We start from the raw sequence: 115,343 nt of genomic DNA on the forward strand, positions 1-115,343 counted from the left end.
CAAGGAAGGGGCCTTCATGTACTCAAAAGTCGTGAATGGACCGTTCATGACTTCCGGTACTTGACACACCACCATGCGGATGGTTCAAGATAGAGAGGCGACCACCGCGGACCCGAGTTCGGCGGTGGTGGACTTCCCGCCGAGGTCGGGGGTTCGCACGGCCCCCTCCTCGAGAACCTTTTCCACCGCCGCTCGTACATCTTGTGCCGCGACGGTTTCCCCGAGATGGTCGAGCAGCATCGCTCCCGCCAGAATCTGCGCCACCGGATTCGCGATGCCCTGTCCGGCGATGTCGGGAGCGCTGCCGTGCACCGCCTCGAACATGGAAGGGAGCTCACCGGTCGGATTGATGTTGCCCGAAGGCGCCATTCCGAGCCCGCCCGTCACGGCCGCCGCCAGGTCGCTCAGGATGTCACCGAACAGATTGGAAGCCACCACGACGTCGAGCCGGTCCGGCGCCTGCACCATCCGCGCGGCGAGCGCGTCGACATGGCACTGCTCGGCATGCACGTCCGGGTACTCCGCTGAGATTTCGGCGAAGATCTCGTCCCAGAACGGCATCGAGTGAATCAGCCCGTTGGACTTGGTCGCCGAACAGACCCGCCCTGTGCGCGTCTTCGCCAGCTCGAAGGCGTAGCGGATGATCCGCTCCACCCCGACCCGCGTGAACACGGCTTCCTGTAAGACGAACTCGTTTCCCAGCCCACGATTGTGCCTGCCGCCGATCTCCGAGTACTCGCCCTCGGAGTTCTCCCGGACGATCACCATCTCCAGTTCGTCGGCACCGCGGCCCGCCAGAGCCGACGTCGTCCCCGGCAGCAGCCGGACCGGCCGGAGGTTGACGTACTGGCTGAACGCGCGCCGGACCGGAATGAGGAGACCCCACAACGACACATGGTCCGGCACGCCGGGAAAGCCGACGGCGCCGAGAAAGATCCCGTCGAAAGCGGAAAGCCGCTCGATCCCGTCGGCGGGCATCATCGAGCCGGTTTTGGTGTACCGCTCACAACTCCAGTCGAACTCCTTCCAGGACAAGGAGAAACCATGCGATGCCGCCGCGCGGTCGAGGACCTTGCGGGCCTCGACCGTCACGTCCACGCCGATCCCGTCGCCGGGAATGCTCGCGATCCGATAGGAAGTCACAGAGCCACCGCGATGTACTTGGTCTCGAGGAACTCGTCGATGCCGACGCTGCCGCCCTCACGGCCGAGCCCAGACTGCTTGATCCCGCCGAACGGCGCCGCCGGGTTCGAAACCAGTCCCTGGTTGAGGCCGATCATGCCGGCTTCCAGCCGTTCCGACACCCGCAGTGCCCGCTTGAGATCGGAGGTGTACACATAGGACACGAGACCGAATTCGGTGTCGTTCGCCGCCTCGATGGCCTCGTCCTCGCTGTCGAATGGAGTGATCGGGGCGACCGGTCCGAAGATCTCTTCCGAAGCGAGCCTGGCGTCCTTGGGCACGTCGGTCAGCACCGTGGCCTGGTAGAAGTTACCCGGACCGTCCACAGTGGATCCTCCGGTGAGGACGCGCGCTCCTCGCTCGGTGGCATCGGAGACCAGGCCACTGACCTTCTCGACGGCGGCTTTGTCGATGAGGGGGCCGACGACGACACCCTCCTCGGTGCCGCGCCCCATCGGCAAGGCCTCCATGCGCTCGGTGAGGCGCCGGGAGAACTCGTCGACGATGCCGCGCTGGACATAGAAGCGGTTCGCGGCCGTGCAGGCTTCGCCGATGTTGCGCATCTTCGCGGTCATCGCGCCTTCGATCGCCGCGTCGAGGTCGGCATCTTCGAAGACGAGGAAGGGGGCGTTGCCGCCGAGTTCCATCGAAGTGCGGAGCACCTTGTCCGCGCACTGTTCCAGCAGCTTCCGCCCGACGCCGGTCGAGCCGGTGAAGGACAGCTTCCGCGCGCGGCCGTCGCGGATCAACGGCTCCATCACGCCGCCGGAGTCCGACGTCGTGAGCACGTTCAGCACACCTTCCGGCAGCCCCGCTTCGGCGAGGATCGCCGCGAGTGCCAACATCGAAAGAGGGGTTTGAGCAGCGGGTTTGATGACCATCGTGCAGCCTGCCGCGACCGCGGGTCCGATCTTGCGGGTGCCCATCGCCATGGGGAAGTTCCAGGGCGTGATCAGCAGACACGGCCCGACGGGCTGCTTCGTCACGAGGAACCGGCCCGACCCGTTGGGGGCGACGGCGTAACCACCGTCGATCCGGACGGCTTCCTCCGCGAACCAGCGGAAGAACTCGGCCGCGTAGGTGATCTCGCCCTTCGACTCCGCGAGCGGTTTGCCCATCTCGAGGGTCATCAGCAGCGCGAGTTCGTCGGCGCGCTTGATCAGCAGCTCGTAGGCGCGGCGCAGGATTTCTCCGCGTTCGCGCGGGGCGACGTTCGCCCAGTCGGCCTGTGCGGCGACGGCCGCGTCGAGTGCGCTGACGCCGTCCGCCGGTGACGCGTCGGCCACCTCGCACAGGGCTTCGCCTGTCGAGGGGTCGAGAACGGGGAAGGTCTTCCCGTCCGTGGCGGGCACCCACTTGCCGCCGATGAACAGTTCCTTGCCGACCGACGTGACGACGCCGGCCTCACTGATCGAGCTCATCCCAACGCTCCTCCATGTTGTCCCGAACGCCATGCTATGGATATTGTCAACAATCGACAACAGCTCAGCCGACCTAGGAGCGCAGCCCATGGCCCAGCTATCACCGCTGCTCAAACAGGCAACGCCGGTCGTGGTCGACCACGGTGAGGGGGTTTACCTCTACGGCACCGATGGCAAACGTCACCTGGATTTCACCGCCGGTATCGGCGTGACCAGCACCGGCCACTGTCACCCGCACGTGGTGAGCGCGGCGCGGGAACAGATCGGCAAACTCGTCCACGGGCAGTACACGACGGTCATGCACAAGCCGATGCTGGAGCTGACCGAGAAACTGGGCGGTGTCCTCCCGGAAGGCCTGGATTCCCTCTTCTACGCGAACTCGGGCAGCGAGGCGGTCGAGGCGGCACTGCGGTTGTCGCGGCAGGCCACGAAGCGGCCCAACGTCATCGTCTTCCAGGGCGGGTTCCACGGCCGGACCGTCGCGGCGGCGACGATGACGACGTCGGGCACCCGGTTCAGTGCCGGGATCTCGCCGCTCATGTCCGGCGTGCACGTCGCGCCCTTCCCCTACGCGTTCCACTACGGCTGGGACGAGGAGACGGCGACGAAGTTCGCGCTGCGCGAGCTCGACTACCTCTTCGCGACGGTCTGCGCGCCGAACGAAACGGCCGCGTTCTTCATCGAGCCGGTGCTCGGCGAGGGCGGGTACGTCCCGGCGAACACCGAGTTCCTGGCCGGACTGCGGGAACGCGCGGACAAGCACGGGATCCTGCTGGTGATGGACGAGATCCAGACCGGCTTCGGCCGGACGGGCCGGTTCTGGGGACACGAGCACTTCGGGGTGCGCCCGGACATCGTGCTCATCGCGAAGGGGCTCGCGAGCGGGTTCCCGATCTCGGGTATCGCCGCGTCGGAGGAGCTGATGGCGAAGGCGCTCCCCGGCTCCCAGGGCGGGACCTACGGCGGCAACGCGGTGGCCTGCGCGGCGGCGATCGCCACGCTCGAGGTGATCCAGCAGGAGGGCCTGGTCGAGAACGCCGCCGAACGAGGACGCCAGCTCCTGGAGGGCGTGCGGGTGATCGCGGACAAATCAGCGTCGATCGGTGACGTCCGAGGGCTGGGGCTGCTGGTCGGTTCCGAGTTCACCACGCCGGACGGCGAGCCGGACACCGCGAAGGCCCAGGCGGCCCAGAAAGCCGCGTCCTCCAACGGCTTGCTGCTGCTGACTTGCGGGGCGTACATGAACGTCGTCCGGATGGTGCCGCCGCTGATCGTCGACTCCGCACAGGTCGACGAGGCACTGCGCATCTGGGGCGACGTGGTGGCGGGGGTCGAGTGATGGCCCGCTACATCACGATCACGCTCGACAAGCGCGGAGTGTCCTGCCGGGCCCGGCTGCTCGACGCCGAAGCCCCGCGGACCTGCCGCGCCGTCTGGGACGCGTTGCCGCAGAGCGGTTCGGCGTACCACGCGAAGTACGCGCGCAACGAGGTCTACACGCTCGTGCCGCCCTTCGCCGAACCGAAGCCGGGCCGCGAAAACCCCACGGTGACCCCGATTCCGGGGGATGTCGTGTACTTCGGGTTCGAGGCGTGGGAGATCGGCAACCCGGCGTACGGCTACGACGAGGGAAGTGAGGCGCACAGCGACCAGGGCGCGACGGACCTCGCGATCTTCTACGGCCGCAACAATCTGCTGATCAACGGCGACGCGGGCTGGGTACCCGGCAACGTGTTCGCGACGATCGAAGAGGGACTGGCGGAAATGGCCGAAGCCGCCCAGGACCTTTGGCTGCGAGGTGTCGAGGGCGAGACGCTTTCGTTCGCACGCGCGTAGGAAACCCGTGGGCGGTGCGGGCTCCCACCCTCACCGCCCACGGGCCGGCACCCCGCCCTGGCTTACTGTCGCGCTTCGGTGAGCCGGTACTCGACGCCACCGACCTCTTCACCACGCTGGTCGACCTGGGTCACGTGGACGGTGTACTGCCCGCCGGCAGCTTCGGCGCCGGCGGTGAAGCTCAGCTTGGCGCCCACCTGTTCGCCCGATTTGAAGATCAGGCCGCTGATCCGCGCTCGCTGCGGGTTCACGATGGCCAGCTCGGTCTCACCGACCCGTTCGACGCCCTCGCCCTTCGCACCGGCCGCCCGCCAGCGTGCGGCGAGGTCGGGGCCTAGGTCGATGGTGATCCGTCCCGGGCCGGTGAACGGCCTGCCCGGCTGGGTGAAGACGATGTCGCCGACCGCCGTGGGGTCGGGACCGTCCCAGCCGAACACGATCGGCCGGAACTCCGGGATCTTGATCCTGAACGGCAACGCGTTCACGTTGTGCCAGGCGATGTTGTTGTTGTTCCGCGCGTTCGCCGACGTGCTCAGGCCCTCGGTCGGCAGGTCGGTCGGCGAAAGCCACCGCGCCAGCAGGCAGAAGTGCGAACCGAGCGGGACCTTCCACGGGATGACGACCCGTTTGGTGCCGTAGGGAACGCTCACGCTGGTGGCTGAACCGATGTAGGTCCACTGGCTCGACCACTGGGCCACGGTGCCTTGCTTCGTGTAGTAAACCTGCAACGTTCCCTTCTCGAGCGCGTCCCCGTACGGGCCGGGGTTGTTCAGCGTGACGTGGATGTAGGCGGTGCTCCCCTGGACGATCGGGTCGTCCGTGGCGCAGAGGATCGTCGCCGAGAAACAGACCCGGATGTCGGGACTCGAGTAGAGCGAACCGGCCGAGGGTTCGAACCCGACGTCGGACGTGTTGTCCCGGATGAAGACGTCGCTCCGGGCCTCCGGCGCGGCCTGCACCGCGGGTGCGACACCCGCGAACAGCGTCGCGGCGGCCAAGACGGCCGAGGCGAGCAGTGTTCGGCGGCGTCGCGGATTCCTGCTGATCATGTTCCCCTCCTTGGGCGAAACATTCGACTCGTTGACCGTCCGTCAGACCGGTTGTGGCGGGGTTGTCGAGATCGTGTGCCCTAATTGGCCGATTTCGGTGGGACTTCGCGCGGATACGCTCACCGGGGTCACATGCCGGAGGGAGCAGGGTGCCCGGGTCAGGGGAGCTGCGGGTGCTGGGCCCGGTCGAAGCGATCGGCCCCACCGGGCGGGCGGAGTTGCACGGCGCCCGCCAGCGAGCCGTGCTCGGCGTTCTCGCCCTGCACGCGGGTTCGGTCGTCCCGATCCCCCGCCTGGTCGACGTCCTCTGGGGTGAAGATCCGCCGCGCACCGCGGTGAAGACCCTGCACAGTCATGTCGCCCGGATCCGGCAGGCACTGGAGGACTGCGGTTTTCCGCCGGTCCTGCTGACCCGCAAGCCCGGATACGTCCTGACGGTCGCTCCGTCCTCTGTCGACGCTCTCCGGTTCGAAGAAGAACTTCGTGCCGCCAAGCGGAGTAATCCGGGTCAGGCGGTGGCGGCGTTGCGTGAGGCGTTGCGGCTCTGGCGCGGCGGAGCCTTCGCGGACGCCGAACTCGACGGTTGGGGACTGCGCGAGGTCGAACGGCTCCACGAGCTACGGCTGTCCGCCTGGGAAGAACTTTGGGACGCCGAGCTCAGGCTCGGCGATCACGAGGAGGTACTCCGGGAACTTCCGCGGCTCCGGGCCGAGCAGCCCTACCGCGAACGGCTCGCCGCGCTGCACATGCTCGCCCTGCACCGCTGCGGGAGACATGCCGAGGCACTGGAGACGTTCCAGGCCGTGCGCCGGGGGCTGGCCGACGAGTTCGGCGTCGATCCCGGCCCGGAACTGGTCGAGCTGCACACGTCGATCCTCCGCCGGGCGCCCGAACTCGACGCGCCCGCACGGGGCACCGCGCCCGCGCAACTCCCCGCCCGCGTCGGGCACTTCACGGGACGGCAGCAGGAGCTCGCTTCGCTCGACGGTCTCCTCGACGAAGCCGAGCCGCCGGTCGTGGTCATCTCCGGGGCGGCGGGGATGGGTAAATCGGCGCTGGCCGTGCAGTGGGCGCATCGCATCGCGGACCGCTTCCCCGACGGCCAGCTCTTCCTCGACCTCACCGGGCACGATCCGGTCGAAGCCGTCTCGCCGGGCGAGGCCCTCGCCCATCTGTCGCGCGGGCTCGGCCTCCCCGACGACCGGCTGCCCGACGCGACGGCCGAACGCGCGGCGCTCTACCGCTCATTGCTGCACGGGAAGCGGTGCGTGATCGTCGCCGACAACGCGGGCGGTGTCGACCAGATCCTTCCGCTCGTCCCCGGCACGGCGAAGGCGATGTTGATCGTCACCAGCAGGCAGACCCTCGCCGCGCTCGGCAGCAGGCACGCCGTCCGCGTGTTCGCCCTCGACGCGCTGGCCGACCCGGAGTCGATGACACTGCTCACGCGGGTACTGGGCGCCGACCGGGTCGCGCGTGAACCCGCTCAGGCCGCGCGCCTGGCCGGGCTGTGCGACGGGATGCCACTGGCGCTGCGGATCGCCGCCGCCCGGCTGACCGGTGAGCCGGGCCGTCCGATCGCGGACCTCACCGCGGAGCTCACCGGTGCCGGGCGACTGGAAACGCTTGCGGTACAAGGAGATTCACGAACGGTCAAAACCGTCCTCGCGAGCGCCTACCTGCCGTTGGACCAGGCTCCTGCTCAGCTGTTCCGGCTTTCCGGGCTGATCCCGGGTACGTCATTCAGTTCGTCACTCGGCAGCGCGCTGTGCGGGGTGTCCGCCGAAGCGGGCCGGGCCGCGACCGCCGAGCTGTCCGCGGCGCACCTGATCACCCCGGCGGGCCCGGACCGCTATCGGCTCCACGATCTGATCCGCGAATTCGCCGCCGCGTGCGCCCACGCCGACGAAACGGCGCCGGGCCGTGCCGAGGCCGCGGACCGGCTGATCGACTGGTACCTGCACGTCGCCGCCGAAGCGAACCGGATCATCGACCCGAACCGCGATCTGGTCACCCCGGCGTTGCGCCACCCGGCACCCACGTCGCCGTTCCCGGCGGAAAGGCGTGCGGCGCTGGCGTTCCTGGGGGCCGAGCGCGCGAATCTGCTGCCCGTGGTGCGGTTCGCGCGCGAACACGGGCGCAACACCGCCGCCTGGCAGCTCACGTACCTGCTCACCAGTTTCTACGACACCATGGGCGGCTGGAACGAGCGGATCGGGCTCTGCCGCGAGGGGGCCGCGGCGGCCGCCGAACTCGACGATCCGTTGGCGGAGGCGGAAATGCTGCGCGCGCTGGGCGCGGCCTACTTCATGACCCGCAGGCTGACGGACGCGCTCGAAACCAACGCCCGCGCGTTGAAGGCCGCCCGCGCGGCGGGCGATCTCGAAGGCGAAGGGCACATCTACAACAACACCGCGAACGCCTACGCCGCGCTGCGCCGGTTCGACGAGGCGATCACCGCGTACCGGCTGGCGGTGGAGCGGTGCACTTCGGCGGGTAACCGGCTCGGGCGTGCGCTGTCCCAGCGCAACCTCGGCCACGCCTACATCCGCCGGGGCCAGCCGATGGACGGACTCGGCCCACTGACGGCCGCGCTGGAGACGTTCCGCGAACTCGGCAACGCCCGGCTGGAAGCGGCCACCCTGGACACGCTCGGCGAGGCCTACGAGGAACTCGGCGATCACGACGTCGCGCTGGACCATCTCCGCAAGGCGCTGGCCGCGTCCAGGGCGATCGGAGACCGGTGGCAGGAGTGGGAGTCGCTGCTGCACGCCGGGCAGGTCCACCTCGCCCGCCGGGACTTCCGGGCCGCGCGGGCCGATTTCGACCAGGCGTTGCTGATCAGCCGGGACGTCGGGAACCGGCACAGCGAGGCGGCCGCGCTCGACCGGCTCGGCCGTGCCCACCTGGGACTCGGTGACCTGGCCGCGGCGCGGGAGAACCTCGAACGCGGCATCGCGGTCCGGGCGAGCGTCCCGGATCCGTACGAGGAGGCTCATCTGCACCGCGACCTCGGCGATCTGGAAGCGCGGTGCGGCGACACGGCCGCCGCGGCCACCCACTGGGCTCGGGCGATCGAGCTGTACCGGCGGGCGAACGCGACGGCCGACGCCGACCTCGTCACCCGGCGGGGCTGATCACCACGGTCGAGGTCGCGTACACGAGCCGGCCCTGCGACGGCTCGAAGAACTCGACCCGTGCCTTCCCCGTTTGCCCGGGCAGGATCGTGAGTTCGGCGTATCCCCTGGTCTCACCGCGCTGGAAGGTGACGACACCGTCCTTCACCGGCTCATGGGCGGAGCCTTCGGTGCGGTAGCGGATCGTGAGCGGTCCGGAGAGCCACGGCCGGGAAAGCACGACCGGCACCTTGCAGGTGGTGGTGCTTGTGTCCGGCGCGAAGCTGGGCGGGATCGACCAGCAGATCTCGCCTTCCTGGGTGGTCGCCAGCGGCGCGGTCTTGACCTTGTCGTCGTCGGCGACCCAAGCGACGCCGACGCTGTGCCCGATCCTCACGCCTTTCTCGCCGTACAGGCGCAGGGAGAACATTTCGTCGTTCTCCACCAGGGAATCGGCCCGGACCTTGACCGCGACCGTATACGCGTCCGCCCTCCCGGCCCAGGTCAGCGTGCCCGCACGCGGCAGGTAGTCGACACTCTCCTTCGCGATGAACGCCGGATCGACCGGCGAGCCGTTGCCGTCGATCGTCCGGTATTCGACCGAGCCCTGCGGCGCACAGCCGCCGTCGGTGAGCGAAACGGTGAAGACAAGGGTGGTGTACCCGGCGCTCGTTCCCTCGGCCTGGCTGACTCCGCTGACGTTCGCCACGGGCGCGGTGCAGCCCGCTTGCCCGCCTTCGGCCGCCGGTACCGCGAGCCCGAACGTGACCGCCAGCGCCGCCCCCAGCGCCGCGATCCGTCTCATCCTGGATCCCATCGAGCGTCCACCCCTTCCGGCGGACCACCGCGGCCCGCTGCGACATGGGTAACCGAGCGAGGTTGTCACGAGGTTGTGGATGCCGAGGAAGACAAACATGAAAAGTATTCATGGCCATCCTCGTCCACGACGTACTACGCTTCGATAACCAGGCAAAGAGGCGTGAGGAAGGGCAGTCGATGGGCGATGTTGCGGCACGGTTCGCCGAGATCGTCGGGGACACGAACTTGCTCTCGGGCGAGGCGATCCCCGAGGACTACGCACACGACGAGGCTTTGACCACCACCGCGCGGCGGCCCGCCCACCTGGCGAAACCGGGAAGCGCCGAGGAGGTCGCGGAGCTGCTCAAGGCGGCGACCGAACACGGCGTGCCGGTCACCGCGCGAGGGTCGGGCACGGGGCTTTCGGGTGGCGCCACGCCACGCGAAGACAGCCTGGTGATCTCTTTCGAACGAATGAACGCGGTACTGGAGATCGACACGGAGAACCACGTCGCCGTCGTCCAGCCGGGTGTCACGCTGTCCGATTTGGACGAAAAGACCACAGCGGCCGGACTCGGCTACACCGTCTACCCCGGCGAGCTGAGCGCGAGCGTCGGCGGCAACGTCGGGACGAACGCGGGCGGCATGCGCGCTGTCAAGTACGGCGTCACGCGGCACAACGTCGTGGGCCTGCAGGCCGTGCTGCCGACCGGCGAGATCATCCGGACCGGCGGCAAGACCTCGAAGGTCTCGACCGGGTACGACCTGACCCAGCTGATCATCGGCTCCGAAGGCACCCTCGCGATCGCGACCGAGGTCATCGTGAAGCTGTATCCGCGCCTGCCGCACGGCGCCACGGTGTTCGCCCCGTTCGAGACCTTCGACGAGGTGATGACCGTCGTCCCGAAGATCGTCGCCAGCGGCCTCGCGCCGCACATCCTCGAGTACATCGACAACCTCACGCTCGCGGCGATCAGCTACAACGAGAAGCTCAGCCTCGGTGTCCCGGACGCCATCCGTGACAAGGCGCAGGCGTATCTGGTGGTGGCACTGGAAAACCGCGACAACGACCGGCTGCACGCCGACATCGAGGAACTCGGCGGACTGCTGGGCGACGTCGGCGCGATGGACGTGTACGTGCTCGAGGGCGCTTCGGCGCGCAAGCTCATCGAGGCGCGCGAGAAGGCGTTCTGGACGGCCAAGGCGGCCGGTGCCGACGACGTCATCGACGTGGTGGTCCCGCGGTCCGCCATGCCCGAGTTCCTGCGCAAGGCCAGGGAAATGGCGTTGTCGCGCGAGGCGGGCGCGCTCGGCTGCGGGCACGCCGGCGATGGCAACGTCCACCTGGCCATCTTCTGCAAGGACCCGGAGAAGCGGAAGCAGCTGCTGACCGACATCTTCGCGCTCGGCATGGAACTCGGCGGCGCGATCTCCGGCGAGCACGGACTCGGACGGGCCAAATCCGGCTATTTCCTCGATCTGGAGGACCCGGCGAAGATCGCGCTGATGCGCCGGATCAAGGAGAGCTTCGACCCGGCCGGGATTCTCAACCCCGGCGTTCTTTTCGCTGAGAGGGCTTGAAAAGTGAGTGAGATGAACGGCGCCCAGTCCCTGATCCGCACGCTCGTCGACAGCGGTGTCGACGTGTGCTTCTCGAATCCGGGCACCTCGGAGATGCACTTCGTGGCCGCGCTCGACTCCGTACCCGAGATGCGCGGTGTGCTCGGCCTCTTCGAAGGCGTCGTCACCGGTGCCGCGGACGGATACGCGCGGATCGCCGACAAGCCGGCGGCCACGCTGCTACACCTCGGCCCCGGTCTCGGCAACGGGCTGGCGAACCTGCACAACGCGCGCCGCGCGCACACCCCGATCGTCAACGTGATCGGCGATCACGCGACCTACCACAAGCAGTACGACGCCCCGCTAGAATCGGACATCGAGGCCGTCGCCGGTTCGCTCGAAGGCTGGGTCCGCCGCTCCGAGCACACGAAGGACGTCGGCGCCGACGCCGCCGCGGCGGTCGCGGCCTCCCAGGACGCCCCCGGCCAGGTGGCGACCTTGATCCTCCCCGCCGACGCGTCCTGGGGCGAGGGCGGCGAGACCTGCGCGCCCATCCCGCCACGGATCCCGCAGGTCGTCGACGCGACGACGGTGAAGAACATCGCCGAGGTGCTGGCCAGTGGTGAACCGGTCGCGCTGCTCGTCGGCGGCAGCGGCTGCCGAGAAGCCGGTCTGCGCGCGACCAGCCGGATCGCGGCCGCGACCGGCGTGAAGGCGTTCGTCGAGACCTTCCCCGCCCGGCTCGAACGCGGCGAAGGCCTGCCGACGATCGAGCGGCTGGGCTACCTCGCCGAGCAGGTCGCGTACCAGCTCGACGGGATCAAGCACGTGATCGTCGCCGGGACCAAGGCGCCTGTGTCGTTCTTCGCCTACCCCGGCAAGGCGAGCAACCTGGTTCCCGAAGGCGCGCAGGTCCATGTACTGGCCGAAGTCGCGCAGGACGTGCCGCGAGCGCTGAACGACGTCGCCGACCTGGTCGCCGCCGAGACGGAGCCGGTGCTGCAGGAGGCCTCCCGGCCCGCGCTGCCGTCCGGGCCGTTGACGCCGCAGAACTGGGTCGACGTGATCGGCGCGCTGCTGCCGGAGCGCGCGATCATCGCGGACGAGGCGAACACCTCCGGTCTGCTGCTGCCCGCCGCGACCGCGGGCGCGCCCCGGCACGACGTGCTGACCCTGACCGGCGGCGCGATCGGCTACGGCATGCCCGTCGCGACCGGGGCGGCCGTCGCCGCGCCGGACCGGCCGGTGATCAACCTGCAGTCCGACGGCAGCGCGCTGTACACGATTTCGGCGCTGTGGACGCAGGCTCGGGAGAACCTCAACGTCACCACGGTCCTGCTGAACAACCGGGCGTACGCGATCCTGCGGCTGGAGCTGCAGCGGGTCGGCGCGTACGCCAACGGCCCGAAGGCGAACGAGCTGCTCGACCTCTCCCGCCCCGACATGGACTTCGTCAAGATCGCCGAAGGCATGGGCGTCCCGGCGACCCGGGCGACGACGGCGGAGGAGCTGGCCGAGCAGTTCCAGCGCGCGCTCGCCGAGCCGGGCCCGCACCTGATCGACGCGATCGTTCCGACGCTGTTCTGAGCGGAGCCGCCCCTGCGTGCGATGAGTCCCTTCATCGCACGCAGGGCGCTAGCGGACCGAAACGACCATCGGCTCGGACTGACGTTGCTTCGGGACGAAAACGGTCAAGACGAGTCCCAGGAGCGCCGCGCCGGCGGCGACCACGAAGCTCAGCCGGAACCCCGTCGCGGACGGGACGGAAACCCCGCCGACGGTGATCGCCAGCGACGCGAGCATGGTCGCCATCACCGCGCTGGACGTCGACGTGCCGACGGAGCGCATCAGCGAGTTCAACCCGTTCGCGGACGCGGTTTCGGTGACCGGGACCGAGCCCATGATCAGCGCCGGCATGGCCGCGTAGGCGATGCCCACGCCCCCGCCGATGATGATCGACGCCGTGATCAGCTCGAAGGCGTTGTCCATCAACACGGTCGCGAAGGCGTATCCGGCCGCGATGGTGGTGGCGCCGACCATCAGTGTCGTCCGTGGTCCGTAGCGCTCGATGAGCCTGGCCGAAACCGGCGACAGCATGAACATGACCAGGCCGTTCGGCGCGAGGCACAGCCCGGCCTGCACCATGGTCAGGCCGAGGCCGTAGCCGGTCGACGCGGGCGCCTGCAGCAGCTGCGGGAATGACAACGCCATCGAGTACAGCGCGAACCCGATCATGATCGACGCGAGGTTGGTGAAGAGCACCGGCCGCCGCGCGGAGACCCGCAGGTCCACGAGCGGATCACGCCGCCGCAGCTGGTAGGCGCCCCAGACCAGCAGGATCACCACCGCGCTCCCCGCGAAGACGAGGGTGCGGCCGCTGCCCCAGCCCCATTCGCCGCCCTTGACGATCGGCAACAGCAGGCAGACCAGTCCGATCGTCAGCCCCAGCGCGCCGAGGTAGTCGAACGGCGCCGGTGTCTTCACCGGCGACTCCGGCACCACGAACAGGATCAGCAGGCCGCAGACGAGCCCGAGCCCGGCCGACGCCCAGAACAGGACGTGCCAGTCTGCGTTCTGCGCGACGAGCGCCGATACCGGGAGCCCGATGGCACCGCCGACGCCGAGCGTCGAACTCATCACCGAGATCGCGGCGCCGACCCGTTCCGGCGCGAGTTCGTCGCGCATGATGCTGATGCCCAGCGGGATCGCGCCCATGGCGCAGCCTTGCAGCCCCCGGCCGAGGACCATCAGCGCGAGCGAACTGGTCAGCGCGGACACCACCGAACCGGCGACCAGGAAACCCAGGCTGATCAGCAGCAATCGGCGTTTGCCGTAGAGGTCGCCGAGCCTTCCGCTCACCGGCATCACCACGGCTCCGGCGATCAGGGTCGCCGTGACCACCCACGACGCGTCCGACGGTGTCGCGTTGAGCAGCCGGGGAAACGCGGGAATGAGCGGGACGACGAGCGTCTGCATGAACGACGCCACCAGACCGCAGGTGGCGAGCACGACGACGAAGATCCGGGGCGAAGGTGCCCGTCCGACCGGTTTCACCCTGTGCATCCCATGATCCGACCTTACACAGCACCACCCTTCTCAGTGAATGGTTGACCGACGGGATCACAGCCAGGCGCGAACCCCACCATGGCCGGAACAGGTACCGCGGCGATTCTGGCTGTAGGTATAGGAACCGTCCGTGCAGAGGGCGGTCGCTCCGTCGGCCGTGCCGGGTCCGGCCGACGGCCGATGGACACAGACACCGTCGGTGTTGCGGTAGTAGTCGCTTCCGCACTCCGCCAGGTTCGGCACCTTCGCCGCCTGTGTGGTCTTCGGAGGTGTTTCGTCGGTTTGGGCTCGACCTGCTTCGGCACCTCGACCGCGGCCGTGGTCGTCGGCACGAACTGCTGAGGCGTCGGCGGTGCCCAACTGCTGGTCGGCGTCGACGTTGTGGTCAGCGCTGTCGGGACTGCCGGCGTTGTCTGCACCGGGTCGCTCTGCGGCGTGACCCGCCCGGTGGGCACGGTCTCCACACCGCGGCCTCCGGCGACCAGAAGTCCGATCGCCAGTGCCATGCCCGGCTTCGTCGTTCTCTTCGGCATAACGACCTCCCCAGCACCTGGTGGTGCCGCGTAGCCGGGAGATCGCCCGCCGGTGTTACCGCCGGCGAGAGGGTCAGTCGACCATCGAGCCGCAACTGATGTTCAACGCCGTCGCGGTCATGCTGCGCGCATGGTCCGAGGCGGCGAAGGCAGCCACACGGGCGACGTCTTCGAGCGATGCCGTCCGCTTGAGCATCGTCGCGTCGACCATGTCACGGATGGCGTCGTCGAGGCCGGCGCCCGCCGGAATCGTCTCCGGGATCCCGCCGGTGCGCAGGGTCACGACACGGATGCCCCGCGGCCCGAGTTCGCACGCCAGCCCGCGCCGCAACGCCTCCATCGCGCTGAATGCGACCTGCAGCCCGCCGAGGTGGTACCCCGGCAGCGGGTCACCGTCGCCACCGAACATCAGGATCACCCCGGACCCCTGCCCGATCATGTGCCGGGCGGCGGCCCGTGCGGTGAGGAAGTTCGTCCGCACCGCCGTCCGGACCGGGCTTTCGAGGTCCTCCAACGACATCTCGACCAGTGGAGTGCCCTGGACGTCGTTGTGTGTGATCACGTTCATCGAGATGTCGACGCTGCCCGCCGAGGAAACCACCGAAGCGGCATGCTCGTCGATGGCGGCTTCGTCGAGAGCGTCGAATTCCGCCGTTTCGGCTTTTCCGCCCGCTGCCCGGATTTCGTCGGCCAGCGCGTCGAGTTTCTTCAAGGTGCGGCCGGTGAGGTGGACGGTCGCACCCTCCCTGGCGAATCCGCGGGCCACCGCGCTCCCGATTCCGCCCGCCGCCCCGTAGATGATCGCGTTCCTGCCTTCGAGCAACATCGCTTCCTCCTACTTGCCATCCAAGGTGATGAGTCCTTCGGGTGTTCCCTCCAGCTGGATGTCGACCCACAACGGGCGCCACGAGTGGACCTCGTGGAACCTGCGCAGTTCCGCCAAACCGCTGAGCCAGCCCATCCACATGCCGTACGGCGGCTTCGCGTCCGAGAATCCACTTTGGACGAATGTCAGCTTCGTACCGCCGCCGGAGTCCTCGAGCTCCCAAGTGGCGACGACACCGTCCTGGTACGCGAGCGACATCTTCGAGTCGGGCACCAGGTCGACGATCTTCGCCGGGTCCGGATCCTTTTCCAGTGAACCCATCGCCCAACGTCCGCCGACGTGGGTCTCCGCCTCGATCCGGGCACCGAACCAGCGCGTGAACACGGCGGGATCGGCGATCGAGGAGTAGACCTCACCTCGCGGCGCGTCGATCCGCACTTCTTCGCTCATCAGCGGGGAAGTGAGGTCGCAGCGGGCGGTGAGCGGCCGTCCTTCGACGTGGTCGACGAGGTTCGCTACGGAAAGTGCCCAGAACGTGTGCATCATGCCGAGTGACGAGTCCGGATCGGCCAGCATCGCGGCGTAGTCCGGCAGACCGGTCTGACTGAACGACAAGGACGTCCCGTCCTCGTCCTCCGCCAGCGCGATCTCGACGACGGTCTCCGTCCCGTCGACGGTCCAGGCGAACCGCAGGACATTGTTCTCGGCCAGTAGCAGCCGCTGGCGCGGACGATCACCCTCCGGCGTGTAACGGCCCCAGAACTCGTACCGGGACGGCAGGCCGACTTCCGCGTACTCGGAAAGCCACACGCGCAGTGCCCCGGGATCGGTCAGCGCGTGCCAGACCTCGTCGATCGGCGCGCGCACGCGCACCTGGAACCTCGTCGGTTCAGTCACGGGCATCTCCCTTCGGGTAACAGGCCACGGCGAGTTTGAAGGCGTCGCCTTCCGCTCCTCCGTAGCGGGTGAACAGATCCTGCAAAGTCGTCTTCAGCTCGTCGAGGAACTCCTGCCGCCGCTCGGGCTCCACCCGGATCTCGCCGGAAACGCCGATCGACGGCAGCTCCGGTGCGGTCCTGTCGAGCACGGCGACGTCCGCCTGGACCTCCTCCATGAGGTCCACCAAGTAGCCAAGGCTCAGCTCGTCCCGCGCCGCCCGCGGGCCCAGCCGTCCGACCAGTCCGGGTGACAACCAGTACGAACGGGCTGTCGCCTGATACACGCCCTCACTGACGGCGCGCACCTTCCGCTCCGACACCTGCTTCACGAGACCGGCTTCCACCAGTCGTTTCACGTGGTAGTAGACCCGCTGCGGAGTCTGATCCAGCACCGTCGCCACCTCGGTGCACGACCGCGGCTCCGCCAGCTGCCGCAGGACGTCCACCCGCTGCGGTTTCAGCAACGCCTCCGCCTGCTCCAACCGATCGAGGTACTCCACGTCTCTCACAGCACCACGCCTTTGATCACAAAAATCAGTTTGAACGTAAAAATTCATTTTGTCAATCGCCCCGGTTCGCGCTACTCTCGTCGTGTGGCGATCCCGCGGCGGTACACGGCGGACATCGCGGTCACCGCGGCGGTGATCGCGGGTTCCGCCGTGGTCTCGCTCGGGGACGACGCGGAAGCACCGCGCAACGCGGTCATCGGCTGGGCCTGCGTGGCACTCGCCTGCGCCGCGCTGTTCCTGCGCCACCGGTATCCACTCCCCGTCGCGATCTTCACCGCGGCCTGCTGCGCGATCTACTATCCGCAGACCGACCCCGACGGATTCGTGCTGCTCGCGTTCGCCTTCGCGCTGTACAACAACGCCTCGACCGGGCGGATCCGCAGCGCGGCGGTCGTCGCGGCGGCCTCGATGGGCGGCGTCGCGATCGGCGAGGCACAGGCCGGCGCCGCACGGCAGGTGGACGACTTCGCGTTCCTGCTGATGACGGGCTGGTTCATCGCGCTCGTCGCGGTCGGCGCGGTGACGTACTACCGCCGCGAAGCCGAACGCACCAAGGAGACCGAGGCACGGCGGAGGGCCACGGACGAGCGGCTCCGGATAGCGCGCGAACTGCACGACGTCCTCGGCCACAACCTGGCGCTCATCAACGTCCAGGCGGGCGCGGCCCTGCACGGCAAGGATCCGGCGAAATCAGAGGAGGCACTGACCACGATCAAACAGACCAGCAAGGAGGCGTTGCGTGAACTCCGCGCCACATTGGGCATGCTGCGACAGGTGGACACGCCCAGCCTGGCCAGGGTCGCCGAGCTCGCCGAATCGGCGGGCGCGCACGGGCTGACCGTCCGGACCGAGATCGACGGCACCGCCACGGAACTGCCGCCCGACGTCGAACACGCCGCCTTCCGTGTCGTCCAGGAGGCGCTGACCAACGTCGCGCGCCACGCCGCCGCGAACACCGTCGTGGTGCGAATCGGCTACACGCCCCATGATGTGTCCGTGCAGGTCGACGACGACGGCCGGGGCGGCACGGCGAAACCCGGCAACGGGATCCGCGGCATGACCGAACGGGCCGAGGCACTCGGCGGCGAGCTCACCGCGGCCGCACGCGAGGACGGTGGCTTCCGGGTGCGCGCCCGGCTTCCCCTGCGGGTGAAGAAATGATCCGGGTCCTGCTCGTCGACGACCAGCGGCTGGTACGGGCCGGATTCAAGTCCATATTGGACAGTGAAGACGACATCACCGTGGTCGCCGAAGCGGCCGACGGCCGTGAATCCCTCCAAGCCGCGCACGAACACAGACCCGACGTCGTCCTGATGGACATCAGGATGCCCGGGATGGACGGGCTCACCGCGACCCGGCACCTGCTCGAAGACCCCGCGCTGACCGGGATCAAGGTCGTCATCCTCACCACCTTCGACCTGGACGAAGACGTCTACGGCGCGTTGCGCGCGGGTGCCAGCGGGTTCCTGGTCAAGGACACCGAACCGGAGGAGCTGATCCACGGCGTCCGCGTGGTCGCCAGGGGCGACGCGCTGCTCGCACCGTCGATCACCCGCCGCCTGATCTCCGAATTCGCCTGCCGGGTGGACCGGCCCGCCCCCTCGCCCACCCTGAACCGGCTCACCGAACGGGAACGCGAGGTGATGAGCCTCGTCGCGGCCGGTCTGTCCAACGACGAGATCGCGAAGGAACTCGTGCTCAGCCCGGCGACGGCGAAGACGCACGTCAGCCGGATCATGACCAAAGTGGACGTCCGTGATCGCGCGCAACTCGTCGTGCTCGCCTACGAATCAGGCATGGTCACCCCTCGCTGGTTGACCCCGTGACCACAACCCCGGTAGTACGGGAGGAGCCTTAGGGGTATCCGGAAGTTGCGGCCGGAGTGCCCGCCGGAGCCCGACGATATGCGGCCGGGGAAAGCCGATGCTTTCCGCCATGGACACCATCACTCTTTCCCGGAGACCGCCGCGTGGGGGCGCGCTCTCGAAGCTGGCGGGCTGGTCTCAGCGTCATCGCTGGCTCGCCGTTTCGCTCTGGCTGCTCACCCTCGTCGGTGTCACGCTGGGCTCACAGCTGGCGGGCAGCGCGTACCACGACGACCATTCCCTGCCGGGCACCGAATCCCAGCAGATCATGGACCTGTTCAAGGCACAGGCTCCGGCGCGGGCCGGCGCGACGGCCGAGATCGTCTTCAAGACCGAAAGCGGGCTCGCGACCGCACGCGAGCCGATCGACCGGATGCTCGCCGAAGTCCGGAACCAGCCGCACGTGAAGGCGGTGACGAGTCCTTTCGACACCCCGTCGGCCATCTCGCGTGAGGGCACGATCGGTTACGCCGCGGTCGCCTTCGACCTCGAGTCGAAGGATCTGCCGTACGACGACATCGTGCGCGTCGTCGACACCGCGAAGAAGGCGGAGTCCGCCGAGCTCCAAGTCGAGCTGGGCGGCGACCCGATCAAGCGGACGAGTGAAAGCGGCGGCCCGTCGGAGGGCGTCGGGTTGCTGGCCGCGCTCGTGGTCCTCGTCTTCTTGTTCCGGTCGATCCTCGCCGCCGGGCTCCCGGTGATCACGGCGATCTTCGCCGTTGGCAGCACTCTCGGCGTGATCGTGCTCGTGAGCAGGTTCGTCGACATCGCGAGCTACACGGCACCGCTGATGATGCTGGTCGGGTTCGGCGTCGGCGTGGACTACGCGCTGCTCATTTTTTCCCGCTATCGCGGCGAAATCCTGGCCGGTCTCGACCGTGAGCAGGCGGCACGGCGGGCGCTGGACACCGCGGGCCGATCAGTGCTGTTCGCCGGCGGCACGGTGATCATCGCGCTGCTCGGCCTGCTCGCGCTCGGCCTCGGTTCGCTGCGAGGGGTCGCCCTGGCCGTGGCGCTGACCGTGCTCGTGACGATGCTCGCGTCGATCACCCTGCTGCCCGCGCTGCTCTCCCTGTTCGGCCGCCGCCTGGAGAAGGGCATTCGCAAACACGCCACGAAACGGGAACACGGCAAGGCCTGGGGCAAGCTCGGAGACGCGGTACAACGACGGCCGATGGTGCCGCTCGCGATCGGGCTGCTCGTCCTCGTCGGCCTTTCCCTGCCAGCGCTCGGCATGCGCCTCGGGTTCGCCGACTCGGGCACGGATCCGGAGACGTCGACCACCCGGCAGGCCTACGACCTGATGGCGGAGGGTTTCGGCCCCGGGTTCGGCGAGCCGTTGATCGTGGTCACCGAGAACGGCGATGGTGCCGCACTGCAACGGAAACTCGAAGCCACGCCGGGGATCGCGGAGGCGACACCGCCGATGGGACAAGGCGTCACGACGGTTCTCGCCTTCCCCACGTCTTCACCACAGGACGAAGCGACCGCCGATCTGGTGGAACGGTTGCGGACGGAGGTGCTGCCGGGCCTGCCGGGCAAGTACCTGGTCGGCGGGAGTGTCGCGGCAGCGGTGGACTTCGCGGACGCCGTCGGTGACCGGTTGCCGCTGTTCGTGCTGGTGGTCGTCGGGCTGTCGGCGTTGCTGCTGATGGTCGTGTTCCGCTCGATCCTCATCCCGCTGAAGGCGGCCCTGCTGAACCTGCTGAGCATCGGCGCCGCGCTCGGGGTGATGACGGCGGTGTTCGGCGACGGCCTGTTCGGGGCGCAACCCGGGCCGATCGAGGCATTCGTGCCGGTGCTGATCTTCGCGATCGTGTTCGGCCTTTCCATGGATTACGAGGTGTTCCTGGTGTCCCGGATGCACGAGGAATGGCGGCGGACCGGCGACGCGCGCCACGCCGTCCGCGAAGGACTCGCCTCCACCGGCGGGGTGATCACGGCCGCGGCGGGGATCATGATCCTCGTGTTCGGTGCGTTCCTGCTCAACCCCGACCGGATGCTGGCGCAGTTCGGTCTCGGGCTGGCGGTGGCGGTGCTGGTGGACGCGTTCGTGATCCGCTGTCTCGTGGTGCCAGCGGTGATGCGGTTGCTCGGGGAACGCGCCTGGTGGCTGCCGCGGTGGCTGGACCGGCGCTTGCCGCATGTGGCGCTGGAACCGTCGTCCCGCTGAAATCGCGCTGCGCCGGCAGAGCGGAGCCGGCGCAGCGCGCATCCACGACGAACTCGGGAGTGGAAGCGATAGACTACTGCCGCTCGGAGCCCGCCAACGGCCGATGAACTGGGGTCACATGCCAAAGCGGACGATTGGATTCGTCTACGTCCTGCGCAACCCGCGGGATCCGGACTTGGCGAAAATCGGCTTCACCACGAGACTCGCGGAAGACCGCGCGAAGGAACTGTCCGGCTCCAGCGTCCCCGCACAGTTCGAAGTTGTATTCAGCGCGCCGACTTCTCATCCTCGCGAACTGGAGCGATACGCTCATCAGAAGCTCGCAGACTTCAGATTCAACGACAAACGCGAGTTCTTCGAGGTAACCCCGGAAATCGCCATAGAAACGATCATGGCCGGACGAATCCAAGTCGACGGCATCGGCGCATGGCAATCGGATCGGGTGCACTACATCGGTTCGGGCGATCGGCTGATGCTCAGCGCGAACGCCACCGACTTCTTCGTGTTACTCGCCATGGAGGACCCCCTGATGTCGAGCGGGTTCGATCCGCTCGACTTTTGGCAGGCGCACTCGGATGGCGACACTCTGGAGTTGATGGGAACGGACAACCCCGGAGCCGTCGCGGGCTTGAGCGACAATGACGAAAACGGGACAACGGACCCGATTCCGTTCATTGACAGAGAAGGGAAATCCCCCTCCGACACCATCAACGGGCTGGAACGCCTCGTACCCGGAGACAGACTCATGTGGATAGCCGTCAACGAATCGGAGGAGACCGTCCAGACCTCCATATTCGAGATGCGGACGCACTGCCAAGTGGTCGGCCGGACGCGAGCCATGAAGTTCAGCCCGGATGGTTATCCGCTACTCATGAACGTCCCGACTTTTCAGAAGCTTCCGGAGTTGTCCCTCGAGCCGATCCGCAAGGCGATGGCCATGCCACCTCCTCGCAGCTGGGCCCCGAGGAATCCCGACCCGGAACATTGGGCACCCATCGGCACAGACCCCCAGCCTCCCGGGTATTGGCTCCCTCAGCTGAACCGCAAGAAGAAGTAGCAAGAGCGTCGCAGTACGAAAACGGCCCGTTCCTGGCGAATTTCGCAAGGAACAGGCCGTTCACGAAGCGGCTTATTCGTAGATCTCGCCCTTCGCGGCCTTCTCGACCAGAGAAGCGGGCGGGGTGAAGTGGTCGCCGTAGCGCTCCGCCAGCTCACGAGCCCGGTCGACGAAGCCCTGCAGGCCACCCTCGTACTGGTTGATGTACTGGATGACACCACCGGTCCACGCCGGGAAACCGATACCGAAGATCGAGCCGATGTTGGCGTCGGCGACGGTGGTGAGCACGCCCTCGTCGAAGCACTTCACGGTCTCGAGCGCCTCGGCGAACAGCATCCGCTCCTTGAGGTCCTCGAACGGGACCTCGGCGCTGCCCGACTTGAACGCGTCGCGCAGGCCCGGCCAGAGACCGGTCCGCTTGCCCGACTCGTCGTAGTCGTAGAAGCCCGAGCCGGTGGAACGGCCCTTGCGGTCGAACTCCTCCACCATCCGGTCGATGACGCCCTCGGACGCGTGCGCGTTCCAGGTGCCGCCGGCGGCCTCGATCGCTTCGCGGGTCTCCTTGCGGATCTTGCGCGGCAGCGTCAGGGTCAGCTCGTCCATCAGCTGCAGCGGCGGAGCCGGGTATCCGGCCTGCGAACCGGCCTGCTCGATCGACGCCGGCTCGACACCCTCGCCCAGCGCGGCCACGGCCTCGTTGAGGAACGTGCCGATGACGCGCGAGGTGAAGAAGCCGCGGCTGTCGTTGACGACGATCGGGGTCTTCTTGATCTGCAGCGTGTAGTCGAAGACCTTCGCCAGCGTGGCGGGCGAGGTCTTCTCACCGCAGATGATCTCGACCAGCGGCATCTTGTCCACCGGCGAGAAGAAGTGGATCCCGATGAAGTCCTCGCTCCGCTGGACACCTTCGGCGAGCGCGGTGATCGGCAGCGTGGAGGTGTTGGAACCGAGCACGGCGTCGGGGTTGACGATGCCCTCGATCTCCTGGAACACCTTGTGCTTCAGCTCGACGCTCTCGAAGACGGCCTCGATCACGAAGTCGACGCCGGCGAAGTCCTCCGCCTTGTCGGTCGGCTTGATCTTGGCGAGCAGCGCGTCGGACTTCTCCTGCGTGGTCTTGCCGCGGGAGAGCGCCTTCTCTTCCAGCTTGACCGCGTAGCCCTTGCCCTTTTCGGCGCCTTCGAGGGTGACGTCCTTGAGCACGACGTCGATACCGGCCTTCGCCGAGACGTACGCGATCGCGGCACCCATCATGCCCGCGCCGACGACGCCGACCTTCTTGGCGGTGTACTTCTCGAAGCCTTCCGGCCGCGAACCGCCGGAGTTGATGCTCTGCAGGTCGAAGAAGAACGCCTTCGTCATGTTCTTCGAGACCTGGCCGGTGGCGAGGTGCACGAAGTAGCGGGTCTCGACGGTGATCGCGGTGTCGAAGTCGACCTGCGAACCCTCGATGGCCGCGGCCAGGATCGCCCGCGGGGCAGGCATGTTCGCGCCCTTGATCTGCTTGCGCAGGTTCGCCGGGAACGCGGGCAGGTTCGCCGCGAAGCTCGGGTTCGACGGGGTGCCGCCCGGGATCTTGTAGCCCTTGACGTCCCACGGCTGCACGCCGCCTTCGGGGTTGGCCTTGATCCACGCCTTCGCGGCCGGGACCAGCTCCTCGACGGTGCCGACGAGCTCGTGCACGAGGCCGAGCTCCTTCGCCTTGGCGGGGCGGTGCCGCTGGCCCTGCAGCAGCACGTTCAGCAGCGCGCTCTGGATGCCCAGCAGGCGCACGGTGCGGACGATGCCGCCGCCGCCGGGGAGCAGGCCGAGGGTGACCTCGGGCAGGCCGATCTGGCTGCCCTTGACGTCGGCCGCGATGCGGTGGTGCGTCGCGAGCGCGAGTTCGAGGCCGCCGCCGAGCGCGGCGCCGTTGATGGCGGCCACGACCGGCTTGCCCAGCTGCTCGAGCCGTCGCATTTGGCCCTTCATCAGGGCGCTGCTCTCGGTGATCTCGGCGGCGTGCTCCGGCTTGGCCTGGATCAGGTCGTTGAGATCCCCGCCGGCGAAGAAGGTCTTCTTGGCCGAGGTGAGGACGACACCGGTGATGCTGTCCTTCTCCGCCTCCAGGCGGTCCACGACCACGCCGAGCGACTCGCGGAAGTCGGCGTTCATCGTGTTGGCGGACTGCTTCGGGTCGTCCAGGGTGAGCACGACGATGCCGTCGGCGTCCTGCTCCCAGCGGATGGTCTTCGCTTCAGTCATTGTCTCTTCCTCAGACCCGCTCGATGATGGTCGCGACGCCCATGCCGCCGCCGATGCACAGGGTGACCAGGGCGCGGCGCGCCTGACGACGCTCCAGCTCGTCGACGACGGTGCCGACCAGCATCGCGCCGGTGGCGCCCAGCGGGTGACCCATCGCGATGGCGCCGCCGTTGACGTTGACCTTCTCCTCGTCGAGGCGCAGGTCCTTGATCCACTTGAGGACGACCGAGGCGAAGGCCTCGTTCAGCTCCCACAGGTCGATGTCGTCCGGGGTGAGTCCGGCGATCTTGAGGACCTTCTCGGTGGCCGGGGTCGGGCCGGTGAGCATGATCGTGGGCTCGGAGCCGACGGTCGCGGTCGCCACGATGCGGGCGCGCGGGGTCAGGCCGAAGTCCTTGCCGATCTGCTCGTTGCCGACCAGGACCAGCGCGGCGCCGTCGACGATGCCGGACGAGTTGCCGCCGGTGTGGACGTGGTCGATCTTCTCGACCGAGTGGTACTTCTGCAGCGCGACGGCGTCGAAGCCGCCCAGCTCGCCGATACCGGCGAAGGCGGGCTTGAGCTTGCCGAGGCCCTCGATGGTGCTACCCGGGCGACGGTGCTCGTCGTGGTCGAGGATCGTGACGCCGTTGATGTCCTTCACCGGGACGACGGACTTCGCGAAGTAGCCGCCGGACCAGGCCGCTTCGGCCTTCTCCTGCGAACGCACGGCCCACGCGTCGACGTCCTCGCGGGAGAAGCCCTCGATGGTCGCGATCAGGTCGGCGCCGGTGCCCTGCGGGACGATGTAGTTGTCGTACGCGGTGGCGGGGTCCATGAACAGCGCGCCGCCGTCGGAGCCCATCGGCACCCGCGACATCGACTCGACGCCACCGGCGATGATCAGCTGGTCCCAGCCGGAGCGCACCTTCTGCGCGGCGGTGTTGGTGGCTTCGAGGCCGGAGGCGCAGAAGCGGTTCAGCTGTACACCGGCGACGGACTCGGGGAGGCCGGCGTTCAGCGCGGCGGTGCGCGCGATCACGGCGCCCTGCTCGCCGACCGGGGACACGACGCCGAGGACGATGTCGTCGATCACGGCGGGGTCGAGGTTCGGGTGCCGGACCTTCAGTTCTTCGATGAGGCCGACCACGAGATCGACCGGCTTGGTGCCGTGGAGGGCACCGCCCTTGTTCTTGCCGCGAGGCGTACGGATCGCCTCGTAGATGTAGGCCTCGCTACTCACAGAAAAACTCCTCCGCGTACGGCGCTGTATCAGGGTAAAACGTACCGGCCAGTAGTCATGCTAATGCCGATTAACATAAACCGCGATAACCCCATGGTGTCAATGGGTTGCGATGCACGCAACCGGCGCTATCGTGGGTTCACCTATGGATCACCCGACCGAGCGTTCCCCTCGACCGCGCGACCGCAAGGCCCAGCTGGCCGGCCTCGCCGCGGAGCTCTTTCGCGCCCGCGGGTTCCACGGCGTCGGCATCAACGACATCGCCGCCGCGGCGGGGATCACCGGGCCCGCGCTGTACCGGCACTTCGCGGACAAGCAGGCCGTGCTGTCCTACGTCGTGCTGTCCGGCATCGACGACATGGAGGCGGCCACCACCGAGACGCTCGCCGACGGTCTTCCCGTTCCCGCCCAGGTCAACGCCCTGTTGGGCACCCTCGCGGCGCAAGCGGTGGAGCGGCGCGAGGTCGCCGCGCTGTGGCGCTGGGAGGGCAGGCATCTGCCCCGGGAGGAACGGCGCGAGATCCGCCGCCGGTCCGGCGCGGTACTCGAAGCGTGGTCCAAGGCGCTGCGCGCGTTGCGTCCGGAACTGACCGCCGACGACGCCGAACTGCTGTGCTGGGCGGGGCTGAGCGTGTTCGGCAGTGTCTCCGTGCATCACACGTCCGTGGCGAAGAAACGCTTCGCGCAGATCCTGGTGCAGCTGGCGGAGTCGGTGCTGCATGTCACACTCCCCGAACCCGAGGAGACGCCGGAGGAGACGCCGTCGATGGCGCTCGGCGAGCCGTCCCGCCGCGAGCAGATCCTCGGTGCCGCGACCGAGCTGTTCGGGCAACGCGGCTTCCGCTCGGTGAGCATGGAGGAGATCGGCGCGGCAGCCGGGATCGCCGGGCCGAGCGTGTACCGGCACTTCCCCAGCAAGGCCGCGCTGATGGTGGCGATCGGGCATCGAGCGGCCGACCGGCTGGCGCTCGCCGCGGAACGCGCGTTGCGGACCGACGACGAACGCGACGCGCTGCGCAGGCTCGCGGCGTCCTATGTGCACACCTTGCTGCACACGCCCGAACTGCTGGTGTCGTTCTCCGGCAGCCCCATGGAACTGCCGGAACGCGACAAGGCGGACCTGATCCGGGTCCAGCGGGACTACGTCGCGCGCTGGATCGCGCTGGCGTCGGAGGTCCGGCCGGAACTGAGCCTGCGCGAAGTGAAGATCACCGTGCACGCGGCGCTGACCATCGCGAACGACCTCGCGCGCACCCGGCGGGTCAACGGCCGCCCGAACATCGAGGCCGAGCTGACGACGTTGATGCACGCGGTGCTCGGGGTATGAAAGTCAGCTTTTGAGCGAACTCGCGTGTCCTGCAAAGGAGTGAAGGGCACGATGTGCGCGTGCCCACGAAACGCGGCCTGCATCTGGTGACCCGGGAAGAAGACCACAAGGTCACCACGCTGGAGCTCTTCTTCGACCTGGTCTTCGTCTACGCCATCACCCAGACCACGCAGCTGATGGCCGATCACCTCACCCCGCTCGGCATCGGGCAGGGCGTCGCGATGATCGCCGTGCTGTGGTGGTGCTGGTGCGCCTACGCCTGGCTGGCCAACACCTTGCACGTCGACCGCGGCATCGCCCAGCTGGCGATGTTCGCCGCGATGGGGACGATGTTCCTGGTCTCGCTGACCATTCCGGAGGCGTTCACCGACCTGCCCGGCGGCCTGTACGCGCCGCTGATGTTCGTCGGCTGCTACTTCCTCGTCCGGCTGCTGCACCTGACCGCGTACTTCGGCGCCGCGCGGACCGACCCCGAGCTGCGCAGGACCGTCTTGAAGATGTTCGTCGGCCTGCTGCCGAGCGTCGCGCTGCTGATCGCCGCCGCGTTCTTCTCCGGCTGGGTGCAACTCGGCATCTGGGCCGTCGCGATGCTGGCCGACTACCTCAACGTCTTCCGGACCCGTTCCTCGGACTGGCGGCTGCACCAGCCCGGCCACTTCGCCGAGCGGTTCGGGCTGATCGTGATCATCGCGCTCGGCGAATCGATCGTGGCGATCGGCATCGGGATCAGCTCGTACCCGATGTCCTGGCCGATCACGTTGGCCGCCGTCTTCGGGCTCACGCTCGCTTCGGCGATGTGGTGGATGTACTTCGCCGTCGTCGCACACGTGTCCGAGCACAACCTGAAGCGCGCGGAGGGCGTGGAGCGAGTGCGGATCGGGACGGACACGTACACCTTCCTGCACCTCCCGCTCATCGCCGGGATCGTGCTCGTGGCGCTGGGGCTGAAGAAGTCGCTGCTGTACGTGTCCGACACCGAGCACCACAGCCTCGCCGACGGCCTCCACGGCACCCCGATCTGGGCGCTCACCGGCGGGCTCGCGCTGTACCTCATCGCGTTGAGCGGGCTGCGGCGGCGAAACCTGGGCTCATGGAACGTGCGGCGGCTGGTGCTCGCGGTGGTCCTGCTGGCCGCGACTCCGCTGCTGGAGCTGGTGCCGGCGATCGTGCTCGTCGGCATCGTCGCACTGGCGGCGGTGGGCCTCGTGGTCATCGAGAGACGCAAGATCGTGAGTAATCCTGGCCTGCCCGGCCTCCCGGATCACTCACCGGCGTGACGTTCGCCTCCCCCGTGGTGGCGCATCCGCCCGAGGAGAGTTAACCTACTCACGAGTAGGTAAGCGAGGCAGGGAGACTCACCGTGGGTGCGCCTAGGAAACGAGACGCGATGGGCCTTGGCCTGTCCGCGCTCACCCGGCTGGCCGGGAGCAAGGTCATTGAACGGGCCGGACTTCGGAAGCCCGTGCAGAACCTGGTCAGTGCCGGGACGCGCAACGGCTTCCGGGTCGCGGGCGCGGCGGGACGGACCTTCAAATCCGCCCAAAAGCTCGGCAAGCCCGCGCGGCTCGCGCCTGCCGAGGACACCGGGCTGTTCGACCTCACCCCGAGTGAGGACCAGCAGCTCATCGTCGAGACCGTGACGGAGTTCGCGGCCGAACAGCTGCGGCCCGCCGCGGCCGACGCCGACGCGAAGCTTCAGGCGCCCGAGGGCCTGTTGAGCCGTGCCGCCGAACTCGGCATCACGCTCGTCGGCATCCCCGAGGAGCTGGGCGGGGTCGGCACCGAACGATCGGTCGTCACGAACGCGCTGGTCGCCGAGGCCCTCGCGCACGGCGACCTGGGTCTCGCGGTCGCGGTGCTCGCGCCGTCCGCGGTCAGCACCGCGCTGGTGTCCTACGGCGACGAGCAGCAGCAGGCGGACTACCTGCCCGCGTTCGTCGGCGAGAACGTCCCGGCCGCGGCGCTCGCGCTGCAGGAGCGCACCGCGCTGTTCGACCCGTTCAAGCCCGCGACCAAGGCCCGCCGCACGCCGAAGGGCTACCAGCTCGACGGTGTGAAGTCGCTGGTCCCGAGGGCCGCCGACGCCGAGCTGTTCATCGTGTCGGCCGACCTGGAAGGCCGCGGCCCGGCGCTGTTCCTCGTCGAGTCGTCGAACTCCGGTGTCACCATCGAAAACGAACCGGCGATGGGCCTGCGCGGCGCGGCGACCGGGAAGCTGCACCTGGAGAAGGTCGCCCTTCCGGCCGGTGCGCTGCTCGGCGGCGGCAAGGCCGAGGTCTTCACCGAGGTCGTCCGGCTCTCGCGGCTCGGCTGGGCCGCACTGGCCGCCGGTACCGCGAAGGCCGTCCTCGACTACGTGGTGCCGTACGTCAACGAGCGCAAGGCGTTCGGCGAACCGGTGAGCCACCGGCAGGCCGTCGCGTTCTCGGTGGCCGACATCGCCATCGAGCTGGAAGGGTTGCGGCTGGTCATGCTCCGCGCCGCTTCCCGCGCCGAACAGGGCAAGCCGTACGCCCGCGAGGTCGCGCTGGCCCGGAAACTGGCCGCCGACAAGGGAATGCAGATCGGCAGCGCCGGGGTGCAGCTCCTCGGCGGGCACGGGTTCGTCAAGGAACACCCGGTCGAACGCTGGTACCGCGACCTCCGTGCGATCGGCGTGATGGAAGGCGCCGTCCTTCTCTAGGACTTTCGAAAGGCAATCATGATCAACCTTGAGGTTCCGAAGAAGGCCGGCACCCTGATCAACCAGGCGTACCAGGCCGCGGCCGAGGTGTTCCGGCCGATCTCGCGCAAGTACGACCGCGCCGAGCACACCTATCCGGCCGAACTCGACATGTTCGCCGCGCTGCTGGACGGGCTGAACTCCTCCGGCGAGGGCGGTGCGGGCGCGGCGGGTGTCCGCCGGTCCGAGAAGAGCGAGAAACCGGGCAACCGCAACGGTTCCAACCTCAACATCGTGCTCGGCACGATCGAGATGTGCTGGGGCGACGTCGGTCTGCTGCTGTCCATGCCGCGCCAGGGGCTCGGCAACGCCGCCATCGGCTCGGTCGCCACGGACGAACAGCTCAAGAAGTTCTCCGGGCTGTGGGCCGCGATGGCGATCACCGAGCCGGACTGCGGCTCGGACTCCGCCGCGATCACCGCGACCGCGCGCCTGGACGGTGACGAGTACGTGATCAACGGGGAGAAGATCTTCGTGACCGCGGGCGAGCGCGCCGACGCAGTCGTCGTCTGGGCCACGCTGGACAAGACGAAGGGCCGCGCGGCGATCAAGTCGTTCGTCGTCGAGAAGGGCACACCCGGCTTCGAGGTGGTGCGCGTCGAGCACAAGCTCGGCATCCGTGCCTCCGACACCGCCGTGCTGCGGTTCGAGAACGTCCGCGTGCCCAAGGAGAACCTCCTCGGCACGCCGGAGATCGACACCGCCAAGGGTTTCGCCGGGGTCATGCAGACCTTCGACAACACCCGCCCGCTGGTCGCCGCCATGGCCATCGGTGTCGCCCGCGCGGCGCTGGAGGAGACCCGGAAGATCCTCACCGACGCCGGGGTGACCATCGACTACGACAAGCCCGTCCACAGCCAGCACGCCGCCGCCGCGACGTTCCTGCGGCTGGAGGCGGACTACGAATCGGCGTACCTGCTGACCATGGAATCGGCGTGGATGGCCGACAACCGCAAGCCGAACTCGCTGCAGGCCTCGATGGCCAAGGCGAAGGCCGGCCGGTCGGTCGTCGAGATCACGCTCAAATGCGTCGAGCTGGCCGGCACCTTCGGCTACACCGAGGAATCGCTGCTGGAGAAGTGGAGCCGGGACGCGAAGATCCTGGACATCTTCGAAGGCACGCAACAGATCCAGCAGCTGATCGTGGCGCGCCGGATCCTGGGCAAGACGTCGGCGGAGCTCAAGTAAGGCGTGGGGCTCGTGAGTGGCAAGGACGGTTAGAACCGTCCTTNAGCGGTAAGGACGGTTAGAACCGTCCTTGCCACTCACGAGCCCGTTTATTTCCACCATTTCGACAACACCTCCGCGGCCGCCGAGCAGAGGTACTCTCGTACTTCCTTGCCCGCCAAGGCCGGAGTCGCGATGAGACCGCTTTCCCCTGCCGCACGCTGGTGTCTCATCGTCCTCGGCGTCACGATCTGCTACTTCGCCACCGCACGGATCGGGATCCAGTGGGCGATCGTGCGGGAACAGATCTCGCCGCTGTGGCCGGCCGCCGGTGTCGCGCTGGCGGTGCCGATGCTCCTGGGGCCCCGGTTCTGGCCGGGTATCTTCCTCGGCGCCCTCCTGACGAACATCGCCCTCGGTCCTTCGCTTGGCACGGTCCTGGCGATCTCCGCGGGCAACACGATCGGCCCGATGCTGGCGTACGTGGTGATGCGGCGGCTGGGTTTCCGCAACGAACTCGACCGGCTTCCCGACGCCGTCCTCCTGGTGGCGGTCGGAGCGATCGGGGGCACGGTCTTCAGCGCCGCACTGGGCACCGGCGTGCTGATCTTCGGCGGCGCGCTGAGCCCCGGCGACTTCTGGGCGACCGCATTGGTGTGGTGGACCGGCGACGCGATGGGCGTCCTGACGATCACGCCGCTGCTGCTTCTCGTGCCGAGGTTCCGCGTGCCAAGGCGGGTCCCGCTCGTCCGCTGGGGTGAGGCGGCGGCGCTCGCGCTCTTCGGTCTCGGCACGGCCGTCCTCGCGTCCACGACGACGGCGAAGCTGTTCCTGGTCTTCCCCGTGCTCGTGTGGGCGGCGCTGCGCTTCCGGCAGGCCGGGGCGCTGCTGTGCTCCTTGTGCGTCTGCACCGTCACGATCTTCGCCGCCATACGCGGGCTCGGCCCTTACAGTTCCTACGAGCTGGCCGCCCGGATGCTGCACGTCCAGGCCTTCGACGCCACCGTCGGCCTCACCGCGCTCGTGTTGTCCACGGTCGTCCTGCAACGCGACCGCGCGACGGCCGAGATCGCCGACGCCTGGCGCCAGATCACCGAGATGGTGGACATGATCGCGCCACGCCAGTCCTTGCGCAGCGCCATCACCCAGCGTACCGAAGACGAGGGTCAAGCGGCCTGTTCGTCGAGGAAACGGTCGAGGTAGCGCCACGTCGTCCCGCGGGCCTTCCGGCCGGTGAGGACGCCCAGGTGGCCGCCGGGCGCGGTCTCGAAGGTCACCGACGGCGAGTTGTCCAGCAGCTCGGTGAGCCGTTCGACGGCGGCGCGCGGGGCGATCGTGTCGTTCTGCCCGGCGATGACCAGCGTCGGCACCTTGACCCCGGACAGCGCGATGATGCGGCCGTTGAGGTCGACCGTGCCCTCGGCGAGGTCGTTGGCGCGGAAGAACCGGTGGTAGATCTGGCCGAACGTCCGCCCGGGGTAGGCGATCATGTTGTCCATGAAGTGGTCGACGGCCTCGATCTGCGCCAGGTAGTCCCGGTCATCGAGATTCTTCAGGATGGCAAGGGGTTTGGTGATCTCCTTGCTGATCCCGGTCGCCCGGAAGACGCGGCTGACCAAATAGGACGGTGCGCCGCCGAGCGCCCGGTAGAACGGGGTCAGCAGGTGGCCGCCGGTGAGGTCCACCAGCGGGCGGAACGGGGCGATCAGCGGGATCGCGGTGAAATCGAACGGCGACGCGATGGTGGCGATCGACTCGATCGGCAGATCGGGCTGGTCGGCGGTGGTCAGCAACGAGAAGATCCCGCCGAGGCACCACGCGACGACGTGCACGCCCTGGCCACCGGAATCCTCGCTGACCTTGCGGATCGCGCGCGGGAGCACCTCCTCGATCCAGTGCTCGATGCCGAGGCGCCGGTCGGAGAAGGCGACGTTCCCGTAGTCGACCAGGTACGTGTTTCGGCCGCCCTCGACCAGGTGCTCGGCGAGGCTGCACCCGCGGCGCAGGTCGAAGCACAGCGCGGGAGCGGCCAGCGGCGGCACCAGGAGCACCGGCGGTCCCGGCTGGGGGCTCTTGCCGTTCGTCAGCCGGTACAGCGAGCGATTCGGACCCTGGTCGATCAGGACGCGCGGCACCGGGCGAAGATCGGCGACACCACCGTGCAGCACCTTCCCGACGACGTTCGACGCGGCGGCGGCGAGCCGTGCCGGGGGTGTGGCCATGGTGTGCCTCCTGGGGAATCAACGCGGTAAGACGTAATCTTGCCGCTTGGGAGCGCACGACTCAACACCCCGGCCACCACAGGCCGTCCATTTCGGACAGTTGCTAGGCCGTACGAGTTAAGAATCGGTGCCCTTTTCCGCCCCTGGGGCACTCCGCGCGGCACGCGATTCGTACTCCGCTCGAGCACTGGAATGCGTTGCGGAGGACAGAATCTTGTCGCCGCCGAGCGCCCGAAGCAGTCCTTCGCCGAGACGGCGCGGAAGCAGCCGTGTGATCCTGCCCATGGCGTCCAGCGAAGCCGGGACGAAGACGTCGAACTTGGGACGGCGTAACGCATCGACAATGGCCTGCGCCACATCTTCCGGCTGCACCGATTTGAAGAACTTCGCCTCGCCGAGCCCGCTGGCCAGTTCCGTGCGCACCACCGCCGGCATCACGCACGACACCAGCACGCCGGTCCCGTGCAATTCCAGGTGCACCGATTCCGACAGGCCGACGACGGCGTGTTTCGTCGCACAGTAGGTCGCGGCGCCGGGGAAGCCCGCCTTTCCCGCCATCGAAGCGATGTTGACGATGTGGCCGGTGCCACGCGGGCGCATCCGCTTCACGGCTTCCCTGGTGCCGTGGACGACCGCGTGCAGGTTGATCTCGAGCAGCCTGCGGGTCGCCGCGTCGTCCTCTTCTTCGAGCGGCGCGAGCGGCATGATGCCCGCGTTGTTGATCAGCACGTCGATCGGGCCGACGCGCCGCTCGACCTCGTCGAGGAATTCGGTGAAGCCCTTCGTGTCGGTGACGTCGAGCGGCAGCGCCTCGGCGCCCAGTTCTGCGGCGGTCTTCTCGGCGAGGACCTGGTCCAGGTCGCCGATGACCACCTTGGCGCCGAGCCGGGACAGCGCCGTCGCGGTACTGGCCCCGATGCCCTGCGCCGCGCCGGTGATCACGACGACCTTGCCCGCCAGGGAACGTTCACGCTTGGCCATGCCGGTCTCCTCTGCGACTTCACTGTCCGGGGCACTGTTGGCGATGTGTCAACTATGGTGCACCCCCAGTCGCGTGGACGCCAGTCCTACGGCCGCTGCTCGAACACCTGCCCGATCCAGCCCTTGACGTCGAAGCGCTCCGTCGGCTTGAAGCCCTGGCTCTCGTAATAACGCTGCAGGTCGCCGTCGCCGCCTGCCCAGCAGTCGACCCGTACCAGCCCGATGCCGCGTTCCCGCGCCTCGGCCAGCGCGAACTCGATGAGCCGCGAGCCGACCCGGTGACCGGTGAACCGGCGTGAGGTCAGCAGCAAACCGATGTAGATCTCCGGTTCGTCGACCGGCGAGACATGCGGGAAACGGTCACCGAGGATGATCGCCCCGGCCGCCTGGCCGTCGATCTCGGCGACGTACAGGCCTGGCCCGTCGGCCATCCCGCGGACCCGCTCGACCCGTTTCGGAATCGTGGACCACGGCTCGCTCCCCCACTGCCCCTCGCTGCCGCGCCCGGCCAGCCATGCGACGACCTCGTCGAACATGTCCAGCAAGGTTTGGAAGTCCCCAGAACCACCCTGACGGATGATGAAATCGCTCATTCCTCCGTTCTACAACATCGTGAGGACGCGCGGACCTTCTGTGGTGATCGCGACGGTGTGCTCGACGTGCGCGGCCCTGGCGCCACGCACGGTGCGCACCGTCCAGCCGTCGTCCTCGATCCGGTAGCCGTCGCGGCCGTCGGCGATGAACATCGGCTCGATCGCCAGCACCAGCCCCGGCTCGAGCCGCATGCCGCGGCCCGGCCTGCCCTCGTTCGGCAGATGCGGGTCCTCGTGCATGCGGCGGCCGATCCCGTGGCCGCCGTGGTGCGCGAGGAGGCCGTAGCCGACTTCGCGCCCGACAGTGCCGACAGCATGGGAAACATCGCCCATCTTGCCGCCCGCCAGCGCGGCGGCGATCCCCGCGGCCAGCGCGCGTTCGGTGGTCGCGATGAGTTCGAGGTCGGCGGGGTCTGCCTCGCCGACGACGTAACTGATCGCCGCGTCGCCGTGCCAGCCGTCGATGTAGGCGCCGGCGTCGATGCCGACCAGGTCACCGTCTCGCAACCGGTAGTCCGACGGGATGCCGTGGACCACGGCGTCGTTGACGCTCGCGCAGATCACGGCGGGAAACGGCGCCGGGGCGGAATGCGGCTGGTAGTGGAGGAACGACGGCTTCGCGCCACCGTCCCGGATCACCTGCGCGGCGATCTCGTCCAGCTCTTTCAGGCTCACGCCGATCGCCGACGCCTCTTTCACGGTGTGCAACGTCTGCGCCACGACACGGCCGGACTCGCGCATGGCGTCCAGCTCGGCGGCGGATTTCAGCTCGACCATGACGATAACTATACCGGTATAGTTATCGTCATGGTCAGGGCCGTCAGGCGACGCCGAGGTGCCGCGCGATCAGCATCCGCTGCACCTCCGAGGTCCCTTCACCGATCTCGAGGATCTTCGCGTCCCGGTAGAAACGGCTCACCGGAAACTCGTTCATGAAGCCGTACCCGCCGAAGATCTGCGTCGCGTCCCGCGAGTTGTCCATGGCGGCGTTCGACGCGACGAGCTTCGCGATCGACGCCTCCTTCTTGAACGGCTCGCCGCGCAGCATCTTCGACGCCGCCGCGTAGTACGCCAGCCGTGCGGTGTGCGTGCGCACCTCCATGTCGGCGATCTTGAACTGGATAGCCTGGTACTCACCGATCTTGTGCCCGAACGCCTCGCGTTCCTTGACGTAGGTCAGGCATTCGTCGACGCAGCCCTGCGCCAGCCCGACGCTCAGCGCGGCGATCGCGACCCGGCCTTCGTCCAAAATAGACAGGAACTGGGCGTAACCGCGGCCGCGTTCGCCGACCAGGTTCTCGGCCGGAACGCGGACGTCGTCGAACGAGAGCTCGTGCGTGTCCGAGCAGTTCCAGCCGACCTTGGAGTACTTCGGCGCGACGGCGAAACCCGGGGTGCCGGACGGGACGATGATCGCCGAGATCTCCTTGCGCCCGTTCTCCTTCACGTCGGTGACGGCGGTGACCGTGACCAGTTTCGTGATGTCGGTGCCGGAGTTGGTGATGAACGACTTGCTGCCGTTGATCACCCAGGTGTCGCCGTCGAGTTTCGCGCGCGTGCGGGTGGCACCGGCGTCCGAGCCGCCGCCGGGCTCGGTGAGCCCGAAGGCGCCGAGCGCGGTCCCGGCGCACAGCTCCGGAAGCCACTTCTGTTTCTGCTCCTCGGTGCCGAACCGGTAGATCGGCATGGCGCCCAGGGAAACACCCGCCTCGACGGTGATCGCGACCGAGGAATCGACGCGCGCCAACTCCTCCAGGGTCAGGCAGAGCGCGAAGTAGTCGCCGCCCATGCCGCCGTATTCCTCGGGGAAGGGCAGGCCGAACAGGCCCATCTCGGCCATCTTCGCGACGATCTCGTACGGGAACTCCTCCCGCTCGTAGAGGTCGCCGATGACCGGGGCGACCTCGGAGCGCGCGAATTCCTCGACCGTCTTGCGCAGCGCCTCGTACTCGTCATCCAGCCGAAAGTCGATCATCGCTCATCCTTTTGGGGTGTCACCACGGCTACCGTCTCGTCCAGCGCGACCTGTTGGCCGGCCCGGACGGGGAGTTCGCTGACCACGCCGTCGATCGGCGCGGTGATCGTGTGCTCCATCTTCATCGCCTCGACGACCACGAGCGGCGTCCCGGCACTCACGACGTCACCGGCGGCGGCCTTGACCACCAGCACGGTTCCGGGCATCGGGCTGGTGACCGGTCCGGCGCCGCCCGCGGCACCCGCCGCCGAGCGCAGCCTCTCGCGCTCGCCGATCGCGAAGCTGTGACCGGCACGCGCGAGCCACACCGTCCGCCCGCTCCCGGCCGCGCGCCGATAGCGGTGGAAACCGGTGGGATGCCGGACTTCCAGCAGATCACCCTCGCGTCGCGCGGAAACCCGGACCGGCTCGGCGCCGTCGACGCTCACGAGCGCGTTCGCCGGAGTGCCCTGCACCCGCACGACGACTTCGGAACTTCCCGACTTCAACGCGAAGTCGATCCCGCCGGACCCGCCGAGCCGCCAGCCGTCCGGCACGTCCCACGGATCGATGACGGCTCCCTGCGGTTGCAGGGAAAGCAGCCTGTCGAGCGCCGCCGCCACGAAGAACTCCGGCGGCACCACCTCGGAGACCAAAGTGGCCAGTCGCCGGTCGACGAGGCCGGTGTCGAGCTTGCCGTCGCGGACGTCGCCGTCGGCGAGGAGCCCGCGCAGGAAGGCGACGTTGGTGCCGACGCCGAGCAGCGCGGTGTCCGCGAGCGCGAGATCGAGCCGGTGCAACGCGGCCGCGCGGTCCGGCCCCCAGGCGATGACCTTGGCCAGCATCGGATCGTAGTTCGAACCGATGACCGCGCCTTCGCTCATCCACGAGTCGACGCGCACGCCCTCGCCGGACGGCTCGTGGACCGCGAGCACGGTTCCCCCAGTCGGAATGAAGCCGCGAGCGGGGTCTTCGGCGTAGACGCGGGCTTCGACGGCGTGGCCGTCCAGCCGGACGTCGTCCTGCGCCACGGTGAGCACGTCCCCCGCGGCGATCTTGACCTGCCACTCCACGAGATCCAGCCCGGTGACCAGCTCGGTCACCGGATGCTCGACCTGGAGGCGGGTGTTCATCTCCATGAAGAAGAACTCGTCGGGCGCGGTGGCCGAAACGATGAACTCGACCGTCCCCGCGCCGACGTAACCCACCGAGCGCGCGGCCTCGACCGCGGACGCGCCCATCTTCGCGCGCGTCGCTTCGTCGAGGAGTACCGACGGCGCCTCTTCGATGATCTTCTGGTGCCGCCGTTGCAGACTGCACTCGCGCTCGCCAAGGTGGATCACGTTGCCGTGGGTGTCGGCGAGCACCTGGATCTCGATATGGCGCGGCGTGGTGACGAACCGCTCCATGAGCAGCGTGTCGTCACCGAAGGAACCCTTGGCCTCACGGCGCGCGGACTCGACCGCCGCGTCCAATTCGGACAGTTCGGTGACCAGCCGCATACCCTTGCCACCACCACCGGCGGACGGCTTGAGCAGCAGCGGGAAGCCGACCTTTTCCGCAGCGGCCGCGAACCCGCCTTCGGGAATGTCCACATCGGACGCACCGGGCACCACCGGGACACCGGCCTTGGACACCGTCGCCTTGGCGCGGATCTTGTCACCCATGGCGTCGATGGCCTCGACCGGCGGGCCGATGAAGACCAGGCCGGCGTCGGCGCAGGCACGCGCGAATTCCGCGTTCTCCGCGAGGAAGCCGTAACCGGGGTGGACCGCCTGCGCCCCCGTGTCGACCGCCGCCTGGACGATCGCCGGGATGGACAGGTAACTCTTCGCCGCTTCGGCCGGGCCGATGCGGACGGCGGTGTGCGCCTCCCGGACGTGCCGGGCGTCGGCGTCCGCGTCGCTGTACACCGCGACCGAACGGATGCCGAGCCCCCGCAGCGAGCGGATCACGCGGACGGCGATCTCGCCGCGGTTGGCGACCAGAACCGTGTCGAACATGCTCACATCCTGAAGACGCCGTAGTTGACATCGGACAAAGGCGCGTTGGCCGTCGCGGACAGCGCGAGGCCGAGCACCGTGCGGGTGTCCGCCGGGTCGATCACACCGTCGTCCCACAGCCGCGCCGTCGAGTAGTACGGGCTGCCCTGCGCCTCGTACTGGTCGCGGATCGGCTCCTTGAAGGCCTCTTCGTCCTCTGTGGACCATTCGCCGCCGCGAGCCTCGATGGCGTCCCGGCGGACCGTCGAAAGCACCGACGCCGCCTGCTCGCCACCCATCACCGAGATCCGCGCGTTCGGCCACATCCACAGGAACCGCGGCGAGTACGCGCGGCCGCACATCGAATAGTTGCCCGCGCCGAACGAGCCGCCGATGACGACGGTCAGCTTCGGCACGCGCGCGCAAGCCACCGCGGTGACCATCTTCGCGCCGTGCTTGGCGATGCCGCCCGCCTCGTAGGCCTTGCCGACCATGAAACCGGTGATGTTCTGGAGGAACAGCAGCGGGATCGAGCGTTTGTCGCACAGTTCGATGAAGTGCGCGCCCTTCATCGCGGACTCGGCGAACAGCACGCCGTTGTTCGCGATGATGCCGACGGGGTGGCCGTGGATCCGGGCGAACCCGGTGACCAGCGTCGAGCCGTACTCCTTCTTGAACTCGCCGAACCGGCTGCCGTCGACGATCCGGGCGATGACCTCGCGGACGTCGTAGGGCACGCGCGGGTCGGTCGGGACGACGCCGTACAACTCGTTCGGGTCGGCGACCGGAGCCTCCGCCGGGAGGACGTCCCAAGGGCGCGGCGTCCGCGGCCCCAAAGTCGACACGATCGAGCGAACGATGCGCAACGCGTCGGCGTCGTCCTCGGCCAGGTGGTCGGTGACGCCGGACTGACGCGAATGGACGTCGCCGCCGCCGAGCTCCTCCGCTGTGACGACCTCGCCTGTCGCGGCCTTCACCAGCGGCGGGCCGCCGAGGAAGATGGTGCCCTGGTTCCGCACGATGACCGCTTCGTCGCTCATGGCCGGGACGTACGCGCCGCCGGCGGTGCAGGACCCGAGCACCGCGGCGATCTGGGGGATGCCGCGCGCCGACATCGTGGCCTGGTTGTAGAAGATCCGGCCGAAGTGCTCACGATCCGGGAAGACCTCGTCCTGCCTGGGCAGGAACGCGCCACCGGAGTCCACCAGGTAGACGCACGGCAGGTTGTTGTGCAGCGCGACCTCTTGCGCACGCAGGTGCTTCTTGACGGTCATCGGGTAGTAGGTGCCGCCCTTGACCGTCGCGTCGTTGGCGACGATCACGCATTCGCGGCCGGAGACCCGCCCGATTCCGGTGATGATCCCGGCCGAGGGCGCCTCGTCGTCGTACAGTCCGGTGGCGGCCAGCGGGGACAACTCCAGGAACGGCGAACCCGGGTCGAGGAGGGTGTCGACCCGGTCGCGTGGCAGGAGCTTGCCCCGCTCGACGTGGCGGGTGCGGGATTTCTCCGGGCCCCCGAGCCGGGCCGCGGCGAGCCGCTTGCGCAGGTCCTCGACCAGCTCGGCGTGGGAGGTGACGCTGCGGGCGTACTCGTCGCTGCCCGGATCGGCAGAAGTGCTCAGTACGGGTGTGTCCATGGCTCCTCGTCGCCAAGTTAGCCGTCGTTAACTCGCTCGCCCAGGTTAACGCCCACTAACCCGCTCTGTCCACCGCATCCCTCGAAGCGCGTGAAGGCCCCCTTCCCTCGGCTGAGCCGAGCGAAGGGGCTTCGCCGATTCGTGGTGGGGCTAGCTACTTGTGCCGTGCGTCAGGCGGACCGGGTGGTCCTGCGTCCCTTCAGCTCGGCGAGACGTTCGTTGAGCAGATCTTCGAGCTCCGGGATCGAACGACGCTCCAGGAGCATGTCCCAGTGCGTCCTCGGGGGCTTGACCTTCTTCTGCTCCGGCTGCCCGCCGTCCACGATCTCGGACTCGCTGCCGTGCAGCCTGCACTCCCACACCGAGGGGATCTCGGCGTCGTCGGAGAAGGGCACCTCGAACTCGTGGTTCTTGGGGCAGGCGTAGCGCACGGTGCGCCGAGGCGCGAGGTCGTGGTTGCGGTCGGTCTCGTAGCTGACCGCTCCCAGCCGGCTTCCACGGAGAACACGGTCGGCCATGATGGGGGTCCTTTCAGTCAGCTCCGGGTGGAGCCAGGGTGATGCTCACCCTATGCAACGACAATGAGGGCCAGAGGATTCCCTGGACAGCATGTCCTTGCTNCCACAAGGGACACAGGTCAGGGAAAGTGTCCGTTCTGAGTACTTTGCACTGAGGTCGTGAGTGGCAATGAGCGTTCTAACCCTCATTACCACTCACGACCCCCGTCGAAAACCGGGCATTTAGCCATTATCAAGACATTTCACCGCTGGCGTCGTCCTTTGTGGACAGTCAAGGAGCGGCCTGTTCTCGTGGCCAGCCGGGACCGCGCCACGAAGGCCTGTCCACCGATTCGGGAGCCGGTCAGGTTTCCAATGTCGCATTTGAGGACGCTCAGTGTCTCCGATGCGACATTGGGGACACCGAGCACCGGCGGCAGGGCAAGCGATCCGGCGGGAACCCGGTGCGCATCGGCAGGCACCGCGGCCTAATCGAGCAGCAGCTTCACCAGCCGCGCGATCTGCTCGGTCTCGATCAGGAACGAGTCGTGCCCGTACGGCGAGCCGATGACGGCGAACTCCGCCCCGTCGATCCCGTCTGCGATGGCCTGCGACTGGTACAGCGGGTAAAGCCGGTCACTGTCCACCCCGGCCGCGACCGTGCGCGCGGTGATCCGGCCGAGCGCGTTCGCGACCCCGCCCCGCCCACGGCCGACGTCGTGCGTGTTCATCGATTCGGTGAGCACCACGTAGCTGCCGGCGTCGAATCGGCGGGAAAGCTTCCCGGCATGATGGTCCAAATAGGACTCGACGGCGAACCGCCCGCCGCGCAAGGGATCTTCACCGTCTTGGTAACGCCGGCCGAAGCGTTGCGCCAGTTCGGCTTCGCTGCGATAGGTCGCGTGCGCGATACGGCGCGCGATACCGAGGCCGGCGTCCGGGCCGCCGCCGGGGACGTCGTAGTAGTCGCCGCCGTGCCAGCCCGGATCCGCGCGGATGGCGTGCAGTTGCGGCGCGGCCCAGGCGATCTGGTCCGCCGACGCCTGCGCCGTCGACGCGAGCACGAGCAGCGCCGCGACCCGATCCGGCTCGCTCACCGCCCATTCCAGCGCGCGCATGCCACCCATGGACCCGCCGATCACCGCGGCCCACCGGCCGATGCCCAGCGCGTCGGCGAGGACGGTCTCGGTGGACACCTGATCCCGCACGGTCACCACGGGAAATCTGCTGCCCCAAGGGTTTCCGTCCGGATGCCGCGAAGACGGGCCGGTCGAGCCCTGGCAGCCACCGAGTACGTTCGGGACCACCACGAAGAAAGCGTCGGTGTCGATCGCCTTGCCCGGCCCGATCAGGCCGTCCCACCAGCCGGGGCTGACGTGGCCTTCCTCCGCGGGGCCGACGGCGTGGCTGTCCCCGGTCAGCGCGTGCTCGACGAGGATCGCGTTGGAGGCGCTGGAGTTCAGCGTTCCCCAGGTCTCGTAGGCGAGGGTGAAAGGCAGCGTCCCGCCGGTTTCGAGCGCCCGGACGCCGCTGACGAACCGGCGACGTCCAGGCGGCTCTCCCTCTCGCCACGCACCGGTCACAGAGCGGCCTTGGCCGCCCGGAATCCGGCCTCGAGATCGGCCTTGAGGTCCTCGATCCCTTCCAGCCCGACGGCGAGCCGAACGAGACCCGGCGTGACCCCGCTGGAGGCCTGCTCCTCGGGCGTGAGCTGGCTGTGCGTGGTCGAGGCCGGGTGCACGATCAGGCTGCGCACGTCACCGATGTTGACCAGCTGGCTGTGCAGTTCCGTACCGTCCACAAAGGCCCGTCCGGCGTCGACACCGCCGCGCAGATCGAACGACAGCACCGCGCCGGCACCCTTCGGCAAGTACTTCTTCGCCGCCTCGTGGTGCGGGCTCGACGGCAGCCCGGCGTAGTACACCTTTTCGACCTCGTCGCGCTGCTCCAGCCATTCGGCCAGTGCCTGCGCGTTGGCCACGTGCCGCTCCAGACGCAGCGAAAGTGTCTCGATTCCTTGCAGGATCAGGAAACTGTTCAACGGTGCGATCGCGGCGCCGGTGTCGCGCAGGATCTGGACCCGAGCTTTGGCGGCGTACGCGCCCGGGCCGAGGGCCTCCCAGTACTTGAGGCCGTGGTAGCTCGGGTCGGCTTCGTTGAATCCGGGGAACCGCGCCGGATCCTCGCCGAAGTCGAAGGTGCCGCCGTCGACCAGCACACCGGCGACCGTGGTGCCGTGCCCGCCGAGGTACTTGGTCGCCGAGTGGACCACGATGTCGGCGCCGTGCTCGATCGGGCGCACGAGGTACGGGGTCGGCACGGTGTTGTCGACGACCAGCGGGACACCGGATTCGTGCGCGGCGTCGGCGACCGCGCGGATGTCGAGCACGTTGCTGCCCGGATTGGCCAGCGTCTCGGCGAAGAACAGCTTGGTGTTGGGCCGGACGGCGGCCTTCCACTGCTCGATGTCGTCCTGATCCTCGACGAACGAGACCTCGATGCCGAGCTTCGGGAGCGTGTAGTGGAAGAGGTTGTAGGTGCCGCCGTAGAGGGAGGGACTGGAGACGAAGTGGTCGCCCGCGTTCGCGAGGTTGAGGATGGCCGCCGTCGTCGCCGCGCTCCCGGAGGCGAACGCCAGCGCCGCGACACCGCCTTCGAGCGCCGCGAGCCGCTGCTCCAGCACGTCCTGCGTGGGGTTGTTGATCCGCGTGTAGATGTTGCCGGGCTCGGCGAGACTGAAGAGGTCGGCGCCGTGCTGGCTGTCGCGGAACACGTACGAGGTGGTCTGGTAGATCGGGGTCGCCCGCGCGCCGGTGGCGGTGTCCGGCGCCGCACCCGCGTGGATCTGCTTGGTCTCGAACGACCATCCGTCCGCGCTCATCGCGATTCTCCTAGCGGTTCAGGGGTTTCGGCTGTTGTCACCGAAGCTAGCTCCGCCGAACGGAGCACCCAACCGCTCTCAAGAGGTGGGATTCTTTTCCTGAAGAGCGAACCTGTTGCCCTCCGAATCGGTGAACATCGCCCACCAGCCCCACGGCTGTTTCTCCGGCCGGGCCGAGAACTCGACGCCTTTCGCCGAAAGCTCCTCATACGTCTTTTCGATGTCGTCGGCGTAGAAGAAGAAGTTGCCCGTCGGGAGTTCGTCCCGCACTTCGAAGCGCTTGAGGTCCTCCGGCGCGGTACTCAAAACGAGCGACGTCACCCCATCGGCTGAAGTGATCTCGCCCCACCGGTTCCCTTTGTCGTCGTACGGCACGTCGGTGGTGATCTCGAACCCGACGACCTCGGACCAGAACCTCTTCGCCCGATCCTGATCCCGCACCCCGACCACGATCTTGTGCACACCTTGAATCGCCACGCCGGCTCCTTTGTATCCATGGTGGATATAACGAGATCGGAGTGTATGCTTCGCGGATGGCCGACGGCAACCCGCAGCTCACCCCAGCGGCGTTCCAGACCCTGCTGGCGCTCGCGAAAGGTCGCGCGCACGGCTACGCGATCATGGGTTTCGTCGACGAGGTGAGCGGAGGTACCGCCCAGCTCGGCCCCGGCACGCTGTACCGGACGCTCGCCCGGCTCGTCGCCGACGGCCTGGTCGAAGAGGCCTCGGACACGAGCGAGGACCAGCCGCACGACTCGCGCCGCCGCTACTACCGGCTGACCCCCGCCGGCCGGGACGTCGCCGCCCGCGAGGCGGAGTTCCTGAGCAGGCTCGTCGCGGTGGCCGGGCAGGCCGGGCTGCTGAAACGGGCGGAGTCGGCGTGAGCCGGGCGCTCGGTTTGGTGCCGCATCTGTTCGTCAAGGACGTCGACGCGTCACTTTCCTTCTACACCAAGGCGTTCGGCGCCGTGGAACTGTTCCGCAACGTGCTGCCGAACGGCGTCGTGCTGTTCGTGGAAGTCGCCGTCGGCGACGCGCGGCTGCTGGTGAGCCAGGAGATCCCGCGGCTCGACGCGCTCGCGCCCGCCACCCTCGGCGGCACCCCGATGCTGCTCGTCCTGGAGACCGAGGATCCCGACGACCTCGCGCGGCGCGCGGTGTTCGCGGGCGCCCGGGTGGAGGCGCCGGTCGAGGAGATGTTCTTCGGCGAGCGCTACGGCCGCATCGTCGGCCCCGACGGCCACCGCTGGGCGCTGACGACCAAACGGGAGCGGTTCACGCCGGAGGACATCGACGCGCGGACGCCACGCGAGGTCTGACGTGTGCGGCGGTCCCACCTGCTGGACAATCGCCCCATGGTTTCCGTGCGGAGCGTGGTCGATCGGGTCGGTCCGACGCTGTTGCACGCCCTCCAGGTCCCCGAGGAGTCCCCGGCCGTCGGCGACGTCGTCATCGCCGAACCCGGCAACACCCTCGCCGCGGGGGATCTCGTCCTCGGTGTCGCGATCACCGAAACGCCGGACGCCGCGGAGCTCGTCCGGCTCAGCGCGGCCAAAGGCGCCGCCGCCGTCCTGCTGAAACCGCCGCTCGCGGCGAAACCCTCGGTGAAACGAGCGGCGAAATCGGCGGACATCGCGTTGATCGAGGTGCGTTCGGCGACGTCGTGGGCCCAGCTCGTCTGGCTGCTCAGGACGGTCCTCGACGCGCTGGCCGACGAGTCGGACGCGCTGGAGGACGGCGGCGGCCCCGGTTCCGGCGACCTGTTCCGGCTCGCGGACGCCGTCGCTTCGGTGGTCGACGCGCCCGTGACCATCGAGGACACCAACTCGCGGGTGCTCGCCTACTCGGCCCGGCAGGACCTGACCGACTCGGCGCGCGTGTCCACGATCATGGGCCGCCGCATCCCCGACGACGTGCTCGCGCGGTTCCGTTCGCGAGGGGTGTTCCGCGAGCTTTCCCGCGGGCGGCAGACGATCTTCGTGCCCGCGCAGCGCGACGGCACCCTGCCCCGGCTCATCGTGCCGATCCGGATGGGCGGTGAGCTGCTGGGGTCGATGTGGGCGGTCGTCGCGGGCCCGGTCTCCGACGAACGCGCGGCCGCGTTCGCCGACGCGGCGCCCGTCGTCGCGCTGCACCTGCTGCGCCGCCGCGCGCACACCGATTCGCAACGCCGGGTCTCGGCCGAGCTCCTGCGTGCCGTATTGGAAGGGAAGGCCAGCCCGCGCAAGGCGATCGCGGAACTCGACCTCTCCGAGGAGCCGCACCGCGTGGTGGTCATCGAGGTCTCCGGCGGCGACGGCCGCGACGACGAGGGCCTGCGGCTCGCCCTCCTCGAACGGATCTCGCAGGGTGTCGGCAGGCGGCCGGTGGCCACCGAACTCGGCGGCGTGCTCTACGCGGTCGTCCCCGACGGCGACGGCTGGAACGAACTCCGGGCCGCGCTCGAAGCCCTGCCGTCGTCGAGGAAGGGCGGGACACCGCGGGCGGCCGCCGGGTCGGCCTGCGAAATCGGCGAGCTCGCGACGTCACGGCTTCAGGCCGACGAGGCACTGGGGCTGCTTCGCGCGAAGCTCGTGCCCGGCCGCGTCGTGGCCTTCGACGAGGCGTGGACCGCCCTTTCGCTGCACCGCGGGGCGACGGCGGCGAGTACCGCGAGGGTCGCCGAACTCGGCCCGCTCGGCTTGCTGCGCGCGCACGACGAAGCCCACGAGAGCGGCTACGTCGACACGCTCTATCAATGGTTGCGGCATCCCGGGGACCCCCGCGCGGCCGCGAAGGAACTCCGGATCCATCCCAACACCCTGCGGTACCGGATGCGGCGGCTGCTCGACCTCGTCCCGCTGGACCTCGACGATCCCGATGTCCGGCTGGCACTGATCACGCAACTCGTTTCCCTGCGATGGAGCTGATTCCACTACAAAATGCTCGACAACGAACAGTTTGTAGTTCGACAAAACCTTGTCCAGACGTCAGGAAAGGGTCTTTCAGGACGTGCGGCGCTGATTCAAAGCGCGTCTTGAAAGACCCTTTCCTGACATTCGACGGTTCAGTGCGCGCTGGCGCGATAACCGTCCTCAATGGTCTGCCGCACCGCGGCGAGCAGATCGGCACCGGGGTAAAGCGGCAAAAGAACACCGGGGCCGCCGTCGACCCGCAGCGCGGCTTCGTAGCCGTTCCCCGGGGTTTCGACCAGGCCTACGATGACATCTGCCGGATTGCCTTCGGTGTCGACGGTGCGGACGCGCCGCTCCCGTCGCCAGTCCTGATTTGTCATGCGGAACAGAATGGCAGCTTACCGGCCAGTAAGATCAACATCTTGACTCGATCGTGCTGCATTTACCGTTTCGCAGGTTGCACGGCCGCGCCCACCCCAGCGAACGCGGCCGTGCGTCATACCCGATAACCGAGATCTTCGGCGACGAATCGCTTCGGCACCATCCGGACCCAGACGGTCCCTTTCACCTCGGGATCATCGTGCAGGTAAGAACGAAAACGCGCATCCCATTTGTGTTCGTCCCGACCGAGGTACCGGCTCAGCAGCCGACGTCCACGAGGGACGTCGAAGGGCAGCACCTCCGCTTCACCGCGCGCGAGCACTTGCCGCACCAGGCCGGTGCCGACGTCGCACACGTCGACCGTCACCGCGATCGACGGCGACTCGCGGACGAGGCCGGCCAGCCGCGCCCACGGTCCGGTGAGGATCCAGAAGGCCCGCTTCTCCCAGAGGTACCAGGTCGGGCGCACGGTCGGGCCCGCGGTGGCGACCCTGGCCGTGAGCGGACCGGCGAGGAATTCGTCGACGTCGAACATCAGACCTCGAGCAACGTCTTGCCGATCGCGCCACGCGTCTGCATGACCGCGTGCGCGTCGGCCGCCCGTTCGAGCGGGAATCGTTGACCGATCACGGGTTCCAGCCGTCCGGCGGCGGCTTCGGCGAGTGCCGACTCGGTGAACGCCCGCATCTCGGCCAGTCCGCCGAGGCCTCGGATCACCGTGACCCCGCGCGCGGCGGCGTCCTCTTCGGATACCTCCGTCCACGAACCACTCGACAGTCCGTAGATCAGCAGCCGGCCGCCGGGCCTGAGCAACCCGAACGACTTCTGCCCGATCTCGCCGCCGACCCCGTCGAACACGACGTCGACCTCGCCGGCCTTCGCCGCCCAGTCCGGCTCGCGGTAGTCGACCGCCACGTCCGCGCCGTGCTCCCGGACGTGCGCGGTCTTCGCCGCGCCACCCGCCGCGCCGACGACCTCGGCACCGGCCGCCTTGGCGAGCTGGACGACCAGCCCGCCGACACCGCCCGCCGCTGCTTCCACCAGCACGCGCTCGCCGGGCCGGATACGCGCGGCGGTCACCAGCGCGGTCGCCGTGCGGCCGTCGGCGAGGATCGCCACCGCGGCGTCGAGGGCCAAGCCGTCCGGCACCTCGAAGACACCGTCGGCGGCGACCGCGACCCGTTCCGCGTACGCCCCGGAACCGCCTGTCGAGGTCACGACGCGTTTGCCGACCAGGCCGAGGTCGACCCCTTCCCCGACCGCGCTGATCACGCCGCCGACGCCGTTGCCGGGGATCATCGGCGGTTCGGCGCGGAACGGCCCGCCTCCGCCGGCGCGGAACTGCGTCTCGACGAACGTGATGTTGGCGAACGCCACCTCGATCAGGACCTGCCCCGCAGCGGGGACCGGATCCGGGGCATCGCCCGCGACGAGCACTTCGGGCCCGCCGAACTCTTTCAACCACACGGCTCTCATGTGACCCAAGGTGCAAGCTCCAGTTGACTGGAGGTCAAGCGATTGTGCTCGCGAAACCATGATCGGTTCTCAACACTGTCGCGGGCAAACGATGACACCGCCGTCCGGGTGGCTCACCGTGAGTGGCAGCACCTTTGTTCGCAGACCCGCCGCCAGGAGGCATTCCGTGCGTATCGCCGTCCCCCGTGAGATCAAGAAGCATGAATACCGGGTGGCGCTCACCCCGGCGGGCGTGCACGAACTGACCGGGCGCGGCCACGACGTCTTCGTCGAGACCGGCGCCGGCCTCGGCTCGTCCATCACCGACGACGAGTACCTCGCCGCGGGCGCGAAGATCCTCGCGACCCCGGAGGAGACCTGGTCCGAGGGCGAGCTCGTGCTCAAGGTCAAGGAGCCGATCGCCGAGGAGTACCCGCGGCTGCGCGCCGGCCAGATGCTCTTCACCTATCTGCACATCGCCGCGGACCGCCCGCTGACCGACGCGCTGCTGGCCGCGGGCACCACCGCGATCGCCTACGAGACGGTGCAGACCCCGAACCGCGCGCTGCCGCTGCTCGCGCCGATGTCCGAGGTGGCCGGACGGCTGGCCCCGCAGGTCGGCGCGTTCTCGCTGATGAAGCCGAGCGGTGGCCGCGGCGTGCTGCCCGGCGGCATCCCCGGCGTGCACCCGGCGCGCGTGGTCGTCATCGGCGGCGGTGTCGCGGGCCTCAACGCGGCGCGGGTCGCGCTCGGTCTCGGCTCCGACGTCGAGATCCTCGACACCAACGTCGACCGGCTCCGTCAGATCGACAACGACTTCGGCGGCCGCATCCGCACGGTGACCTCGAACGCGCTGTCGGTGGAGCAGTCCGTGCTGGAGGCCGACATGGTCATCGGCGCGGTGCTCGTGCCCGGCGCGAAGGCGCCGAAGCTGGTCTCGAACGAACTCGTTTCGCGGATGCGCCCGGGCAGCGTGCTGGTGGACATCGCGATCGACCAGGGCGGTTGCTTCGCCGACTCGCGGCCGACCACGCACGACGAGCCGACCTACAAGGTCCACGAGTCGGTGTTCTACTGCGTCGCGAACATGCCGGGTGCGGTGCCCCGGACGTCGACCTACGGCCTGACCAACGTGACGCTGCCGTACGCCGTGCAGCTGGCGGAGCACGGCTGGCAGAAGGCGCTGCAGGCCGACGCTTCGCTGGCGAAGGGCCTCAACACGCACGCTGGCGCCCTGACCAACGCCCCCGTCGCCGCCGCGCACGGCCTGGCCGCCACCGACCTGGCCGACGTCCTGGCCTGACCCCCCACGCCACACTCCCACGCGAGGGATCTTTGCCGCCCCGGTGCGCAAAGGTCCCTCGCTCCTTTTCGCGCGTGTCCGGACCGTTGGACGGCGATCCCGGTGCTCAGAGGAGCTTTCGTGGTCCTGGGTTTCGAGGCCGGGCCAGGGTGTCCCCAATGCCACATTAGGGACACTCAGCGTCTCCAATGCCACATTGGGGACATCGAACGAGCCACCGGCGCGGCCATCTCCCGAGCCTGAAGTGGCCAGTGACATCCGGGATGCCTAGGCCACGGCCACCAGCTCCGATCCTCACGAGGCCAGTGCGGCGCCCCGCGCCCCAGGCCCCCTCACCAGGCCACGGCGCTCCACGCCGTAGACCCCACCAGGCCAGGGCACCCCACGCCCTAGGTGTACTGACCTGAGAGGTTGGGAACGCGGCTGGCGGGTGGGTGGCCGCCGAGTGCGGTGTGGCCGCGGTGGTGATTGTAGGTGTGCAGCCAGTGCGGTAGTGCCGCGCGTCGCTCGGTTTCGGAGCGGTAGGGGCGGGCGTAGGCCCATTCGTCAAGCAGGGTGCGGTTGAACCGTTCGACTTTGCCATTGGTCTGTGGCCGGTAGGGCCGGGTGCGTTTGTGGCTGATGCCCGCGCTGGTGAGGGTGTCGCGCCAGAGGCGGGACTTGTAGCAGGATCCGTTGTCGGTAAGTACCCGTTGGACGGTGATTCCGTTGGTATTAAAGAAGATCTGAGCGCGCCGCCAGAACGCGACAGCGGTTTCCTTCTTCTCATCGGGCAGGATCTCGGTGTAGGCCAGCCTGGAGTGATCGTCCACGGCGTTGTGCAGGTAGCCGTAACCGATCGGTGCACGGTTGTTGCGGCGTTCGATGGTGGTGGCCCGGGCGTTGCGCCGGCCTTGAGCGCGAACGAGCCAGGCGCAGCCTGCCTACCGGGGTCAAGGGTGCGTTAGCGTGGGTCACGAGGGCCTCCGTTGGCTCGGTGCAGATGTCGCAATCCACACCGAACCCGGAGGCCCTCATTCCAAGATCATCCGACTACGTGTCCCCACGTTCGCAACCTCCCGGGGCAGTACACCTGGGCCGGCCCACCCGCCAACCGCCGCCGACCGCACCGCGGGGGTCCGGGGGGCTCGGCCCCCCGGGTGATACGACGAAGCCCCACCTTCGGGAAGACGCGCCAGCGTCGACCGAAGTGGGGCAAAGGGGCTGAGTGGGGCAAAGGGGCTGAGGGCGGCCCGCTCGACCAGCCTGGGGGTCACTGGGAGCGGGCCGCCTCCTCCATCGTAGGTAATAAGTCGCCGTCGCGCTGCATGGGGTTGCCATGTCTTCCGAATTATTTGTTCACAGACCCTCTTCATGGTCGGTGATTTTCCATGCTCGGCGGCGCATAACCGGTAGTCAGCGGCCATTCGGCGCAGCGGCGGGCGCGCCGGGGGGCCGAGTCGTCACCCTGCCGAACGTGACGAAGGTCGCTTTCGGCGGATTGACCCCTTCCTCGGGTGCGGACTCGCCCCGTGAGGCAGGATGTCGCGTGATCGGCCTTCGTCAACAAAAGGGGACGGTATGCACGACGGCAGTGGCCGCATCGCGGTGCAGAACCTGAGCAAGCAGTTCGGTGCGGTCAACGCGGTCCAGAATCTGAGCTTCACGGTGGAGCCCGGTTCGGTGACCGGCTTCCTGGGGCCCAACGGGGCAGGGAAGACCACGACGCTCCGGATGCTGCTCGGGCTGGTGACGCCCACGAACGGCACGGCGACCATCAACGGGCGCCCGCACGACCAGCTGGGGAATCCGGCGCGGGTCGTCGGTTCGGTGCTGGAGAACGAGGGTTTCCACCCGGGGCGCACGGCGCGGAATCACCTGCGCGTGTACTCGGCGGCGATCGGGATGCCGGATCAGCGCGTGGACGAGGTTCTGGGGTTGGTCGGCCTTTCGTCGGCGGCGGACCGCAAGGCGGGCGGGTTCTCGCTCGGTATGCGGCAGCGGCTGGCGCTGGCGACGGCGTTGCTGGGGAACCCGCAGGTGCTGGTGCTGGACGAGCCGACGAACGGTCTCGACCCCGAGGGCATCCTGTGGCTGCGGAACTTCCTGCGCGCGTACGCGCGTGAGGGGCGCACGGTGCTGGTCTCGAGCCACCTTCTGAACGAGGTGGAGCAGACGATCGACCAGGTCGTGATCATCAGCCAGGGCATGACGCGCTACAACGGCTCGCTGGACCAGTTGCGCAAGAGCAACCAGTCCCGGGTGCTGGTGCAGTCCGCCGACGCGAACGGCCTCGTCGCCGCGTTGCAGGAGGCGGGGATCACGCAGGTCTCGCCGATGCCGGACGGCCGGGTCGCGGTGTCCGGCGCGACGGTGCAGCAGATCGGTGACATCTCGGCCAAGGCGAGCATCGCGGTCTACGGCATGCAGGAGGAGACTGCGGATCTGGAGCGGATGTTCTTCCAGCTGACGCAGGGTCAGTACGCCGCGCCGCCGCCCGGTTTCCAGCAGGGCCCGCCGCCGGGCTACCAGGGTCCGCCTCCGGGATATCAGGGCCCGCCGCCCGGCTATCAGGGGCCGCCTCCCGGCTACGCGCCGCAGAACACGCCGCCGCCCGGTTTCGCGCCGCCGCAGCAGCAGTTCCAGCAGCAGCAACCGCAGTATCAGCAGGCCCCGCCTCAGCAGCAGGCGCAGCAGCAGGGCCAGAACGAGGGCTGGGGAGGCCAGGGCTGATGGGCAACCTGATCAAGGCGGAGTTCCGCAAGACGCTCACGCTCAAGGCGTGGTGGGCGCTGATGATCCCCGCGGTGGTCTTCGCTTTCGCGTTCGCCCTGTTCTGGGGCATGGTCACCAACGACTTCAGCGACTTCCTCGGCCGCTCCGACACCCGTGAGCTGACCGAGGCGCTCGGCATCTCGACCGGCGAACTGCCCGTCGGCCTGCTCGCCCTCGGGCACGGCGTCAACATCGGCACGATGATCCCGATCATCTTCGGTGTCTTCGCCCTCGCCGGCGAGTACACGAAGAAGACGATCACCACGACGTTCCTCACCGCCCCGAACCGGGTTTCGGCGTTGAGCGCGAAGATGATCACCTACATCGCCTGGGGCGCGATCTACGGCGTGATCATCGTGGGCGCGGCGAGTCTCGGCACCGTGATCACGGTCGACAGCCAGCGCCTGCCGACGGCGGGCCAGTGGCTGGGCGTGCTCGGCGCGGGTGTCCTCGCGACGATCCTGGCGACCCTGTTCGGGATCGGGGTCGGCGCGGTCTGGCGCAGCGTGGTCGGCAGCATCATCACGCTGACCATCTGGATGCTGGTGGTCGAGAACGTCCTGGTGTTCGTCATGTTCGGCGCCGCCGACATCACGTGGCTGGGCGGGGTCCTGCCGAACGGCACGGTCAACGGCATCGTGGGCGCCATCGGCGCGGAGGCGTTCGGCGCCGCCGGCGTGAAGGTACCCGGCCTGCAGGACGAGACCGCGTGGGCGCTGCAGTACGCGGCCGGTGCGCCCGGCGCGTTCTCGTGGTGGGCCTCGGCGCTGATCTTCTTCGGCTGGACGATGATCTTCTTCCTGGCCGGCTGGGCCGTGAACCAGAAGAAGGACATCACGTAAGTCACCGTCCACAAGCGCCTTGAAAGGCCCCTTCATTGCAAAATTCGCGGTGAAGGGGCCTTTCATCGCGTTCGGCCCTGCGCGAACCGGCCGGGGTTGTCGGTGCGGACGCATAGGCTGGCGGGGTGACCACTGCTCCACCTCGTCCGTGTCAAGCCAGTCCGGCTCGTGAGACCGCCCCCGCGCCCACTGGAGGCTGGATCCGCCGTCTGGCCGCTTCGTGCTGGAAGCATCCTTGGCTCGTCGTACTCTCGCTGGGCGCGGCGATCATCGGCGTCGGGCTGCAGGCCGCCGGTCCGCTGCTGATCCGCGAGGCGCTGGACGACGCCGTCGCGGGCGACACCTCCCGGCTCGGCCTGCTCGCCGCGGTGATGGCGGTGCTGCAGGTGCTGACCTTCGGCAACGCCTTCGCCCGCCGGTACGTCGGCGGGCGGCTGGCCCTCGATGTCCAGCATGATCTGCGCCGCCAGGTGTTCAACGCGGTCTCCCGGCTCGACGGCGGCAAACAGGACGCGCTGCGCACCGGCCAGGTCGCCTCCCGCGCGATCTCGGATCTGCAGCTGGTCACGTCGGTCCTGATGCAGGTGCCGCTTTCGGCGGGTTCGGTGATCTTCGCGCTGCTGTCGCTCGGCGCGATGCTGTGGATGTCGCCGACGCTGACCCTGATCGCGATGGTGGTCGCCCCCGCGATCGCGATCATCATGGCGGTGAGCCGGAAGCGGCTCTTCCCGGCGACGTGGGCGGCCCAGCAGCGCGCGGCCGACGTCGCGCAGCAGGTCGAGGAGACCGTCACCGGCGTACGCGTCGTGAAGGGCTTCGGCCAGGAGGCGCGCGAAGTCGCGAAGCTGGAGAAGACGGCGAAGAAGCTCTTCGCGGAACGCATGCGCGCGGCCCGGCTCTCGTCGTTGCCGACGGCCACGACGGCCGCGCTCCCCGCGGCGGGTCAGGTCGCGGTACTGGCGGTCGGCGGCATCCTCGCGTTGAAGGGTGAAGTCAGCCTCGGCACCTTCCTGGCGTTCGCGACCTATCTGTCCATCCTGATCGGCCCGGCACGGATGATCTCGAGCCTCGTCGTGCAGGCCCAGCTGACCAGGGCGGGCGCGGAACGGGTCAACGAACTGATCGACGCGCAGCCGGACGTAGTCGACAGCCCGGACGCGCGGCCGCTGCCCGAAGGCCCACTCGGTGTCCGGCTGGAGGACGTCTCCTTCGGCTACACGCGGTCGGATCCCGTCCTCGACGGTCTCACCCTGGAGGCCCGGCCGGGCGAGACGCTCGCGCTGGTCGGCACGGCCGGTTCCGGCAAGTCGACGATCTCCTTGCTGCTCCCCCGGTTCTACGACGTGCACAGCGGCTCGGTCCAGGTCGGCGACCTCGACGTCCGCGACGTCCGGCAGCGAGACCTGCGCAGCGTCATCGGCGTGGTCTTCGAGGAGGCGTTCCTCTTCTCCTCGTCGGTACGAGACAACATCGCCTACGGCAGGCCGGACGCGAGCGACGAGGAGATCCGCGCGGCCGCGCGGGCGGCGGAGGCGGACGAGTTCATCCAGCGCCTCCCCGACGGCTACGACACCCTCGTCGGCGAGCGCGGCCTCACGCTTTCGGGCGGCCAGCGACAGCGGCTCGGCCTCGCCAGGGCGCTGATGACCGATCCCCGCGTGCTGGTCCTCGACGACGCGACCTCCGCCATCGACACGGTCACCGAGGCCGCGATCCACGACACGCTGCGTTCGGTCACCGCGAGCCGGACGACGCTGCTGATCGCGCACCGCCGCTCCACCCTCGCCCTCGCCGACCGGATCGCCGTGCTCGACAAGGGCCGCGTCGTCGACGTCGGCACCGAGGAGGAGCTGCTCGCGCGCTGTCCGCTGTTCCGCGAACTCGTCGCGGGTCCGGGTGACGACGTCGAGGAGCCACATCGCTGCGAAGGCCTGGACTGCGGCCCCTCGGGAATCACCCCGGCGCTGTGGCCGGAGCAGGACAAGGCCGACGAGCTGCCGGGTGAGCGGAAGGGCACCGGCGGCGAATGGGACGTCGACCTGCCGCCCAGCCCCGAACTCGTCGAAGGCGTCCGGAAACTGCCGCCCGCAACCGACGTCCCGCGCCTGCCGGGCACCGATGTCACCGCGCCCGAACCGAAGTTCCGCCTCGGCCGTCTGCTGAGACCGGTGCGCGGCCCGCTGGCCGTGGTGATCGGGCTGGTCGCGGCGGACGCGCTGGCCACCATCGCGATGCCCGCGCTGTACCAGTACGGCATCGACAGCGGGGTGCGCGCGGGAGCGGAGGCGGTGATCTGGCTGGCCGCCGGCATCGGCGCGCTGGTGATCCTCACGGACTGGCTGGTGGTCTACCTCCAGACCAAGATGACCGCGCGGGTCGGCGAGACGGTGCTGTATTCGCTGCGCGTCCGCAGTTACGCCCATCTGCAACGGCTCGGGCTCGACTTCTACGAACGCGAACTTTCCGGGAAGATCATGACCCGGATGACGACCGACGTCGACGCGCTCTCGACGTTCCTGCAGACCGGCGTCGCGCAGGCCGTGGTGAGCGCGCTGACACTGGCCGGGATCGCGGCGGCGCTGATGATCACAGACATCGGGCTGGCGGCGTACGCGCTCGCGGTGCTGCCGATCCTCATCGTGGCGACGGTGATCTTCCGCCGGGCGTCGTCCAAGGCGTATACCGAAGCCCGGGAACGGGTCAGTGTCGTCAACGCGGACATGCAGGAGAACGTGAACGGGCTGCGGGTCGCGCAGGCGTACACCCGCGAGGAGCGGACGGCGGAGAAGTTCGCTTCCCGCAGCGACGAGTACCGGCGTTCTCGGCTGCGTGCCCAACGCTATGTCGCGACGTACTTCCCTTTCGCGGCAATGCTTTCCGGATTGGCCGAGGTCGTCGTGCTGATCGTCGGCGCGAACCGGGTCGCGGCGGGCACGCTGTCGGCCGGTGTGCTGGTCGCGTTCCTGTTGTACCTCGGCCAGTTCTTCTCGCCGATCCAGCAGCTGTCCTCGGTGTTCGACGGCTATCAGCAGGCGCGGGTCGGGCTGACGCGTATCGGCGACCTCCTGCGCACGCCGACCTCCGTTCCGGCGGCGGAAAACCCGGTCCCGGTCCCGGAGCGGCTGCGTGGTGAAGTCTCCTTCAAGGACGTCTATTTCGCTTACACCGCAACGGATGAGCCCGCGCTGAAGGAACTGACGCTGGAGGTCGCGCCCGGGGAGACAGTCGCCCTGGTCGGTGCGACTGGCGCCGGGAAGTCGACGGCGGTGAAGCTCGTCGCGCGCTTCTACGACGCGACAGGCGGCGTGGTCCGGATCGACGGCACGGACATCCGCGAGTACGACCTGGCCGCACTGCGCACGAGGATGGGCGTGGTACCGCAGGAAGCGCATCTGTTCTCGGGAACTGTGGCGGACAATGTCCGCTACGGCAGGCCTTCCGCGACGGACGCGGAGGTCGAGGAAGCGGTACGGTCGGTCGGCGCGCTCGACGGCGTCGCCGCGCTCCCTGCCGGTTTCCATCAGCCCGTCGGCGAACGCGGACGGTCTCTTTCGGCGGGACAACGGCAACTCGTCGCCCTCGCCCGCGCCGAACTCGTGGATCCGGACGTCCTCCTGCTCGACGAGGCGACCGCGGCCCTCGACCCGTCCACCGAAGCCGCCGTCCTGCGCGCGACGGAGCAGCTCGCGCGCCGCCGCACGACCTTCGTGGTCGCGCACCGCCTCGCCACCGCCGCCAAGGCGGACCGGATCGTGGTGCTGGACCACGGCCGGATCATCGAACAGGGCACGCACGCGGAACTGCTCGCGGCGGACGGTCACTACGCGCGCCTTTGGTCCCTCGGCTGACCACGTCTCGTGAGTGGTGGCGGTTTCGCGTGACTGGATGGCCCCAGCCGCGGTCGTGTCGTCCATCCAGTCACGCGTGTCGTCCGCCGGATCACGCGTGTCGTCCATCCAGTCACGCGTGTCGTCCGGTCAGGCACGCGAAACCGCCGGCACTCACCAGGAACGCGGCTCCGGCGGGGCGTCGCGAGTGGCATCGGGTTCCAGCCCGAAACGCCGTTCACGCGGCGGAGAGATCCAGCCGGAATTGCGCCCCCGGAGCCGACGGCTCCCACCCTCGCGCCAGCGCCAGCCGGATCGCCCGTTCGACATCCGAAGGCAGCACGGCCTTCGACGGCACCCCCATGTAGTTCACCGGATGCGCGTGATCCGTCCGGACCACCAGAACGGCACCCCGCGCGTCCTCCAATTCCACCCCGTACGAAAGGAATATCCGCCGTCCTGTGCGTAGGTGGGCTTTCCGCCGGACGATCCACCGATAAGCGGTCTCGTCGACCACGATCCGCCGAGAACCCTTGCGCAGCAATGCCATGAGGCCAGCATGACGAGGGAATTTCGGTCGCGCGCCGCCACCGGCGTCTGCCACGCTGCACGGGAAATGAACGAAGAGATCCCGGCGCGGCAGATCCGCGCCGTGCACACCGAGACCACCATCCGCGTCTATCAGGCGTACTCGCCGGCCATCGCCGACGCCGCACTGGAGGCGGGCACTTTCGTGCCGCCGTTCAAACGCGAACGCATGACCTGGATCAAGCCGTCCTTCCTCTGGATGGCGTACCGCTGCGGCTGGGCCGCGAAGCCCGGCCAAGAGCGCGTACTCGCCCTCGACATCACCCGCGAGGGTTTCGCGTGGGCGCTTGAACACGCGGCGCTCAGCCACTTCGACCCCGACGTCCACCCCGACCTGAAGACGTGGCAGGACGAGGTCAGGGCCAGCCCGGTCCGTATCCAGTGGGACCCGGAACGCAGCATCCGGCTCGGCGCCCTGAAGCACCGTTCGCTCCAGATGGGCCTGAGCGGCGAAGCCGTCGATCGCTATGTCGACAAATGGATCACGGCGGTCACCGACGTCACCCCGGTCATGCGCGAGGTCGGCGCCCTGGTCGCGGCGAACCGCATCGAAGACGCCGGAGCGCTGCTACCCGCGGAGCGTCCGTACCCCGGCTAAGGCCGCCACTTGAGGCCGCTCATCCCGGCGACCTCGAGGTCCTGAGCCGAAGCCCAGCGGACGGTCCCCGGCCGGACATGCACCCCGGCCGTCACCGTCCAGTCCGGCTCGTCGGGCTCGACGTGCTCCATCTCCTTGAAGTCGGCGAGCGTCGGCCAGACCGCCGAGCACGAGTCGCACATCAGCACGACCTTGCCGGACTCGGTGACCAGCGGGCGCACACGCCCCTCGTCCCAGAACGACGGGCACTCGTCCAGCCACATCGGCTGCCACCACCTCGCGGGCGACCGGCGGCCGGCACGACACCGGCCGCATCCTCCACCCAGCGAAGCCCCCCGACGTGAACTCCAGGCTGTCCGGGCACGACGTCCCAGCCAACCTTTACCGACGAGACAGTGACCTGACCTGCACGGACAGTGAAAACGAGAGCAAAGGTCCCTTGCTCCCCCCGCAGGAAGCGGACCGGGCCTGTTTTCGGTCTCTTGATCGAGACAGTGACCCATCACCTAGTGCGCCACGCCTCACACAGGCCAGTTCCATCACACGGCCGCGACCGAGGGGGTTAGCCTGGTAGGCGCATCAGCGGTGTTCAAGATCTCGAGACGGATAGAGGCGAGTCCAAGCCGTGTCCAGCAGCAGCCCTGCGTCACAATTCGGCCCCAACGAGTGGGTCGTCGAGGAAATGTACGACCAGTTCCTCGCCGACCCCAGCTCAGTCGATGCCGCCTGGCACGACTTCTTCGCGGACTTCAAGCCAACGCAGGACGCGCAGGCGAAGGCTGACGACGCACGTCAGACCTCTGCGGAGACCGCGAAGGGGAGCCCGGACACCAACGGCCAGGCCGCCAAGCCGACGCCGCAGACGGTCCGCAACGCCGAGTCCACCGCGAAGCAGACCGCCCCGGCGAAGGCTGCGCCGAAGACGGCCCCGAAGACCGAGGCGAAGGCGGCGGCGCCCAAGGCCGCGCCCAAGGCGGCTGAGAAGGCCCCTGCCGAGAAGGACGCCGAGCCGGAGTCGAAGCAGCTCCGCGGCGCCGCGGCGGCGATCGCGAAGAACATGGACGCCTCGCTGTCCGTGCCGACGGCCACGAGTGTGCGCGCGGTCCCGGCGAAGCTGATGGCCGACAACCGCATCGTCATCAACAACCACCTCAAGCGCACGCGCGGCGGCAAGATCTCCTTCACGCACCTCATCGGGTACGCGATGGTCCGCGCGCTGAAGAACTTCCCGAACATGAACCGGCACTACCAGCTGATCGACGGGAAGCCGTTCGCGGTCACGCCGGAGCACGTGAACTTCGGTCTCGCGATCGACATGAAGGGCAAGGAAGGCGCCCGCACGCTCGTCGTGGCCTCCATCAAGGCCACCGAGAACATGACCTTCATGCAGTTCTGGCAGGCCTACGAGGAGATCGTCAAGAAGGCCCGCAACGGCAAGCTGACCGCCGACGACTTCGCCGGCACCACGATCTCGCTGACCAACCCCGGCGGCATCGGCACCAACCACTCGGTGCCGCGGCTGCAGGCGGGCCAGGGCGCGATCATCGGCGTCGGCGCCATGCAGTACCCGGCGCACTTCGAGGGCACCAGCGAGAAGGCCCTGGTCGACCTCGGCGTCTCCAAGATCATGACGCTGACCTCGACCTACGACCACCGCATCATCCAGGGCGCGGAGTCGGGCGAGTTCCTCAAGCGCATCCACGAGCTGCTGCTCGGCGAAGACGGCTTCTACGACGACGTCTTCACCAGCCTGCGCCTGCCCTACGAGCCGATCCGCTGGGTCGCCGACATCCCGGACGGCCCGGTCGACAAGACCGCGCGCGTGATCGAGCTGATCGACGCCTTCCGCATGCGCGGTCACCTGATGGCCGACACCGACCCGCTGAACTACCGGCAGCGCAGCCACGCCGACCTCGACGTCCTCTCCCATGGCCTGACCCTGTGGGACCTGGACCGCGAGTTCCCGGTCGGCGGCTTCGCCGGCCAGGAGCGGATGAAGCTGCGCGACATCCTCGGCGTGCTGCGCAACTCCTACTGCCGCACCGTCGGCATCGAGTACACGCACATCCTCGACCCCGAGGAGCGCCGCTGGATCCAGGACCGCGTCGAGATCCCGCACGAGAAGCCGGACCCCGCCGTCCAGAAGTACGTGCTCTCGAAGCTCAACGCCGCCGAGGCGTTCGAGACCTTCCTGCAGACCAAGTACGTCGGCCAGAAGCGGTTCTCCCTCGAAGGCGGCGAGACGGCGATCCCGCTGCTCGACACGCTGCTGGACAAGGCCGCCGAGCACGAACTCGACGAGGTCGTCATCGGCATGCCGCACCGCGGCCGCTTGAACGTGCTCGCGAACATCGTCGGCAAGCCGATCGCGCAGATCTTCCAGGAGTTCGAGGGCAACCTCGACCCGGGCCAGGCGCACGGTTCCGGTGACGTGAAGTACCACCTCGGCGCCGAGGGCAAGTACTTCCGCATGTTCGGCGACGGCGAGACCAAGGTGTCGCTGACCGCGAACCCGTCGCACCTCGAGACCGTCGACCCGGTCCTCGAGGGCATCGTCCGCGCGAAGCAGGACATCCTCGACAAGGGTGACAGTGACACAGGGGGCTTCACTGTGTTGCCTGTCCTGATGCACGGCGACGCGGCCTTCGCGGGCCAGGGTGTCGTGGCCGAGACGCTGAACCTCGCGCTGCTGCGCGGGTACCGCACCGGCGGCACCGTGCACGTCATCGTCAACAACCAGGTCGGCTTCACCACCGCGCCCGAGCACTCGCGTTCGAGCCAGTACGCCACCGACGTCGCGAAGATGATCGGCTCCCCGATCTTCCACGTGAACGGCGACGACCCCGAGGCCGCGCACTGGGTGGCCAAGCTGGCCGTCGACTACCGCCAGGCGTTCCACAAGGACGTCGTGATCGACCTGATCTGCTACCGCCGTCGCGGCCACAACGAGGGCGACGACCCCTCGATGACGCAGCCGGCGATGTACGACATCATCGACACGAAGCGTTCGGTCCGGAAGACCTACACCGAATCGCTGATCGGCCGCGGCGACATCTCCGTCGAAGAGGCCGAAGCCGCGTTGCGCGACTTCTCCAGCCAGCTGGAGCACGTGTTCAACGAGGTCCGCGAGCTGGAGAAGCACCCGGCGAAGGCCAGCCCCTCGGTCGAGGAGGAGCAGCAGGTCCCGGCGAAGGTGCCCACGGCGACCACCACCGAGGTCATCGAGCACATCGGCGACGCGTTCCTCAACGTGCCCGAGGGCTTCACCCCGCACCCGCGGGTCAAGCCGGTCATGGAACGCCGCCACAAGATGTCCCGTGAGGGCGGTATCGACTGGGCGTTCGGTGAGCTGCTCGCCTTCGGTTCGCTGGCCATGGAAGGCCGCCTGGTGCGGCTGTCCGGCCAGGACTCCCGCCGCGGCACCTTCACCCAGCGCCACTCGGTGCTGATCGACCGCAAGACCGGCCAGGAGTACTCGCCGCTGCAGAACCTGGCCGACGGCCAGGGCCGCGTGATGATCTACGACTCGGCGCTGTCCGAGTACGCGGCGGTCGGTTTCGAGTACGGCTACTCCGTGGCCAACTCCGAAGCGCTGGTCATGTGGGAAGCGCAGTTCGGTGACTTCGTCAACGGGGCGCAGACCGTCATCGACGAGTACATCTCCTCCGGCGAGGCCAAGTGGGGCCAGCTCTCCGACGTCGTGCTGCTGCTGCCGCACGGCCACGAAGGCCAGGGCCCGGACCACACCTCCGGCCGTATCGAGCGCTTCCTCTCGCTGTGCGCCGAAGGCTCGATGACCGTCGCGGTGCCGTCCACGCCGGCGAACTACTTCCACCTGCTCCGCCGTCACGCCCTCGATGGGGTCAACCGGCCGCTGGTGGTCTTCACCCCCAAGTCGATGCTGCGCAACAAGGCGGCGACCTCGGCGGTCGAGGACTTCACCGGCCAGTCGAAGTTCATGTCGGTCATCGACGACGCCGACGTCGACCCGTCGAAGGTGCGCAAGGTCCTGCTGACCTCGGGCAAGCTGTACTGGGAGCTGGTGGCCGAGCGCGCCAAGCGCGAGGCGAACGACATCGCGATCGTGCGGGTCGAGCAGTACTACCCGCTGCCGAAGAAGAAGCTGCTGGCGGCGCTCGAGCGCTACAACGGCGCCCCCGCGGTCTGGGTCCAGGAGGAGCCGGAGAACCAGGGTGCGTGGCCGTTCTTCGGCCTGAACCTGCCGCGGAAGCTCCCGGAGGTGTTCTCCAGCCTGGACGTCGTGTCGCGTCGTCCGATGGCGGCGCCGTCGGCCGGTTCGTCCAAGGTGCACGAGGTCGAGCAGAAGGCGCTGATCGCGCGGGCCTTCGACTGATCGCCTAGAAGTCCGTGAAGGCCTCCTTCCCTACTCTCAAGGTAGGGAAGGAGGCCTTCACGGACGGCAGCCAGGTGCCGCACACGATCCAAGTACATGGCGTGTCGGGTTAGAACCCGAAACGCCACTCACGACCACCGTGCGCCCAGACGGCACTTTCGCGTGACTGAGCGGACGGCGCGTGTGATCAGGTGGCCGACACACGTGACTGGACGGACAACACGCGCGTAGCTGGGATCTGCCCCCGAGCCGTCCGCCTGGACACGCGTGTCGTCCGTCTGCTCACGTGTGTCGTCCCTCTGGTCACGCGAAACCGCCCGACCGCGGGTACCTAAGACCGGGTTGGCTCTGATCCGAAACGCCGCTCATGACCACCGCCCGAGAGAGCAAAACACCGGCCGGCGGGCAATCGGGCCCGCACGGCCGGTGAGCGGCTCAGATGATGGAGGTCAGTCGAGGGTGGCGTCGTCCAGCAGCGCCGACTCGGCACCGAACTCGCGGAGTTCGTCGCGGATCACGGTGTAGGCCAGCCCCTGGGGATAGCCCTTGCGGGCGAGGAAGCCCAGCAGGCGGCGGATCGCCGTCTGCTCGTCGACGTTGCCCAAGGAGCGCATGCGCTTCCGTACCAGCTCTCGGGCGCGCTGCTCCTCTGCCTCTCGGTCCACCTCTTCGGCGGCCTGGACGGCGATATCCCCATCGATTCCTTTGCGTTTGAGTTCGGCTACGAGGGCGTTCCGTGCCAGGCCCATGTTGGCATGACGGGAACGTACCCACATCTCGGCGAACTCGGCGTCGTTGATGAGCCCTGCCTTGTCCAGCTTACCGAGCAGGGTCTCCGTCGTCTCCTCGTCGAAGCCCTTGCGCTTGAGGGCCTGACGCAGTTCCTCCGTGGAACGCGGGCGCGCGGCCAGGAGATCGAAGCAGATCTCCTTGGCCTTCTTCCTCCGCTCGTCCGGCGGCAGCTCCGCCGGATCCACTTTGGGCGCACGCATTCAGCCATCACTCCAGTCGAAACTCAAACCGCATCCTCACCCCGAGCGCGACCCACGCCCGGGGGGTCCAGGGAGCTTGTCCCCTGGCAGGGGTCTGGGGTTCCACCCCCAGAAGGCACGGCAGAGGGATCCCGGCGAGCGCTCTTCGCGAGCACACCCTCCCGATCCCTCATCCCCCTCAGAAGTCGACTGGCGCGGGGGCGGCTTCGGCGTCGACAGCGGCACCGATGCCGAGCTTCTCCTTGATGCGCTTCTCGATCTCGTTGGCGATGTCCGGGTTGTCCAGCAGGAATTTCCGGGCGTTCTCCTTGCCCTGGCCCAGCTGGTCGCCCTCGTAGGTATACCAGGCGCCGGACTTGCGCAGGATGCCCTGGTCGACGCCCATGTCGATCAACGAACCCTCGCGGGAGACACCCTTGCCGTAAAGGATGTCGAACTCGGCCTGCTTGAAGGGCGGCGCGACCTTGTTCTTGACGACCTTGACGCGGGTGCGGTTGCCGACGGGCTCGCCGCCGTCCTTCAGCGTCTCGATGCGGCGGACGTCCAGGCGGACCGACGCGTAGAACTTCAGCGCCTTACCACCGGTCGTGGTCTCCGGGGAGCCGAACATGACGCCGATCTTCTCGCGCAGCTGGTTGATGAAGATCGCGGTGGTGCCGGAGTTGTTCATCGCACCGGTCATCTTCCGCAGCGCCTGGCTCATCAGCCGGGCCTGCAGGCCGACGTGGTTGTCGCCCATCTCGCCCTCGATCTCGGCGCGCGGCACGAGCGCGGCGACCGAGTCGATGACCAGGATGTCGAGCGCGCCGGAGCGGATCAGCATGTCCGCGATCTCGAGCGCCTGCTCACCGGTGTCCGGCTGGGAGACCAGCAGCGCGTCGGTGTCGACGCCGAGCTTCTTGGCGTACTCCGGGTCCAGCGCGTGCTCCGCGTCGATGAACGCGGCGATGCCGCCGTTCTTCTGCGCGTTGGCGACCGCGTGCAGCGCGACGGTGGTCTTACCGGAGGACTCCGGACCGTAGATCTCGATGACCCGGCCGCGGGGTAGGCCACCGATCCCGAGCGCGACGTCGAGTGCGATGGCGCCGGTGGGGATGACCTCGATCGGTGCGCGGCCCTCTTCGCCGAGGCGCATGACCGAGCCCTTGCCGTACTGCTTGTCGATCTGGGCGAGGGCCAGTTCGAGCGCCTTGTCCTTGTCGGGTGCTGCTGGTGCCATGGAGTCCACCTCGTTGGTTGAGCCGGGTAGGGCTTGTTCAGTTCTGAGCTGTCGGGTCCGACGCTACGGGCGACCACCGACAATTCCAGGCCTCGCGCCCAAGCTGTGGATCGCTGACCCCGTTGTGGACAACACCCTAGACGAACGTGTGTTCGAGGCCGTGGCCGACACGCCGTTGCGCTAGGGTTCTTGTCCCTTTGCCGAGGTCAGCGCCGCTCCGGCGGGATCTCGAAGGCGTCGCAGACCGCTCGCCAGACGTCTTTGGCCGAGATTCCCGCTTCGAGGGCCTGTTCGACGGTCCGGCCCCCGAGTTCACCGAAGGAGTGATCCCTGGAGAGGGTCTCCGCACGTCCGGGACCGAATTCGTCGGCCATCAGCCGCCGGAAGACCGTGATACGCATCGAGCGAAGTCTAGCCCCGCCTCGGGCACGAAACGCGTGAAGGCCCCCTTCCCTCGGCTGAGCCGAGGGAAGGCAGCACGGCTTCCGCGACTTCGCCGGGCTCGCCCGCCCGTCCCATCGGAATGGTCGGCGCGATCCGCTCCATGCGATCGGGCATTCCCGCCGCGGCGTGCAGTCCCGTGTGGATCATGCCCGGTGCGACAGCGTTGACCCGGATGGATNGTCCGTGAAGGCCTCCTTCCCTACTCTCAGGGTAGGGAAGGAGGCCTTCACGGACTTCCTCGTGACTACTTGTCCCGCCGGAACAGCTTGTTCCCCAGCCACACGATGGGGTCGTACTTCCGGTCCGCGACGCGTTCCTTCATCGGGATGAGCGCGTTGTCGGTGATGTGGATGCCCTCCGGGCACACGTCCGAGCAGCACTTGGTGATGTTGCAGTACCCGAGCCCGTGCTCCTCCTGCGCCTCGTCACGCCGGTCGGCGACGTCGAGGGGGTGCATTTCGAGTTCGGCGATCCGCATCAGGTACCGGGGCCCGGCGAAGGCCTCCTTGTTCTCCTCGTGGTCGCGCACCACGTGGCAGGTGTTCTGGCACAGGAAGCACTCGATGCACTTGCGGAACTCCTGCGAGCGCTCGACGTCCACCTGCTGCATCCGGTACTCCCCCGGCTTCAGCTCCGGGGGCGGCGTGAACGACGGGATCTCGCGGGCCTTGGTGTAGTTGAACGACACGTCGGTCACCAGGTCGCGGATCACCGGGAACGTCCGCATCGGGGTCACGGTGATGACCTCGTCCTCGGTGAAGGTCGACATCCGGGTCATGCACAGCAACCGCGGCTTGCCGTTGATCTCCGCCGAGCACGAACCGCATTTGCCCGCCTTGCAGTTCCATCGCACCGCCAGATCCGAGGCCTGGGTGGCCTGCAACCGGTGGATGATGTCGAGGACGACCTCGCCCTCGTTGACCTCGACGCTGTAGTCCTGCAGCTCACCCGAATCGGCGTCACCGCGCCAGACCCGGAAACTCGCCTTGTAGCTCATGCCGGACTCCCGGGGTGCGAGGCCAGTTCTTCGTCGGTGTAGTACTTCCCCAGCTCGGACAGTTCGAACAGCTCCAGCAGGTCCTGCCGCAGCGGGGTCTGTGCCTTGACCTCGACGCCGATGTCCGGCACCACCGGGTTGTCGCCCGGCGTGGCCGAGCAGACCAGGAGTTTGTTGCGCCACTGGGCGTCCATGCCCGGATGGTCGTCCCGCGTGTGCCCGCCCCGGCTCTCGGTCCTGGTGAGCGCGGCCCTGGCGACGCATTCGCTGACCATCAGCATGTTCCGCAGGTCGACGGCGAGATGCCAGCCGGGGTTGAACTGCCGATGCCCTTCGACGGTGACCCGCTTGATCCGCTCGCGCAATTCCCCGAGCTTCTCCAGCGCCCGCTCGATCTCCTCCGCCTTGCGGATGATGCCGACCAGGTCGTTCATCGACTGCTGCAGCTCGGTGTGCAGGCTGTACGGGTTCTCCTCGACGCCGTCACCCGGCGGGTCGAACGGCGCGAGCGCCATCGCCGCGGCGGCGTCCACATCGGACTGACTGACCTTCGGACGCTCCTTCAGCTCCGCGACGTAGGACGCGGCGCCGAGGCCCGCCCGACGGCCGAAGACCAGCAGATCCGAAAGCGAGTTGCCGCCGAGCCGGTTCGAGCCGTGCATCCCGCCCGAGCACTCACCGGCGGCGAACAGTCCGGGCACGCTCGACGACGCGGTGTCCGGGTCGACCTCGATCCCGCCCATCACGTAGTGGCAGGTGGGGCCGACCTCCATCGGCTCCTTCGTGATGTCGACGTCGGCGAGTTCCTTGAACTGGTGGTACATCGACGGCAGCCGTTTGCGGATCTCCTCCGCGGGCAGCCTGCTGGCGATGTCGAGGAAGACCCCGCCGTGCGGCGATCCCCGGCCCGCCTTGACCTCGGAGTTGATCGCCCGCGCCACCTCGTCACGCGGGAGCAGATCCGGGGTGCGGCGGTTCTTCTCCTGGTCGGTGTACCAGCGGTCGGCTTCCTCCTCGCTGTCCGCGTACTGCCCCTTGAACACATCAGGGACGTACTCGAACATGAACCGCTTGTCCTCGGTGTTCTTGAGAACCCCTCCGTCACCGCGAACGCCTTCGGTGACCAGGATCCCCTTCACACTCGGCGGCCAGACCATGCCGGTGGGGTGGAATTGGACGAACTCCATGTTGATGAGCGTCGCCCCGGCCCGCAGCGCCAGCGCGTGCCCGTCACCGGTGTACTCCCACGAGTTCGAGGTGACCTTGAACGATTTCCCGATGCCGCCGGTGGCCAGCACCACCGCCGGCGCCTCGAACAGGATGAACCGGCCGCTCTCGCGCCAATACCCGAAGGCACCCGAGATCCGGCCGTCGTCGGTCAGCAGTTCGGTGATCGTGCATTCGGCGAAGACCTTGATCCTCGCCTCGTAGTCACCGGTCTCCTTGAAGTCCTCTTGTTGCAGCGAAACGATTTTCTGCTGCATCGTGCGGATCAGTTCGAGCCCGGTGCGGTCGCCGACGTGCGCCAGCCGCGGGTACGTGTGCCCGCCGAAGTTGCGCTGGCTGATCCGGCCGTCGGCGGTGCGGTCGAACAGCGCGCCGTAGGTCTCCAGTTCCCAGACGCGGTCCGGCGCCTCCTTGGCGTGGAGTTCGGCCATCCGCCAGTTGTTGAGGAACTTCCCGCCGCGCATGGTGTCGCGGAAGTGCACCTGCCAGTTGTCGTTCGAGTTCGCGTTGCCCATCGACGCCGCGCAGCCGCCTTCGGCCATCACCGTATGCGCCTTGCCGAAGAGCGATTTGCACACCACCGCGACGCTGAAGCCGCGTTCGCGGGCTTCGATGACCGCGCGGAGACCGGCACCGCCGGCACCGATCACCACCACGTCGTAGTTGAGCCGTTCGACCTCGGTCATGAAAAGAGCCACCTCAAAGCTTGTCGCCGGGGACGGGAGATTCCCGCGCCGCTAGTTGATGAACCGCAGATCCGAAATGGCGCCGCTGGCCACGAGCATCACGTAGAGGTCGGTCAGCACGAGCGTGCCGAGCGTCGTCCACGCCAGTGCCATGTGCCGGGTGTTGAGCTTCGTGATCTGCGTCCAGATCCAGTAGCGGACCGGATGTTTCGAGAAGTGCTTGAGCCTGCCGCCGGTCACGTGACGGCACGAGTGGCACGACAACGTGTAGGCCCACAACAGGATCACGTTGCCGGTCAGCACGATGTTGCCGAGCCCGAAACCGAATCCGCCGGTCTTGCCGTGGAACGCGGTGATCGCGTCGTAGGTGTTGATCAGCGAGACGACCACGGCCACGTAGAAGAAGTAGCGGTGGGCGTTCTGGATGATCAACGGCAGCCGCGTCTCACCGGTGTACTTCGCGTGCGGTTCGGCGACCGCGCAGGCGGGCGGTGAGAACCAGACGGCCCGGTAGTAGGCCTTGCGGTAGTAGTAGCAGGTCAGCCGGAAGCCCAGCAGGAACGGCAGGACGAGGAAGCCGAGCGGGATGAAGCCCGGCAGTTCGCCGATCCAGGCCCCGAAATGCCGGGAGCCTTCGACGCAGGATTCCGAGACGCAGGGCGAATAGAACGGCGTCAGGTAGTGGTACTCGGGCACCCAGTACGCGGTGCGCACGAAGGACCTGATCGTCGCGTAGATGATGAAGGCGGAGAGGCCGAGGACGGTCAGCAGCGGGGACAGCCACCACCGGTCGGTGCGCAGCGTTCTTTCGGCGATCCGGGCCCGCGACGGTGCGCGGACCCCCGTACCCCGTCCGGCCTCGTTGCCGGCGGGGGCGCTCACCGCTGGTCGCGCTTGTAGCCGCCGACGCCTTCGTCATCGGCGCCTTGCCACAGCGCCGGGTCGTAGGGCGTATCGGGAACCTGGACACGATCGGCGGCCTTCGCCTGCGCGGGCACCGCGTTCGGGGTCGTGTCGAGGTCGGTCGCGTCGATGTCGAGCCGCTCGACGTCGTTCGCCAGACGTCGTACCGCCGAAGCGTCGCCGTATCGGGATCGCAGCGCGCCGACGCACTGCCTCAACTGACCGATGGCTCGCCGAAGCTCGGCGATCTCTGTGGTGGACATCGGTACCTCCCGATGGTCGGTTCGGTTGGCCGCTTGAGCCTTCGAAGGCCAGCGATTCCTCGCCGTCTCGACTCTGCCGCGCGTTGTGCAATGTGACAAGTAGCACAGTGGAACCTAGTGACGTGACGGAGGTCACGCGAGTCGATCTTCTGTATCGATTTTGATTCGGGCTTTCCCCCGAGGTACTGTGGCCACTGTCACGACCCAGCGACGTCAGCGTTGCCGTCCCGCGGACCACCACGACCAGTGATCCGGAGCCGGACAATGAGCACCGCCCCGAACGTCCACCCCATCATCGCCGAAGTCACCGAACGCATCGCCGCCCGCAGCGCCGAAACCCGCGCCGCGTACCTCGAACGCGTCGCCGCCTCCCACGAAGAAGGACCGATGCGGCGCGGTCTCGACTGCAGCAACCTCGCCCACGGCTTCGCCGCGATGGAAGGTGTCGACAAAGCCGCACTGCGCGCCGTGCGAGCGCCGGGCGTCGCGATCGTCTCGTCCTACAACGACATGCTTTCGGCGCACCAGCCGATGCAGGAATACCCCGCGATGCTCAAGGGCTCGGTCCGCCAGGCGGGCGGGGTGGCGCAGTTCGCCGGTGGCGTGCCCGCGATGTGCGACGGCGTCACCCAGGGCCGTCCCGGGATGGAGCTGTCGCTGTTCAGCCGCGAGGTGATCGCGATGTCGACCGCGATCGCGCTCTCCCACGACATGTTCGACGCGGCGCTGCTGCTCGGCGTCTGCGACAAGATCGTTCCCGGCCTGCTGATCGGGGCGCTGTCCTTCGGGCATCTCCCGGCGATCCTGGTACCCGCCGGGCCGATGAACTCGGGCCTGCCGAACAAGGAGAAGGCGCGCGTGCGCCAGCTCTACGCCGAGGGCAAGGCGACCCGCGAAGACCTGTTGGACGCCGAAGCGGCTTCGTACCACTCGGCGGGCACGTGCACCTTCTACGGCACCGCCAACTCGAACCAGATGGTCGTCGAGGTGATGGGCCTGCACCTTCCGGGCGCCAGCTTCGTGCAGCCGAACTCGACGCTGCGCAAGGCGCTCACCGAAGAGGCCGGGCGGCGCGTCGTAAAGCTTTCGCGAGGCGAGGAGTACACGCCGGTCTCGCGCGTGATCGACGAGAAGGCCGTCGTCAACGGTGTCATCGCACTGCTCGCCACGGGTGGCTCGACCAACCACACGATGCACCTCGTCGCGATCGCCGCCGCCGCGGGCATCCAGCTGACCTGGGACGACTTCTCCGATCTGTCGTCGGTGATCCCCCTGTTGGCCCGCGTGTACCCGAACGGCAGCGCGGACATCAACCACTTCCACGCCGCCGGGGGCATCCAGTTCCTGGTCGGCACCCTGCTCAGCGCGGGCCTGCTGCACGAGGACGTCCAGACCGTCGCCGGACCTGGCCTGCACCGGTACCGGCAGGAGCCGATCCTTTCCGAAGGCGAGCTGGTCTGGCGTGACGTCCCGACGCGCAGTCTCGACGAGGACGTCCTGCGTCCCGTGTGGCGGCCGTTCGCCTCCGATGGCGGGCTTCGCATGGTCGCGGGCAACCTCGGCCGCGCGGTGATCAAGGTTTCGGCGGTGGCGCCGGAGCACCGGATCGTGCAGGCCCCGGCGCGCGTGTTCACCGACCAGAAGTCCTTCAAGGACGCTTTCGAGGCCGGCGAGCTGGACCGCGACGTCGTCGTGGTCATCCGGCAGCAGGGCCCGCAGGCCAACGGGATGCCGGAGTTGCACGGCCTCACCCCGGCGCTGGGGGTGCTGATGGACCGCGGGCACCAGGTGGCGTTGCTCACCGACGGCCGGATGTCGGGTGCGTCCGGGAAGATCCCGGCGGCGATCCAGGTGACCCCGGAAGCCGCCGCGGGAGGCCCGATCGCGCGGATCGCCGACGGCGACGTCATCCGTCTCGACGCCAAGGCAGGGACGCTCGACGTCCTCGTGGGTGACGAAGAACTCGCCCGCCGTGAACTGGTGGACTACCCGCCTTCGGAGGCATCCTGGACCGGCACCGGCCGGGAACTGTTCGCGGCGCTGCGCCGCGCGGTCGGCCCCGCCGATCAGGGCGCGAGCGTCTTCGGACCGCTCACGCCGGAACACTTCGGCGCTCCGGCGCACACGTTGACCCCTGTGGAGGTAACCCAGTGACCACCGGCGCCGACCTGCTCGGCCTGTCCCCTGTGATGCCCGTCGTCGTGCTCGACGACGCCGCCGACGCCGTGCCCACCGCGCGGGCTCTGCTCGCGGGCGGGATCGGCGTGATCGAGCTGACCCTGCGCACCCCGGCGGCACTCGCCTCCATCGAGCGGATCGCCGCCGAGGTCCCGGAGATCGTCATCGGCGCCGGGACGGTCACCGCGCCCGAGCACGCGAAGCAGGCGGCCGCCGCCGGCGCGAAGTTCCTGGTGACCCCGGGCTGCACGGACGCCGTGCTGGACGCCGCGTTCGAGACCGGGCTCCCGTTCCTGCCGGGCGCGAGCACGGTGTCCGAAGCGATGCGGCTGGCCGAACGCGGGCTGACCGCGTTGAAGTTCTTCCCCGCCGAGGCCAGCGGCGGCGTGGCGTACCTGAAGTCGATCGGCGGGCCGCTGCCCGGGCTGAAGTTCTGCCCGACCGGCGGGATCACCGTGAAGACCGCGCCGGACTATCTCGCACTGTCCAATGTGGGCTGTATCGGTGGTTCGTGGCTGACGCCGAAGGATGCCTTGGAGGCCAAGGACTTCGGGAAGATCGAAGCTTTCGCGGCGGAGGCTTCGAAGCTCTGATCCGTGTTGTGAGGGCCACTCGCGCGCCGGGTGGCCCTCACTGTTTTCAGAGCGGGAGCTGGTACTGGATGAAGCCCCGATTCACCGCGACCTGGTCGTACAGGCGGCGCGCGGTGGCGTTGGATTCCTTGGTGTGCCAGTAAACCCTGTCGCAATCGCGGTCGCGCGCCCAGGCCGCGACGGCCTCGATCAACGCCCGCGCGACCCCCTTGCCCCGGGCTTGCGGCGCCGTGAACAGATCTTGCAGGTAACAGACGTCGGTGAGCGCGGAAGTACTGGGGTGCACCAGGAAATGCGTGATCCCGACGAGCTCGCCGCCCAGGTGGGCACCGAGCGCGTGCATCCGCTCCCCGGTCCGGAATTCTCGCCAGGCCCGGTCGTAGACCTCTTGGGGCGCGACACGCTCATAGAAGGCGATGTACGCGCGGAACAGGTGTTCCCAGGCTTCGCGGTCTTCGGGCTTCAAAGGCTTGATGGTGATCATGTGGTCCTCCCAGTGATCACCCGAGCCTAGGGTTCCGCCGCCACCCCGCGTGTGGCCACTCACGCGGTAAAGCGAGCTGCCACTCGCGCTGTGGGGTGGCCTGGCGAGAGGACGTTGCGAAAGTGGCTTTCGCAACAACCTCCCGCGAGCTCGCCGCCGGGCATCGCCTGCGGTCGCTCAGCTGACGGCTTGCTTCACCAGCGTGGCGATGCGCTGTTCCACATCGGGGGTGACGCCGGTCAGCGCGAAGGCCGTCGCCCACATCGCGCCGTCGTCCAGCTGAGCGGCCTCGTTGAAACCGAGCGTCGCGTACCGCGTCTTGAACTTGGCCGCCGCCTGGAAGAAACAGACGATCTTGCCGTCCAGCGCGTAGGCGGGCTGGCCATACCAGAGTTTCGGCGCGAGCATCGGGGCGTTCGCCTTCACGACGGTGTGGACCAGCTCGGCCAGCGCTCGGTCCTCATCGGACATCTCGGCGATCTTCGCGACCACGTCCTGCTCGGCCGCCGCCGCTTTGCCGGCGGCCGAACCGCGGCGCGCCGCCTTCTTCATGTCCTGGGCGTGTTCCTTCATCGCGGCCTTCTCTTCGGCCGTGAATCCTTCGTACGTGGTGGTCATTGCGGTTTCTCCTTGGTAAGCGGCGAGCGGGGGCATCCGGTAGTGGCACATCAGGACTGGGCGGCGAGAGTCGAGGTCTCCCAGACGAAGCCGTCGAGGTCGGTGAACGGGGCGGTACCGCAGATCGCGATGCGGTGCGAGCCGGTGCCCTCCGGGGACACGCCGGCGTCCTTGGCCAGGGCCTTGCGCTTGTACAGCGCCAGCTTCACGGGGCTCGAGCCGGATTCGAACTCGACGTACACGCGGCCGAAGCTCTTCCCCACGGTGAGGCCGTGCTCGACGTAGAACTTCTTGCTCGCGGCCACGTCGGCGACGCCCAGCAGCAACACGATGGCGTCGAATTCGCGGGCCGCCGGTCCGGTGTTCTTCTTCGCCGAGGTGGCGATCTTCCAGATCGCGCCGTCCGGGGCCCGCACGGTTCCGCCGTAACCCCACATCGACTTCGCGGCGGGCTTGATCACGGTCGCCCCGGCGGCGACGGCGGCGTCGATGAGCGCGTCGGCGTTGGCGGGCTGGGAAACCATGAGGGAGAGGGTGTAGCCGCGGAAGCCGGTGGACGGCTCCTGCGAAGCCCGCAGACGCAGCTCGGGGCCGAGCCCGAAGGCGGTGGTGTAGAAGCGTTCGGCGGCCTCGGTGTCGGCCACTTCGAGGGTGATGGCGTCGATGAAGTTCATGCCGGTAACGCTATTTCGCGGCGGGCTTCCGGTGCTTCTTGATTCCTGATCGGTCGTATCAGCACTGGTCAGAGGCCTGCCGGAGGGCGATCTGGGTCGATCGGGGGGAGGGGACACTCGACCCAGGGCTACCGAGGCGGCAGGGGCAGCCCGTAGTCACCGGGGTCGTGAGTGGCGTGTCGGGTTAGAACCCGAAACGCCAGATCGGAAGANGACCGCGTGGAGTACCCGCCTCGGAATGGGCATGGGGATCGACGTCCCGCCCGGCCTAGGCAGGACGCGCCCGGACGCGTTCCTTCCCGACCGGCCCCGCCCCGGGGTGCCCGCCCGGCGCCCGCCCGTCAGGCCGCGGGCATGCCGCCCCGGCGCCCGGCACCGCGCCGGCGGTCGTTCCGCGGCCCCAAGATCGCTCTCGGGCTGGTCTCGCTGCTGGTGATGGGCCTGACCGGGTACGCGTGGGCCGCGATGGACGGCCTGACCTTCGCGAACGTCGGCATCGGCGCGGACGAAGGCGAGAAGCCCGCCGACGGCGCCCGCGACATCCTGCTCGTCGGTCTCGACAGCCGCACGGACGCGCAGGGCAACCCGCTGTCGAAGGAAGTGCTGGCCCAGCTGCGCGCCGGGCAGGCCGACGGCGAGCTGAACACCGACTCGCTGATCTTCGTGCACATCCCGAACGACGGCTCCAAGGCCGTCGCGATCTCGCTGCCGCGCGACTCCTACGTCGACATCCCCGGCGGCTACGGGAAGCACAAGATCAACTCGGCCTACGCCCGCGCGATGCTCGACGAGCGCAAGAAGCAGCAGGAGAACGGCGTCTCCGACCCGAAGGAACTCGACCAGAAGGCCAACGAGGCCGGGGCGAAGACCCTGATCAAGACGGTCGAGCAGCTGACCGGCTCGACCATCGACAACTACGCCGCCATCAACCTGCTGGGCTTCAGCGAGATCACGCAGGCCATCGGCGGGGTCGACGTCTGCCTCAACAACGACGTCAACGACCAGTTCTCCGGCGCGAAGTTCACCAAGGGCCCGCACACCATCTCCGGCGTCGAGGCGCTCGGCTTCGTCCGGCAGCGGCACGGGCCTTCACGCGCGAACAGTGGCTATTCGCCCGGCTGGACGCTCTTTTCGAAGTAGTCGGCCAGCTCGCCCGGCGTCGGGTTCTGTCCTTCGGCCGGGACCTGGTAGATGAAGCCGACCAGCGGCCGGTCGGTCACGGTGAACACCAGCACGGCGGCGTTCCGCCCGGCGGCCGAGGAGTACTGGCCTTCCAAGGCGTTGCCTGCCCACTTGGCCTCGGTCCGGTCCCCACCGGCCGATTTGAGCAGTCCGTCGGTGTAGGCCTTGAGCTTGTCCGCGGAGTCGCTCTGCAGATAGGTCACCTGGGTCCCGGCTCGGCCCGGCGCGGAGCAGGTCGACGTCACGCCGAGGTCCTCCGCCGGTTTCGCCGGCCCGTTGCCCATCCCGGGTTTGCAGTCGCCGGTGTCGGCGATCTTCCCTGCGAGCTGGCGCAGGCAGCCGGTGAGGCCCTTGTCGTCGGCCGCGCCGGGCACCTTGCATTCGTCTGCCGTGTACGTCGTCACCGACGAGGACGTCAGGAAGTACGTGAGCCCGGCGGCGAGCAGCACGACGACGGCCACGATGGCGCCGATGACGAGCGGCTTCTTTTTGCGCGCGGGCGCCTTGTCACCGGAGGTCTGGCCGGCCAGCGAGTACGTCGGGAAATTCGTCGGCGCTGGCTGCTGCACCTGCTGCGGGCCGCTGTTCGGGTAACCCGACTGGGGGAAACCGCCGGACTGGCCGGGGCCGCCGCCCGTATACCCCGGGATCGACGCGACCTGCTGCGGCGGCGGCGCGTACGGGCCCGAAGCACCGGGCCCGACCTGGTGCTGGCCGGTTCCCGCGGCGACCTGCCCTTCGACGCCCTGCGTGCGCGAGCTGATGCCGTCGGAAGCGACGTGCTGGGCGCCGAGCGCGACCGCGGTCTCGGGCTGGTCCAGGCTGCCGGGGACGACGCCGAGCTTCTCCGCGATCAGGCTGCCGACCAGCGGGAGACGGCTCGAACCGCCGACGAGGTAGATACCGGCGAGCCGGTCCGGGGTCATCCCGGCCGAGCGGACCACCCGGGACATCAGCTCGACACTGCGCAGCATCGACGGCCGCACCAGCGCTTCAAGCTCGCCTCGCGTGACGAGGACGTCCTCGAACGGCTCCGGCATCGGGACCTCGGTCTGCGGGTGCCGCGAGAGGGCTTCCTTCGCCGCCTTCACGTCCTCCTGCAGCGCGCGCCGCGTACGACGGTCCGGAGTGGACTCGGGTCGCAGGACCCGCTGCCAGCGCTGGGGATCCTTGTGCGAGACCTCGCGGCCGACGTGCACCAGCAGCGCCTGGTCGACGTCGAGGCCACCGAGGTCGGGAAGGCCGTCTTCGGCGACGACGGTGAAGCCGCCGTTCGGGGTCGCGCCGACGATCGCGACGTCGAAGGTGCCGGCGCCGAGGTCGTACACGGCGAGCGCCTGACCGGGAGCGAGCGTCTTGCCGGGGAACGACGCGAAGTGCGCGGCCGCGGCGACCGGCTCGGGAACGAGCACCAGGTTGCCGCCCATCCCGGCGAGCCGGGCGGCGGACAGCAGCACGTTGCGGCGGGTCGGGCCCCACTGCGCGGGGTGGGTGAGCCGGACCTCGTCGGGCAGGTCCCCGCCGAGCTGGCGGGTGGTCTCGTCGAGGACGCGGCGCAGGATCGCGGCCAGCACCTCGCTGACCGGGATGACGTCGGTGCCCAGCAGGAGCGTCTGCTCGTCGATGCGGCGTTTGGGGTTGGGCTCGAAGCGGGTCGGGTCGAGGCGGGCGCGGCGCTCGGCGTCCCGGCCGACCATGATCGTGCCGTCCTCGGTGGCGAACACCGCGGACGGCATGTTGGCCGAACCGTCGACTTCGACCACGCGCGGGGGCCTCCCGTGCGCCGAAAGGACGGCCACGGTGTTGGACGTCCCGAGGTCCACCGACAGGATCCGCACAGCTCATACCCCTTCACAGACGAACGGCGGCCGCCCCAGTACCGATCCGGCCGCGCTGGCGGTGATGCTCCCATGAGCGAGGTCACCGCACGTGCGGAACCCGCCGAACTCGTCCCCGACCGGGTGCCTCGTCACAGCCCTCGGAGCGAAACTGTCGGTGGTCCGGCGCAGTATGGAGGGCGTGGCACACGTACTCGACCTCTTCTCCCCCGCGACCAGGGACTGGTTCACCGGGGCCTTCGCCGCGCCCACCCGCGCGCAGGAAGGGGCCTGGCGTGCCGCGCACGCGGGGGAACACGCGCTGGTCGTGGCCCCCACGGGGTCGGGCAAGACGTTGTCGGCCTTCCTCTGGGCGCTGGACAGGCTCTCGGTCGAGCCACCGCCGTCCGAGCCGCGGAAACGCTGCCGCGTCCTCTACGTCTCGCCACTGAAGGCGCTGGCGGTCGACGTCCAGCGCAACCTGCGGGCACCGCTGGCGGGTATCTCTCAGGCGTCGCGGCGGCTCGGGCTGCCGGTCCCGGACATCGGCGTCGGCATGCGCACGGGTGACACCACCGCCGCCGAGCGGCGCTCGTTCGGCAAGACCCCGCCGGACGTGCTGGTCACCACGCCGGAGTCGCTGTTCCTGATCCTCACCTCCTCCGCCCGCGATTCGCTGCGCGGCGTGGAGACGGTGATCATCGACGAGGTGCACGCGGTCGCGGGCGGCAAACGCGGCGCGCATCTGGCACTGTCCCTGGAGCGGCTCGACGCCCTCCTGGAGAAACCCGCCCAGCGGATCGGGCTGTCGGCGACCGTGCGGCCGATCGACGAGGTCGCCTCGTTCCTGGCGGGCGGCAGGCCGGTCACCATCGTTCAGCCGAAGCTCGCGAAGACGATCGAGGTCCGCGTCGAGGTCCCTGTCGAGGACATGTCCAACCTCGACGGCCCCCAAGGACCGAAGCAGAACGAAGACCTCGACGCGGGCCTCGCGCGGCTGCCCGGATCACTGGAGGACATCGACGGCGCGCCGCGGCGGCCGTCGATCTGGCCCGCGGTGGAGGAACGTGTCCTCGAACTGATCCAGGCGCATCGGTCGACGATCGTGTTCGCCAACTCGCGGCGGCTCACCGAACGGATGACCGCGCGGCTCAACGAACTCGTCGCGGAACAGAGCGAACTGGAGCCGGATCAGCGGTATCCGGCCGAGGCGATCGGCCAGTCCGGGCTCACCACCGGCGCGGCGCCGGTGATCGCGCGGGCGCACCACGGTTCGATGTCGCGCGAGCAGCGCACCCATGTGGAAGAGGAACTCAAGTCCGGGCGGCTGGCGTGTGTGGTGGCGACGTCCTCCTTGGAGCTGGGCATCGACATGGGCGCCGTCGATCTCGTCGTGCAGATCGAGGCGCCGCCGACGGTCGCTTCGGGACTGCAGCGGGTCGGCCGGGCCGGGCACCAGGTCGGCGCGGTGTCGAGCGGGGTGATGTTCCCGAAGTTCCGGGGCGACCTCGTCTCCTGCGCGGTGGTGGCGGAGCGGATGGCGTCCGGGGCGATCGAGGCGGTGCGGTACCCGCGGAATCCGCTGGACGTGCTCGCGCAGCAGGTCGTGGCGATGGTGGCGCTCGAATCGTGGACCGTCGACGAGCTGGCCGCTCTGGCCCGCCGCGCGGCGCCGTTCGCGTCCCTTCCGGACGACGCGTTGCTGGCCGTGCTCGACATGCTCGCCGGCCGGTACCCCAGTGAGGAGTTCGGCGAACTGCGCGCCCGGATCACCTGGGACCGGGTCACCGGCGAACTGCACGGCCGTCCGGGGTCGCAGCGGCTGGCGGTGACCTCGGGCGGCACGATCCCCGACCGCGGCCTGTTCACCGTGATGACGCCGGGTTCCGACGGCAAGCCCGACTCTGCTGATGGCCCCTCAGCGGGAAAGCGTACTTCGGGGAGCCGCGTGGGCGAGCTCGACGAGGAGATGGTCTACGAGTCCCGCGTCGGGGACACGATCCTGCTCGGCACCTCCTCCTGGCGGGTCACCGACATCACCCACGACCGCGTGATCGTGGTCCCCGCGCCGGGCGAGCCCGCCCGGATGCCGTTCTGGAAGGGCGACGCCCCCGGCCGCCCGCTGGAACTGGGCCGCGCGCTGGGCGCCTTCGTCCGCGAACTGTCCACTTCGGATCCGTCGGCGGCCAGGGAACGCGCGGCCGTCGCCGGGCTGGACGAGTACGCCTGCGACAACCTGCTGGCGTACCTGGAAGAGCAGAAGTCGGCCACGCGGCATGTGCCGAACGACAAAACCGTGCTGCTGGAACGGTTTCGCGACGAGCTGGGTGACTGGCGGGTCATCCTGCACTCGCCGTTCGGCGCGCAGGTCAACGCGCCGTGGGCACTCGCGATCGCGGCCCGCCTGCGGGAGAACCGCGGGGTCGACGCCCAGGTCGCGCATTCCGACGACGGCATCGTGCTACGGCTGCCCGAGGCGCTGGACATGGACGGCGCCGAGGTCACCATCGGCGTCGAGGACGTGCTGCTCGATCCGGAAGAGGTCGAGCAGCTGATCGTCGCCGAGGTCGGTGGTTCCGCGCTGTTCGCCGCGCGGTTCCGGGAATGCGCGGCACGGTCGCTGCTGCTCCCCCGCCGGGATCCGCGCCGCCGCACCCCGCTGTGGCAGCAGCGGCAGCGCGCGTCCCAGCTGCTTTCGGTCGCGGCCAAGTACGAGCGTTTCCCCGTGGTACTGGAGGCGATGCGGGAAGTCCTGCAGGACGTGTACGACGTCGGCGGGCTGCGTGAGCTGATGACCGACGTCCGGTCTCGCAAGGTCAAGCTGGTCGAGGTCGAGACACCGTCGGCGTCCCCGTTCGCGCGCAGCCTGCTCTTCGGCTACGTCGGGATGTTCCTGTACGAGACCGACGCCCCGCTCGCGGAACGGCGCGCGGCGGCGCTGGCACTGGATTCGACGCTGCTGGCCGAACTGCTCGGCACCGAGGCGATCCGCGAACTGCTGGACGCCGAGGTCGTCGCCGAAGTCGAGCGCTCGTTGCAACGCCTCGATCCGGACAGGCACGCCCGCAACGCCGAAGACGCCGCGGATCTGTTGCGGTTCCTCGGCGATCTCTCGATCGAGGAGGCCGCCGCGCGCGGCATCCAGCGGGAATGGCTGGAGGAATTGGAGGCCGCGCGGCGGGTGATCCGGGTCCGTATCGGCGGCGGCGAACGCTTCATCGCCATCGAGGACGCCGGCCGAGTACGAGACGCGCTGGGCACCGCGCTGCCCGTCGGGGTGCCGGAGGCGTTCACCGAACCGGTCGAGGATCCCGTCGGTGACCTGCTGTCGCGCTATTCACGCAGCCGCGGCCCGTTCAGCGCCCGGCAGGCGGCCGAGCGGTTCGGCCTCGGGACTGCCGTGGTCACCGGCGTACTGGACAGGCTGACCGCGCAGGGCAGGCTGGTCCGCGGCGAGCTGAGCCCCGTCGGGCATCCGGAGACCCACGGCGTCGGGATGGAGTTCTGCGACGCGTCGGTGCTGCGCAGGCTCCGGCGGGCGTCACTGGCCCGGCTGCGGGCCGAGGTCGAACCGGTCGAACCGGCCGCGCTGGGGCGGTTCCTGCCTTCGTGGCACGGCATCGGGGCGCGAGTGCGGTCGGCGCCGACGGCGGACGACGTCCTGTCCGTGGTCGAGCAACTGGCCGGTGCCCCGCTCCCGGCGAGCGCCGTCGAGTCGCTGATCCTCCCGAGCAGGCTGCCCGGCTACACCCCGTCGCTGCTGGACGAACTCACCACGGCGGGCGAGGTCACCTGGTGCGGCTGCGGATCCCTGTCCGGCGGGGACGGCTGGCTGGCGCTCGCCCCCACGGACGTCGCCGATCTGCTGTTGCCGGATCTCGACGACGATCTGCCCTCCGGCCCGCTCCACGAGGCCATTCTGTCCACTTTGGAGGGTGGAGCGCAGTTCTTCCGTCAGCTCGTGGACCGGGTGTCGCCGATGGTCGAAACCCCGCCCGGCGACGGCGAAGTCGTGGCGGCGCTGTGGGATCTCGTGTGGGCCGGTCTGGTCACCGGGGACACGCTGGGCCCGCTGCGGGCGCAGGTCTCCGGTTCCGGCGCGGCGCACAAGCCACGGCGACAGGCTCCTCGCGGCCGGTACGCGCGGCTTCGGGCCGGGCGTCCGGCGATGCCTTCGCGCACAGGGCCGCCGACGGTGGCCGGCCGCTGGGCACTGGCCCCGGGACGCGAAGCCGATCCGACCAGGCGCGCGCTGGCGCGGACGGAGGCCTTCCTGGAACGGCACGGCGTCCTCACCCGCGGCGCCCTCGATACCGAGCGTGTGACGGGCGGTTTTTCGGGAATCTACAAGGTTTTACGCGGCATGGAGGATTCGGGGCAGGTCGTCCGGGGGTACGTGGTCGAAGGACTCGGCGCGGCGCAGTTCGCGGCGAAGGGCGCCGTCGACAGGCTGCGCGCGCAGTCGGGGAACCAGCGCACCACCACCGAAGGCGCCGTCGTCCTCGCCGCCGCCGACCCGGCCCAACCCTACGGTGCCGCGTTGCCATGGCCTGCCGCGACAGGAGACACGAAGCACCGTCCGGCAAGGAAAGCGGGCGCGCTGGCCGTGCTCGTGGACGGTATCCCGGCGATGTACGTCGAACGCGGCGGCCGGTCGCTACTGAGTTTCACCGAGGATCAGGACAGGTTGCGCTCGGCCGCGCGGGCGCTGTCCACGGCGGTGCGGGAAGGCTGGCTGGGGCAGCTCGCGGTGCAGAAGGCCGACGGCGAGGTGGCGCTCACTTCGGAGCTTTCAGCCGTCCTTCAGGAGGCGGGTTTCCGGGCGACTCCCAAGGGGCTGCGCCTGCGGGCCTAGAATCACCGCTCAGACCTGCGGAGAAGGACGTTCGACCATGGTGATGCGCGACCTGCGCTATTTCGGGGATCCCGTGCTCAAGACCGTATGCGACCCGGTCACGACATTCGACAAGAAGATCGAGTCGCTGGTGACCGATCTGATGGACGGGGTGAAACCAGCCGGGCGCGCGGGTCTCGCGGCGCCGCAGATCGGGGTCGGGCTGCGGGTGTTCAGCTACGACGTCGGCGGACTGAGCGGGTACGTGATCAACCCCGAGATCGTCGAGCTGTCCGAAGAAACACACGAGATCGGCGAGGGCTGCCTGTCCGTGCCGGAGCTGTGGTTCCCGGTCGTCCGCGCGAAGCACGCCGTGGTGCGCGGTGTCGACCTGCGTAACGAGCCGGTCGAGGTCGAAGGCGTCGACGTGCTCGCCCAGTGCCTGCAGCACGAGACCGATCACCTCGACGGCAAGCTGTACCTGGAGCGCCTCACCCCCGAACGCAAGAAGCGCGCGTTGGGCGAGGCCCGCGGCAAAGACTGGTTCTGGAACCGCTGACCCACTCCCGCATTTCGTCCTCTGAATGCGGTGGTTGGTAACCGAACTACCGCGTTCAGAGGACTAAATGCGCGGGTCGGGGAGCCGGAAGCGCAGGGTGCCGGGGTCGCCGGGGGCGCGTTCGGGCCGGAGCCCCACACGGGTGGCGGTGCGGTGGAGGGAGTCGTCGCCGGGCAGGCAGACTGCGGTGAGTTCGCGCTCCCCCTTGGCCACGGCCAGAGTGGCGAGCCGGGCGAGCAAAGCCGTGCCGATGCCTTGGCGCTGCCAGGAATCCTCGACCAGGAGCGAGACTTCGGCCGCGCCGCCCTCGGCAGCCGGGATCAGCTGGCCGAGACCGATCACGTCACGGCCGCAGGCCGCGAGCAGGCTGATCCCGCGCGGCGGCATCAGGAGCCGGTGCAGCCAGCGACGCGGCACGGCGCGCATTCCGGTGTGATAGCGGTGGAAGAGCGTCGTCATCGAGCATCTCTGGTGCAGCGCGGACACCGCTTCCGCGTCACCGGGGACGCCCTTGCGCAGGACGATCGCGGTGCCGTCGGCCCGGTCGAGCACGATCGNCGCGTCACCGGGGACGCCCTTGCGCAGGACGATCGCGGTGCCGTCGGCCCGGTCGAGCACGATCGGACCGGTCACGTTGTCGCGGACGGCGGTGGTCAGGCCGACCAGTGCGACGGCGCGGCTCAGTTCCAGTTCGACGAACGGTGACCACCGGCGGCGCGCGACGAACGCGGCGCCGTCCCCTGCCGGGAACACCGCGCGGTGCCCGCCTTCCGTGCGGGCCGGGTTCGCCTCGATCGACGGGACCTTGGTGACTACGTCGGCCGCGAGGACGCCGCGGAGCACTTCCGCGAGGCCACCGGGCTCCTCGACAGCCCTCTTGGCCGCGGTGAGCGTCGCGGTGGCAGGGTCGACCAGTTCGGCCAGATCCGCGTCGATGACGGCGGAGCATTCGCATCCTTCGTCGCGGATCGCGTCGATGAGCAGTTGGCGCGGCAGACCGGTGGCCGGCCGCAGGACGATCTCGTCGAGCACGCCTCCGGGGACCGGGAGCACCGACAGTCCGAGGATGTTGCATTCGAGGTCGGCGAGCCGGATCGCGATCCTGGCCAGGGTGCCGGGCCGGTCGTCCACGCGGATCCGGACACGCCATGCCGACGCGGCCGCGGTCTCTTCGCCGGGATGGACCAGGGTGGGCCGGGCTCGATAGGTCTCCATGACTCCACGGTCCCGGCCGGTTGTTGCCTGCCCACGGCGCGGGTGTTTCGCTCAGGTCAGCGTTCGACGCCACCGCGCAACCCCGGCGAAACACTCAGCGGGGAGAAAGCACGCTGAACTCGTTGCCCTCCGGATCCACCATCGCATCGCCACGCTGCCCTGACGCGCCCAGCTCCCGCAGGCGCCGGACTTCGGCCGCCCGGCTCTTGCCTCGCCGTGGCGCGATCTCGAACCGCAGCCTGTTCCTGTGCCGTTTCTCCTCCCGCGTGGCGAGGAACTCGATCCACGGGCCGCGGCCGTCCGGTGGCCGCAGGCCGACGATCGCCTCTTCCCGGACGCCGACCTCCCAGCCCAGGGAGGCCGCCCAGAACCGCGCCAGCCGCTCCGGGTCGAGGGCGTCGGTGACGACCGAAGCGATCGCGCCGGTGCCCTCGTACTGTTCGCGCGGCTCGAGGACGCAGAACTCGTTGCCCTCGGGGTCCGCGAGCACCACCCACGGCACCCGTTTCTCCTCCGGCGGGCCCTGGCCGATGTCGATATGCCGTGCGCCGAGGGACAGCGCACGGTCCACCAGCTCGGCCTGGTGCTCGGGCGAACGGCTCGCCAGATCCAGGTGCAGGCGGTTCTTGCCCCGTTTGGGGCCCGCCTCGGAGCGGAACGCCGGTTGGAACGGGGCGTCCCAGCTGAACAGCCCTTCCCAGAAACCCGCCAGATCTCTGGGAAGGGCCGAGTCGAAGACCAGGTTCACCAGCTGTGCTGCCACACCGGTGAACCTAGACGGCACCACCGACACTTCTGTGCGTCTCAGGTGAACCGGAGTTCGGTCGCTTCTCAGGCACATCGTTAGCTCCGCCGACTGGCGTGACCGGTTTGGCTTCCCCACCGACCGGTCATCGGGTCGCGAGCCGCAGAAGGGCCCAGAGTTGTCCCGCCATGTCCTGGTCTCCGCTGACCGTCACCGCCGTCGGACCCGCCCGGCCCCAGAGCCAGCGGTAGATCTTGTCCGGCTTCCCGGTGATCAGGTCGTCCGCGCGCTGGGCTTCCTCGGCCGAGCACCGCCAGGCGACCGTCTCCGTGGGCCCCGCCCTGGCGATCCAGGTGTGGCCCGCGGTGCGCACGCCGACCGAGCCGGTCTTGGTGCCGGACAGTCCGAGCAACGGCAGCCGCTGGCCGAACCAGAGCACCAGCGCCTCGTCGATCCCGTCGAGTGCCACGTCTTCGGGGATCTCCGAGACTTCCCGGCCTGCCGCGCTCTCCGCGTCGATCCGGTGGATCGTCGTCTCGTGCGCCATCCGCCGCCGCCAGAACCCGTAGCTGCGGTCCGCCGGCCACCAGGTCGGCGCCAGTTCGTCCGGGTCGTGGGCGGACAGTTCGGCGACGAGTTCGTCCCTGCCCTCGCGGAAGTACTCCTCCAGGTGCTGTCCCGGCCCCGGTTTGCGCTGCCAGTGCTCGGGACGCCGTCCGTCGGTGATCCAGCGGCGGGTGACCCGGTACACGCTGCCCACGTGCCTGAGGACCTCGCCGAGCGTCCAGCCCGGGCAGGTCGGGACCGGCGCGTCGGCGGACGCGGTGTGCGCCACCTGGGCCATCAACTCGGTTTCGGCGCCGATCACTTCCAGGAACCTGCCCTGGTCGATCATGGCCTGCCCGGCCATCGGGCACCCCCTCTCCGTGGCGGCTCTGTCCATAGGTGAACCCGCGTCCGCGATCGGCGTCGCAGGGCGCTGGCTGGTCTTTCAAGTCACGAAGGAAACCCAGCTCCGCCAACAGGCTGCTCAGGCCACATGCGCCGAGTCACCCATCGGCAGCCCGTGCACCACCCGTCGCACCAGTTCCAGGAACACCGTGGCGGCCCGGGTCAGCTCGTCCGCCAGCTCGACGGTGACCTTTCCGGTGATGCCCGCCTGCGCGGCGGCCCGCGTCGCCGAATTGGCCGCGAAGAACGCCGCCCATTCCTTCAGCTCGGGCGCGACGGAGTCGAGCAGTACCCAGCCACTCGCCGGCCGGGCACGGCCCCGGTGCGGACGGCCGCGGGCCTCCAGTACCGCCGCCGCGCCCCGCAGCGCGGCGAGATACGCCCCGATGAACCGCTCCGCGGGATCGCTCTCCCGCTCTGCTTCGGCGAGCCCCCGCCTCGCCTGTGCGTACAAGGAGACCGCCGCGGGTGGTGCCGGCGGGCGCAACGACATCGGCAGGGCGGGCTGCGCGGTGCCCCCCGGCCTCTCGGCTTCGTCGGGGGACACGACCGAAACGGACATGACGACCCTCCTCCTGTACGTGAGCGCCGGCCGGTGCCCGGCGCCGAGGCGCTTCCCCCGCCCCCGCGCCGGGCACCTACCGGTGCGCGCTCACCGAATGTCGAACGTCTGTTCGAACAAGTCCAATGTAACCCCGAAGTGCCCCTTTCCTCAACCCCGTACCGGGGTGATCGCCGCATGTGGTGCGGGACACGGCCTTGGTCACGTGATCTCATAGGCGTATGAGCACCATCGACCGGTCCGGTCATCCCTCGGTGGCCAAGGTCGCGGCCGCGCTCGCCGAGGCGGGCCAGCACGCCGCCGCCGACGGGATCCGGATCCTCCCCGCCGAAGTCCGCACGGCCGCGCAGGCCGCCGAAGCGCTCGGTGTCGAGGTCGGCGCGATCGCGAACAGCCTCGTCTTCCGCAGCCGCACCGGCGACATCGAAACGGCCCTGCTCGCCCTGACGTCGGGCGCGCACCGCGCCGACACCGGGCTGCTGGCCTCGCTGACCGGAGCCGACGAGATCGGCAAGGCGGACGCGGAGTTCGTCCGCGCGCACACCGGGCAGCCGATCGGCGGCGTCGCCCCGGTCGGTCACCCGAAGGCGTTGACCACCCTCGTCGACACCGCGTTACGTGCCCACGAGGTCGTCTGGGCCGCCGCCGGGCATCCGAAGTCGGTGTACCCCACGACGTTCGACGGCCTCGTCGCGCTGACCGGGGGCACTCCCGCGGACGTCGCGGGCGACGGGCAGGATGGGCGCCCGTGACCGCGATGTCCTCGGAATGCACCCGTTACGTCCAGCTGTCCGCGGACGAGTTCCGCGCCCGGCTCCCCGAGGCGCTGACCATCTACGTCAACGCCATGCGCTATCCCGAAGGCACGGCGGAGCAACGCGCGCCGATGTGGCTCACGCACGCGCTGCGCGAAGGCTGGCGCTGCATGGCCGCGCTCGACGCGGACGGCGTCCTGCTCGGGCTCGCCTACGGCTACAAGGGCCGCGGCGGCCAGTGGTGGCACGAACAGGTTCGCCACGGCCTGACCCGGCGTGAGGGCCAGGCCGCCGCCGAGCACTGGATGTCCGACTACTTCGAGCTCACCGAGATCCACGTCAGCCCCGAAAGCCAGGGGAAGCGGATCGGCGAGGACCTCCTGCGACGGCTGCTCGACGGCGTGCCCAGCGCCCACGTCCTCCTTTCCACGCCGGAAGGCACCAGCCGGGCCTGGAACCTGTACCGGCGGGTCGGCTTCGTCGACGTGCTGCGGGACTACCACTTCGCCGGGGATCCGCGGCCGTTCGCGATCCTCGGCCGGACGCTGCCGCTCTAGGGTTTCGAGTAGGCGACCGTGAGCGCGGCGATGAGCACCACCGCGCCGCACCAGCCCACGGCGCCGAGCCGTTCCCCGAGCACGGCCATGGACAGCAGCGCGGCGGTCAACGGTTCGAGCAGGGCGGACAACGCGGCCAGTACGGGATGCGCGCTTTCGAGACCGCGGAAGTACGCGGCGTACGCCAGCGCCGTCGGCACGACGCCGAAGTAGACGACGAGCGCGAGCACGTCGGCCTGAACCGGCACCGCCATCCCGAACCACAGCGCGGCCGGGGCAAGCGCGGCGCCGCCGATCAGGCAGCCGAAAGCCGTGGTGGGCAAGGGATCGAGGCCTTCGACGCGGGTCGCGGTCACCAGCGTCAGCGCGGCGAACCCAGCCGCTGCGAGCAGGGCGAACACCACTCCGGCGACGTTGACCTTCTGTCCGGGCGTCCACTGCAGCAGCGCGAGCCCGACGAGGGACCCGGCCACGGACACCGCCGTCCACGCTCCGGGCAGCCGGCGGGTCTTGACGGCCGTCGCGACGGCGAGCAGGACGGGCGCGCTGCCGATGGTGGTCATCGTCGCGACGCTCACGGAACTCAGCGAGACCGCGGCGAAATAGCTGGTCTGGAAGAGGGCGAACAGCCCGCCGACGGCGAGCAGACGGCGGCGGACCTCAGGAGTGCGGGGGAAACCGCGGAGGCTCCCGGTGAGCCAGAGATAGCCGGTGGCGATCACGCCGCCGATGAGCAGCCGGTACGCGGCGACACTCAGTGGATGGAGGCCCGCCCGGGAGGCGAGCAGGGATCCGGCGAGACCGCCGGTCCCCCAGAGGACTCCGGCGAGGACGAGCGCGGCCGACGATCGGGCGCGCGTGGGTACGGCAACGGACATGGGGAAACGCTCCTGCGTCTGTGTCTGTCGGAAAGGACGTCGACGACGCGGGGTGCTTCAGTGCAGCACGGATCGGCCGGGCGGCTGGAACGCCGCGCGGCCGGAGACACCCCGCTCAGGCAGCGGGGGGTGGGGTGACGAGAAAGATCCGGTGCACGAGAAGGAACGTATCAAGGCTTCGGGTACGGAGGCACGTGAATTGCGGCACTGGTCGGGTGCCCGGCAAGTGCAATGAAGGGGCCTTTCATAGCAAATTTTGCTATGAAAGGCTCCTTCATTGCACGAACAGTGGCCCCGCGGGACCTCAGTCCAAGGCCGCGAGCATCTCCCGCAAGGTGTCCAGCCCCATCCCGCCGAGCGCCAGCGCCCGCGTGTGGAACTGCTTGATGTCGAACGCGTCGCCCTGCCGCGCGCGGGCCTCGTCGCGGGCGGTGAGCCAGAGCCGTTCGCCGAGCTTGTACGACGGCGCCTGCCCCGGCCAGCCCAGGTAGCGGTCGATCTCGTCGTGCACGTGGGCCGGGTCGGTGACGGTCCGGGTGAGCATGAACTCCAGTCCCAGTTCGGGCGTCCACCGCTCGCCCTCGTGGAAGCCGGTACCCGCCGGGATCTCCAGCTCCAGGTGCATGCCGATGTCGACGATCACCCGCGCGGCGCGGAACAGCTGCTCGGACAGCATGCCGAACAGTTCACCGTCGTCGGCGAGGAACCCGAGGTCCTCCATCAGCCGCTCGGAGTACAGCGCCCAGCCCTCGGCGTGCCCGGAGGTGAACGCCAGCAGCCGCTGGTACTTGTTGAGCGACTCCGACTGGTCGACCGCGGTCGCGATCTGCAGGTGATGACCCGGCGCGCCCTCGTGGTAGACGGTGCTGACCTCGCGCCAGGTGGTGAACTCGTCCCGGCCCTGCGGCAGCGACCACCACATGCGGCCGGGGCGGGAGAAGTCCTCGCTCGGGCCGGTGTAGTACGCGCCGACGGTGCCACCGGGCGGGGCGATCTTGCACTCCAGTGCCATCACCCGGTCGGAGATGTCGAAGTGCTTGCCGCGCAACGACTTCAGCGCGTTGTCGGACAGGTTCTGCATCCAGGCCTGGAATTCGGCCCGGCCGCGCACGACGTACTTGGGGTCGGCGTCGAGGACGGCGGCCGCCTCGGCGAGGGTGGCGCCGGGTTTGATCCGGCCGGCGACCTCGCGCATCTCCGTCTCGATACGGGTGAACTCGGCCCAGCCCCAGGCGTAGGCCTCGTCCAGGTCGAAGGTGGCTCCGGTGAACAACCGGGACCACAGCCGGTAGACCTCGGCGCCGACGGCGTCCTTGACCGGCGCCAGCGGGGCGAGTTCGGCGCGGAGGAAACCGGCGAACTCCGCGTACGCCTCCTGCGCGGCGTGAGCGGCCTGACCGAGTTCGGTGCGGAGCTTCTCGTCGACGTCCTTCGCGCCCGAGACGAGAGTTTCGAAGAAACCGGCCTCGTCCTTCAGACCGGCCCAGGTTTCCGCCTGTTCGGCGACCTTGCCGACCTGCCGCAACGCCGAAACCCGGCCGGCGTCCGCGGCCGCGAGCAGCGAGGCGCGGAGACCGTCGAGCGCTTCGGGCACCCTCGCCATCCGGGCGGCGATCGTCGCCCAGTCCTCCGCGGTGTCGGTGGGCATGAAGTCGAAGACCATGCGCAGTTCCTGCACGGGGCTTTCGATCACGTTCAGCGCCGCGATGTCGAGACCCGCCTCGTGGATCTCCAGGTGCAACCCGATCCGCTCGGTGAACACCGCCTTGGCCGCGCGCTCGCCGTCGTCGGCGGGTTCGGCCGCTTCGATGTCGGCCAGCGCACGGGCGGCGATGGCGGCCCGCGCCGCGTGCCCGGCGGGCGAGTAGTCGGTCAGCTGGTCGTCGTATCCGGAGATGCCGAACGTCGTCGCGGCGACCGGGTCGGCCGCGGCGTAGTCGTCGACGTACCGGTCACAGATCTGGTGCACACTTCGCGCGGTTGAAGCCATGACCGGCACGCTACCGGGACAGCGGGCGACTTCGGTACGGAGTTACGCGCGGGCCGGGACCAGCCCGAGCCTGCTGACCACCTCACGCGTGGCCTTGGACCGGTTGAACGTGTAGAAGTGCAGGTCGGGGACGCCTTCGGCGATGAGCCGCTCGCACAGTTCGGTCACCGCGTCGATCCCTTCGGCGCGGAAGGCCTTGGGGTCGCCGGCCAGCGGTTCGAGCCGGTCCAGCAGCCGCCGCGGCGCCGGCGCGCCGGACAGCTTGATGGACGTGTGCAGTGTCCGCGGCGTGGTCAGCGGCATGATGCCGGGGATGACCAGCGCCTCGCAGCCGGTGGCCGCCACCCGGTCGCGCAGGCGGAGGAAGTCCTCCGGCTCGAAGAACAGCTGCGCGATCGCGAAATCCGCGCCGGCGCGAAGCTTGCGCACGAGGTACTCGGTGTCGGCTTCGAGGTTCGCCGACCGCGGGTGGCCGTACGGGAAGGCCGAGACGCCGACGCAGAAGTCGCCGAGCGAACGCACCAGCTCGACGAGCTCCTCGGCGTAGTTGAGCCCCTCCGGATGCGGGACCCAGTCGCCGTAGACGTCGCCAGGCGGGTCGCCCCGCAGCGCGAGGATGTTCCGCACGCCGACGGCGGCGTACCAGCCGATGACGTTGCGCAGTTCCGCGACCGAGTGGTTCACGGCGGTGAGATGCGCCATCGGCACCAGCGTGGTTTCGGTGGCGACGCGGGCGATGCTGCGGATCGTGCCGTCCCGGCTGGAGCCGCCGGCGCCGTAGGTGATCGACATGTACGCCGGGTCCAGCGGCTCGAGTTCCCGGATCGATTTCCACAGCACGGCCTCGTCTGCCGCGTCGCGGGGCGGGAAGAACTCGATGGAGAACACGGGTCCATCACCCTGCAACCGCTCGACCACCGAAGTCATTCCGCCATTTTAGGGGGGAATGTCCGCTGGCTGGGAGCCCCTCTCAGGCTATGGGCGTGCGACTTCAGCCACGTACGAGCGGTTGCCGAGTGGAGCCGGGCTGGGGAGACTCGGTGACGAGCACAGGGAGCCGCCATGAGCGCCGAAACCGACACCAGCTGGGATGAGGACGTCCGCGTCGCGGTCTACCGCGCGTTCGCCGAGCACGGGAGGCCGCCGACGTCCCCCGAACTGGCCGACGCCGCCCACGGATCACTCGCGGTGGCGAAACAGGCACTGCACCGGCTGGCGAAGCGACGGCATCTCGTGCTCGACGAATGCGAGCACGTCGTGCTGGCGCATCCGTTCGCGGCGATCCCGCTGGGATTCTCCGTGATGGGCGCGCACACGCTGTGGTGGGGCGGCTGCGCGTGGGACGCGTTCGCGATCCCCCATCTGGTCAAGGCCGAACCCGAGGTGCTGGTGTCCACGCGCTGCCGCGGCTGCGGCGAGCCGCACGCCCTGCTGGTGAACGACCGCACTCCGCCGAAGGGTGGGTTGGTCGCGCACTTCCTGGTGCCGATGGCGCGGATGTGGGACGACGTCGTGTACACCTGCGGCAACCAGCGCCTGTTCTGCGGTGAGTCCTGTGTGGACGGATGGCTGGCGGAAACGGGGCAGGACAAGGGATACGTCATGGATCTGGCGACGCTGTGGCGGCTCGCGGCGGGGTGGTACGAGGGCAGGCTGGAGCACGGGTACACCCGCCGGGATCCGGCCGCCGCGGCCGCGTACTTCGCCCGGGCCGGGTTGAGCGGCCCGTTCTGGAGCTAGACCAGGAAGCGCAGAACGGCGGTGACGACGACCCCGCAGAGGATCGCGGCGAGCACCGGCACGCGCAGCGCGTAGGTCACCGCGATCGCGGCAAGGCCGGCGCAGAGGGTCCAGTCGAGCCCGGACCAGGCCGGACCGGCCACGTCCGTGAGCACGAGACCGGCCAGCAACGCGGGCGCGAGCAGCGCGATCACGCCCGCGAGCCGCGGCGGCAGCGTCCGATCGCCGAGCAGGACCGGGCCCGCCGCCTTGAACCCGATGCTGACCAGCGCGACGAGGACGATGGCGAGCCAAAGCGTCATCGCCGCGCCCCCAGTCCGAGCAGCGCGGCGGCGGAGGCGCCGATCAGCGCGAGCCCGACCGGGACGAACAGCACCAGGATCCCCGCCAGGCAGGCGGCAAGGGCCGCGGTGAGGACAGCCTGGCGCGAACGGCGGAGTTCGTCGACGAGCAGGACCAGGAAGAAGCCGGGGAACACGACGTCGAGCCCGAACCGCGAGACGACGTCCAGTGGCGGCGCGGCCAGGACACCGAGCACCGTCCCCAGCACCCAGGCGGGCAACTGGACGACCGTGCAACCGATGAGCTTTTCGCGATCGAAGCGCCCTTCGCCGAGGTGGGCGGCCACCCACGAACCATCGACGACGGCCTGGCCCTCCCACGCGCGGCGCAGGCGTCCACCGCGCAGATCCGAGGCGACGGCGGCGCCCATCGGCAGGAACCGGGCGTTGATCAGGGCCGCCGCGCCGACCGCGACGGCGAGGTTCCCGCCGCCCGCGAGCGCGGTGGCCATCGCGAACTGGGCCGAGCCGGAGAACACGAGGATCGACGCGACGATCGGGGCCGCGATCCCCCAGCCCAGCGTTTGGCTGTACGCGCCGAAGGTGACACCGAGAACGANGATCGGGGCCGCGATCCCCCAGCCCAGCGTTTGGCTGTACGCGCCGAAGGTGACACCGAGAACGAAGGTCGCGACACCCAGCCCGAGCCCGATGCGGGCGCCGGCCAGATAGTTCCGCCGGAGCGTCGTCATGACCTCGACACTAACAAGCTAAACTGCTTTTGACCATTAGGAGAATCATGGACGGCCACTGGAACGGGTACGACAGCATCGGCGGAAGCGTGCCGTTGGACCTGGTCAACACCGTTTCCTGGCGGCGCGATCCGGCCCGGCGGGAAGACCGGCTTTCGACCCCGGACCGACTGTCCGAGTGGGTGGTCCTGGTCGGCGCCGGCACCGAACGGCTGGAGATCCCCGAAGCCGTCCTGGAGATGGTGAAGGCCTTCCGCGAGACGCTGTATCGCGTGCTCGTGTCGGATCCACCGGACACCACACCGCTGCGGAAGCCCCTGCTCGCGGCGTATCGGCACGCCGAGCTCGCGCCGTCCCTGCCGTTGCGGTGGACGGTGCCGCTGACGGACGACGCCGCCTTGCCGCACTTCCTCGCGCTGGAGGCCGAGGAACTGCTTCGATCCGAGAAGCTGGAACGGATCCGCGAATGCGAGGGCCCGGGCTGCGGCTGGGTCTTCACCGACCACACGCGCAACCGCTCAAGGCGCTGGTGCAGTTCGTCGGACTGCGGCAACCGGGCGCGGGCGAAGCGGCACTACGACAAGACGCGCGTTTAGTCCTCTGAATGCGGTCCTTGCGCGTGCAACTACCGCATTCAGAGGACGAAACGCGGCGAGTTCCGCCACATTCGAAGGCACCCGACTGGGTCACGGGGATGTGCTTCCCGGAGGATGTGCTCATGGACACGTCCGCCTACGACGCCGATCTGCCCGCCCACGTCGAGCGGGCGCTGGCCGGGTTCCTCGAGCGCGCCGGTGCCGAGATCCGCCGCACCGAACCGGTCGTCGGGGTCGGGATCGACGCGCTGGCCGGGTTCGTCCTCGGCGGCGGCAAGCGCCTGCGCCCGACCTTCGCCTGGTGGGGCTGGCGCGGCGCGGGCGGCGATCCGGCGGGGCCGGACGTCGAAGGCGTGCTGCAGGCCGTGGCGAGCCTGGAGCTGATCCAGGCGTGCGCGCTGATCCACGACGACCTCATCGATTCCTCCGATTCGCGCCGCGGTTCCCCGACGGTGCACATCGCGGGCGCCAAACTGCACGCCGACAGCGGCTGGCTGGGTTCGCCGAGCACGTTCGGGCTCGCGACCGCCGTCCTGGTCGGCGACCTCGCGCTGGCCTGGGCCGACGACATGTTCGCCGAGGCCCCGCTGCCGCCCGCGGCCCTCGCGGCGGCGCGGCCGGCGTGGCGCGCGATGCGCACCGAGGTCCTCGCCGGCCAGTACCTCGACGTCCGCACCCAGGCCACCGGCGACGCCTCCCCCGAGGCGGCGCTGCACATCTGCAAGCTCAAGACGGCCGCGTACACCGTCCAGCGCCCGCTGCACCTCGGTGCCGCGCTCGGCGGCGCCGACGACGCCCTGATCGCGACGCTGCGCGAGTTCGGCGACGAGGTCGGCGTGGCGTTCCAGCTGCGGGACGACCTGCTCGGGGTGTTCGGCGACCCGTCGGTCACCGGCAAGCCCGCGGGCGACGACCTGCGTGAGGGCAAGCGGACACTGCTGGTCGCGCTGGGTCTCCAGGGCGCGGCCGAGCAGGGCAAGGACGCGGCGGCGAAGGTCATCTCCGACGCCATCGGCGACGCTCACCTGTCCGAAGACGCCGTCGAGACCGTGCGCGAGGCGCTGCAGGACGTCGGCGCCGTCGAGGCGGTGGAACGCCGCATCGACGAGCTCACCGACTCCGCGATGGCGACGCTGGACCGCGCTCACCTGGCCGAACCCGCTCCCGCCGCGCTGACCGGGCTGGTCGTCAAGGCGACCCAGCGGACGTACTGATGCGCACTGTCACCGGTCCGAGTGACCACGTGGTGGTGATCGGTGGCGGGCTCGCCGGGCTGTCGGCGACGCTGCACCTGCTCGGCGCCGGCCGCCGGGTGACCCTGCTGGAGCAGGACAAGAGCCCGGGAGGCCGGGCCGGTCAGGCGGATTTCGGCGGCAACACCGTCGACACCGGTGCCAGCGTGCTGACCATGCCGGAACTTCTCGACGAGGCCTTTTCCGCGGTCGGCGAATCCCTGGCGGACAACCTCACGCTGACCCGGCTCGACCCGGCCTACCGCGCGAGGTTCGCCGACGGCAGCACGATCGCCGTGCACACCGAGGCGGCGGCGATGGAGGCCGAGATCCGCGCGGCCGCGGGCCCTGCCGAAGCCGACGGCTACCGCAGGCTCCGCCGCTGGCTGACCGAGCTGTACGCGGTCCAGAAGGACCACTTCATCGGCGCGAACTTCGATTCCCCGCTCGATCTCGTCCGCCCGGAACTGGCGAAATTGGCCGCCCTGGGCGGTTTCGGCCGTCTCGGCCCGAAGATCGGCCGGTTCCTGCGCGACGACCGGGTGCGCCGCCTGTTCTCCTTCCAGGCGCTCTACGCGGGCCTCGATCCGGCGCGCGCGATCGGCGCGTACGGCGTCATCTCCTATATGGACACCGTCGGCGGGGTCTACTACCCCTCGGGCGGGATGGGCGAGATCGCGCGGGCGATGACGAGCGCCGCCGAGCGCGCCGGGGCGGAACTGCGGTTCGGCACCGAAGCCGCTTGGCTGGAAAGGGTTTCCTCGCGGGTACGCGCGGTGCGGACCCGCTCGGGCGAGCGGATCCCTTGCGATACCGTGGTTCTCGCCACCGAACTCGGCACCGCCTACCGGTTGCTCGGTGCCCGCCCCCGGCGGCCGCTGCCGCTGCGGTACTCGCCGTCGGCCGTCGTCCTGCACGGACACGCGCCGGACTCCTGGCCGGATCTGGGCCACCACACCATCTTCTTCGGTCACGCCTGGGAAAAGACGTTCTCGGAGATCATCCGCGAAGGCAAGCTGATGAGCGACCCGTCGCTGCTGGTGACCCGGCCGACCGCGACCGAACCGGGCCTCTCCCCCGGCGGCGGCCAGGTGATCTCGGTGCTGGCCCCGGCGCCGAACCTGCGCCGCGGCAAGATCGACTGGCGCCGGGTCGGTCCCGCCTATCGCGCGGAACTGGTGCGCACACTGGAAAAGCGCGGCCTCACCGGGTTCGCGGACGACTTCTCCGTCGACGAGGCGATCACCCCGGCGGGCTGGGCGGAGCGCGGGCTCACCGCGGGCACACCGTTCTCGCTCGCGCACACCTTCGCCCAGACCGGCCCGTTCCGGCCGGGGAACCTCGTGCGAGCGGCGGAAAACGTCGTACTGGCGGGCTGCGGGACCACACCGGGCGTCGGAATCCCTCCGGTGGTGATCTCCGGCAGGCTCGCGGCGGGAAGGGTCACCGGCCGATGAACGAACTCGACGCCGCGGGGATCACCGAGCCGTCGTTGCGGGCCGCGTACACCGAATGCCGCCGCATCAACGCGCATTACGGCCGCACGTTCTTCCTCGCGACCCGGCTGCTGCCGGCGCGGACGCGTCCGTTCGCGCACGCGTTGTACGGCTTCGCGCGGATGGCGGACGAAGTGGTCGACAACCCCGCGCCCGGCACGGATCCCGCGGTCGCCCTGGACGAGGTCGCCGTCATGGTCGCGCGGGTCTTCGACGGCGGCACGCCCGCCGATCCGGTGCTGACCGCGCTCGCCGACACCGTGCGGCGCCACGACCTGGACCGCGAGCTGTTCGACGCCTTCATGCGGTCCATGGCGATGGACCTCAAGAACACCGAGTACGCGACCTACGCCGATCTCCGGGAGTACATCCACGGTTCGGCCGAGGTGATCGGCCTGCAGATGCTGCCCGTCTTCGGCACCGTCGTCCCGGTCGCCGAAGCCGTGCCGGGCGCCGCCGCGCTGGGTGAAGCGTTCCAGCTGACCAACTTCCTGCGCGATGTCGGCGAAGACCTCGACCGGGGAAGGCTGTACCTGCCGACCGAGGAGCTGGCCGCGTTCGGCGTCGACCGCGAACTGCTCGAATGGTCCCGTGCCCGCGGGCTGCCCGACCGGCGGGTGCGGCGCGCGCTCGCCGTCGCGGTGGCACGCAACCGGGCGGTGTACCGCCGCGCCGAAGCGGGCATCCCGTTGCTGCGCGCGGAATCCCGCGACTGCGTGCGGACCGCGCTCGTGCTCTACGAAGGCATCCTCGACGAAATCGCGGCACTGGGTTACGACGTGCTGAACACCCGCGCGGTCGTCCCGCGCCGTCGCCGGCTGGGAGTCGCACTGCCGAGGATGCTGGCGAGCGCGTGGAGCAACTCCAGGCTTAGGCTGCGAACATGACCACTGCTGCGAACAGGAAGATCCGGATCGGTGTCCAGCTGCAACCGCAGCACGCCGAATACAAGGCCATCCGCCGGGCGGCTTCGGAGGCCGAAGACCTCGGCGTGGACATCGTCTTCAACTGGGACCATTTCTACCCGCTCTACGGTGAGCCCGAGGGCCTGCACTACGAGTGCTGGACCATGCTGGGCGCCTGGGCGGAGTCCACATCGCGGGTCGAGATCGGCGCGCTGGTGACGTGCAACAGCTACCGCAACCCCGAACTGCTCGCCGACATGGCCCGCACCGTCGACAACATCTCCGACGGACGGCTGGTCCTCGGCATCGGCTCCGGCTGGTTCGAGAAGGACTACGACGAGTACGGCTACGAGTTCGGCACCGCGGGCGGGCGGCTCGACAACCTCGCCGAGGCGCTCCCGCGGATCGAAAGCAGGCTGGGCAAGCTGAACCCGCAGCCGGTCCGGGACATCCCGGTGCTGATCGGTGGCGGCGGCGAGAAGAAGACCCTGCGCCTGGTCGCGAAGCACGCCGACATCTGGCACGGCTTCGGCGACCCGGAGGTCGTGGAGCGCAAGGTCAAGATCCTCGACCAGCACTGCGCCGACGTCGGCCGGGACCCGAAGGAGATCGAGCGTTCGGTCGCCGTCGAGGGTGAGCCCGAGGAGCTGGGCCCGAAGCTGCTGGAGCTGGGCGTCTCGCTGTTCACCGTGGCGACCGGCGGTCCGGACTACAACCTCGACAAGCTGCGGTCCTGGATCGCTTGGCGGGACAAGCAGGGCTGAGCCCCGCTTCCGGCGTGCAATGAAGGACGCTTTCATAGCAACTTTTGCTGTGAAAGCGTCCTTCATTGCACCGCAGGCGACTTGCGCCGGTGAGCGGCGACCCTCTCCCGGGTGGCGCACCGCGTCGAGCAGTACCGCCGCGGGCTTCCCCCGCCCAAGTGCACGAAGGGCTTCCCGCAGCCCGAAGCCGCACACAACCCACCCGGCGGCGCCTGACGGTCCGCCAGCAACACCGCCAGCGCCAGCGCGGACGACGTCACCAGCCATGCACTCCACGGCCCGTCGTCGTCGGCGTCCACGTGGAGGTGCCAGCCGAACCCGTCGGCGTGATCGGTCAACCGCGGCGGATGCGCGTAACGAGCCAGCAGCCGGTTGAGCACTCCGGCCGCCTCCGCGACATCCCGCGCCGCGAAGACGTCGCGCAGTTCCGCGGCCGCCTCACGCAACGAAGCCACGTCCAACGGCTTCAACTCGACAGAGGTCTCGCCGTGCGCCTCGAGTACGGCGCGAACCGACGCGACCGACGGTTCCGGCGCCAGCAGCACCGTCAGCAGATCCACCGCCCGTTGCGCCGCCGCCCGAGCCGAACGGCCCGGCAGGAAATCCCGCTGCGCTGAAGTCATATCCCACTGTAACGTCTTGTCCATGAGAGGCCGTTACGGACTCGCCGCCTACTTGACCGGCGCGACGATCGCCAGGACCGGCGACGAGCTGTCCGGGCCGGCGTTGCTACTGCTCGGCATCGGTGTCGACGGTTCGGCCGCCACCGGGTCCGCGCTGCTCGCGGGCCTGACGATCTCCGCGGCGGCGGGCGGGCCACTGCTCGGCGCTCTGCTCGACCGCAGTCCCAGACCAGGCCGATTGCTGGCGTGGGCGCTTCTCGCCTACGCGGGCGGGCTCGGCGCGGTGCTCGCGCTGGTCGAAATCCCCGCGGCGATCCCGGTGGCCGTCGCGGCCGGGCTGCTCAACCCGGCCTTGGCGGGCGGGTGGACGGCGCAGCTGCCGAACGTCCGCGGCGAGACACCGCTGACGAGGGCCAGCACCCTGGACGCGATGACGTTCACCGCCGCGAGCCTCGTCGGTCCGGGACTCGCCGGCCTCGTGGCCGCGTACGCCGGAGCACCGGCGGCGGTGGCTGTCGCGATCACGCTGGTCGCCGCGGCCTTCCCGGCCGCGTGGTCGCTCCCCGCGGTCGAGGCGACACCCGCGACACCGATCCGCCGTCAACTCGCCGACGGGTTCGCGGTCCTCTTCCGCAACCGCACCCTGCTGCGCGCCACCGCGACGTCCACGATGTCCTTCGTCGGCATCGGGGTCGCCATCGTCTGCTATCCGCTGCTCGGCGCCCATCGGCTGGGGAATCCGGGCATCGGCGCGCTACTGCTCACCGTGCTGGCCGCCGCGTCACTGGTCGCGAACGCGGTGCTGGCCCGCAGGCCGCCGCCGCCGGATCGCACCGTGCTCGCCAGCACCGTCCTGCTGGGCGCGAGCTTCCTGCTCGCGGCATCAGGGCACGACATGGTGACTCTGCTGGCCGCCGCCGTGCTCGCCGGATTCGCCGAAGGACCGCAGCTTTCGGCGCTTTTCGCCATCCGGCATCGCGAAGCGCCCACGCGAGTGCGGGCTCAGGTATTCACGACGGCGGCGAGCGTGAAGATCACCGGGCTCGCGGCGGGTGCCGCGCTCGCGGGGCCGCTGAGCGCACTCTCCGTAACCGCCGCGCTGAGCGCCGCAGCGGGTTGCCAGCTTCTGGCGGCCGCGACGTTCGTGCTGGTCAGAGCTAGAACGCCATCGCCTGCGCGCGTCGCTTGACCTCGGTGCCGTGGCTGGTGCGGAGCGCGTTGACCGGAGTGGTCCCCGGCAGGGTCTCGTCCGCGGCGAAGAGCCAGCGCAGCATCTCCGTCCGGCTGAAACCGGCGTCCGCGAGCACGGTGATGGTGCCCGCCAGGCCCTTGACCACGCCGTCCTTGACCAGGAACGCGACCGGGACGTACAGCTCGCCCTTCCGCCGGACGGCGATCAGGTGGCCGTCGCGCAGCATCTGGCGGACCTTGTTGGCCGAGACGTTCAGCGCGGTCGCGACCTCCGGAACCGGGAGAACGGCCACATCTGCATCGAGAACGTCGTCGGCGACGGGAATACCACTCACAGGTGACACTGTGCCACATTCCGTCTCCCGCTCCGTTAGTACGCATGGGTGACGACCCGGACCATGACGGAGAGTGCCCGACCGGTCACGTATACCGCCGATTCGACGAAATGGCGGGAATCGTGATCCTCGGCGAGCCAGGTCCCGTACACCAGAACATGGGTACTTCCGTACGATCCATAGCCGTGACACGCACGGACCCCACGCTGGTGGGCACTCTGCTCGAGGGCCGCTACCGGGTGGACAAGCTGCTCGCACGCGGTGGGATGTCGTCGGTGTACCGCGGCGTCGACACCCGCCTGGACCGCCAGGTCGCCATCAAGATCATGGACCCGCGGTTCGCCGACGACAGGTCGTTCGTCGAGCGTTTCGAGCGGGAGGCCAGGTCAGCGGCCCGGCTGCATCATCCACACGTGGTGGCGGTGCACGACCAGGGTTTCGACACCCCCGGCGGCGAGGAGTCCGGCCGCGCGTTCTTGGTCATGGAACTCGTCGACGGCGGGACCCTGCGTGAACTGCTCGCCGAACACGGTCCACTGGACGTCGCGCTCGCGCTGAGCATCATCGAACCGGTGCTCTCCGCGCTGGCCGCGGCGCACGCCGCGGGGCTGGTGCACCGCGACGTCAAACCGGAGAACGTGCTCATCGGCCGCGGCGGCACGGCGCTTTCGGGCGGCGTGGTCAAGGTGGGCGACTTCGGCCTGGTCCGCGCGATCGCGAGCGCGGGCACCACGAGTTCGAGCGTCATCCTCGGCACCGTCGCCTACGTGTCCCCCGAGCAGGTCGCGACCGGCGCGACCACCTCGCGCGGCGACGTCTACTCGGCCGGGATCCTGCTGTACGAAATGCTCACCGGACGTCCGCCGTACACCGGCGACACAGCTCTCTCGGTGGCGTACCGGCACGTCAACGACGACGTCCCGCGCCCGAGCGAGCTGCGGCCGGGCATCCCGCCGCTGCTCGACGAACTGATCCTGCGCGCCACGCGCCGCGACCCCGAGCAGCGTCCGGCCGACGCCGCGGCGTTCCTCGCCGAGCTGAACCACCTGCGTACCGTCCTCGGCGTCCCGGCCGTCCCGGTGCCCGTGCCGCTGCCCGCCGACGCCGACCGGGAGACCGACGCCGAACGCACGACTCCCGGCATCCCCGCCGTCCCGGCGGCGAACCCGGCCCTGGCGACGACGGTGCTGACCCCGGTCGCCGAGGCGACCATGCCGGTCACCGGCCCGCGCGGAACGCAGGCACTGCACCGTGAGCCGCAGATCCCCGCCGCCCAGCCACCCCGCACGCCTCCCCCACGGCCTCAACCGGCCGCCGACGACGAGCAGCCGGGGTCGCGCAAGCGCCTCTACGTCATGGTCGCCGCCGCTGTGCTGGTTCTCGGCGGCCTGATCGGCGCGTTCGCCTTCATCCTCAACGACACCGGGCCGAGCTCGTCGTCCGTGCCGAAACTTGCGGGGATGAACCAGGCCGCCGCCGGGGACGCGCTCCGCTCGGCGAAGCTGACCCCGGCCTACACCGAGGAGTACAGCGACACCGCCGCCCAGCACACGGTGATCCGGTCCGACCCCGCGGAAGGCACGTCGCTCGCGCCGGGCTCCACGGTCAACGTCGTGCTGTCGAAGGGCCGCCCGATCGTGCCGGACATCCAGGCCGGCACGAGCCCGCAGGACGCGGAGACGGCGATCAAGGCCGCGCAGCTGACCCCGGTCCAGGGCGAGCAGGAGTACAGCGACGTCGCCAAGAACAAGGTGATCCGCGTCGACCCGAGCCCCGGTTCGCAGCTGAACATCGGTGGGCAGGTCACGATCATCCTGTCGAAGGGCCCCGAGCCGCTGCCGCCGGTCCCGGACGTCACCGGGCAGAGCAAGGAAGCCGCGTTCCAGATCCTGCAGCAGGCGGGCTTCCAGCCGTTCCAGGCCGGCGAGGAGTTCTCCGACCAGTTCGCCGCCGGTCAGGTGGTCCGCACCGACCCGAAGGGCGGCGGCAAGGCGAGCAACCGCCGCATCGGGGTGTTCGTTTCGAACGCCGTCGAAGTACCGAACGTGACGTTCAAGCGGATGGAGGAGGCGTTCCAGATCCTGCGACAGGCAGGGCTGGAGCCCGACCGTCAGGGTCGCGGAAACGGCAACGGCAACGGCGGCGGAAACGGCGGTTTCGACTTCGTCCTGGAGCAGGATCCGCAGCCGGGCACCAAGGTGCCGAAGGGCACGAAAGTGAAGGTCAAGGGCTTCGGGTGACGCGAAAGGTGCGGTGAAACCGTTCAGTACCGGCGTGGTCATCGGCTACCGTGAGCGCATGGTGGTCGTCGACGGCGTGAGCGGCAGGTCGGACAGGTTCACCCCGCGTGCTGCCGCGCCCGGTCCACGATGAGCTTCTTCACGGACGCCCCGCGCAGCCGCCCCCTGTTCCCGGTGCCGGAACAGGAACTGTTCGGCTACAACGGCCGCCCCTGGGTGGAGCCGCCGCACGAGTACATCGTCCCGGCGATCCTGCCCTGGTCGATGCCGCTGGGCCGCGCCGAGCGGACCATCGTGGCGCTGCGCGGTATCGAGGTGTGGCCGGAGTCGGTGTCCTTCCAGCTGTCGGTGTACTCGCGTGATCTGCTGCTGGACGAACCCGGCGAAGGCCTGATCGACCATCGCCGGGTCCCGGACTACAACGCGCTGCTGGTCGGAGTGCTCTTCCCCGACGGCAGGCGCGCCAGTTCGGAGACCATCTCCGTGCCGTCGGCCACCAAACCGGACCAGCCGGTGCTGCGCGCGCAGGGGCTGGGCGGTTCGGCGTTCCACGTCGACCACGAGATCTTCCTGTGGCCGCTGCCGCCCGACGGGCCGCTGGAGCTCATCGTCCAATGGCTCGACCGCGACATCGAGGAGACGCACACCTCTCTCGACGGCACCGCGATCCGCGACGCCGCCAAGGAGGCGGGCGAGATCTGGCCAGGCCTGCCCGCACGGGAGGCGCACGGACTGCCGGTCCGCCGGGTCGGAGCACAGGCGATGATCACCCCGGCCTGGCCCCGCGAATCACAGGCCCCGCCGCCCTTGCCGCAGCCGCAGCGGCCGTCCTCGCCGCCCGCCGACGCGACCGCCCCGGCGGCGGATCAGCCGCGGCGTGGTGCGCCACTGCCGACCCGCCTCCCCCGCCGGGCTCGCTGAGGACCGGTAAGGCTGTTGCGATCACCCGCCCGGACCGTCATCGGCGCAGCGGGTCTTGAGTGGCGATTCGGGTTATCGAGGGGTAATCAAATGCGGCGTGACCGACCTCTGCGGTGAAGGACCCCTTCGCTGGCTCCGAGGCAGTGGAGGCCCGCGCGGTGTGGTTCTGGACTGGCCGACGGGAGCCGGCCGTACCCTGAGTGTCCACAAAGAACACTTTTCACTGACTCGATGTTCGATCGATGCCCGGATGGGCGATTCACCAGGGGCCGAAGGCGCCCCTTCGTCACATCAGACACAGCGAAGGGAGCCTTCACCCCACCTGCCAACCTCACCCAAGATCAACTTGAGCTACGTGACATAGGGTTGTCTCGATAGTGTCCCTTGTGGACAGTCAGGAAGGGGCGGGGCAATTGTGGCGTGTCCGCGAGGGCCTTTTTGCTTACCCTGACAGTAGTGAAGGAGACCCTCGCCACCCCGGTTCAGTGCTCCCGATGTGGCACTGGAGGCGTTGAGCGTCCCCAATGCCACATCGGGAACACCGCAGCCCCAACGTCGAACCCTGATGCCCCGAACGGCCCCTTTGAGACCTTCACCGTCTCAAAGGGCCCCTTCAGGACACGCCACCTTTGCCCTTACCCCTCCAGACAACCCGAACCGCCACTCACGACCATTCAGCGGAACGCTTCGACGTTCGTCACCGCCCACTCCGCATAGGTGACGCCGGGCCGTCCGGTGAGTTCCTGGACTACCCCCGTCGGCTTGTCGGGGTTCTCCGTGAAGTACGCGAAGCCGTCGAGGAGCCATTCGGCGATCTCCGCCGGGATCCCGGCGGCGGCCCACTGCTTGTTCGCCTCTTCCCGGGTCAGCTCCTGGAAGACCACCTCTTCGCCCAGCGCGGCCGAGATGGCGGCGACCTGTTCGCGCTGGCTGATCGCCTCCGGACCGCTCAGGGTGTGCTTCTTGCCGACGTGCCCGTCGGTCAGGATGACGTGCGCCGCGACGGCGGCGATGTCCGCGAGGTCGATCGGCGTCATCCGCGATTCGGGGTAGGCCTCGCGGACCACGCGCTCGGCCTTGATCGTCCCGGCCCAGCCGAGGGTGTTGTTCATGAACGCGCCCGGCCGCAGGAACGTCCAGTCGAAGCCCGCCTCCCGGACGGCCTTCTCGATGATCGCGTAGTCCACGCCGCTCGAATTCTCCACCGGGTCGTCGGCGTTGCTGCCGGACAGCGCCACCACCCGGCGTACTCCGGCGTCCTTCGCCAGCTTCACGAAGTCGTCCACCTTGGCCGCGAGCGGCGCCAGGTACACGGTCTCGATACCTTTCAAGGCTTCCGGCAAGGTCTCCGGCTTGCCCAGGTACCCCTTGGCGACCTCCACCTGCTCGGGCAACGCCGCCTTCACCGGGTTGACGGTCAGCGCCCGCACCGGCGCCCCGGCCTCCACCAGCTCGTCGACGAGCAGCCTGCCGACGCTTCCGGTCGCACCGGTCACCAGAATCGTCACGATTCCCCACTCCTTTTCGTACGCCCTACGGGATAATTTTAACCGTACCGCATACGAGAATGTAGAATCCAGCTTCACGGCCGAGTGGAGTGTGGATGGACTTCGAGCGCAGCCTCGAACTGTTGTGGCGTGACCGCGGCGAAGCCCGGCAGCCGACCAGGGGGCGGAAGCCGAAACTGACCCTCGACCAGGTGATCGACACCGCCGTCGCGCTCGCCGACGGCGCGGGCGAGGCAACCGTGTCGATGAGCCAGATCGCCAAGGAACTCGGCGCGGGCACGATGACGCTCTACACCTACGTCCCCGGCAAGACGGAACTGCTCGACCTCATGGTGGACTCGGTGCTCGCCGAACGGGACCTCCCCGGCCCCGGCGATCCGCGGCCGGACGGCTGGCGCGAGCAGGTGCGGCTCTACGCCGAGCGCACACTGGCCGTGTTCCGGGCGCATCCGTGGCTGCGCTCGACGTCGATGGTGCGGCCGGTGCTCGGCCCCGGCCTGATGGCGGGCCAGGAGTACCTGATCGCGGCGGTGTCGGACATCGGGCTGGAGCCGCGCAACACGGCCGCGGCCGCGAACAGCATCGAGATCTACGTGCAGGCCAACGCGACGCTGTTCGCCGAGACCGCGCAGGTCGAACAGGAGACCGGGCAGTCGACCGACGCCTGGTGGGGGCAGCGGTCGGTCTTCTGGGAGAAGTACTTCGACGTGGAACGCCATCCGGCGATGACGCGGATCTGGGAAAGCGGCGGTTACGACGCGGACACTTGCGAGGCCGCCGATGAGACCTTCGCGTTCGGCCTGGAACGCCTGCTGGACGGCATCGAAGCCCTCGTCACCCGTTGAGCGCCCCGCGTTTCGTCAGGAGACGGTGGGCAGATCGGGGGCCGAGACGTCGAAGACCTTCCCCTCGCGGGTGAGCAGCGCCGCCAGGACCTTCGCCTTGCGTTCGGTGTCGGCCGAGGTCCCCCACCGCACCGTCTTTCCGTCGGCCAGCGCGAACTCGACGCTGCCGGGGGTCTTCGCCGTCGCGGTGGTGACCTGCTTGAGCAGCTGCTGCGGGATCACGCCGAGGACGCCGGTCACCGCGCGGGTCACCGGGTCGTCGGCCGACACCGACGGCAGCTTCAGCTCGGGCAGCCCGGCGGGCCGCTCCTTGACGGTCTTGAACACCACTCCCCCGCCGTCGACGAGGTGCACGCCGTCGCCGCCGGGCCCGCTGTCGAAGAACGCGATCGCGGTACGTTCGGTGACGGTGATTTCGAGGGTGCTCGGCCAGGATCGCGAGACGTCGACGGTCGCGATACCGGGCATCTGCGCCACCCGGTCGCGGATCTCGTCGGTGTCCAGGCGCAGCATCGGCTTCTGGTCCGGCACCGCCGCCGTGGCGCGGACCTGGTCCGCGGGCACCGAACTCGCCCCGACGACATCGACCTGCTGCACGCCCAGCATCGAGCTGAACCACAGCAGGTAGACGAGGGCGACGACGGTCAGCACCGACAGCAGCGCGACCCAGCGGCGCCGCATCTCCTTGTGCCTGGCGGGCCGGGCGGTGCGGCGGCGGTCGTACACGGACCGCCTGCCCCGCCGGGCCTTCGCGCGTTGCGCGCTGCTCGGACGCCGACCGGGTTCGGCCGGGCGGCGGCGTTCCCCGGTCTGCGTCATGGCTAGCCCGCCCGCCGGTCCAGTTCGGCCAGGATCTCCGGGCCGAGCTGCGTGACGTCGCCGGCGCCCATGGTCACCAGCAGGTCGCCGGGTTTGACCAGATCCGCCGCGAGCTTCGCCGCGACGTCGAACGCGGGCTGGTAGTGCACGGGGACACCGGAGATCTGGTCGGCGATGAGCGCACCGCTCACGCCGGGCTCCGGCTTCTCGCGCGCCCCGAAGACGTCCAGCACGACGACCTCGTCGGCCAGCGACAGCGCGGCCGCGAACTCCTTCGAGAACGTCTTCGTGCGCGAGTACAGATGCGGCTGGAAGACCACGACGACCCGGCCCGGGCCCGCGGCGGTCCGCACCGCGCGCAGCTGCGCGTCGACCTCGGTCGGGTGGTGCGCGTAGTCGTCGTACACGCGGACGTCGCCCGAGCGGCCCTTGAACTCGAACCGCCGCCGGACGCCGCCGAACGCGGCGAGCCCTTCGGCGAGGCCTTCGACCGGCGCGCCGAGCTCGATCCCGGCCAGTAGCGCGGCGATCGCGTTCAGCGCCATGTGCTCGCCCGGCACCGCGACCCGCAGGACGATTTCCTCGCCCCGCAAGGAGATCCGGACGACGCCGCCGTCGGGGGCAGGCACGTAGTCCAGCACCTTGGCGTCCTCGGCGCCGGTGACCGAACGTCCGTAGCGACGAACGCGGATGCCCTGCTCCGAGGCCCGCGCGCCCAGCTTCTCGGCGCCCTCGTCGTCACCGCAGACGATGAGCAGCCCGCCCGGCACGATCCGGCCGAGGAAGTCGGTGAACACCGAGACGTACGCCTCGGCCGTGCCGTGGTGGTCCAGGTGGTCCGGCTCGACGTTGGTCACCACGGCGACCGACGGCGAGTAGGCCAGGAACGACCCGTCGCTCTCGTCGGCCTCGGCGACGAAGATCCCGCCCTCGCCGTGGTGCGCGTTGGCACCCGACTCGTTCAGGTCGCCGCCGATGGCGAACGACGGGTCGAGGCGGCACTGCTGCAGCGCGACGGTCAGCATCGACGTCGTCGACGTCTTGCCGTGCGTCCCGGCGATGCAGGCGACACGGTGCCCCTCCATCAGCCCGGCCAGCGCCTCGGCACGGTGCAGCACGGTGATCCCGCGTTCCCGCGCGGCCACGAGTTCCGGGTTGTCGTCCTTGATCGCGGTCGACACGATCACCGAGGACGGGCCTTCGGGGAACGCGTCGAGGTTCTCGGCGCGCTGGCCGACGGCGATCTCGGCGCCCTGGGCACGCAGCGAAAGGAACGCGCGCGACTCCTTGGCGTCGGATCCGGATACCTGGGCACCGCGGGCCAGCAGGATCCGCGCGATGCCGCTCATCCCGGCGCCGCCGATCCCGACCAGGTGGGCACGCCTGAGCGTGTCGGGGAGATTGTCAGGCACCTGCGGCCTCCAGCACGATCTTGGCAAGGGTCTCGTCGGCCTCGCGGTGGCCGAGGCCGACCGCGGCCGCACTCATCTTCGCGACCCTGTCGGCGTCGGACACCAGCGGGATCACCAGCTCCGCGACCTTGGCGGGGGTGAGGTCGGCGTCGTCGACCATCAGCCCGGCACCCGCTTCGACCGCGGGCCGGGCGTTGACCGCCTGTTCGCCGTTGCCGTAAGGCAACGGGACGAACACCGCGGGCAGGCCGACGGCGGACACCTCGGCCACGGTCATCGCGCCGGAGCGGCACAGCACCGCGTCGGCGGCGGCGTAGGCCAGGTCCATGCGCTCCAGATAGGGCACCGGGACGTACGCGGGCCTTCCGGGGAACTCCTGGACGACCAGCGTGTTCTTCGGCCCGTGGGCGTGCAGCACGCCGACGCCGGCGTCCGCGAACTCCTTGGCCGCGCCGGAGACCGCGCCGTTGATCGACACCGCCCCCTGCGAGCCGCCGAAGACCAGCAGGGTCGGGGCGTCGGGGTCGAGCCCGAAGTGCTCACGGGCTTCGGCGCGCAGCGCGGCCCTGTCGAGCGAGGTGATGGAGCGCCGCAGCGGGATGCCGATGACCTCGGCCTTCGCCAGCGGCGTCCCCGGGACGGCGACGGCGACGCGGACGGCGAACCGCGCGCCGACCTTGTTCGCCAGTCCCGGCTTCTCGTTGGCCTCGTGCACCACGATCGGCGTGCGGCCGCGCGCGGCGAGGTACGCCGGGAGCGCGACGTAACCGCCGAAGCCGACGACGACGTCCGCGCCGACCCGGTCCAGGACCTCACGGGTGCGCTTGACCGCGTCGCGGACCTTCAGCGGCATCTTCAGCAGTTCGGGTGTCGGTTTGCGCGGCATCGGCACCGGCGGGATCAGCTCCAGCGGGTAGCCCCGCGCCGGGACGAGCTTGTTCTCCAGCCCGCGCTCGGTCCCGAGCGCGATCACCTTCGCGTCGGGACGCAGGCGCATCACCGCGTCGGCGAGGGCGAGTGCCGGTTCGATATGCCCTGCGGTACCACCGCCGGCGACCACGACCACCGGTGCCTTGCCGGCGACCTCGCCTGCGGCACCACCTCTGACGGGGTTGTTCACCTATGACCTCTCCGGTTTGCGGTACCCCGTTTCGCGGTACCGCGGTTCGCCGCCGTTCGCGCGGCCGTCCTTCTGCCGGGTTCCCGTACCGACCGGCGCCGCTCCTGTGCGGGCGAAGGCCTCGCCGTCCTCGGCGCGGGCCTCGCCGCCTTGGCGGCGCCTCCCCTGGCCGCGGTGCCCTTGCGCTTGGCGGGCGGGCGGTACGGCTCGGGCGCGGGAAGCCTCAGCAGGCGTCCGAATTTACCCGGCCCCTGGGAGCGCAGTGCGGCCACCGCCTCCGGTTCGTGCCGGGCGGCGTTGGCGAGGATCCCCATGATGAGCATGGTGATCACCAGCGACGTACCGCCGTAGGAGATCAACGGCAGCGTGACCCCGGTGACCGGCAGCAGGCCGACCACGTAGCCGATGTTGATTCCCGCCTGCGCGACCAGGAAGACGGTCAGCGTGCCGGACACGATGCGGATCCACGGATCGAGGTTGCGGGTGGCGATCCGCAGGCCCACGACGGCGACCCCGGCGAACAGCCCGAGCACCACCACGCAGCCGATGAAGCCGAGTTCCTCGCCGATCAGGGCGAAGATGAAGTCGTTCTGCACGTTGGGCAGGTAGCCCCAGTTGGACTGGCCCTGGCCGAGGCCCTTGCCGAACATCCCGCCGTCGGCGAGCGCGAGTTTCGCCTGGTTGGCCTGGAAACCGTCCGCGCTGGTGTCCGGGTCGCCGGAGACGAACGACATGACCCGCGCCAGCCGGTACGGGGCGATGATCGCCAGCACCAGGATCCCGGCGAGGCCACCCGCGAGGATGACCCCGAACAGTCGTTTCGGCGCGCCCGCGAACCACAGCAGGGCCATCAGCACGACCGCGAGGGTGATCGTGCCGCCGAGGTCGGGCTGCATCATGACCAGCGCGAACATCAGCAGCGCGATCGGCACGACCGGGACAAGCAGATGCCGCCACTGGTTGATGATGTTGTACTTGATCACCAGGATGTGCGCGCCCCAGAAGGCCAGCGCGACCTTCGCCGCCTCGACCGGTTGGAAGGCGAACCCCCCGAGGCGGAACCAGCCCTGCGAGCCGTTGACCTCGGATCCGAGCGGCGTCAGCACGAGCACGAGCAGTCCGAGGCACACCACGGTCGCCGTCGCCGACAGCCGCCGGACGCGTTCCAGCGGCACCCGCAGTCCGATCCAGAACACCACGGCGCCGATCGCGACGAACATGAGGTGCTTGCTGAACTGGGCGTACACGCCGGTGCCGGTCTTGGGGTTGTACGAAGCGACCGACGAGGCGGACAGCACCATCACGATGCCGATCACGGTCAGCACGCCGGTGAGCGCCAGGACCAGGTGGAACGAGGCGAGCGGCCGCGAAAGCCAGGCCGTCAGCGCGGTGCGGAAGGCGACGAACGGGCTTTCCTTGCGTTGCCTGCGCTTGCGCGGCGCGGTCTCGCGCTTTCTCTCCTCAACCGCCGTCACTGGTCTCCCCCGCACCGTCGCGCAGGACACGGACCGCACGCGCGAACGCGTCACCGCGCTCGCCGTAGGAGCGGTACATGTCCAACGACGCCGCGGCGGGGGCCAGCAGCACCACATCTCCAGGGCGCGCCAGGGCTCGGGCCGCCTTCACCGCCGCAGTCATGGTGTCATCGTCACCCGAAGGGAGGCTGTTCACCGGGACATCCGGCGCGTGTCGCGCGACAGCGGCGGCGATCACGGGTGAATCGACGCCGAACAGCACGACGCCGCGCAGCCGCCCGGCGATCGAGCCGACGAGTTCGTCCACGGAAGCGCCCTTGAGCTGGCCACCGGCGATCCAGACGACGTTCAGATGGGCGCGCAGCGAACCGCTCGCCGCGTGCGGGTTGGTCGCCTTGGAGTCGTTGATGTACCGGACGCCGTCGATCTCGCCGATCTCCTCGGCGCGATGCGGGGCCGGCCGATACTCGCGCAGGCCCTTGGCGACGTCCTCGCCGGTGACGCCGTACGCGCGGGCCAGCGCCGCCGCGGCGAGCGCGTTCGAGACGTTGTGCGGGCCGGCGGGACGCACGTCGGCCAGGGTGCCGAGCTCGTCGGCGCTGGTCGCCGGGTCGGCGACGAAGGCGCGGTCGACCAGCAGGTCTTCCACGATCCCGAGTTCACCGGGGCGCGGGGTGTCCATGCCGAAGGCGACGCGGCGGGCATCCGCGGGCGCGTGCTCGTCGGCGAGCCGGGCGGACCACGGCTCGTGAAGGTTGTGCACCACGGTCCGGGAATGGGTGTGGACCCGTCCCTTCGCGGCCGCGTATTCCTCCATCGAGCCGTGCCAGTCGAGATGATCCTCGGCCAGGTTCAGCACCACCGAGGCGAGCGGCGCCAGCGTCGACGACCAGTGCAGCTGGAAGCTCGACAGTTCCACGGCGAGCACCTCGTGCCCGGCCCGCACCGCGTCGAGTACCGCGAAACCGACGTTCCCGCAGGCCACGGCGTCGACCCCGGCGGAACGCAGGATCGACTCCAGCATCCCGACCGTGGTGGTCTTGCCGTTGGTCCCGGTGATCGCGAGCCACACCGGCGGCCTGTCGCGCAGCTGCCCGACGCGCCACGCCAGCTCGACGTCGCCGATCACCTCGATCCCCGCCTCGTCCGCCGCCACCAACAGCGGCGATGTCGGCTTCCAGCCGGGGCTGGTCACGACCAGCTCGACATCTTCGGGCGGCTCCGTCAGGCCCGGCACCAGTTCCGCGCCGAGCCCTTCGAGCTCCGCCAGCCGTTCGGCGTTGCCGTCGGTGACGGTGATCCGTGCGCCCAGGTCCGCCAGGACGGGGACGATGGACTTGCCGGTGACCCCGGCTCCGGCGACGAGGACGTGACGCCCGGCCAGTTCCACTTGCTAACCCCCGAGACCCAGCTGCTCGCTATAGAACAGGCCGAGACCGAACATGCAGCAGATGGCCGACAGCAGCCAGAACCGGATGATGACGGTGGTTTCGGCCCAGCCCGCGAGCTCGAAGTGGTGATGGAACGGCGCCATCCGGAACAGCCGACGCCGGGTCGTGCGGAACACGGCGATCTGCGCGACCACCGAGATCATCTCGACCATGAACAGACCGCCGATGACGATGGCGAGCAGTTCGGTGCGAGTGGTCATCGACAGGCCGGCGACGAGGCCACCGAGGGCCAGTGAACCGGTGTCGCCCATGAAGATCTTCGCCGGGGCGGCGTTCCACCACAGGAAGCCGACGCAGGCACCGGTCGCCGCGGCGGCCACCACGGCCAGGTCCAGCGGATCACGGACGTCGTAGCAGGCGGCCTGCGGGGTGACCGCGCACGAGAGACGGGTCTGCCAGAAGGCGATGACGACGTAGGTCGCCAGGACCATCGCCGCGGTGCCGCCGGCGAGACCGTCGAGGCCGTCGGTGAAGTTCACCGCGTTCGACCAGCCCGAGATGACGATGTAGCAGAAGATCACGAAGAACACCGACGGGAAGGTGATCAGCGCGAGGTCCCGCACGTAGGACAGGCTCTCCGACGCCGGGGTGAGCCCGCGTTCGTCGGCGAACTGCAGCGCCAGGATCGCGAAGGCGATCGTGACCACGAGCTGGCCGACCAGTTTCGCGGTCTTGTTCAGGCCGAGGTTGCGCTGCTTGCGGATCTTGATGAAGTCGTCGAGGAAGCCGACGAGCCCGAGGCCGACGGCCAGCAGGAGGACCAGCAGCCCCGAGGCGGACGGGCCGCCGGTGCCGTTGCCGCCGCTGAGCGCGCTGATCAGATGCGCCACGAAATACCCGACGACCATCGCGACGATGATCGCGACACCACCCATCGTCGGGGTACCGCGTTTGGATTTGTGTCCCTGCGGTCCTTCCTCCCGGATCTCCTGGCCGAAGCCCTGCCGGGAGAACACCCGGATCAGATAGGGAGTGAGGAGGATGGAGACCAGCAGGCCCGCCGCGGCCGCGATCAGGATGCTGATCACGCGTCACCACCGTTCGAGCGTTCTTGAGAGGAGGAAGGGGCTACTACAGGGGAGGCGAGCACGGCATCGGCCACCCGCCACAGCGCGGCGGCTTTGGAAGCCTTCACCAGCACCACGTCCCCCGCGCGGAGCTGATCATGCAGCAGGGCGATGGCGGCCTCGACGTCGGGTACCAGTACCGACTCCTCGCCCCAGGAACCCTCCTGCTGCGCGCCCTGATGGGTCGCCGCGGCCGCCTGGCCGATGACGACGAGCTTGTCGATGTTGAGCCGGACGACGAGCCTGCCGATGCCGTCGTGGGCCTCGACCGAGTTCTCGCCGAGGTCGCCCATCACGCCGAGCACGGCCCAGGAGCGGCGGTTCGCGCTCATCGACGCGAGCGCCTTGAGAGCGGCCCGCATCGACTCGGGGCTGGCGTTGAACGAGTCGTTGAGCACCGTCACGCCGTCGGCCCGGGTGGTGACCTCCATCCGGCGCTCCGAGCGCCGTTCGAGGTTCGACAGGCGAGCCGCGACCTCCTCGACCGTCGAGCCCATTTCCAGTGCCACGGCGGCCGCGCTGAGCGCGTTCCCGACGTGGTGCTCGCCGTAGAGCGACAGCTTCACCGGCGCCTCGCCGTCCGGAGTGACCAGCCGGAACGACGCGCGCGCTTCGCCGTCGAGGGTGATGTCGGCAGCGCGGACCTGCGCGGACTCGCTCTCACCGACGAACACCACGCGCGCCTTCGTCCGGCTCGCCATCGCGGCGACGTACGGGTCGTCGAGGTTCAGGACCGCGACACCGCCGTCCTCCGCGCTCGGCAGCGCCTCGACGAGCTCACCCTTGCCCTTGGCGATGCCCTCACGGGAGCCGAACTCGCCGACGTGGGCGGTGCCGACGTTGAGCACGACGCCGATCCGCGGCGGCGCGATGGCAGCCAGTTCGGCGATGTGGCCGGGACCGCGGGCGGAGAGCTCCAGGACGAGCTGCCGCGTCGTGCCGTCGGCCCTCAGCGCCGTCCAGGGGTGGCCCAGTTCGTTGTTGAACGATCCCGGCGGTGCCACCGTCGGGCCGAGCGGCTCCAGCAGCTGGGCGATGATGTCCTTGGTGGAGGTCTTGCCCGCCGAACCGGTGACCCCGACGACGGTCAGGTGGTCGCCGGCGAGCTTCTGGATCACGTACCGGGCGAGCTTGGCGAGCGCGGCCAGCACCGCGGCACCCGCCCCGTCCTTGTCCGAGACCAGCGCGAAGGCCCGCTCGTGGGCCACACCGCCGTCCAGCGGCGGCACGATCACGGCCGGGGCGTCGACCTTACGGGCAGCGAGCACCGCGACGGCGCCGGACTCGACGGCCCGCGCGGCGAAGTCGTGGCCGTCGACCTTCGCCCCGGGCAGCGCGATGAACAGGCCTCCGGGCGTGATCTCACGGGTGTCGAATTCGACGCTTCCGGTGACCTCGGCGGTCCCGTCGGTCCGATGCAGCCTGCCGCCGACGATGGCGGCGATCTCGGCCAGGCTGAGCACGATCACTCTGTCTCCAGACGTCTGCGGATGGCGGAGGCCAGCTCTTCCCGGTCGGAGAACGGGTGCACGACACCCTGGACCTCCTGGCCGGTCTCGTGGCCCTTGCCCGCGATGAGCACGATGTCGCCGGGCTGGGCGAGTTCGACCGCGCGGACGATGGCTTCCCGGCGGTCGGCGATCTCGAGGATCTCGCCGCCCAAAGCCGGACCGGCGTTGCGGGCACCGGCCAGCATCGCCGCCCGGATCGCGGCCGGGTTCTCCGAACGAGGGTTGTCGTCGGTCACGATCAGGATCTCGCTGCGCCGGACCGCCGCCTCGCCCATCACCGGGCGCTTGGCGGTGTCGCGGTCCCCGCCGCAGCCGAGGACGGTGATGATCCGGCCCTCGGTGCGGGCGCGCAGCGCGTCGAGCCCCTGCGCGACCGCGGCGGGCTTGTGCGCGTAGTCGACGACGGCCGTGAACGGCTGGCCGAGGTAGACCCGCTCCATCCGGCCCGGCACCTCGACCGAGGCGAGCCCGGCGACGATGGCGTCGAGCGGGACACCGGCGGTGTTCAGGATCGCGGCAGCGAGCACGGCGTTCGCCACGTTGAACCCACCCGGCAGCGGGATCTTCGCCGAGGCGGTGAGGCCTTCGGGACCGTGGAGGGTGAAGGTCTGCTCCCCCGCCGGGGTGGGGGTCAGGTCGGTGGCGCGCCACAGCGCGTCCGTGCCCGGTTCGGTGGACACGGTCACCGTGTGCGGGGTGAGGAGTGCCTGGCCCCAGGCGCTGTCGGCGACGACCACCTCGGCGGTGGAACGGCCGTCGAACAGCAGCGACTTGGCGGCGAAGTACTCCTCCATGTCCTTGTGGAAGTCCAGGTGGTCCTGGGAGAGATTGGTGAAGGCGCCGACCGCGAAACGCGTGCCGTTGACCCGGCCGAGCGACAGAGCGTGGCTGGAGACCTCCATGGGGACGTGCGTGACCCCGCGTTCCACCATCACGGCGAGGAGGGCCTGCAGATCCGGCGCCTCGGGGGTGGTGAACCCGCTGGCCAGCCGCTCCCCCGCGATCCGGGTCTCGACCGTGCCGATCAGCCCGGTGGTGAGCCCGGCCGCCTTGAGCCCGGCGTCGACCAGGTACGACGTCGTGGTCTTGCCCGACGTCCCGGTGATGCCGAGGACGGACAGTTCCAGCGACGGCTCGCCGTAGATCCAGGCGGCGATCTCGCCGAGGGCGGCGCGCGGGTCCGGGTGCACCAGGATCGGCACGCCGGCGTCGCGGAGCACCGGGCGCTCGGCACCGGCCTCGTCGGTGAGCACGGCGGCCGCGCCGGCGGCGATGGCCTGGTCGCTGAAGTCCGCACCGTGGGCGCGGGCGCCGGGAAGCGCGGCGAAGAGGTCACCGGGGAGGACGTGCTGCGCGCGCAGCGTGCTGCCCGTGACCGTCAGC

Annotated in this window: 97 protein-coding genes and 3 pseudogenes (1 of these 100 running past the window's edge); 40 read left to right on the top strand and 60 right to left on the bottom strand. The window is 69.3% G+C overall.

The features are described 5' to 3' along the window. Positions 1–84 precede the first annotated feature (84 nt). Together LCL61_RS35870 and LCL61_RS35875 are read right to left on the bottom strand one after the other, a co-directional pair. Positions 85–1,143 (bottom strand): tartrate dehydrogenase, encoded by a 1,059-nt coding sequence (locus LCL61_RS35870; RefSeq protein WP_340683850.1) that lies wholly within the window; start codon positions 1,141–1,143, stop codon positions 85–87. Beyond that, positions 1,140–2,603, bottom strand: a complete 1,464-nt coding sequence (locus LCL61_RS35875) for an NAD-dependent succinate-semialdehyde dehydrogenase (protein WP_340683851.1) — start codon at positions 2,601–2,603, stop codon at positions 1,140–1,142. The genes LCL61_RS35870 and LCL61_RS35875 overlap by 4 nt, the downstream gene beginning before the upstream one ends. A gap of 88 nt (positions 2,604–2,691) precedes the next feature. On the opposite strand from LCL61_RS35875, the gene LCL61_RS35880 reads away from it, so the two are divergent. Further along, positions 2,692–3,942, top strand: coding sequence for an aspartate aminotransferase family protein (locus LCL61_RS35880; RefSeq protein ID WP_340683852.1), 1,251 nt, complete (start codon positions 2,692–2,694; stop codon positions 3,940–3,942). Beyond that, positions 3,942–4,439, top strand: a complete 498-nt coding sequence (locus LCL61_RS35885; protein WP_007033814.1) for a DUF3830 family protein — start codon at positions 3,942–3,944, stop codon at positions 4,437–4,439. The genes LCL61_RS35880 and LCL61_RS35885 overlap by 1 nt, the downstream gene beginning before the upstream one ends. Positions 4,440–4,501: 62 nt before the next feature. Here the strand turns inward: LCL61_RS35885 and LCL61_RS35890 are convergent, their stop codons facing one another. Further along, the gene (locus tag LCL61_RS35890; protein ID WP_340683853.1) at positions 4,502–5,488 is read right to left on the bottom strand and encodes a hypothetical protein; all 987 of its coding nucleotides are present in this window, start codon (positions 5,486–5,488) and stop codon (positions 4,502–4,504) included. 173 nt (positions 5,489–5,661) lie between these two features. Here LCL61_RS35890 and LCL61_RS35895 point away from each other — a divergent pair, with 173 nt between their 5' ends. Next, positions 5,662–8,625 (top strand): AfsR/SARP family transcriptional regulator, encoded by a 2,964-nt coding sequence (locus tag LCL61_RS35895; protein ID WP_340688758.1) that lies wholly within the window; start codon positions 5,662–5,664, stop codon positions 8,623–8,625. Here LCL61_RS35895 and LCL61_RS35900 read toward each other — a convergent pair. Beyond that, positions 8,609–9,409: a Calx-beta domain-containing protein gene (locus LCL61_RS35900; RefSeq protein ID WP_340683854.1), complete on the bottom strand. Its 801-nt coding sequence runs from the start codon at positions 9,407–9,409 to the stop codon at positions 8,609–8,611. The two genes, LCL61_RS35895 and LCL61_RS35900, sit on opposite strands and share 17 nt — an antisense overlap. Before the next feature lie 191 nt (positions 9,410–9,600). On the opposite strand from LCL61_RS35900, the gene LCL61_RS35905 reads away from it, so the two are divergent. Together LCL61_RS35905 and LCL61_RS35910 are read left to right on the top strand one after the other, a co-directional pair. Beyond that, positions 9,601–10,983, top strand: a complete 1,383-nt coding sequence (locus LCL61_RS35905; protein WP_340683855.1) for an FAD-binding oxidoreductase — start codon at positions 9,601–9,603, stop codon at positions 10,981–10,983. A 12-nt stretch (positions 10,984–10,995) separates the two neighbouring features. After that, positions 10,996–12,549 carry an acetolactate synthase large subunit gene (locus LCL61_RS35910; RefSeq protein ID WP_340683856.1) on the top strand — a complete coding sequence of 518 codons (1,554 nt, stop codon included), beginning with the start codon at positions 10,996–10,998 and terminating at the stop codon, positions 12,547–12,549. A 48-nt stretch (positions 12,550–12,597) separates the two neighbouring features. On the opposite strand, the gene LCL61_RS35915 is transcribed toward LCL61_RS35910, so the two are convergent. The 5 genes from LCL61_RS35915 to LCL61_RS35935 all read right to left on the bottom strand — a co-directional run bounded on the left by LCL61_RS35915 (position 12,598) and on the right by LCL61_RS35935 (position 16,834). Then, positions 12,598–14,025, bottom strand: a complete 1,428-nt coding sequence (locus tag LCL61_RS35915; protein WP_340683857.1) for an MFS transporter — start codon at positions 14,023–14,025, stop codon at positions 12,598–12,600. A gap of 57 nt (positions 14,026–14,082) precedes the next feature. Further along, positions 14,083–14,271, bottom strand: a complete 189-nt coding sequence (locus tag LCL61_RS35920; RefSeq protein WP_340683858.1) for a DUF3761 domain-containing protein — start codon at positions 14,269–14,271, stop codon at positions 14,083–14,085. Between the two features lie 363 nt (positions 14,272–14,634). Continuing rightward, the gene (locus tag LCL61_RS35925) at positions 14,635–15,387 is read right to left on the bottom strand and encodes an SDR family NAD(P)-dependent oxidoreductase (RefSeq protein ID WP_340683859.1); all 753 of its coding nucleotides are present in this window, start codon (positions 15,385–15,387) and stop codon (positions 14,635–14,637) included. Between the two features lie 9 nt (positions 15,388–15,396). Further along, positions 15,397–16,284: an SRPBCC family protein gene (locus LCL61_RS35930; RefSeq protein ID WP_340683860.1), complete on the bottom strand. Its 888-nt coding sequence runs from the start codon at positions 16,282–16,284 to the stop codon at positions 15,397–15,399. After that, entirely contained in the window at positions 16,277–16,834 is a 558-nt protein-coding gene (locus LCL61_RS35935; RefSeq protein ID WP_340683861.1) for a helix-turn-helix domain-containing protein, read from the bottom strand. Before LCL61_RS35935 ends, LCL61_RS35930 begins: the two co-directional genes overlap by 8 nt. Positions 16,835–16,918: 84 nt before the next feature. Between LCL61_RS35935 and LCL61_RS35940 the strand changes: the two genes are divergently transcribed. The 4 genes from LCL61_RS35940 (at position 16,919) to LCL61_RS35955 (ending at position 21,929) form a co-directional block, all read left to right on the top strand. After that, the gene (locus LCL61_RS35940; RefSeq protein ID WP_340683862.1) at positions 16,919–17,995 is read left to right on the top strand and encodes a sensor histidine kinase; all 1,077 of its coding nucleotides are present in this window, start codon (positions 16,919–16,921) and stop codon (positions 17,993–17,995) included. Then, positions 17,992–18,660 carry a response regulator transcription factor gene (locus LCL61_RS35945; RefSeq protein WP_340683863.1) on the top strand — a complete coding sequence of 223 codons (669 nt, stop codon included), beginning with the start codon at positions 17,992–17,994 and terminating at the stop codon, positions 18,658–18,660. Before LCL61_RS35940 ends, LCL61_RS35945 begins: the two co-directional genes overlap by 4 nt. A 109-nt stretch (positions 18,661–18,769) precedes the next feature. Then, positions 18,770–20,872, top strand: coding sequence for an MMPL family transporter (locus LCL61_RS35950; protein WP_340683864.1), 2,103 nt, complete (start codon positions 18,770–18,772; stop codon positions 20,870–20,872). Continuing rightward, entirely contained in the window at positions 20,844–21,929 is a 1,086-nt protein-coding gene (locus LCL61_RS35955; RefSeq protein ID WP_340683865.1) for a GIY-YIG nuclease family protein, read from the top strand. The genes LCL61_RS35950 and LCL61_RS35955 overlap by 29 nt, the downstream gene beginning before the upstream one ends. Before the next feature lie 72 nt (positions 21,930–22,001). Here the strand turns inward: LCL61_RS35955 and LCL61_RS35960 are convergent, their stop codons facing one another. Beyond that, on the bottom strand, positions 22,002–24,173 hold the full coding sequence (locus LCL61_RS35960) for a 3-hydroxyacyl-CoA dehydrogenase NAD-binding domain-containing protein (protein ID WP_340683866.1): 2,172 nt from the start codon (positions 24,171–24,173) through the stop codon (positions 22,002–22,004). Positions 24,174–24,183: 10 nt separating this feature from the next. Continuing rightward, complete coding sequence (locus LCL61_RS35965) at positions 24,184–25,395, bottom strand: acetyl-CoA C-acetyltransferase (RefSeq protein ID WP_340683867.1); 1,212 nt, start codon at positions 25,393–25,395, stop codon at positions 24,184–24,186. A 145-nt stretch (positions 25,396–25,540) separates the two neighbouring features. On the opposite strand from LCL61_RS35965, the gene LCL61_RS35970 reads away from it, so the two are divergent. The 5 genes from LCL61_RS35970 (at position 25,541) to LCL61_RS35990 (ending at position 31,814) form a co-directional block, all read left to right on the top strand. Then, positions 25,541–26,722 carry a helix-turn-helix domain-containing protein gene (locus LCL61_RS35970; protein WP_340683868.1) on the top strand — a complete coding sequence of 394 codons (1,182 nt, stop codon included), beginning with the start codon at positions 25,541–25,543 and terminating at the stop codon, positions 26,720–26,722. 53 nt (positions 26,723–26,775) lie between these two features. After that, complete coding sequence (locus tag LCL61_RS35975) at positions 26,776–27,999, top strand: low temperature requirement protein A (protein WP_340683869.1); 1,224 nt, start codon at positions 26,776–26,778, stop codon at positions 27,997–27,999. 110 nt (positions 28,000–28,109) lie between these two features. Next, entirely contained in the window at positions 28,110–29,405 is a 1,296-nt protein-coding gene (locus LCL61_RS35980; RefSeq protein ID WP_340688759.1) for an acyl-CoA dehydrogenase family protein, read from the top strand. An 18-nt stretch (positions 29,406–29,423) separates the two neighbouring features. After that, positions 29,424–30,632, top strand: a complete 1,209-nt coding sequence (locus LCL61_RS35985) for an acyl-CoA dehydrogenase family protein (RefSeq protein WP_340683870.1) — start codon at positions 29,424–29,426, stop codon at positions 30,630–30,632. 174 nt (positions 30,633–30,806) lie between these two features. Then, positions 30,807–31,814, top strand: coding sequence for an MASE1 domain-containing protein (locus LCL61_RS35990; RefSeq protein ID WP_340683871.1), 1,008 nt, complete (start codon positions 30,807–30,809; stop codon positions 31,812–31,814). Here the strand turns inward: LCL61_RS35990 and LCL61_RS35995 are convergent. From LCL61_RS35995 to LCL61_RS36045, 11 genes are all read right to left on the bottom strand, one after another. Then, complete coding sequence (locus LCL61_RS35995; protein ID WP_340683872.1) at positions 31,778–32,833, bottom strand: alpha/beta fold hydrolase; 1,056 nt, start codon at positions 32,831–32,833, stop codon at positions 31,778–31,780. The genes LCL61_RS35990 and LCL61_RS35995 overlap by 37 nt on opposite strands. 117 nt (positions 32,834–32,950) lie before the next feature. Beyond that, positions 32,951–33,814, bottom strand: coding sequence for an SDR family oxidoreductase (locus tag LCL61_RS36000; RefSeq protein ID WP_340683873.1), 864 nt, complete (start codon positions 33,812–33,814; stop codon positions 32,951–32,953). A gap of 86 nt (positions 33,815–33,900) precedes the next feature. Next, complete coding sequence (locus tag LCL61_RS36005) at positions 33,901–34,407, bottom strand: GNAT family N-acetyltransferase (protein ID WP_340683874.1); 507 nt, start codon at positions 34,405–34,407, stop codon at positions 33,901–33,903. Between the two features lie 9 nt (positions 34,408–34,416). Beyond that, positions 34,417–35,184, bottom strand: coding sequence for a type I methionyl aminopeptidase (gene map / locus LCL61_RS36010; protein ID WP_340683875.1), 768 nt, complete (start codon positions 35,182–35,184; stop codon positions 34,417–34,419). 43 nt (positions 35,185–35,227) lie between these two features. Next, entirely contained in the window at positions 35,228–36,382 is a 1,155-nt protein-coding gene (locus tag LCL61_RS36015; protein ID WP_340683876.1) for an acyl-CoA dehydrogenase family protein, read from the bottom strand. Next, a complete protein-coding gene (locus LCL61_RS36020; protein WP_340683877.1) occupies positions 36,379–38,364 on the bottom strand; it encodes a biotin carboxylase N-terminal domain-containing protein in 1,986 nt (661 codons plus the stop codon). Before LCL61_RS36020 ends, LCL61_RS36015 begins: the two co-directional genes overlap by 4 nt. A gap of 2 nt (positions 38,365–38,366) precedes the next feature. After that, positions 38,367–39,980 carry a carboxyl transferase domain-containing protein gene (locus LCL61_RS36025; protein WP_340683878.1) on the bottom strand — a complete coding sequence of 538 codons (1,614 nt, stop codon included), beginning with the start codon at positions 39,978–39,980 and terminating at the stop codon, positions 38,367–38,369. A 170-nt stretch (positions 39,981–40,150) separates the two neighbouring features. Continuing rightward, complete coding sequence (locus LCL61_RS36030; protein WP_005151365.1) at positions 40,151–40,498, bottom strand: RNA polymerase-binding protein RbpA; 348 nt, start codon at positions 40,496–40,498, stop codon at positions 40,151–40,153. A 467-nt stretch (positions 40,499–40,965) separates the two neighbouring features. Continuing rightward, positions 40,966–42,060 carry a homoserine O-acetyltransferase MetX gene (gene metX, locus LCL61_RS36035; RefSeq protein WP_340683879.1) on the bottom strand — a complete coding sequence of 365 codons (1,095 nt, stop codon included), beginning with the start codon at positions 42,058–42,060 and terminating at the stop codon, positions 40,966–40,968. Beyond that, positions 42,057–43,358: a bifunctional o-acetylhomoserine/o-acetylserine sulfhydrylase gene (locus LCL61_RS36040; RefSeq protein ID WP_340683880.1), complete on the bottom strand. Its 1,302-nt coding sequence runs from the start codon at positions 43,356–43,358 to the stop codon at positions 42,057–42,059. The genes metX and LCL61_RS36040 overlap by 4 nt, the downstream gene beginning before the upstream one ends. A 78-nt stretch (positions 43,359–43,436) precedes the next feature. Beyond that, a complete protein-coding gene (locus LCL61_RS36045) occupies positions 43,437–43,835 on the bottom strand; it encodes a VOC family protein (protein ID WP_340683881.1) in 399 nt (132 codons plus the stop codon). Positions 43,836–43,891: 56 nt separating this feature from the next. Here LCL61_RS36045 and LCL61_RS36050 point away from each other — a divergent pair, with 56 nt between their 5' ends. The 3 genes from LCL61_RS36050 to LCL61_RS36060 are packed head-to-tail and all read left to right on the top strand — an operon-like array spanning position 43,892 to position 46,266. Beyond that, positions 43,892–44,242 carry a PadR family transcriptional regulator gene (locus LCL61_RS36050; RefSeq protein ID WP_340683882.1) on the top strand — a complete coding sequence of 117 codons (351 nt, stop codon included), beginning with the start codon at positions 43,892–43,894 and terminating at the stop codon, positions 44,240–44,242. Then, positions 44,239–44,676 (top strand): VOC family protein, encoded by a 438-nt coding sequence (locus LCL61_RS36055; RefSeq protein WP_340683883.1) that lies wholly within the window; start codon positions 44,239–44,241, stop codon positions 44,674–44,676. Before LCL61_RS36050 ends, LCL61_RS36055 begins: the two co-directional genes overlap by 4 nt. 36 nt (positions 44,677–44,712) lie before the next feature. Next, positions 44,713–46,266, top strand: coding sequence for a helix-turn-helix domain-containing protein (locus LCL61_RS36060; RefSeq protein ID WP_340683884.1), 1,554 nt, complete (start codon positions 44,713–44,715; stop codon positions 46,264–46,266). 137 nt (positions 46,267–46,403) lie between these two features. On the opposite strand, the gene LCL61_RS36065 is transcribed toward LCL61_RS36060, so the two are convergent. The 3 genes from LCL61_RS36065 to LCL61_RS36075 all read right to left on the bottom strand — a co-directional run bounded on the left by LCL61_RS36065 (position 46,404) and on the right by LCL61_RS36075 (position 48,108). Further along, entirely contained in the window at positions 46,404–46,631 is a 228-nt protein-coding gene (locus tag LCL61_RS36065; RefSeq protein ID WP_034309241.1) for a hypothetical protein, read from the bottom strand. Positions 46,632–46,747: 116 nt separating this feature from the next. Next, the gene (locus LCL61_RS36070; protein WP_340683885.1) at positions 46,748–47,167 is read right to left on the bottom strand and encodes a pyridoxamine 5'-phosphate oxidase family protein; all 420 of its coding nucleotides are present in this window, start codon (positions 47,165–47,167) and stop codon (positions 46,748–46,750) included. Next, positions 47,167–48,108, bottom strand: coding sequence for a zinc-binding dehydrogenase (locus tag LCL61_RS36075; protein ID WP_340683886.1), 942 nt, complete (start codon positions 48,106–48,108; stop codon positions 47,167–47,169). The genes LCL61_RS36070 and LCL61_RS36075 overlap by 1 nt, the downstream gene beginning before the upstream one ends. A gap of 166 nt (positions 48,109–48,274) precedes the next feature. Here LCL61_RS36075 and ald point away from each other — a divergent pair, with 166 nt between their 5' ends. Further along, on the top strand, positions 48,275–49,390 hold the full coding sequence (gene ald / locus LCL61_RS36080) for an alanine dehydrogenase (protein ID WP_340683887.1): 1,116 nt from the start codon (positions 48,275–48,277) through the stop codon (positions 49,388–49,390). 389 nt (positions 49,391–49,779) lie between these two features. On the opposite strand, the pseudogene LCL61_RS36085 reads toward ald, so the two are convergent. After that, positions 49,780–50,298 (bottom strand): annotated as a pseudogene (locus LCL61_RS36085) (integrase core domain-containing protein); the annotation flags it as partial. Positions 50,299–50,950: 652 nt separating this feature from the next. Between LCL61_RS36085 and LCL61_RS36090 the strand changes: the two are divergent. The 3 genes from LCL61_RS36090 (at position 50,951) to LCL61_RS36100 (ending at position 56,834) form a co-directional block, all read left to right on the top strand. After that, the gene (locus LCL61_RS36090) at positions 50,951–52,102 is read left to right on the top strand and encodes an ABC transporter ATP-binding protein (protein ID WP_340683888.1); all 1,152 of its coding nucleotides are present in this window, start codon (positions 50,951–50,953) and stop codon (positions 52,100–52,102) included. After that, on the top strand, positions 52,102–52,986 hold the full coding sequence (locus LCL61_RS36095) for an ABC transporter permease (RefSeq protein ID WP_340683889.1): 885 nt from the start codon (positions 52,102–52,104) through the stop codon (positions 52,984–52,986). The genes LCL61_RS36090 and LCL61_RS36095 overlap by 1 nt, the downstream gene beginning before the upstream one ends. Before the next feature lie 125 nt (positions 52,987–53,111). Continuing rightward, positions 53,112–56,834: an ABC transporter ATP-binding protein gene (locus LCL61_RS36100; protein WP_425341956.1), complete on the top strand. Its 3,723-nt coding sequence runs from the start codon at positions 53,112–53,114 to the stop codon at positions 56,832–56,834. Positions 56,835–57,051: 217 nt separating this feature from the next. Here LCL61_RS36100 and LCL61_RS36105 read toward each other — a convergent pair whose 3' ends face one another. Then, on the bottom strand, positions 57,052–57,363 hold the full coding sequence (locus LCL61_RS36105; RefSeq protein WP_340683890.1) for a hypothetical protein: 312 nt from the start codon (positions 57,361–57,363) through the stop codon (positions 57,052–57,054). 66 nt (positions 57,364–57,429) lie between these two features. On the opposite strand from LCL61_RS36105, the gene LCL61_RS36110 reads away from it, so the two are divergent. Next, the gene (locus LCL61_RS36110) at positions 57,430–57,999 is read left to right on the top strand and encodes a DUF4291 domain-containing protein (protein ID WP_340683891.1); all 570 of its coding nucleotides are present in this window, start codon (positions 57,430–57,432) and stop codon (positions 57,997–57,999) included. Here the strand turns inward: LCL61_RS36110 and LCL61_RS36115 are convergent. Further along, the gene (locus tag LCL61_RS36115) at positions 57,996–58,262 is read right to left on the bottom strand and encodes a hypothetical protein (RefSeq protein WP_340683892.1); all 267 of its coding nucleotides are present in this window, start codon (positions 58,260–58,262) and stop codon (positions 57,996–57,998) included. The two genes, LCL61_RS36110 and LCL61_RS36115, sit on opposite strands and share 4 nt — an antisense overlap. A gap of 362 nt (positions 58,263–58,624) precedes the next feature. On the opposite strand from LCL61_RS36115, the gene LCL61_RS36120 reads away from it, so the two are divergent. Beyond that, positions 58,625–62,353 carry a multifunctional oxoglutarate decarboxylase/oxoglutarate dehydrogenase thiamine pyrophosphate-binding subunit/dihydrolipoyllysine-residue succinyltransferase subunit gene (locus LCL61_RS36120; RefSeq protein WP_340683893.1) on the top strand — a complete coding sequence of 1,243 codons (3,729 nt, stop codon included), beginning with the start codon at positions 58,625–58,627 and terminating at the stop codon, positions 62,351–62,353. 449 nt (positions 62,354–62,802) lie between these two features. Here LCL61_RS36120 and LCL61_RS36125 read toward each other — a convergent pair whose 3' ends face one another. The 8 genes and pseudogenes from LCL61_RS36125 to LCL61_RS36160 form a co-directional block, all read right to left on the bottom strand. Beyond that, on the bottom strand, positions 62,803–63,330 hold the full coding sequence (locus LCL61_RS36125) for a regulatory protein RecX (RefSeq protein WP_340688761.1): 528 nt from the start codon (positions 63,328–63,330) through the stop codon (positions 62,803–62,805). Between the two features lie 193 nt (positions 63,331–63,523). Continuing rightward, entirely contained in the window at positions 63,524–64,564 is a 1,041-nt protein-coding gene (gene recA / locus LCL61_RS36130) for a recombinase RecA (RefSeq protein WP_005164741.1), read from the bottom strand. A 206-nt stretch (positions 64,565–64,770) separates the two neighbouring features. Further along, positions 64,771–64,965: a DUF3046 domain-containing protein gene (locus LCL61_RS36135; protein ID WP_340683894.1), complete on the bottom strand. Its 195-nt coding sequence runs from the start codon at positions 64,963–64,965 to the stop codon at positions 64,771–64,773. 10 nt (positions 64,966–64,975) lie between these two features. Beyond that, positions 64,976–65,185, bottom strand: a pseudogene (locus LCL61_RS36140) (SDR family oxidoreductase); the annotation flags it as partial. A 67-nt stretch (positions 65,186–65,252) separates the two neighbouring features. Continuing rightward, on the bottom strand, positions 65,253–66,005 hold the full coding sequence (locus tag LCL61_RS36145; protein WP_005164720.1) for a succinate dehydrogenase/fumarate reductase iron-sulfur subunit: 753 nt from the start codon (positions 66,003–66,005) through the stop codon (positions 65,253–65,255). Then, positions 66,002–67,918, bottom strand: a complete 1,917-nt coding sequence (locus LCL61_RS36150) for a fumarate reductase/succinate dehydrogenase flavoprotein subunit (RefSeq protein ID WP_340683895.1) — start codon at positions 67,916–67,918, stop codon at positions 66,002–66,004. Before LCL61_RS36150 ends, LCL61_RS36145 begins: the two co-directional genes overlap by 4 nt. Positions 67,919–67,969: 51 nt before the next feature. After that, positions 67,970–68,800 (bottom strand): hypothetical protein, encoded by an 831-nt coding sequence (locus tag LCL61_RS36155; RefSeq protein ID WP_340683896.1) that lies wholly within the window; start codon positions 68,798–68,800, stop codon positions 67,970–67,972. Continuing rightward, positions 68,797–69,084 (bottom strand): hypothetical protein, encoded by a 288-nt coding sequence (locus tag LCL61_RS36160; RefSeq protein ID WP_016332714.1) that lies wholly within the window; start codon positions 69,082–69,084, stop codon positions 68,797–68,799. The genes LCL61_RS36155 and LCL61_RS36160 overlap by 4 nt, the downstream gene beginning before the upstream one ends. Before the next feature lie 264 nt (positions 69,085–69,348). Between LCL61_RS36160 and edd the strand changes: the two genes are divergently transcribed. Beyond that, positions 69,349–71,238, top strand: coding sequence for a phosphogluconate dehydratase (gene edd / locus LCL61_RS36165; protein ID WP_340683897.1), 1,890 nt, complete (start codon positions 69,349–69,351; stop codon positions 71,236–71,238). Beyond that, the gene (gene eda, locus LCL61_RS36170; protein ID WP_340683898.1) at positions 71,235–71,855 is read left to right on the top strand and encodes a bifunctional 4-hydroxy-2-oxoglutarate aldolase/2-dehydro-3-deoxy-phosphogluconate aldolase; all 621 of its coding nucleotides are present in this window, start codon (positions 71,235–71,237) and stop codon (positions 71,853–71,855) included. Before edd ends, eda begins: the two co-directional genes overlap by 4 nt. Before the next feature lie 46 nt (positions 71,856–71,901). On the opposite strand, the gene LCL61_RS36175 is transcribed toward eda, so the two are convergent. The 3 genes from LCL61_RS36175 to LCL61_RS36185 form a co-directional block, all read right to left on the bottom strand. Beyond that, entirely contained in the window at positions 71,902–72,339 is a 438-nt protein-coding gene (locus LCL61_RS36175; protein ID WP_340683899.1) for a GNAT family N-acetyltransferase, read from the bottom strand. Between the two features lie 177 nt (positions 72,340–72,516). Continuing rightward, a complete protein-coding gene (locus LCL61_RS36180) occupies positions 72,517–72,957 on the bottom strand; it encodes a DUF1801 domain-containing protein (protein ID WP_340683900.1) in 441 nt (146 codons plus the stop codon). Positions 72,958–73,007: 50 nt separating this feature from the next. Next, complete coding sequence (locus tag LCL61_RS36185) at positions 73,008–73,631, bottom strand: glyoxalase (RefSeq protein ID WP_340683901.1); 624 nt, start codon at positions 73,629–73,631, stop codon at positions 73,008–73,010. 435 nt (positions 73,632–74,066) lie between these two features. Between LCL61_RS36185 and LCL61_RS36190 the strand changes: the two are divergent. Further along, positions 74,067–74,732: pseudogene (locus LCL61_RS36190) on the top strand (LCP family protein); the annotation flags it as partial. Between the two features lie 5 nt (positions 74,733–74,737). Here the strand turns inward: LCL61_RS36190 and LCL61_RS36195 are convergent. After that, positions 74,738–76,651 carry an Hsp70 family protein gene (locus LCL61_RS36195; protein WP_340683902.1) on the bottom strand — a complete coding sequence of 638 codons (1,914 nt, stop codon included), beginning with the start codon at positions 76,649–76,651 and terminating at the stop codon, positions 74,738–74,740. A gap of 172 nt (positions 76,652–76,823) precedes the next feature. On the opposite strand from LCL61_RS36195, the gene LCL61_RS36200 reads away from it, so the two are divergent. Continuing rightward, positions 76,824–81,485 (top strand): ATP-dependent helicase, encoded by a 4,662-nt coding sequence (locus LCL61_RS36200; protein WP_340688762.1) that lies wholly within the window; start codon positions 76,824–76,826, stop codon positions 81,483–81,485. 37 nt (positions 81,486–81,522) lie between these two features. Next, positions 81,523–82,023 (top strand): peptide deformylase, encoded by a 501-nt coding sequence (gene def / locus LCL61_RS36205; RefSeq protein WP_037343240.1) that lies wholly within the window; start codon positions 81,523–81,525, stop codon positions 82,021–82,023. Positions 82,024–82,086: 63 nt separating this feature from the next. Here def and LCL61_RS36210 read toward each other — a convergent pair whose 3' ends face one another. From LCL61_RS36210 to LCL61_RS36225, 4 genes are all read right to left on the bottom strand, one after another. Continuing rightward, on the bottom strand, positions 82,087–83,238 hold the full coding sequence (locus LCL61_RS36210; protein ID WP_340683903.1) for a GNAT family N-acetyltransferase: 1,152 nt from the start codon (positions 83,236–83,238) through the stop codon (positions 82,087–82,089). Positions 83,239–83,332: 94 nt separating this feature from the next. Continuing rightward, the gene (locus LCL61_RS36215; RefSeq protein ID WP_340683904.1) at positions 83,333–84,001 is read right to left on the bottom strand and encodes a VOC family protein; all 669 of its coding nucleotides are present in this window, start codon (positions 83,999–84,001) and stop codon (positions 83,333–83,335) included. Positions 84,002–84,128: 127 nt separating this feature from the next. After that, the gene (locus tag LCL61_RS36220) at positions 84,129–84,893 is read right to left on the bottom strand and encodes a maleylpyruvate isomerase family mycothiol-dependent enzyme (protein ID WP_340683905.1); all 765 of its coding nucleotides are present in this window, start codon (positions 84,891–84,893) and stop codon (positions 84,129–84,131) included. Between the two features lie 120 nt (positions 84,894–85,013). After that, a complete protein-coding gene (locus tag LCL61_RS36225; protein WP_340683906.1) occupies positions 85,014–85,496 on the bottom strand; it encodes an SAV_6107 family HEPN domain-containing protein in 483 nt (160 codons plus the stop codon). 221 nt (positions 85,497–85,717) lie between these two features. On the opposite strand from LCL61_RS36225, the gene LCL61_RS36230 reads away from it, so the two are divergent. Both LCL61_RS36230 and LCL61_RS36235 read left to right on the top strand, forming a co-directional pair. Continuing rightward, entirely contained in the window at positions 85,718–86,248 is a 531-nt protein-coding gene (locus LCL61_RS36230) for a YbaK/EbsC family protein (protein ID WP_340683907.1), read from the top strand. Continuing rightward, entirely contained in the window at positions 86,245–86,808 is a 564-nt protein-coding gene (locus tag LCL61_RS36235; protein WP_016332697.1) for a GNAT family N-acetyltransferase, read from the top strand. Before LCL61_RS36230 ends, LCL61_RS36235 begins: the two co-directional genes overlap by 4 nt. Here LCL61_RS36235 and LCL61_RS36240 read toward each other — a convergent pair. The 3 genes from LCL61_RS36240 to LCL61_RS36250 all read right to left on the bottom strand — a co-directional run bounded on the left by LCL61_RS36240 (position 86,805) and on the right by LCL61_RS36250 (position 90,603). After that, on the bottom strand, positions 86,805–87,686 hold the full coding sequence (locus LCL61_RS36240) for a DMT family transporter (protein WP_340683908.1): 882 nt from the start codon (positions 87,684–87,686) through the stop codon (positions 86,805–86,807). The two genes, LCL61_RS36235 and LCL61_RS36240, sit on opposite strands and share 4 nt — an antisense overlap. Before the next feature lie 304 nt (positions 87,687–87,990). Continuing rightward, entirely contained in the window at positions 87,991–89,676 is a 1,686-nt protein-coding gene (locus tag LCL61_RS36245; protein WP_340683909.1) for a DUF885 domain-containing protein, read from the bottom strand. Between the two features lie 42 nt (positions 89,677–89,718). Continuing rightward, entirely contained in the window at positions 89,719–90,603 is an 885-nt protein-coding gene (locus LCL61_RS36250; protein WP_340683910.1) for a methylenetetrahydrofolate reductase, read from the bottom strand. Between the two features lie 135 nt (positions 90,604–90,738). Between LCL61_RS36250 and merB the strand changes: the two genes are divergently transcribed. After that, positions 90,739–91,416: an organomercurial lyase gene (gene merB / locus LCL61_RS36255; RefSeq protein ID WP_340683911.1), complete on the top strand. Its 678-nt coding sequence runs from the start codon at positions 90,739–90,741 to the stop codon at positions 91,414–91,416. Here the strand turns inward: merB and LCL61_RS36260 are convergent. After that, positions 91,413–91,718 (bottom strand): AzlD domain-containing protein, encoded by a 306-nt coding sequence (locus LCL61_RS36260; RefSeq protein ID WP_340683912.1) that lies wholly within the window; start codon positions 91,716–91,718, stop codon positions 91,413–91,415. The two genes, merB and LCL61_RS36260, sit on opposite strands and share 4 nt — an antisense overlap. Next, a complete protein-coding gene (locus tag LCL61_RS36265; protein WP_340683913.1) occupies positions 91,715–92,449 on the bottom strand; it encodes an AzlC family ABC transporter permease in 735 nt (244 codons plus the stop codon). Before LCL61_RS36265 ends, LCL61_RS36260 begins: the two co-directional genes overlap by 4 nt. Before the next feature lie 47 nt (positions 92,450–92,496). Between LCL61_RS36265 and LCL61_RS36270 the strand changes: the two genes are divergently transcribed. The 5 genes from LCL61_RS36270 (at position 92,497) to LCL61_RS36290 (ending at position 97,442) form a co-directional block, all read left to right on the top strand. After that, on the top strand, positions 92,497–93,045 hold the full coding sequence (locus tag LCL61_RS36270) for a CGNR zinc finger domain-containing protein (RefSeq protein ID WP_340683914.1): 549 nt from the start codon (positions 92,497–92,499) through the stop codon (positions 93,043–93,045). Positions 93,046–93,167: 122 nt separating this feature from the next. After that, positions 93,168–94,259: a polyprenyl synthetase family protein gene (locus tag LCL61_RS36275; protein WP_340683915.1), complete on the top strand. Its 1,092-nt coding sequence runs from the start codon at positions 93,168–93,170 to the stop codon at positions 94,257–94,259. Continuing rightward, a complete protein-coding gene (gene crtI / locus LCL61_RS36280; RefSeq protein WP_340683916.1) occupies positions 94,259–95,734 on the top strand; it encodes a phytoene desaturase family protein in 1,476 nt (491 codons plus the stop codon). Before LCL61_RS36275 ends, crtI begins: the two co-directional genes overlap by 1 nt. Further along, positions 95,731–96,660, top strand: a complete 930-nt coding sequence (locus tag LCL61_RS36285; RefSeq protein WP_340683917.1) for a phytoene/squalene synthase family protein — start codon at positions 95,731–95,733, stop codon at positions 96,658–96,660. Before crtI ends, LCL61_RS36285 begins: the two co-directional genes overlap by 4 nt. After that, a complete protein-coding gene (locus LCL61_RS36290; protein ID WP_340683918.1) occupies positions 96,657–97,442 on the top strand; it encodes an LLM class F420-dependent oxidoreductase in 786 nt (261 codons plus the stop codon). Before LCL61_RS36285 ends, LCL61_RS36290 begins: the two co-directional genes overlap by 4 nt. Before the next feature lie 62 nt (positions 97,443–97,504). Here LCL61_RS36290 and LCL61_RS36295 read toward each other — a convergent pair whose 3' ends face one another. Beyond that, positions 97,505–98,065, bottom strand: a complete 561-nt coding sequence (locus LCL61_RS36295) for a CGNR zinc finger domain-containing protein (RefSeq protein WP_340683919.1) — start codon at positions 98,063–98,065, stop codon at positions 97,505–97,507. A 22-nt stretch (positions 98,066–98,087) separates the two neighbouring features. Between LCL61_RS36295 and LCL61_RS36300 the strand changes: the two genes are divergently transcribed. After that, complete coding sequence (locus LCL61_RS36300) at positions 98,088–99,254, top strand: MFS transporter (protein ID WP_340683920.1); 1,167 nt, start codon at positions 98,088–98,090, stop codon at positions 99,252–99,254. Here the strand turns inward: LCL61_RS36300 and LCL61_RS36305 are convergent. Beyond that, a complete protein-coding gene (locus LCL61_RS36305) occupies positions 99,223–99,591 on the bottom strand; it encodes an Rv2175c family DNA-binding protein (protein ID WP_126734959.1) in 369 nt (122 codons plus the stop codon). The two genes, LCL61_RS36300 and LCL61_RS36305, sit on opposite strands and share 32 nt — an antisense overlap. Positions 99,592–99,776: 185 nt before the next feature. On the opposite strand from LCL61_RS36305, the gene pknB reads away from it, so the two are divergent. Beyond that, entirely contained in the window at positions 99,777–101,831 is a 2,055-nt protein-coding gene (pknB, locus tag LCL61_RS36310; RefSeq protein WP_340683921.1) for a Stk1 family PASTA domain-containing Ser/Thr kinase, read from the top strand. Between the two features lie 129 nt (positions 101,832–101,960). Continuing rightward, on the top strand, positions 101,961–102,752 hold the full coding sequence (locus LCL61_RS36315) for a hypothetical protein (RefSeq protein ID WP_340683922.1): 792 nt from the start codon (positions 101,961–101,963) through the stop codon (positions 102,750–102,752). Positions 102,753–103,426: 674 nt separating this feature from the next. Here LCL61_RS36315 and LCL61_RS36320 read toward each other — a convergent pair. Beyond that, positions 103,427–104,260 carry an NAD(P)H-binding protein gene (locus LCL61_RS36320; protein ID WP_340683923.1) on the bottom strand — a complete coding sequence of 278 codons (834 nt, stop codon included), beginning with the start codon at positions 104,258–104,260 and terminating at the stop codon, positions 103,427–103,429. A gap of 95 nt (positions 104,261–104,355) precedes the next feature. Between LCL61_RS36320 and LCL61_RS36325 the strand changes: the two genes are divergently transcribed. Continuing rightward, positions 104,356–105,105 carry a TetR/AcrR family transcriptional regulator gene (locus tag LCL61_RS36325; RefSeq protein ID WP_340683924.1) on the top strand — a complete coding sequence of 250 codons (750 nt, stop codon included), beginning with the start codon at positions 104,356–104,358 and terminating at the stop codon, positions 105,103–105,105. 15 nt (positions 105,106–105,120) lie between these two features. Here the strand turns inward: LCL61_RS36325 and LCL61_RS36330 are convergent, their stop codons facing one another. The 8 genes in view from LCL61_RS36330 to LCL61_RS36365 are tightly spaced (at most 3 nt apart) and all read right to left on the bottom strand, a layout consistent with a single transcriptional unit that may run on beyond the window. Then, positions 105,121–105,924 (bottom strand): cell division protein FtsQ/DivIB, encoded by an 804-nt coding sequence (locus tag LCL61_RS36330; protein WP_340683925.1) that lies wholly within the window; start codon positions 105,922–105,924, stop codon positions 105,121–105,123. Between the two features lie 2 nt (positions 105,925–105,926). Beyond that, a complete protein-coding gene (gene murC / locus LCL61_RS36335; protein WP_340683926.1) occupies positions 105,927–107,336 on the bottom strand; it encodes a UDP-N-acetylmuramate--L-alanine ligase in 1,410 nt (469 codons plus the stop codon). Then, positions 107,329–108,456 carry an undecaprenyldiphospho-muramoylpentapeptide beta-N-acetylglucosaminyltransferase gene (murG, locus tag LCL61_RS36340; protein WP_340683927.1) on the bottom strand — a complete coding sequence of 376 codons (1,128 nt, stop codon included), beginning with the start codon at positions 108,454–108,456 and terminating at the stop codon, positions 107,329–107,331. Before murG ends, murC begins: the two co-directional genes overlap by 8 nt. Continuing rightward, positions 108,453–109,931, bottom strand: a complete 1,479-nt coding sequence (ftsW, locus tag LCL61_RS36345; RefSeq protein ID WP_340683928.1) for a putative lipid II flippase FtsW — start codon at positions 109,929–109,931, stop codon at positions 108,453–108,455. The genes murG and ftsW overlap by 4 nt, the downstream gene beginning before the upstream one ends. Then, positions 109,918–111,321, bottom strand: coding sequence for a UDP-N-acetylmuramoyl-L-alanine--D-glutamate ligase (gene murD, locus LCL61_RS36350; protein ID WP_340683929.1), 1,404 nt, complete (start codon positions 111,319–111,321; stop codon positions 109,918–109,920). Before murD ends, ftsW begins: the two co-directional genes overlap by 14 nt. 3 nt (positions 111,322–111,324) lie before the next feature. After that, positions 111,325–112,410 (bottom strand): phospho-N-acetylmuramoyl-pentapeptide-transferase, encoded by a 1,086-nt coding sequence (mraY, locus tag LCL61_RS36355; protein WP_016332673.1) that lies wholly within the window; start codon positions 112,408–112,410, stop codon positions 111,325–111,327. Continuing rightward, entirely contained in the window at positions 112,407–113,918 is a 1,512-nt protein-coding gene (locus LCL61_RS36360) for a UDP-N-acetylmuramoyl-tripeptide--D-alanyl-D-alanine ligase (protein WP_340683930.1), read from the bottom strand. Before LCL61_RS36360 ends, mraY begins: the two co-directional genes overlap by 4 nt. Next, positions 113,915–115,343 carry the 3' portion of a UDP-N-acetylmuramoyl-L-alanyl-D-glutamate--2,6-diaminopimelate ligase gene (locus LCL61_RS36365; protein ID WP_340688763.1) on the bottom strand. Its footprint extends 77 nt past the window's final position, so only the last 1,429 of its 1,506 coding nucleotides appear in the window; its start codon lies beyond the right edge, outside the window; its stop codon occupies positions 113,915–113,917. The genes LCL61_RS36360 and LCL61_RS36365 overlap by 4 nt, the downstream gene beginning before the upstream one ends.

This window comes from Amycolatopsis coloradensis (assembly GCF_037997115.1).
GTDB classification, from domain to species: Bacteria; Actinomycetota; Actinomycetes; order Mycobacteriales; family Pseudonocardiaceae; genus Amycolatopsis; species Amycolatopsis coloradensis_A.

Coding starts and splice junctions, on each gene's coding strand:
- LCL61_RS36200 (WP_340688762.1), top strand. CDS start 76,824: ATGGAGGGCGTGGCACACGTACTCGACCTCTTCTCCCCCGCGACCAGG.
- LCL61_RS35905 (WP_340683855.1), top strand. CDS start 9,601: ATGGGCGATGTTGCGGCACGGTTCGCCGAGATCGTCGGGGACACGAAC.
- LCL61_RS35885 (WP_007033814.1), top strand. CDS start 3,942: ATGGCCCGCTACATCACGATCACGCTCGACAAGCGCGGAGTGTCCTGC.
- LCL61_RS36180 (WP_340683900.1), bottom strand. CDS start 72,957: ATGACCACCACGTACGAAGGATTCACGGCCGAAGAGAAGGCCGCGATG.
- LCL61_RS35950 (WP_340683864.1), top strand. CDS start 18,770: ATGGACACCATCACTCTTTCCCGGAGACCGCCGCGTGGGGGCGCGCTC.
- LCL61_RS36315 (WP_340683922.1), top strand. CDS start 101,961: ATGAGCTTCTTCACGGACGCCCCGCGCAGCCGCCCCCTGTTCCCGGTG.
- LCL61_RS36290 (WP_340683918.1), top strand. CDS start 96,657: ATGACCACTGCTGCGAACAGGAAGATCCGGATCGGTGTCCAGCTGCAA.
- LCL61_RS36230 (WP_340683907.1), top strand. CDS start 85,718: ATGAGCACCATCGACCGGTCCGGTCATCCCTCGGTGGCCAAGGTCGCG.
- LCL61_RS35980 (WP_340688759.1), top strand. CDS start 28,110: ATGGGCCTTGGCCTGTCCGCGCTCACCCGGCTGGCCGGGAGCAAGGTC.
- LCL61_RS36225 (WP_340683906.1), bottom strand. CDS start 85,496: ATGTCCGTTTCGGTCGTGTCCCCCGACGAAGCCGAGAGGCCGGGGGGC.
- crtI (WP_340683916.1), top strand. CDS start 94,259: ATGCGCACTGTCACCGGTCCGAGTGACCACGTGGTGGTGATCGGTGGC.
- LCL61_RS36220 (WP_340683905.1), bottom strand. CDS start 84,893: ATGGCCGGGCAGGCCATGATCGACCAGGGCAGGTTCCTGGAAGTGATC.
- LCL61_RS35995 (WP_340683872.1), bottom strand. CDS start 32,833: ATGGCCACACCCCCGGCACGGCTCGCCGCCGCCGCGTCGAACGTCGTC.
- LCL61_RS35955 (WP_340683865.1), top strand. CDS start 20,844: ATGTGGCGCTGGAACCGTCGTCCCGCTGAAATCGCGCTGCGCCGGCAG.
- LCL61_RS36175 (WP_340683899.1), bottom strand. CDS start 72,339: ATGATCACCATCAAGCCTTTGAAGCCCGAAGACCGCGAAGCCTGGGAA.
- LCL61_RS35925 (WP_340683859.1), bottom strand. CDS start 15,387: ATGTTGCTCGAAGGCAGGAACGCGATCATCTACGGGGCGGCGGGCGGA.
- LCL61_RS36030 (WP_005151365.1), bottom strand. CDS start 40,498: ATGGCCGACCGTGTTCTCCGTGGAAGCCGGCTGGGAGCGGTCAGCTAC.
- LCL61_RS36285 (WP_340683917.1), top strand. CDS start 95,731: ATGAACGAACTCGACGCCGCGGGGATCACCGAGCCGTCGTTGCGGGCC.
- LCL61_RS36110 (WP_340683891.1), top strand. CDS start 57,430: ATGAACGAAGAGATCCCGGCGCGGCAGATCCGCGCCGTGCACACCGAG.
- LCL61_RS36325 (WP_340683924.1), top strand. CDS start 104,356: ATGGACTTCGAGCGCAGCCTCGAACTGTTGTGGCGTGACCGCGGCGAA.
- LCL61_RS36300 (WP_340683920.1), top strand. CDS start 98,088: ATGAGAGGCCGTTACGGACTCGCCGCCTACTTGACCGGCGCGACGATC.
- edd (WP_340683897.1), top strand. CDS start 69,349: ATGAGCACCGCCCCGAACGTCCACCCCATCATCGCCGAAGTCACCGAA.
- LCL61_RS36050 (WP_340683882.1), top strand. CDS start 43,892: ATGGCCGACGGCAACCCGCAGCTCACCCCAGCGGCGTTCCAGACCCTG.
- LCL61_RS36185 (WP_340683901.1), bottom strand. CDS start 73,631: ATGAACTTCATCGACGCCATCACCCTCGAAGTGGCCGACACCGAGGCC.
- recA (WP_005164741.1), bottom strand. CDS start 64,564: ATGGCACCAGCAGCACCCGACAAGGACAAGGCGCTCGAACTGGCCCTC.
- LCL61_RS36150 (WP_340683895.1), bottom strand. CDS start 67,918: ATGACCGAGGTCGAACGGCTCAACTACGACGTGGTGGTGATCGGTGCC.
- LCL61_RS36135 (WP_340683894.1), bottom strand. CDS start 64,965: ATGCGTATCACGGTCTTCCGGCGGCTGATGGCCGACGAATTCGGTCCC.
- LCL61_RS35960 (WP_340683866.1), bottom strand. CDS start 24,173: ATGACTGAAGCGAAGACCATCCGCTGGGAGCAGGACGCCGACGGCATC.
- LCL61_RS36075 (WP_340683886.1), bottom strand. CDS start 48,108: ATGAGAGCCGTGTGGTTGAAAGAGTTCGGCGGGCCCGAAGTGCTCGTC.
- LCL61_RS36090 (WP_340683888.1), top strand. CDS start 50,951: ATGCACGACGGCAGTGGCCGCATCGCGGTGCAGAACCTGAGCAAGCAG.
- LCL61_RS36000 (WP_340683873.1), bottom strand. CDS start 33,814: ATGGCCAAGCGTGAACGTTCCCTGGCGGGCAAGGTCGTCGTGATCACC.
- LCL61_RS36020 (WP_340683877.1), bottom strand. CDS start 38,364: ATGTTCGACACGGTTCTGGTCGCCAACCGCGGCGAGATCGCCGTCCGC.
- LCL61_RS36025 (WP_340683878.1), bottom strand. CDS start 39,980: ATGGACACACCCGTACTGAGCACTTCTGCCGATCCGGGCAGCGACGAG.
- LCL61_RS35915 (WP_340683857.1), bottom strand. CDS start 14,025: ATGCACAGGGTGAAACCGGTCGGACGGGCACCTTCGCCCCGGATCTTC.
- merB (WP_340683911.1), top strand. CDS start 90,739: ATGAGCGCCGAAACCGACACCAGCTGGGATGAGGACGTCCGCGTCGCG.
- LCL61_RS36250 (WP_340683910.1), bottom strand. CDS start 90,603: ATGACTTCGGTGGTCGAGCGGTTGCAGGGTGATGGACCCGTGTTCTCC.
- LCL61_RS36270 (WP_340683914.1), top strand. CDS start 92,497: ATGGACGGCCACTGGAACGGGTACGACAGCATCGGCGGAAGCGTGCCG.
- LCL61_RS36295 (WP_340683919.1), bottom strand. CDS start 98,065: ATGACTTCAGCGCAGCGGGATTTCCTGCCGGGCCGTTCGGCTCGGGCG.
- LCL61_RS36040 (WP_340683880.1), bottom strand. CDS start 43,358: ATGAGCGCGGACGGATGGTCGTTCGAGACCAAGCAGATCCACGCGGGT.
- LCL61_RS36115 (WP_340683892.1), bottom strand. CDS start 58,262: ATGTGGCTGGACGAGTGCCCGTCGTTCTGGGACGAGGGGCGTGTGCGC.
- LCL61_RS36070 (WP_340683885.1), bottom strand. CDS start 47,167: ATGTTCGACGTCGACGAATTCCTCGCCGGTCCGCTCACGGCCAGGGTC.
- LCL61_RS36015 (WP_340683876.1), bottom strand. CDS start 36,382: ATGATCGACTTTCGGCTGGATGACGAGTACGAGGCGCTGCGCAAGACG.
- LCL61_RS36330 (WP_340683925.1), bottom strand. CDS start 105,924: ATGACGCAGACCGGGGAACGCCGCCGCCCGGCCGAACCCGGTCGGCGT.
- LCL61_RS35910 (WP_340683856.1), top strand. CDS start 10,996: ATGAACGGCGCCCAGTCCCTGATCCGCACGCTCGTCGACAGCGGTGTC.
- LCL61_RS36145 (WP_005164720.1), bottom strand. CDS start 66,005: ATGAGCTACAAGGCGAGTTTCCGGGTCTGGCGCGGTGACGCCGATTCG.
- LCL61_RS36275 (WP_340683915.1), top strand. CDS start 93,168: ATGGACACGTCCGCCTACGACGCCGATCTGCCCGCCCACGTCGAGCGG.
- LCL61_RS36065 (WP_034309241.1), bottom strand. CDS start 46,631: ATGACAAATCAGGACTGGCGACGGGAGCGGCGCGTCCGCACCGTCGAC.
- LCL61_RS36245 (WP_340683909.1), bottom strand. CDS start 89,676: ATGGCTTCAACCGCGCGAAGTGTGCACCAGATCTGTGACCGGTACGTC.
- LCL61_RS35945 (WP_340683863.1), top strand. CDS start 17,992: ATGATCCGGGTCCTGCTCGTCGACGACCAGCGGCTGGTACGGGCCGGA.
- LCL61_RS36005 (WP_340683874.1), bottom strand. CDS start 34,407: ATGAGCGATTTCATCATCCGTCAGGGTGGTTCTGGGGACTTCCAAACC.
- LCL61_RS36160 (WP_016332714.1), bottom strand. CDS start 69,084: ATGTCCACCACAGAGATCGCCGAGCTTCGGCGAGCCATCGGTCAGTTG.
- LCL61_RS36240 (WP_340683908.1), bottom strand. CDS start 87,686: ATGTCCGTTGCCGTACCCACGCGCGCCCGATCGTCGGCCGCGCTCGTC.
- LCL61_RS36260 (WP_340683912.1), bottom strand. CDS start 91,718: ATGACGCTTTGGCTCGCCATCGTCCTCGTCGCGCTGGTCAGCATCGGG.
- LCL61_RS35900 (WP_340683854.1), bottom strand. CDS start 9,409: ATGAGACGGATCGCGGCGCTGGGGGCGGCGCTGGCGGTCACGTTCGGG.
- LCL61_RS35990 (WP_340683871.1), top strand. CDS start 30,807: ATGAGACCGCTTTCCCCTGCCGCACGCTGGTGTCTCATCGTCCTCGGC.
- def (WP_037343240.1), top strand. CDS start 81,523: ATGGTGATGCGCGACCTGCGCTATTTCGGGGATCCCGTGCTCAAGACC.
- LCL61_RS36060 (WP_340683884.1), top strand. CDS start 44,713: ATGGTTTCCGTGCGGAGCGTGGTCGATCGGGTCGGTCCGACGCTGTTG.
- LCL61_RS35875 (WP_340683851.1), bottom strand. CDS start 2,603: ATGAGCTCGATCAGTGAGGCCGGCGTCGTCACGTCGGTCGGCAAGGAA.
- LCL61_RS36105 (WP_340683890.1), bottom strand. CDS start 57,363: ATGGCATTGCTGCGCAAGGGTTCTCGGCGGATCGTGGTCGACGAGACC.
- LCL61_RS35985 (WP_340683870.1), top strand. CDS start 29,424: ATGATCAACCTTGAGGTTCCGAAGAAGGCCGGCACCCTGATCAACCAG.
- LCL61_RS36095 (WP_340683889.1), top strand. CDS start 52,102: ATGGGCAACCTGATCAAGGCGGAGTTCCGCAAGACGCTCACGCTCAAG.
- LCL61_RS35880 (WP_340683852.1), top strand. CDS start 2,692: ATGGCCCAGCTATCACCGCTGCTCAAACAGGCAACGCCGGTCGTGGTC.
- map (WP_340683875.1), bottom strand. CDS start 35,184: ATGGTCGAGCTGAAATCCGCCGCCGAGCTGGACGCCATGCGCGAGTCC.
- LCL61_RS35890 (WP_340683853.1), bottom strand. CDS start 5,488: ATGATCAGCAGGAATCCGCGACGCCGCCGAACACTGCTCGCCTCGGCC.
- LCL61_RS35970 (WP_340683868.1), top strand. CDS start 25,541: ATGGATCACCCGACCGAGCGTTCCCCTCGACCGCGCGACCGCAAGGCC.